This is a genomic window from Pseudomonas sp. OG7 (assembly GCF_014192825.1).
GTDB classification, from domain to species: domain Bacteria; phylum Pseudomonadota; class Gammaproteobacteria; order Pseudomonadales; family Pseudomonadaceae; genus Aquipseudomonas; species Aquipseudomonas monteilii.
Map to the genome: position 1 here is coordinate 1 of NZ_JACHYK010000011.1, position 114,395 is coordinate 114,395.

The following is a 114,395-nucleotide window of genomic DNA, read 5'->3' on the forward strand; positions in this document are numbered from 1 at the left end:
CATTCGTAGGCATCTGCGCTGTGGCGCTTGATCAGCAGGTAAAGAAAGCCCTCACGCAGGGGGCGGATGGCGTAGCTGGAGTGGGTCATCTCGCCTACGTCCTGGAACGGGCTGAGATAACCCGGCAGTTTGGGCAGGCGGGCGCGTTGTGCCGGGTTGCCGCCGACAGCGGCGTAGCGCAGGGGCAGCAGCTCGAAGCGGCGGGTGCAGTCGGCGACCGGGCTGTTGCGCAGGGCGGGACGGTAGCCGGTGGTGATGCGCCGGCACAATTCTAGGGCTTCGTTCAATGAATCCATGGATGTGCTCCAGTGAGCAGGAGTGATCAGCAAATGCATGCAACGCGCTGCATTCGACCCGAACCTGGACCCTAGCGAGGAATCACTTCTTGCTGGAGCTTTGCGCTTCCGATACGCGCGTAGGAGTTTTCTGAAAATGCGGTGGTATTGACTTCGGTAGGTGTTTTCACCGGTTATCACTTCCACGAAGGGGCATTCGTCACGCTACGGAAAGTCGGCGGGAGACCGAACCTGAGAGGCTTGTTGTAGGCGACCTGGCAAATCAAAAGGGCCGCAAAGCGGCCCTGATGCATTTCAGAACGCCCCTTGCAACGTCACCATGAAGTTACGCGGTTCGCCATAGAAGTTGCCCCAGCCCGGCGCGCCGATAGTGGCGTAGTACTTTTTGTCGAACAGGTTGTTGCCGTTGAGGGCGACGGTCCAGTTCTGATCCAGACGGTACTGCACGCGGCCGTTCCACACGGTGTAGCCAGGCTGCTCGACGCGGGTCTTGCCGGTGGTACGGAAGTTCTCGCTCTGGCTGTTGAAACCGGTACCCAAGGTCCAGCGCTCCAAGGCGCCGCCCAGTTGGTAGTCACCCCACACCTTGAGCATGTGCCGCGGGATGAAGCTGGAGGTGAAGGTCAGCTCGGTGGGGTCGGTGTCCTCGATGGTCTTCAGGTACTTGGTCTGGGTGTAGGTGTAGCCTGCCAACAATTGCAGGCGCTCGATGGGCGAGCCGCTGATCTCGGCTTCGAAGCCCTGCGCACGCACCTTGCCGCTGTCGGTGTAGCAATAGCCGTCGCCTGACGGACAGGTCTCGATGTAGTCGCTTTCTGCGCGGTGATTCTCGACGGTGCGGAACAGGTTGAACGAAGTATTCAGGGCACCCTCAAGCAGCTCGCCCTTGATGCCAATCTCGTAGTTGGCACCGGTCTTGGGCTGGAGTGACTGCCGCTCGGCGTCCACTTTGTCGCTTTGCGGCTGGAAGATGTCGGCGTAGCTGGCGTAGGCGGTCCACTGGTTGTTCAGGTCGTACAGCACGGCGGCGAACGGCGTGACCTGGCCGTTTTCTTCGCTGCGGTTATTCACCCAGTAATCATAGTACTGGGTATAGGAGTCGCTCTTGTTGCGGTACCAGCTGACCCGTGCACCCAGCACCAGGGTCAGCGGCTCTGCCAGCTTCAGGCGCAGGTTGGCGTAAGTGCCGTATTGCGTGGTGGTGGAGTCGGTTGGCACGCTGCCACCGCGGGTCGGGTTGACCAGGTAATCGGCTTTGGACGGGTGTGGGAAATGTGCAGACGGGTCGAATGGATTCTGCTTGCCGTCCAGCAGCATCAGCGCGAAGTAGTCATGGGTTTTCTGCCGGCTGGCGTTGGCACCGATGATCAGTTCGTGCTGCAGGCCGAACGCCTCGAATTTGCCATCGACATAGGTATCGAAGCCATAGTCGTCCTGGTCGTAGTCGAAACGACCGGCTCGCACGCTCATGCTGCCGGTGCTGGCGCCGACCGGTACCGTGCCTTCGGAGTAGGCGTATTCGATGTTCTGGTTGTTGTGGGTGTAGATCGAGGCAAAGTTCAGCGTCCAGTCATCGTTGAAGTGGTGCTTGAGGTCGGCAAAGCCGGTAATGCGCTGGCTTTGCAGGTCGTTCCAGCTGACCCCCAGGCAGGTGGAACGCGACAGCTTCAGGTCACTGCCATCGGCGTAGCGTGGCACACCGGCATAGCACGGTGTGGCATCGACATCCTCATAGGCCAGGCCAAAGCCCAGCGTAGTGTCGGGGCTGACATCCCAGTCGATGGCGCCGTACAGAATCTGGTCCTGGCGCTTGGCAATGTCATAGAAGTACTGACGGTCCTGCAGCGCCGCCACGGCCCGGCCACGCACCGTGCCGGATTCGTTGAGCGGGCCGCCCACATCGACCTGGCCGCGGTAGTTGTCCCAGCTACCGGCAGACAGGGTGACGGTGGTAGCGGCTTTTTCCTGGCCGCGTTTGCGCACGAAGTTGACGCCACCGGCGGAGGAACCGGAGCCCTTCATCATGCCAGCCGCACCCTTGAGAATTTCGACGCGGTCATAGAAGGCCATGTCGCTGGAAAAGCTGTTGGCCTGCACGTAGTTGCCACCCACATCCAGCGGCACGCCGTCGTACTGGTACTGGCCGTCCAGGTTGAAACCGCGGGAATAGAAATACTTGCCGCCCATGGGCGAGTCGTACACGGTGATGCCCGGGGTCTTGTCCAGCACCTGTTCCAGGGTGTTGAGGTTCTGGTCGTCGAGCATCTTGCGGGTCATGACGGTGACCGACTGCGGGGTTTCCTTCAGCGTGTGCACACCCTTGCCTATGGTCACGGCGCGGGCGGTGTAAGACTGAGTGCCTTCGCTGGTCGCATCCAGCCGGTTGGCATCGATGTTCAGTGGCCCCAGTTCCATCGCCGAACCGTTGTCTGAAGGCACCAGCACATAGCCGCCATTACCCTGGCGTTGTGCCTGCAAGCCACTGTTGCTCAGCAGCCGCACCAGCCCTTCCTCGATGCTGTAGCTGCCTTCCAGGCCTGCGCTGTTCAGGTTGCGCGTTTGCTCAGTGTCGAACGAAATGGTCACACCCGCCTGCACGCCAAACTGGGTGATGGCGTTGCCCAGCGGGCCAGCCGCGACGTGGTAGGCAGTCTGGCTCTGGGCCATGGCCTGGGCAGGCATCAGCAGCAAGGCTGGCGCGCTGGCCAGGGACATGCCGAACAGCACCAGGCGCACGGCCTGGCTCAGCGTGGTAGGGGTGGGGTGCAGGTGAGGCATTGGGTGATCCTTCCGAGTTATGGCAGAAAGTCGCTGTCGTCGCGGCTTGTGTCAGGGACGGACGAGAATCAAAATCAGCAAGATTTGAGCGAAAGTTTTTTCACCAGCCGTTCAGGCGGGTTCCACATTCACCCAGTAGCGGCTGAGGTAGCGCACCTTTACAGGCAGGGTTTTCGGCAGGTTGGCCAGCGCAATATCGGTATCGTCGATACGGAATGCGCCGGAAATGCTCATGGCCTGGATTGATGAGGCGCAGCGCAGCACGCCCGGCCGATAGCGGCCCAGCTCTTCGATGAAGTCGCCCAGGCGCCAGTCGTTCACGCTCAGCATGCCCTGTAGCCAGGCCGTGGAGTCGGCGGGCAGGGCATGGGCAAGGGTGAAGTCTTGCTGGTCAAAGCGCGTTTGCTGCCCGGCCTGCACGTGCAGCACCCGGTCAGGATGGCGCTGCGGGCGTACATCGACGCTGGCCTGCAACACGCCTACGCGTGTCTGTTGTGCCAGTTTGCGAACGCTGAACTCGGTACTGTGGGCCAGCACGCTGCCGTCGTCGGTGTGCACGATGAACGGGCGCTGCTGAATGTCGCTGGCCGGGCGCACGAGGATCTCCCCCTGGTACAGCTGGATTGCCCGCACTTTCCTGTCAAAGCGCACATCAAGCGCGGTACCCACGTTCAGCTCCAGCTGCGAGCCATCCGCCAGCTCTACAGCGCGCCGCTCGCCGGTAGCGGTACGTTGTTGCGCCATCAAGGCGCGATAGGGCACCTGCTCGGTTGCCAGCCAGCCACCGCCGCCCATGGCCAGCAGCAGGCTCAGCACTTTCAGCACATCGCGCCGCTGCGTCTGCGCCGCCCCCAGGCTGGACAGCGCCGCGTGTGGCGGCACCATGGCCCATTGTTGCTGAAGCTTTTCAACGCGCGCCCAGGCAGCGGCATGCTGAGGGCTGGCCTGCAGCCACTGGCGCCAGGCGTGGGTGCGGGCTTCATTGCTGTCGCCATCGTTGAGCTGCACGTACCAGGTGGCAGCGGCTTCCAGGGTTTTGACGTCCATGCCGTTCAGCCTTCGACGGCCAGCAGGCAGCGGGTCATGGCCTTGATCAGGTGATTCTTCACCGTTGTGACCGATACACCGAAGCGCTCGGCCGCAGCACCGTAGGTCAGGCCTTCCAGTTGCACGGCGAGAAAGATGGCACGGGTCTTGGGGCCGAGTTCGTCAAGCAGGCTGTCCACGGCCATCAGCATTTCGATGATCGACAGGCGAACCTCTGGTGATACCTCCACCGGCTCCGGTCGCAGGGCCAGGGCTTGCAGGTAGGCTTTTTCGATGGCGCGGCGGCGCACTTTGTCGATCAGCAGGGAGCGGGCGATGGCGCTGAGGTAGCTGCGCGGTTCGCGAATGGGTAGCTGGCTGCGGGCCGTCATGACCCGCAGGAACGTATCGTGCGCCAGGTCGGAGGCATCGGCTGCGTTTCCCAGGCGGGCGCGCAGCCAGCCTTTCAGCCAGCTGTTGTTTTCGCTGTAGAGCAGGTGAAGGGCCTGGTGATCGAGCGTCGACATGGCGTCAAATTCGCAATATGAATAGGAATTGATCGCATTGTCGCGATGAGCCAAGGTGATTGCAAGGAGGGTTTGTCCATTGGGGCTGCGATCCAGCCCCAAGCACTGAGATTAGAACCCCGCCTCCAGGCCCAGCAGGTCCTGCACGGTCTGCCGCCGGCGAATCATGCGCAGCGCCCCTTCCTCGATCAGGAACTCCGGCAGCAACGGCCGGCTGTTGTAGTTCGACGACATCGACGCCCCATAGGCCCCGGCATCGTGAATCACCAGCAAATCGCCCACCTGCGCCTGGGGCAGGTCTTGTGGGGTCAGTTCCTGGTCATCCTGGGTGAACACATCCCCCGACTCGCACAGCGGCCCGGCCACCACGGTCGGCTGGCGGGGGCGTTCCACTGGCTGACCGTTGGCATCGAGCAGGGTCATGCCGTGGTACGCACCGTACATCGCCGGGCGCATCAGGTCGTTGAAGCCGGCGTCGATCATCACGAAGGTATTGCGCCCCACCTGCTTCACGGCGCGCACTTCGGCCACCAGGTAGCCCGACTCCGCCACCAGGAAGCGCCCAGGCTCGATCTCCATGCGCACCGGGTGGCCGAGCATCGCTTCGATTTCCTTGCGTGCCACCGCCCAGGTCTGGGCGTAGCGCTGCAGGTCGACCGGTTTGTCGGTGCTGCGGTAAGGGGTGGAGAGCCCGCCGCCGATGGAAAACGCTTCGATATCCACGCCCAGGCGGCCAATCAGCTCGATCATCGAGCGAGCCACCTGCTCCAGGTGCTGGTAGTCCACACCAGAACCAATGTGCATGTGCACGCCCACCAGGTGCAGGCCATGGGCCTTGATGCAGACCAGTGCCTCCTCCAGCTCTTCGTGCCAGATGCCGTGCTTGCTGTTCTCGCCGCCGGTGTTTGTCTTGCGGCTGTGGCCATGGCCAAAGCCCGGGTTGATGCGGATCCACACGCGGTGGCCGGGCGAGCGTTCACCCAGCTGGCGCAGCATGTCGATGGAGCCCGCGTTCACTTCGATCTTCGAGGCCACCACGCGCTCCAGGGTCGGCCGGTCCAGCGCGTCGCAGGTCAGCACCACGCCGGCAGGGTCGCCGTCCACGCGGGCACCCGCTGCGAAGGCCCGTTCCATCTCACCCAGCGATACGGCATCCAGCACCAGGCCATGGGCGCGCATCAGGCGCAGCACATGCAGGTTAGGGTTGGCTTTCTGGGCGAAGCGTACGGTGTCGAACACCTTCAACTGCTCGACACGTTCGGCGATGGTGCTGGCGTCGTACGCCCACAGCGGCGAGCCGTGCTGGCGGACAGCTTCGGCCAGGAGGGAGAAAGGTGCGGTCATGGTGGCGCTACTCATATAAGGATGACCACGAGGATGAGCCAAACCAGGAATTCAGAAAAATAGCTATTTTTCTGCCGGTCATTCATATCTGATATACCCATTGCTGACTTTGCCGGGTACTGCTGTGAAACTCTCTGTCCGCCATATCGAAGTGTTCCGCGCCATCATGGCCGCTGGCAGTGTGACCGGTGCGGCGCGCCTGCTGTTTACCTCGCAGCCCACAGTCAGCCGCGAGCTGGCGCGGCTGGAGCAGTTAACCGGGCTGAACCTGTTCGAGCGCGAGGGTGGGCGCCTGGTGGCGACAGCCCAGGCGTTGCTGTTGATCGAAGAGGTCGAGCGCGCCTACGTCGGGCTGGAGCGGATCGATCGCTTTGCCCAGGCCATTCGCAATTTCGAGCAGGGGAGGCTGGCCATCACTTGCCTGCCGCTGTTCTCTCAGACGTTGCTGCCCAAGGCTTGCCAGCGTTTCCACCAACAGCATCGAGGCGTAAGCGTGAGTATCCTGGCGCAGGAATCGCCATTGTTGGAAGAGTCTCTGGTGGCCCAGCAGCACGACCTTGGCCTGACCGAGGTCGAGCAGATACCGCGCGGTGCCTATGGCGAGCTGCTGTTCAGCGCCAACATGGTGTGCGTGCTGCCCGCGCATCACTCGCTACAGGCAAAAGCCGAGCTGGAACTTGCCGACTTTCACGAAGTGGACTTCATCAACCTGGCCAGCCTGGACACTTACCGCCAGCGCCTGGACCAGCACTTTCGCGCGGCGGGGGTAAACCGCCGCACGGTGATCGAGACCACCAGTGCCGCCTCGGTGTGTGCCATGGTCAGGCAAGGGTTGGGGGTGGCGATCATCAACCCGTTGAGCGGGCTGGAGGCGGCGCAGGGCGGGTTGCCGATCCGCAGGTTGCGGGTGTCGGTGCCGTACCAGGTGATGCTGATACGGCCAGACCACAGGCCGGCATCGGCGGCGGTGGAGCCGTTTTGCGAGGCGCTGCGGGTGCAGGCGCAAGAGATGCAGACAGCGTTGCAGTAAATGCGGGCTCACAACTCGCTGACGAATGTCCCGGTCCCGGCCAAGATGTTCTCCAGGGTTTCTTTAACCTCGTCCAGGTCACTCAGGTCGCTGGTCAGGTTGATCTCCAGCACCTCATCCCCCTTCAGCGCATCGCGGTCGCCGGCTGCCACTTCAATCAGCAGGCGCTTGGCGCTCAGGGTCACTTTCAGCCCGTCCAGCGTCGATGGCTCGTCATCCAGGGTCAGGTCGACGGTGTCTTCGTCCGGGTAGCGAGTAAGCAGAAACATCTGGCCCTTGTCGCTGTGGCAGCACAGGGTCGCCATGTTGTCTTCCTCGTCATCGCAAGGGGTGGCGAAGAGCAGGGCGGTGTTGATTTGCATGAGCGGGCTCGGATCAAAGTGAATGGAAGGGAATTCTGACAGTCTTGCGTACAGGCATAAACGTAAAGTTACCGCCCCTTGACCGAAATTGTCGCAGCGCTGCAAGCGTTGATGACCGATCAGTCGTTAAGCTTCGGCGAGCCCTGGGCGTGCCCGCGCACGTTCAACGTCTGGTTTTACCGTCCGCCTTGCCACGGGTTGGCTATCGTTGATCCGTACACGGCGCACGCAGCGACGCTTCAACTATTACAAAGCCCAAGCGGAGTACCACAGATGGCGTTCTTCACCGCAGCCAGCAAAGCCGACTTCCAGCATCAACTGCAAGCGGCCCTGGCGCAGCACATCAGCGAACAGTCCCTGCCACAAGTGGCGCTGTTCGCCGAGCAGTTCTTCGGCATCATCTCTCTGGACGAACTCACTCAGCGCAGGCTTTCCGACCTGGCCGGCTGCACCCTGTCAGCCTGGCGCATCATCGAACGTTTCGACCCCGAATACCCGCAAGTGCGGGTGTACAACCCTGATTACGAGCGCAACGGCTGGCAATCGACCCACACCGTGGTCGAAGTGCTGCACCACGACCTGCCGTTTTTGGTCGACTCGGTGCGCACCGAGCTCAACCGCCGTGGCTACAGCATTCACACCCTGCAAACCACCGTGCTCAGCGTGCGCCGTGGCGCCAAGGGTGAGTTGTTGGAGCTGCTGCCCAAGGGTACCCAGGGTGAGGGCGTGCGCCACGAGTCGCTGATGTACCTGGAGATCGACCGCTGCGCCAATGCCGCAGAGCTGACCGTGCTGGCCCGCGAAATCGAGCAGGTGCTGGCCGAGGTGCGGGTGGCAGTCGCCGATTTCGAGCCGATGAAGGCCAAGCTGCGTGACGTGGTGGCCGAGGTGGAACAGACCGCCTTCGGCCCGGCGCAACACGAAAAGGGCGAGGTCAAGGCCTTCCTCGAGTGGCTGCTGGACAACCACTTCACCTTCCTGGGCTATGAAGAATTCACCGTCAAGGGCGACGCCGATGGCGGCCAGATGGTTTACGACGAGCAGTCGTTCCTCGGCCTGCCGCGCCGCCTGCGCGTGGGCCTGACGGCCGAAGAGCTGCGCATCGAAGACTACGCCGTGGCCTACCTCAACGAACCGCTGCTGCTGTCGTTCGCCAAGGCCGCGCTGCCCAGCCGCGTGCACCGCCCGGCCTACCCGGACTACGTGTCGATCCGCCAGCTGGACGCCGATGGCAAGGTCATCAAGGAACACCGCTTCATGGGCCTGTACACCTCGTCGGTGTATGGCGAAAGCGTGCATGCCATCCCTTACATCCGCGTCAAGGTAGCCGAAGTCGAGCGCCGCTCGGGCTTCGACCCCAAGGCCCACCTCGGCAAGGAACTGGCCCAGGTGCTGGAGGTGCTGCCGCGCGACGACCTGTTCCAGACGCCGATCGACGAGCTGTTCACCACCGTCATGGCGATCGTACAGATCCAGGAGCGCAACAAGATCCGCGTGTTCCTGCGCAAGGACCCGTACGGCCGCTTCTGCTACTGCCTGGCGTACGTGCCGCGGGAGATCTACTCCACCGAAGTGCGACAGAAAATCCAGCAAGTACTGATGGAGCGCCTGAAGGCCAGCGACTGCGAGTTCTGGACCTTCTTCTCCGAATCGGTGCTGGCCCGTGTGCAACTGATTCTGCGGGTAGACCCGAAAAACCGCATCGACATCGACCCGCAGCAGCTGGAACGCGAAGTCATCCAGGCCTGCCGCTCGTGGCATGACGATTATTCGACGCTGGTAGTGGAGAACTTCGGCGAAGCCCAAGGCACCAACATCCTCGCCGATTTCCCCAAGGGCTTCCCGGCCGGCTACCGCGAACGTTTCGCCGCGCACTCGGCCGTTGTCGACCTGCAACATGTGCTGAACCTGTCGGAAAGCAAGCCGCTGGCCATGAGCTTCTACCAGCCGCTGACCCAGGTGGGAGAGCGCATCCTGCACTGCAAGCTGTACCACGCCGACACCCCGCTGGCGCTGTCCGACGTGCTGCCGATTCTGGAAAACCTCGGCTTGCGCGTGCTGGGCGAGTTCCCGTATCGCCTGCGCCATGCCAGTGGCCGCGAGTACTGGATTCACGATTTTGCCTTTACCTACAGCGAAGGCCTGAGCCTGGATATCCAGCAGCTCAACGACACCCTGCAGGACGCGTTTATCCACATCGTGCGTGGCGATGCCGAGAACGATGCCTTCAACCGTCTGGTACTCACCGCTGGCCTGCCTTGGCGTGACGTGGCGCTGCTGCGCGCTTACGCCCGTTACCTGAAGCAGATCCGCCTGGGCTTCGACCTGGGTTACATCGCCAGCACCCTGAACAACCACACCGACATCGCCCGCGAGCTGACCCGGTTGTTCAAGACCCGCTTCTACCTGGCGCGCAAGCTCACCCAGGACGACCTCGACGACAAGCAGCAGCGCCTGGAACAAGCCATCCTGACCGCGCTCGACGACGTGCAGGTGCTCAACGAAGACCGCATCCTGCGGCGCTACCTGGACCTGATCAAGGCCACCCTGCGCACCAACTTCTATCAGCCGGATGCCAACGGCCAGAACAAGTCGTACTTCAGCTTCAAATTCAACCCCAAGCTGATCCCCGAACTGCCCAAGCCGGTGCCCAAGTTCGAGATCTTCGTTTATTCGCCTCGGGTCGAGGGCGTGCACCTGCGCTTTGGCAACGTCGCCCGTGGCGGCCTGCGCTGGTCTGACCGTGAAGAAGACTTCCGCACCGAAGTGCTGGGCCTGGTCAAAGCCCAGCAGGTGAAGAACTCGGTCATCGTGCCGGTCGGCGCCAAGGGCGGTTTCCTGCCGCGCCGCCTGCCACTGGGCGGTAGCCGGGACGAGATCGCCGCCGAAGGCGTGGCGTGCTACCGCATTTTCATTTCCGGCCTGCTCGACATCACCGACAACCTCAAGGACGGTGGCGTGGTGCCGCCGGCCAACGTGGTGCGTCACGACGATGATGACCCGTACCTGGTGGTGGCGGCCGACAAAGGCACTGCAACCTTCTCCGACATCGCCAACGGCATTGCCATCGACTATGGCTTCTGGCTGGGCGACGCCTTTGCCTCGGGCGGTTCGGCCGGTTATGACCACAAGAAGATGGGCATTACCGCACGCGGCGCCTGGGTGGGTGTGCAGCGCCACTTCCGCGAGCGTGGCATCAACGTGCAGGAAGACCCGATCACCGTCATCGGCGTGGGTGACATGGCCGGCGACGTGTTCGGCAACGGCCTGCTGATGTCCGACAAGCTGCAACTGGTGGCGGCGTTCAACCACCTGCACATCTTCATCGACCCCAACCCCGAGCCTGCGTCCAGCTTTGCCGAGCGCAAGCGCCTGTTCGACCTGCCGCGTTCGGCCTGGAGCGACTACGACACCAGCATCATGTCTGAAGGCGGCGGTATCTTCCCGCGCAGTGCCAAAAGCATCGCCATCAGCCCGCAGATGAAAGAGCGCTTTGCCATCGAGGCCGACCGCCTGACCCCGACCGAGCTGCTGAACGCGTTGCTCAAGGCACCGGTCGACCTGCTGTGGAACGGCGGTATCGGTACCTACGTGAAGGCCAGCAGCGAAAGCCACGCTGATGTCGGCGACAAGGCCAACGACGCGCTGCGGGTCAACGGCAATGAGCTGCGCTGCAAGGTGGTGGGCGAGGGCGGTAACCTGGGTATGACCCAGCTTGGCCGGGTGGAGTTTGGCCTGAACGGCGGCGCCACCAACACCGACTTCATCGACAACGCCGGCGGCGTTGACTGCTCCGACCACGAGGTCAACATCAAGATCCTGCTCAACGAAGTGGTGCAGGGTGGCGACATGACCGAGAAGCAGCGTAACCAGCTGCTGGGCAGCATGACCGACGAAGTCGGCAACCTGGTGCTGGGCAACAACTACAAGCAGACCCAGGCGCTGTCGCTGGCGGCCCGCCGCGCCCGCGAGCGGATTGCCGAGTACAAGCGCCTGATGGCCGACCTGGAAGGCCGTGGCAAGCTGGACCGCGCCATCGAGTTCCTGCCGTCCGAAGAGCAGTTGGCTGAACGCCTGGCTGCCGGCCAGGGCCTGACCCGCGCCGAGCTGTCGGTGCTGATCTCGTACAGCAAGATCGACCTCAAGGAGCAACTGCTCAAGTCGCTGGTGCCGGACGACGACTACCTGACCCGCGACATGGAAACCGCCTTCCCGCCGTCGCTGGTCAGCAAGTTCGCCGAGGCCATGCGCCGCCACCGCCTGAAGCGTGAAATCGTCAGTACCCAGATCGCCAACGACCTGGTCAACAACATGGGCATCACCTTCGTCCAGCGCCTGAAGGAGTCGACCGGTATGAGCCCGGCCAACGTGGCCGGGGCCTATGTGATCGTGCGCGACATCTTCCATCTGCCTCACTGGTTCCGCCAGATCGAGGCCCTGGACTACCAGGTGCCCGCAGAAATCCAGCTCACCCTCATGGACGAGCTGATGCGTCTGGGCCGCCGTGCCACCCGCTGGTTCCTGCGTAGCCGCCGTAACGAGCAGGACGCCGGGCGCGACACCGCACACTTCGGGCCGAAGATCGCGCAGCTGGGGCTCAAGCTGGACGAGCTGCTGGAAGGCCCGACCCGCGAACGCTGGATGGTGCGTTACCAGGGCTTTGTCGACGCCGGTGTGCCGGAGTTGCTGGCGCGCATGGTGGCCGGTACCAGCCACTTGTACACCCTGCTGCCGATCATCGAAGCCGCCGACGTCACCGGCCATGAGCCGGCGCAGGTGGCCAAGGCGTTCTTTGCGGTGGGCAGCGCGCTGGACCTGACCTGGTACTTGCAGGAAATCAGCAACCTACCGGTGGAAAACAACTGGCAGGCCCTGGCCCGCGAAGCGTTCCGCGATGACATTGACCTGCAGCAACGGGCAATCACCATCTCGGTACTGCAGATGGCCGATGCACCGGAAGACATGGACGCCCGCGTGGCGCTGTGGGCCGAGCAGCACCGGGTGATGGTGGAGCGCTGGCGCGCCATGCTGGACGACCTGCGCAATGCCACGGGCACCGACTATGCGATGTACGCGGTGGCCAACCGCGAGCTGGTCGACCTGGCCATGAGCGGGCAGGCGGCAGTGGTGCCGTCCTGAGCTTGAGCTGAAATGAAAAACCCGGCAGAGATGCCGGGTTTTTTTATCCCTGTGCTGGCCTCTTCGCGGGCATGCCCGCGAAAGGGCCAGAACAGGCTTACTTGAACCTGCGCTCCACCCCTTTCTCCACCAGAATCTTCGCCGAAATCTCTTCCACCGAAAAATGCGTGGAATTGATGTTGGGAATGTTCTCCCGGCGGAACAGGTTCTCCACCTCGCGCACTTCGAACTCGCACTGGGCAAAGCTGGAATAGCGGCTGTTGGGCTTGCGCTCGTGGCGGATGGCGGTGAGGCGATCGGGGTCGATGGTCAGGCCGAACAGCTTGTTGTGGTGCTTTTTCAGCACCGCCGGCAGCTGCAGGCGCTCCATGTCGTCCTCGGTCAGCGGGTAGTTGGCGGCGCGGATGCCGAACTGCATGGCCATGTACAGGCAGGTAGGGGTCTTGCCGCAACGCGACACGCCAACCAGAATCAGGTCGGCCTTGTCGTAGTAGTGGGTACGCGCGCCGTCGTCGTTGTCCAGGGCGAAGTTCACCGCCTCGATGCGTTCCATGTAGTTGGAATTACCGCCAATCGAGTGCGATTTACCCACGGAATACGACGAATGGGCGGTCAATTCCTGCTCGAGCGGGGATAAAAACGATGAAAAGATGTCGATCATGAAGCCATTCGACGTCGCCAGGATCTCACGGATGTCCTGATTGACGATGGTGTCGAAGATGATCGGGCGCACCCCGTCACGCTCGGCGGCGGCGTTGATTTGCTGGACCATGGTCCGTGCTTTGTCCGGCGAATCGATGTACGGGCGGGTAAATTTGTTGAACGGAATGCTCTCGAATTGCGCGAGCAAACTCTGGCCCAGGGTTTCGGCAGTGATACCGGTGCCGTCGGAGATGAAGAACGCGGTTCGTTTCATTTGCGATCTGGGCCTTAAGCTGATGACGTTTCTTGGATATGATAAGTTCGGTTTGCCGAATGCGGCTGTCGGCATTCTCACTTATTTTCCAGGTACAGGCCACAAACGCCCGGCCAAGTCACAGAAGACAGGCGGGCGCCTTTTGAGCTTTTCCAACACAGTTAGTGGAGAGATCACCTTGGTAGAGTACGTAGTTTCCCTCGATAAGCTCGGCGTCCATGATGTGGAGCATGTGGGGGGCAAGAACGCATCCCTGGGCGAGATGATCAGCAACCTTGCAGGTGCTGGTGTATCGGTGCCGGGCGGCTTTGCCACTACGGCGCAGGCGTACCGCGATTTTCTCGAACAGAGTGGTCTCAACGACCGGATCCATGCCGCGCTCGACGCGCTGGACGTGGATGACATCAATGCCCTGACCAAGACCGGCGCGCAGATTCGCCAGTGGGTCATGGAAGCCGAGTTCCCGGCACGTCTGGATTCGGAAATCCGAACCGCCTTCGCCGCGATGGCTGCCGGCAACGACAACATGGCGGTTGCCGTGCGCTCCTCGGCCACTGCCGAAGACCTGCCGGACGCCTCGTTCGCAGGCCAGCAGGAAACCTTCCTCAACATCCGTGGCGTCGACAACGTGATCCGCGCGGCCAAGGAAGTGTTCGCCTCGCTGTTCAACGACCGCGCCATCGCCTACCGCGTGCACCAGGGCTTCGACCACAAGCTGGTGGCCCTGTCTGCTGGCGTGCAGCGCATGGTCCGCTCCGAAACCGGCACCGCCGGCGTCATGTTCACCCTCGACACCGAGTCGGGCTTCCGCGATGTGGTGTTCATCACGGGCGCCTACGGCCTGGGTGAAACCGTGGTGCAGGGTGCGGTCAACCCTGACGAATTCTACGTGCACAAGAACACCCTGCAGGCCGGCCGCCCGGCCATCCTGCGCCGCAACCTGGGCAGCAAGGCCATCAAGATGGTCTACGGCGAAGAAGCCAAGGCCGGCCGTTCGGTCAAAACCGTGGAAGTGGACCGCGCCGAGCGCGCACGCTTCTGCCTGAGCGATGCCGAGGTCAGCGAGCTGGCCAAACAGGCCATGATCATCGAGCAGCACTACCAGCGCCCGATGGACATCGAGTGGGCCAAAGATGGCGATGACGGCAAGCTGTACGTTGTCCAGGCGCGCCCTGAGACCGTGAAAAGCCGTTCCAGCGCCAACGTCATGGAACGCTACCTGCTGAAAGAAAAAGGCACCGTGCTGGTCGAAGGCCGTGCCATCGGCCAGCGCATCGGCGCCGGCAAAGTGCGCGTGATCAACGACGTTTCGGAAATGGACAAGGTCCAGCCGGGCGACGTACTGGTTTCCGACATGACCGACCCGGACTGGGAACCGGTGATGAAGCGCGCCAGCGCCATCGTGACCAACCGCGGCGGCCGTACCTGCCACGCGGCGATCATCGCCCGTGAGCTGGGCATTCCGGCCGTGGTCGGTTGCGGCAACGCCACCCAGGTGCTCAAAGACGGCCAGGGCGTGACCGTGTCCTGCGCCGAAGGCGATACCGGCTTCATCTTCGAAGGCGAGCTGGGCTTTGACGTCAAGCAGAACTCCGTCGACGCCATGCCGGAGCTGCCGTTCAAGATCATGATGAACGTCGGTAACCCGGACCGCGCCTTCGACTTCGCCCAGCTGCCCAACGCCGGTGTCGGCCTGGCGCGCCTGGAGTTCATCATCAACCGCATGATCGGTGTGCACCCCAAGGCACTGCTGAACTATGCCGGCCTGCCTGCCGACCTGAAAGACAGCGTCGACAAGCGCATTGCCGGTTACAACGACCCGGTCGGCTTCTATGTCGAGAAACTGGTCGAAGGCATCAGCACCCTGGCGGCGGCCTTCTACCCGAAAAAGGTCATCGTGCGCCTGTCGGACTTCAAGTCCAACGAGTACGCCAACCTGATCGGCGGCAAGCTGTACGAGCCGGAAGAAGAAAACCCGATGCTGGGCTTCCGTGGCGCTTCGCGTTACATCAGCGAATCGTTCCGTGACTGCTTCGAGCTCGAGTGCCGTGCCCTCAAGCGCGTGCGCAACGAGATGGGCCTGACCAACGTCGAGATCATGGTGCCGTTCGTACGCACCCTGGGCGAAGCCAGCCAAGTGGTCGACCTGCTCGCCGAAAACGGGCTGGCCCGCGGCGACAACGGCCTGCGCGTGATCATGATGTGCGAACTGCCGTCCAACGCCATCCTGGCCGAAGAGTTCCTGGAGTACTTCGACGGCTTCTCGATCGGCTCCAACGACCTGACCCAGCTGACCCTGGGCCTGGACCGTGACTCGGGCATCATCGCCCACCTGTTCGACGAGCGTAACCCTGCCGTCAAGAAGCTGCTGGCCAACGCCATTGCCGCGTGCAACAAGGCCGGCAAGTACATCGGCATCTGCGGCCAGGGCCCATCGGACCACCCGGACCTGGCCAAATGGCTGATGGAGCAGGGCATCGAAAGCGTGTCGCTGAACCCGGACTCGGTACTCGAAACCTGGTTCTTCCTGGCCGAAGGCCAAGGCGCGGCCTGATGCTGTAAAACGCGGGGGGACGTCTGGCGTACCCCCGCCTGGTTTTTTCCAGGGCGAGTTCCAGCAATGGATCCCGCCCTTTTTTGTGCACCAAGCAACCTTATGCAAAGCAGCAGCACTCTATTCCCCGTGGCCCTGCTCAGTGCCGAGCGCCGCGGCGACCTCAGCGAAGACGTGTACCGGATCAAGGCTGGCAACGGCCCGGACCCTAGCGTCGAGCTGGCCATCACCCGCCTGGGGTTGGCCGACCATGGCCGTGCCCAGGGCGTGCCGGTCATTCTTCTGCACGGCAGTTTTTCCAACCGGCGTTTCTGGTATTCGCCCAAAGGTATTGGCTTGGGCGCCTACCTCGCCCGTGCCGGTTTTGATGTGTGGATCCCGGAAATGCGCGGTCACGGCCTGTCACCACGCAACCGTGCCTGGCGGCACAACAGCGTTGCGGCCTATGCCCGTGATGACCTGCCACTGATTGCCGCGTTCGTGCGCGAGCAGTCGGGCCAGGCGCCGCACTGGGTTGGCCATTCCTTGGGCGGCACCACCCTGGTGGCGGCGCTTGGGGGTGGTTTCCTGGGTGCCGAACAGGTGGCCAGCGTGGCGCTGTTCGGCACCCAGATCAGCCGTGTCTACTGGCCGTTGAAGGTGCCACCGCTGGTGTGGGGGGCGAAGCTGGTGCTCAAGCGCTGGGGGCAGATATCCGGGCCTCGCTTCAAACGTGGGCCGGAAGACGAGCCGATTGGCCTGGCGCTGGAAAGCATGCGCTGGCATGGCCTGTTCGGACGCTTTGGCGACAAGCAGAACGACTGGTGGGCGGGGCTGGCAGAGGTGGATGTGCCGCTGCTGGCAGTGGCCGGCGCGGGGGACTTCCAGGACCCGGTGTGGGCCTGCCGCAAGCTGTTCGAGCAGTTGGGGGGCGAGCGCAAGCAGTTCCTGCGACTGGGGCGTGAGGAAGGTTTTGAGGCCTTTGGGCATGTCGACATGCTGGTGAGCAAGGCTGCGCAGGCGCAGGTATGGCCGTTGGTGGAGCGCTGGTTGCGTGATCCATTGCTGCCGGTGCATGCCTCCACCGTGGCTCAGGAACCTTTGCCAGTCAGTTGATCTTGCATCGACTGGGTCGGCCTCTTCGTGGGCGTGCCCGCGAAAGGGCCGGTACAGGATGAATACAAATGACTGCCCGGTCCCGGATGACTGCAACGGCCTCCAAGGTGTAGCCTTGGCCGATACCCGCTTTCGTTGTGACTGACAGGAGCTTCCCATGCAGCATTACGTAACGCCCGACCTGTGTGACGCCTACCCCGACCTGGTACACGTGCTGGAACCCATGTTCAGCAATTTTGGCGGCCGCGATTCGTTCGGTGGCCAGATCGTCACCATCAAGTGCTTCGAGGACAACTCGTTGGTCAAGGAGCAGGTCGAACTCGACGGCAAGGGCAAGGTCCTGGTGGTCGATGGTGGTGGTTCGCTGCGCCGTGCGCTGCTGGGCGACATGCTTGCGGAAAAAGCCGCCAAAAACGGTTGGGAAGGCCTGGTGATCTATGGCTGCGTGCGTGACGTCGATGTGCTGATCCAGACCGACGTCGGCGTGCAGGCCCTGGCCAGCCACCCGATGAAAACCGACAAGCGTGGTATCGGTGACCTCAATGTGGTGGTGACCTTCGCCGGCGTTACCTTCCGCCCGGGCGAGTACGTGTATGCCGACAACAATGGCGTACTGGTTTCGCCAAGCCCGCTGAAAATGCCGGAGTGATGCGCCCCACGCGCTGATGGAGCTTTGATGTTCGAGGAAGACAACGCGCAGTGGGGGCTGGTGCATGCCCTGGTGCTCGATGGTAAAGGCGGCGCGCGCTCGATTGCCCGTACCGAACTGGACAGCTTGCAACTGCAACCAGAGCAGAGCCTGTGGCTGCACTGGGACCGCAGCCATCCGCAAACCCGTACCTGGCTGCTGCATGACAGTGGCCTGAGCGAGTTCGCCTGCGAGCTGCTGCTGGAAGAAAATACCCGGCCGCGCCTGCTGCCCATGGCGGACGAACAGCTGCTGCTGTTCCTGCGCGGGGTCAACCTCAACCCGGGTGCCGAGCCTGAAGACATGGTTTCGGTACGTATTTTCGCCGAGGCACAGCGGGTTATCTCGTTGCGCCTCAGGCCGTTGCGTGCCAGTGACGAAATTCTCCAGCAACTGGAACAGGGCAGGGGGCCGAAATCGGCCTCCGAACTGTTGCTGTTGATGGGCGAACTGCTCACTGAAAAGGTTCAGGGCCTGGTGAGTGATCTGGCCGAACTGGTCGACCTGGAAGAAGAAAAGGTCGAAACCGACGAGCGGTACACCCCTGAGCATGGCAGCCTGCAGCAGATCCGCCGTCGTGCCGCCGGCCTGCGCCGTTTCCTTGCTCCGCAACGGGAAATCTACGCCCAGTTGTCGCGCAGTAAATGGAGCTGGTTCGCCAATGCCGACGCCGATTACTGGAACGAGCTCAATAACAGCCTGATCCGCTACCTCGAAGAACTGGAGCTGACCCGCGAGCGCGCTGCGCTGGTGCTGGAAAGCGAAGATCGGCGGCGCAGCGAGCGGATGAACCGCACCATGTACCGTTTTGGCATCATCACCTGCATCTTTTTGCCCATGAGCTTCATCACCGGGCTGCTGGGCATTAATGTCGGCGGTATTCCGGGGGCGGATAATCCGTTGGGCTTTCTGTTCGCCTGCATCGTCGTGCTGGGGCTGGCGGTGGGGCAGTGGTGGCTGTTCCGGCGGTTGCGATGGGTTTAGGTGTGCATTTTGAAACATTCGTACCAATGGGATGTGTGACCCATTGCCCGGCCATCTCGTCTCTTGCTGACACTGCGCGAGGTGCCCATGCACGATCCGTTTGAAGAATCCCTGCGCGACCTGCTCAAGGCGTCACCCTCCGGCAATGACCGGGACGACCGGGACGACGCCGCTTGCCTGGGTCGCGTACTGAAAACCGCCAACCGCCAGGTTGGCGCGGGTGATCTGTTCAGCCTGCTTGGCCGCTGGAGCCAGGCGCTGCTCATCGCCGTCAATAATGGCTCGGCGCATGTCGCGCCGGTGCGTCGACACTCTTCCCGCAACGCTGCCACCGGCAGCAAAGCAGATAAGGCCGATTGAATATGGAACTCGATCTCTGGACCCAGAGCCTGGTCACCGCAATGACTGCCCTTTGGACCAAGGTAGCGAACTTCATCCCCAACCTGTTCGGCGCGCTGGTCGTGGTGCTGCTCGGTTTCGTGGTGGCCAAGCTGCTCGACACACTGCTGTCCAAGCTGCTGGCCAAGTTTGGCCTGGACCGCCTGATGGCCGGCACCGGCCTCACCAAGATGCTTGGCCGGGTCGGCATTCAGGTGCCGATCTCGACCCTGATCGGCAAGATCGTCTACTGGTTCGTGCTGCTCATCTTCCTGGTCTCGGCCGCCGAGTCGCTGGGCCTGGAGCGGGTGTCGGCCACCCTCGACATGCTTGCCCTGTACCTGCCGAAGGTGTTCGGCGCGGCCTTGGTGCTGCTGGCCGGCGTGCTGCTGGCACAAATTGCCAATGGCCTGGTGCGCGGCGCTGCCGAAGGCATCGGCCTGGAATACTCGGCAGGGCTTGGGCGCATTACCCAGGGCCTGGTGATCATCATCAGCATCTCGGTGGCCATCAGCCAGCTGGAGGTGAAAACCGACCTGCTGAACCACGTTATCGTCATCGGGCTGATTACCGTTGGTCTGGCCGTTGCCTTGGCCATGGGCCTTGGCAGTCGCGAGATCGCCGGGCAGATCCTGGCCGGCATTTACGTGCGCGAGCTGTATCAGGTCGGCCAGCAGGTGCGGATTGGAGAGGTTGAAGGGCACATCGAGGAAATCGGCACGGTCAAGACAACGCTGCTGACCGATGATGGCGAACTGGTGTCGCTGTCCAACCGCGAGTTGCTCGAGCAGCGTGTCAATAGCCGCTAACCGCACAAAAGCTGTTAATGTATGCCGCCGCGAAATTCGACCCACGGGGTCGCGCGGCGACATTGACCTGACTGTCGGCCAGATCCGTTTTGAATAAAGTTCATTCGCCGCCCATGCGTTATGACCCCCGCGAGCTCACGGACGAAGAGTTGGTGGCGCGTTCGCATGAGGAGCTGTACCACGTTACCCGCGCCTATGAAGAGCTCATGCGGCGCTACCAACGGACCCTGTTCAACGTCTGTGCGCGTTATCTGGGGAACGACCGGGACGCGGACGATGTCTGTCAGGAAGTGATGCTGAAAGTGCTGTACGGCCTGAAGAACTTCGAAGGTAAATCCAAGTTCAAGACCTGGCTCTACAGCATCACCTACAACGAGTGCATTACCCAGTACCGCAAGGAGCGCCGTAAACGCCGGTTGATGGATGCCTTGAGTCTGGACCCTGTCGAAGAGGCGTCCGAGGACAAGGCCCCGAAGCCGGAAGAAAAAGGCGGGCTGGACAAATGGCTGGTGCATGTGAACCCGATTGACCGGGAGATTCTGGTGCTTCGTTTTGTCGCAGAACTGGAATTTCAGGAAATTGCCGACATCATGCACATGGGCCTGAGCGCGACAAAAATGCGCTACAAACGCGCGCTAGACAAGCTTCGGGAGAAATTTGCCGGCCTCGATGAAACTTAGTGGCGTGCAAATATCTCTAACGAATCGGCGAGTTCTGCTAGACTTGCCGTCGAGTTGTCCCCCGTGTTCGTGGTGGGACGGCTTAACTATCACCAGATGGGGATTTAACGGATGAAATTGAAAAACACCTTGGGCTTGGCCATTGGTTCGCTCGTAGCCGCCACTTCGATTGGCGCTATGGCACAAGGTCAAGGCGCCGTCGAGACCGAAGTTTTCTACAAGAAAGAATTCTTCGACAGCCAGCGCGACTTCAAGAACGACGGCAACCTGTTCGGCGGCTCGATCGGTTACTTCCTGACCGACGACGTTGAACTGCGTCTGGGCTACGACGAAGTACACAACGCTCGTGGCGAAGACGGCAAGAACATCAAGGGCTCGAACACCGCCCTGGACGCCGTTTACCACTTCAACAACCCGTACGACGCTATCCGTCCGTACGTTTCCGCTGGTTTCTCGCACCAGTCGCTGGGCCAGACCGGCCGTGGCGGTCGTGACCACTCCACCTTCGCCAACGTTGGCGCTGGCGCCAAGTGGTACATCACCGACATGTTCTACGCCCGTGCCGGCGTTGAAGCTCAGTACAACATCGACCAGGGCGACACCGAGTGGGCTCCAAGCGTTGGTGTTGGCCTGAACTTCGGCGGTAGCCCGAAGCAAGCCGCAGCCGCTCCGGCTCCAGTTGCTGAAGTCTGCTCCGACTCCGACAACGACGGCGTTTGCGACAACGTCGACAAGTGCCCAGACACCCCGGCCAACGTTACCGTTGACGCCGACGGCTGCCCGGCTGTTGCCGAAGTCGTTCGTGTTGAGCTGGACGTGAAGTTCGACTTCGACAAGTCGGTCGTCAAGCCAAACAGCTACGGCGACATCAAAAACCTGGCTGACTTCATGAAGCAGTACCCACAAACCACCACCGTGGTTGAAGGTCACACTGACTCCGTGGGTCCAGACGCTTACAACCAGAAGCTGTCCGAGCGTCGTGCCAACGCTGTCAAGCAAGTGCTGACCCAGCAGTACGGCGTAGAATCCAGCCGTGTTGACTCGGTAGGCTACGGCGAAACCCGTCCGGTTGCTGACAACGCCACCGAAGAAGGCCGTGCTATCAACCGTCGCGTTGAAGCTCAGGTAGAAGCTCAGTCCAAGTAATTGGCCTGATGTTTCATGAAAAACCCGGCCTCGGCCGGGTTTTTCTTTGCTCGGATTTTACCCGGCGACTGCCAACAGTCTCTGAACCTGTCGTTCGTCAACCACCTCGCCAATCACCAGAATCGCCGGGCTACGCAAACCAAATCCCTGTGCATCTTCGACCATCCCCCGCACATCGCTCCTGCACTCTCGCTGCTGCGGCAATGAGGCATTCTCGATCATCGCCACTGGCATTCCGGGTGCCATGCCACCCTCCAGCAACCCCTGGCGAATCTGCTCCAGTCGCGCGACCCCCATGTACACCACCAACGTTGTCCCGCCCTGGGCCAAGGCTGCCCAGTTCAGCTCGCTGTCGTCCTGCGTATGCGCCGTTACCAGCGTCACCCCTCGGCTCACCCCGCGTGAGGTCAGCGAAATCCCGCATTGCGTGGCGCCTGCCAGACCGGCCGTGATGCCGTTGACCAACTCCACCTCAATACCATGCCCCTGTAGCCACAGTGCCTCTTCGCCGCCACGGCCAAAAATGCACGGATCTCCACCCTTGAGCCGTACCACGCAACGTCCTTGCCGAGCATGGCGCAGCATCAGGCGCTGGATGAACGCTTGTGGCGTGGAGCGGCAGCCGCCACGCTTGCCCACGGCAATCACCCGGGCCTGCGGGCAATGCTCCAGCACCGCCGGGTTGACCAGGTCGTCGATCATTACCACTGCCGCTTGCTGCAAGGCACGCACGGCCTTGAGGGTGAGCAGTTCAGGGTCGCCAGGGCCGGCGCCTACCAGCCAGACTTTTGCATTCATCGGGTATTCCTCGTTGGCAGGGTGTGCTCAGCCTTTGAGCAGGCCAAGCAGCAGGATCAGGTTGAGTAGCAACGACAGCAGGGCCAGGGTGCGCCATACCTTCAACGGCTCGCGTTCCAGCAAGGGGCGTGGCCTGTCAGGCAGCTCTTGGCGGTCGCCACGCTCAAGCAGCAACAACCAGTGTTCGGCCGTTTCGAAGCGCTGCGCCGGATCGGCCGCCACCGCCTGCTGCAGGTTGTGCTGCAGCCATTCCGGCAAGTCGGGGCGGTAGCGTGCAGCGTTGACCGGCTGACCGAAGCGCGGGCGCTGAAAGGCTTCCACCTCGCCATACGGGTAGTGCCCGGTCAGCAGGTGATACAGCGTCACGCCCACGGCATACAGGTCCTGTCGCGGGCTGGGTGGTTGGCCGTCGAACGCTTCCGGGGCGATGTACGAGGGCGTGCCGGGCACGTCGTGCAACGGGTCTTCGGAAAGGCCGGGGCAATAGGCCAGACCGAAATCCAGCAGGCGCAGTTGGCCATCGCTGCCCAGGTGCAGGTTGTCTGGCTTGATGTCGCGGTGCAGCAGGTTGCGCCGGTGCAACACGCCAACCGCCTGCAGCAGTTGCCGGGCCGTTTCGAGCCACTGCGGCAGGGGCAGCGGACCATGCTCGGCCAGCAGGGTGGCAAGGCTTTGGCCGGGGTACTCGCGCATCACGTAGTACAGGTGTTGCCGCTGGCTGGCCGCATGCAACTCGGGGAAGTGGCGGCCTGCAACCCGGCGCAGGAACCACTCCTCGAGCAACAGCGCTTGCGCAGCACCGGGCTCTTGTTCGCGTTCGGCAGGCAGGGTCTTGAGAAGCCAAGGTTGGCCTTGGCTGTCGCGCACCCGGTATAGCAGCGACTGGCGGCTTTGTGAAAGCAGGCAGTCGGCCCGCCAGTCATCGATCACTTGGCCTGTTCGCAGCGCGCCGGGCACCGGCCACTGCTGCAATTGCGCCAGGGTATCGCCCAGGTTGGCGGTGCCCAGCTGTTCGACGTACACCAGCAAGGCACTGGCATTGTCCTGGCTGCCATTGAGGTGCGCGCTGGCAACCAGTGTGTCGACGGCCAGTTGCAAGTCGGTCTGATCGCGCAGCACGGCCTGGATGTGTTGGTCGCCCAGGCTGGCCCAGACCCCGTCGCTGACCAGCAGGAAGCACTCGCCTGGCTGCAGCTCGCCCTCCAGGTAATCCACCAGCAGGTGCTGGTCCAGGCCCAGTGCGCGTTTTAGTACATGCTGCATGCCCGGCTGGTCCCACACATGGTCTTCGCTCAGGCACTGCAGGCGCCCGGCGTACCAGCGGTAAACCCGGCAATCACCCACATGGGCCAAGGTGAAGCGCCGGCCACGTAACACCAGTGCGCTGAGTGTGGTCAGCAAAGGCTGGCCGCTGCCCTGGGCGCGCAACCAGCGGTTCTGAGCCAGCAGCAGGCGGTCCAGCGCCTGGGCCACGCTCCAGGTGGCGGGGGTGGCGTAGTAGTCCAGCGCCAGTGCCTGCAAACTGGCGCGTGCTGCCAGGCCGCCATCGGCGCATTGGCTGACGCCGTCGGCGAGGGCGAACAGGTAGCCCTTGCTGGCGGCCAGCTCCGGCGCCGGGGTGACCAGGCGCAGGGCATCCTGGTTTTCCTCGCGTGGCCCGGTAGCGCTGGCTTGGGCGAACTTCAGTTGCAGGCTCATGGATGTCACTCAGACCCGTGCAGCGGTCACGGCTGCCGAGCCCCAGGTGGTGCGCCAGCGTTGTTTCACGCCATGCAGGCCGAACCAGGCCAGCAGGCCCAGGCTGGCGAACAGCCACAACCCCAACTGGTATTCACCGGTGTGCTGCTTGATGGTGCCAAGCCCGGCTGCCAGCAGGAAACCACCGATACCGCCGGCCATGCCGATCAGCCCGGTCATCACGCCGATCTCCTGGCGGAAGCGCTGTGGTACCAACTGGAATACCGCACCATTACCGGCGCCCAGGCCAAGCATGGCGCTTACGAACAGCGCCAGAGCGGCGGCTGCGGACGGCAGGTTGAAACCGACTGCCGCGATGCAGATGGCTGCCACGCTGTACATGCCCAACAGGGTGCGGATACCGCCGAAGCGGTCGGCCAGGGCGCCGCCGAGCGGGCGCATCAGGCTGCCGGCGAAGACGCAGGCGGCGGTGTAGTAGCCGGCGGTGACCGGGCTCAGGCCGTACTGGTCGCTGAAGTAGCCGGGCAGGGCGCTGGCCAGGCCGATGAAACCGCCAAAGGTGACGCTGTAGAAGAACATGAACCACCAGCTGTCACGGTCGCCGAGGGCCTTGAGGTAGTCGGCCATCGCTTTTGGCTTGGGGCGTTGTGGCGCATTGCGCGCGAGCAGGGCGAACACCACCAGCGCCAGCGACAACGGAATCAGCGCGAAGCCGAACACATTGTTCCAGCCAAAGCCGGCAGCCAGCGCGGGGGCCAGCAGGGCGGCGAACACGGTGCCGGAGTTGCCGGCACCGGCGATGCCCATGGCCTTGCCCTGATGCTGCGGCGGGTACCACTGTGAAGCCAGCGGCAACGACACGGCAAACGACGCACCGGCAAAGCCGAGGAACACGCCCAGCAGCAGGGCCTGTTCGTAGCTGTGCACCCCCAGGTGCCAGGCGCCCGCCAAGGCGACGATGACGACCACCTGGCCGATCAGCCCGGCTGTTTTGGGTGACAGGCGGTCAACCAGCACGCCCATGGCGAAGCGCAGGATCGCCCCGGCCAGGATCGGCGTGGCCACCATCAGGCCCCGTTGTTGTGCACTCAGTTGCAGGTCGGCGGCAATCTGCACCGCCAGCGGGCCCAGCAGGTACCAGACCATGAAGCTGAGGTCGAAGTACAGGAACGCGGCGAACAGCGTGGGCACATGCCCGGATTTCCAGAAGCTGGTACTCATCGAACACCTCACTCGGCAATGCAACGGAACGAAAAAGACGCCGCCACCCGCTCCACGGTCGTGGAGGGGAGAGCGACGTCTTTGTCGGGATTTAAGTGGGGCAACCGCCGTTGGCTACCGGTGCAATAACCTCAGCAAGAGCCGGGCCAACTGTTGTTTCCTGTGATGGCCCTATCGCCGGCTGCATCAGCCCAGCATTTCGTGCATGGCAATGATCTGCTCGGCCACCTGGATCAGCTTCTGCTGCCGGCTCATGGCCTGGCGGCGCATCAGGGTGTAGGCCTGTTCTTCGTTGCAATCCTTCATTTTCATCAGCAAACCCTTGGCCTGCTCGATACGCTTGCGCTCGGCCAGCTGCTGGTCGCGCGCCAGCAGCTGCGCCCTAAGCGCCTGGTCACTTTCAAAGCGGGCCATGGCCACATCCAGAATCGGCTGCAGCCGGGCAGCATGGATGCCTTCGACGATGTAGGCACTGACGCCTGCCTGGATCGCCTGGCGCATCACGCCAGGGTCGTGCTCGTCGGTGAACAGCACGATGGGGCGCGGCTGGTCGCGGCTGACCAGCACCACCTGTTCCATCACGTCGCGGTCCGGTGAGTCGGTATCGATCAGTACTACATCCGGGCGCACCGTTTCGACGCAGGCGGGCAGGTCGATGGTCAGGCCTGGGGCTTCGGTAACCTCGAAGCCGGCCTCGATCAACGCCGCCTTGAGGCGGCCGAGTTTGTTCTGGGTGTCGTCGATCAGCAGAATGCGCAACATGTTGGTCCCCCTCACGCGCCGACGCGGGCATCGGGCAGGTCGCCCAGGGCATGCAGGCTGAAGCTGCGGGCATAGCCATAAGGATCGCTGCCGTCCCAGCGGATGCCATCGATCAGCAGGCTGTTGCGCATCGGCTGTTCGGGGCACGCGACGCCCAGGCTTTGCGCCGCCTCGCTGTACAGCGCCAACTGCTGAACCTGCCGAGCCACACCGAGGTAGTCGGGGTCTTCGCGCAACAGGCCCCAGCGGCGGAACTGGGTCATGAACCACATGCCGTCGGACAGGTACGGCAGGTTGGCTCGGCCCTGGTCGAACAGGCGCAGGGCGTGCGGGTCTTGCCACTGGTTGCCCAGGCCATCCTGATAGTGGCCGAGCAGGCGGGGCTCGATGCTGTCCAGCGGGGTGTCCAGGTAGGCGTTGCCGCTAAGCAGTTGCGCAGTGCTGCGGCGGTTTTCGGGGCTTTGCTCGATGAACCGGCTGGCGGCGAGGATCGCCTTGATGAGCGCGCGGGCGCTGTTGGGGTAGTGTTCGGCGAAGGCGCGAGCACACGCCAGCACCTTTTCCGGATGGTCTGGCCATATCGACTGGCTGGTGGCCAGGGTAAAGCCCTGGCCCTTGGCCACAGCATCGGCGGCCCAAGGCTCACCCACGCAGAAGCCGTCGATGCGCCCCGCCTGGATATGCGCGGCCATCTGGGCCGGCGGCACCACGACGCTGTCCACGTCGCGCAGCGGGTGGATGCCTTGGCTGGCCAGCCAGTAATACAGCCACATGGCGTGGGTGCCAGTGGGGAAGGTCTGGGCGAAGGTCAGGCGTGCGCCATGCTGGTGCACCAGGCGCGCCAATGCTTCAGGGTTGGTCACGCCTTTGCGCTGCAAGGCAGGGGAGAGGTTGATGGCCTGGGCGTTCTGGTTCAGGCCCATGAGCACCGCCATGTCACTGGCCGGTACGCCACCGATGCCCAGGTGCACGGCATAGACCAGGCCATACAGGCAGTGCGCGGCATCCAGCTCGCCGCTGACCAGCTTGTCGCGCAGCCCGGCCCAGGAGCCTTGGCGCTTGAGGTTGAGGGTAAGGCCGTATTGCTGGGCGAAGCCCTGGGTGGCGGCGACCACCACCGAGGCGCAGTCGGTCAGTGCCATATAGCCGATGTTCAGGCTGGGCTTTTCCGGCGCGTCACTGCCATTGACCCAGGCCAGGGGCGTTGCTCGGGGTACGGTGTTCACAAGGTTCCTCGCCTGTACGGATAAGGCTGTGGGCCAAACCGGTGCAACCGATGTGCCAAGGGTAGCCGGGGTGCTTGGCGGCCCCACGATTTGCTGTCCTGTCAGCCCCAGGCTGGCTATAATCGCCCCCTCACTCACCCCGAGCCTTGCCCGCCCATGTATACCCTGGCCCGCCAGCTGCTGTTCAAGCTTTCCCCGGAAACTTCCCACGACCTGTCCCTGGACCTGATCGGTGCCGGTGGCCGTCTTGGCCTCAATGGCATGCTGTGCAAGCAGCCGGCGGCATTGCCGGTTTCGGTCATGGGCTTGAACTTCGCCAACCCGGTGGGCCTGGCCGCAGGCCTGGACAAGAATGGCGCGGCCATCGACGGCTTTGCCCAGCTGGGCTTCGGCTTCGTCGAAATCGGTACCGTCACTCCGCGCCCGCAACCGGGCAATCCCAAGCCGCGGTTGTTCCGCCTGCCGGAAGCGACGGCCATCATCAACCGCATGGGCTTCAACAACCTGGGCGTCGATCACTTGCTCGGCCGCGTGCGTGCCTCGCGCTACAACGGCGTGCTGGGCATCAACATCGGCAAGAACTTCGACACCCCGGTCGAGCGCGCCGTGGATGACTACCTGATCTGCCTGGACAAGGTGTACACCGCCGCCAGCTACATCACCGTCAACGTCAGCTCGCCGAATACCCCGGGCCTGCGCAGCCTGCAGTTCGGCGATTCGCTCAAGCAGTTGCTCGACGCCCTGGCCGAACGCCGCGAGCAACTGGCGGCTACCCATGGCAAGCGTGTACCGCTGGCCATCAAGATCGCCCCGGACATGAGTGACGAAGAAACTACGCTGGTGGCTGCCGCGCTGATGGCGTCGGGCATGGATGCGGTGATCGCCACCAACACCACGCTGGGCCGTGAAGGTGTCGAGGGGCTGCCGTATGGTGGCGAGGCGGGTGGCCTGTCGGGCGCGCCGGTGCTGGAAAAGAGCACCCACATTGTCAAGGTGCTGGCAGGCGAGCTGGGCGGCAAGTTGCCGATCATTGCCGCGGGTGGCATTACCGAAGGCCGTCACGCTGCCGAGAAGATCGCTGCCGGTGCGAGCCTGGTACAGATCTACTCGGGCTTCATCTACAAGGGGCCAGCGTTGATCCGTGAAGCGGTCGATGCCATTGCGGCATTACCGCGCGGTTAAACGGCAGGCATAAAAAAGGGCCCCGTCAAGGGGCCCCTGGGCCGCAGCCCGCCGCCCGGATAGGGCGCGCATGGTGACTCGAATTCAGTGTCCTCGTTCAGCCAACGGCGTGATTTTCGTTGAGTCTATGGATGCCAGCGGTGCCAGTCATTCCGTCCCAGTTATCACCGCGACCTTCGCGCCAGCCGTTGATCCAGGCTTGGCGAACAGAAGGAAGATTGAAGGGGCAAAGTTCGCGGGATTTGCCGGTGACCCCGTATTGGTAGCCACGTGAATATGCTCTTTCCAACGGATCACGCTTAAGTCTTCTCATAGGGTGTTGCCCTCACTTGTTGACTGTAATGTCCCGTCGGCCTCTCCGAGGCCGGGCAGAGTCTTTCTGCCGGTTTGCGCCCGCTGCCGGCGTGGCGGGCTGAAGGTGCCGCCTCGTTGCGAAGCGGCCTGAGACCAGTTCTATCGAATGCGAGTCACGGTGTGAATGATCGATTTGTCATAAGCACGTAACCTTTCCTAGGGTGAGGGGATAAGTAAATAAATGCGACTCAACCTTGTTTGGCGTTGAGCCCGCTGTGATCGGGGTTTGCTGAACATTGACGTCATTTCGCCAGCGTTGCTTGCGGATGACAGAAATAATTTGAAATGCGACGAAGGGTCACATCGCCCCGGTTATCGCCAGAATTTTTCATACTGCCTGATGATCTAAGCTGTCTTGGCCACCGGGCCGAGTGCAGATCGGTCAGGTGGCCTGGCCTTTCGCGGCACGTTCATGTGCAGGGAAGGGCCACCCGCACGCCTGCTGGAAAGGCCTGCGGGCAAACATCGCGGGGTGATGCGTTGCCTCGTCAGTCAATAGCCCAAGGCTCTGGAATACTCATGTCGGACCGTTTCGAACTTTACCTCACCTGCCCCAAAGGCCTTGAAGGCCTGCTTGCCGAAGAGGCCAAAGGCCTTGGCCTGGACGAAGTGCGTGAGCACACCTCGGCCATTCGCGGCGTCGCCGACATGGAAACCGCCTACCGCCTGTGTGTCTGGTCACGCCTGGCCAACCGGGTGTTGTTGGTGCTCAAGCGCTTCTCCATGAAGAACGCCGACGACCTTTACGATGGCGTGCACGCGGTCGACTGGGCCGACCACCTGGCAGCCGATGGCACCCTGGCGGTGGAGTTCAGTGGCCATGGTTCGGGCATCGACAACACTCACTTTGGTGCGCTGAAGGTCAAGGACGCGATTGTCGACAAGTTGCGCAACCGCGAAGGCCTGCGCCCGTCGGTGGAAAAGATCGACCCCGACGTGCGCGTGCACCTGCGCCTGGACCGTGGCGAGGCCATTCTCTCCCTCGACCTGTCCGGCCACAGCCTGCACCAGCGTGGCTATCGCCTGCAGCAAGGTGCTGCGCCGCTGAAGGAAAACCTGGCGGCTGCGGTGTTGATCCGTTCTGGCTGGCCGCGCATTGCCGCTGAAGGGGGCGCGTTGGCCGACCCGATGTGCGGTGTGGGTACCTTCCTGGTCGAGGCCGCGATGATCGCCGCCGACATCGCGCCCAACCTCAAGCGTGAGCGCTGGGGCTTCAGTGCCTGGCTCGGCCATGTGCCAGCGCTGTGGCGCAAGGTGCATGACGAAGCGCAGGCGCGTGCACAGGCTGGCCTGGCCAAGCCTCCGCTGTGGATCCGTGGCTACGAGGCCGACCCGCGGCTGATCCAGCCGGGCCGCAACAACGTCGAGCGTGCCGGCCTTGGCGACTGGGTGAAAATCTACCAGGGCGAAGTCAGCACCTTCGAGCCGCGCCCGGACCAGAACCAGAAAGGCCTGGTCATCAGCAACCCGCCATACGGCGAGCGTCTGGGTGATGAAGCCAGCCTGCTGTACCTCTACCAGAACCTCGGCGAGCGCCTGCGCCAGGCCTGCATGGGCTGGGAGGCAGCGGTGTTCACCGGCGCGCCGCAGCTGGGCAAGCGCATGGGCATTCGCAGCCACAAGCAGTACGCGTTCTGGAACGGCGCCTTGCCGTGCAAGCTGCTGCTGTTCAAGGTGCAGCCTGACCAGTTCGTCACCGGCGAGCGTCGCGAAGCACAACCTGAGGGCGCGCAAACCCGCCAGCAACCCGCCGTTGCCAGCGAACCGGCACGCCTTTCGGAAGGTGCGCAGATGTTTGCCAACCGTTTGCAGAAAAACCTCAAACAACTGGGCAAGTGGGCCCGTCGCGAACAGGTCGACTGCTACCGCCTGTACGATGCCGACATGCCCGAGTACGCGTTGGCTGTTGACCTGTACCAGGACTGGGTACACGTGCAGGAGTATGCCGCGCCACGCTCGATCGACCCGGAAAAGGCCCAGGCGCGCCTGCTCGATGCGTTGGCAGCCATCCCGCAGGCGCTGGGCATTTCGCCGCAGCGCGTAGTGCTCAAGCGCCGCGAGCGCCAGAGCGGCACCCGCCAGTACGAACGCCAGGCGACCGAGGGCCGTTTCCAGGAGGTGAACGAAGGGGGCGTCAAGCTGCTGGTCAACCTCACCGACTACCTCGACACCGGGCTGTTCCTCGACCATCGCCCGATGCGCATGCGCATCCAGCGCGAGGCTGCCGACAAGCGCTTCCTCAACCTGTTCTGCTACACCGCTACCGCCACCGTGCATGCGGCCAAGGGCGGTGCGCGCAGCACCACCAGCGTCGACCTGTCGAAAACCTACCTGGACTGGGCGCGGCGCAACCTGGCGCTTAATGGCTTCTCTGAGCGCAACCGCCTGGAGCAGGGGGATGTGATGGCCTGGCTGGAGGGTAACCGCGACAGCTACGACCTGATTTTCATCGACCCGCCCACCTTCTCCAACTCCAAGCGCATGGAAGGCGTGTTCGACGTGCAGCGTGACCACGTTCAACTGCTGGACCTGGCCATGGCCCGCCTGGCGCCGGGCGGCGTGTTGTATTTCTCCAACAACTTCCGCAAGTTCCAGCTGGACGAGCACCTGATGGCGCGTTATGCGGTGGAGGAAATCACTGCCCAGACCCTGGACCCGGACTTCGCCCGTAACAACCGGATTCACCGGGCCTGGCGTCTGCAGCTGCGCTGAGCCGACGAGGTACATTGCGTGGCTAATGGCCAATGGCTATAAATGTGGGCAGGGCAAGATAATCCGCAGGACGCTGACGTGACGAGATGGGTGTATGTCAAAGTGTGGCGTGCGTGCGCGGTTATCTGGCCTGTGCACAGAGACGGTGTCCGCGTGGGCGGTGGCGCTGGTGGCCTTGGTGGCGGGCGGTCTGTTGACGGCCGCCTTGGCGCTGGCCGCACAGGGGTTTTACAAGCAGCAGCTGCGCCAGCGCTTTGAGTTGCTGGCCAGCGAACGCTACAGCCGTATTGCCGAGCGTTTTGATGAACAACAGCAGCGCCTGGATGGCCTGCGGCGGTTCTTCAGCTTTTCCAACGAAGTGACACCACGCGAATTTGACGGTTACGCCCGGCCGTTGCTGCAGCGTACCTTGGCCTACGCCTGGGCGCCGCGTGTCGAAGCCGCGCAGCGCGCCGAGTTCGAGCAGCATGCCCGCGAGCATTCCGGCCCGGGCTATGTGATCCGTGACCAGGATGCGCAAGGCCAGTGGCACCCCGCGCCGCTGCGCGACCATTACTTTCCTGTGTTGTATACCCAATCCGGTGAAATGCCCGGGCTGCCCTATGGACTCGATCTTGCCGGCCAGGGTGAGCTCCAGGCTGCCCTGGTGCGGGCGCTCGGATCTGGCAGCATGGCGGTGTCCGAGCCCTTGGCCATGTACGATTTTCCTTCGTACGCGCGCGGCTTGGTGCTGGTAGCCCCCGTATTTTTCGATGCCAACCCGCATGGCGCTGCAGTGGGCTATGTGGTGGCTTTGTTGAGCATGCGCGAGATGGTCAGCGATGGGCGCCCTGTGGCAGCGGATGACAACCTGGTGGTGCGTATCGTCGACCCGTCCGGGTTGCAAGGGCCGCAAGTGCTGTACGACTCGCAGAACCAGGTTGCCCCCTTGTCGCTGAGCAGCAACCCGCTGCTGCACCTGGCAGACCACCACTTCCAGCTGAGCATCCTGCCGAGCCAGGCCTTCGTGCGGGCCAATCGCACATCGGCGGTACTGGCGGTCGGCCTGCTGGGCGGGTTGTTGAGCCTGCTGCTCAGTGCCTTGCTCTACAGCCTGTTCAGCCAGCGCCAGCGTGCCCTGGCCCTGGTCGAGCAGCGTACCGCCGAGTTGCGGGTCAGCGAACAGTCCTTGCGAGGTACCCATAATCAGTTGCGCAGTGTATTGGAGGCCGCGACCCAGGTGGCCATTATTGCCACCAACCTCAAGGGCGAAGTCAGCACGTTCAACACGGGGGCCGAGCGTATGTTTGGTTACTCGGCCAATCAGGCCATCGGCCAGTTGCGCCTGGAGGACCTGGTGCTGCCGGACGAATTGAGCCTGCGTGCGCATGCGCTCAGCCAGCGTTTTGGCCGGCACATCGCCGGTGGCCAGGCGCTGTTTGCAGAAACCGTTTACGAGCGAGGCGCCGAGCCGGGTGAGTGGACCTTGCTACGCGCCGATGGCAGCCAGTTGGTGGCCAACATGCTGGTCACGGCCATGCTTGACGAACAGGGCCTGTGGGTTGGCTACCTGGCCATTTGCATCGATGTCACCGAGCGGCGTCGGGTACACGAGGCACTGGCGGCGCGCGATCGGCTGCTGGAAAAGCTCAGTGCCGAGGTGCCGGGCGGTATTTATCAGTATCGCCTGGATGCCGATGGGCATTCGTGTTTTCCCTACGCCAGCAAAGGCCTTTACGACATCTACGAAGTGGACCTGCAGCAGTTGCGCGAAGATGCCTCGGGGGTGTTCGAGCGTATCCACCCCGATGACCTGGAGCGCGTGCGCCGTTCGGTACGTTACTCGGCCGAGCACCAGGCACCCTGGCGCGAGGAATACCGGGTGTGCCTGCCACGTGCCGGCCTGCGCTGGGTGCGTGGCGAAGCGACGCCGGAGGTGGGAGAACAGGGCTGTACCTTGTGGCATGGCTACCTGACGGACATCTCGGACCTCAAGGGTGTGGAGGAAGAGTTGCGGGCGCTGTCGGTGACCGATTCACTGACCGGCATTCATAACCGCCGCTACTTCCAGGAACGGCTCAAGGTCGAACTGGAGCGGGCTCAGCGTGATGGCTTGACGCTGGCCGTGATCATGCTCGATATCGATCACTTCAAGCACATCAACGACCGCTTCGGCCATGCCGTCGGCGACCGGGTGCTGCGCAGCCTGTGCCAGCGTATCAGCCAGCGCTTGCGGCGTACCGATGTATTCTGCCGGTTGGGTGGAGAGGAATTCATGGTGCTGTGCCCGGGCAGTGATGCCGAACAGGCGCGGCTGCTGGCACTGGAGTTGTGGCATGGGCTGCGCAATGTGCCGGTGGACGGCGTGGGCAAGGTGACGGCCAGTTTTGGTGTGGCGGGATGGCGGCCGGGGGAGGGAGCCGATGCCCTGTTGTTGCGGGCGGATGCGGGGGTGTATGCAGCCAAGCAGGCGGGGCGGGACAGGGTGGAAGGCGAGTCAGCCTGAACGTTTTTGGCTGCCCGTACCGGCCTCTTCGCAGCTATAGCCGCGAAAGGGCCGGTACGGGCTAACCAATCAGTTGGCTGCAGTGCTGCCCGCCAGCTTCGGCTGGCGATACAGGTCCAGCAGCACCTGGTCGAGCACCTGCGAAGCCCCCCATGGTTTCGGGTCGTTGAGGATTGCCGCCACTGCCCAGGTGTGGCCGTTGCTGTCACGGCTGAAACCGGCAATCGCCCGCACGGTATTCAGCGTGCCGGTCTTGATGTGCCCTTCACCGGTCATGGCTGTGCGCTTGAGGCGCTTGCGCATGGTGCCGTCCATGCCTACCAGCGGCATCGAGCTCATGAACTCGGCGGCGTAGGGGCTCTTCCAGGCGGCCTGCAGCATCTCGGCCATTTCCCGGGTGCTGACCCGTTCGGCACGCGACAGCCCTGAGCCGTTTTCCATCACCAGGTGCGGCGCGGTAATGCCTTTCTTCGCCAGCCACTGGCGGACCACGCGTTGCGCGGCACGGGCGTCGTCGCCGTCGGCATCGGTGCGGAACTGCGCGCCAAGGCTCAGGAACAGCTGCTGGGCCATGGTGTTGTTGCTGTACTTGTTGATGTCGCGGATCACTTCCACCAGGTCTGGCGAGAAGGCGCGGGCCAGCAGGCGTGCACCTTTGGGCACGTTCTCGATGCGGTCACCGCCCTGGATGTTGCCACCCAGCTCGTTCCAGATCGCGCGCACGGCACCGGCGGCATAGGTCGGGTGGTCGAGCAGCGACAGGTAGGTCTGCGAGTTGCAGCCGTCACCCAGCTGGCCGCTGACGGTTACGCTGATGCCATCGGCTTGAGGTACCGGGTTGTAGCGCACATCACCCGTGCACTGCTTGGACGCCACGGCCTTGACCTGGTTGTCGATGCGAATGCTGGCAATAGGGGGTTCGACCGCGATGGTAACCTTGCCACCATCGTTGCGGGCCACGAAGCGCAGGGCCTTGAGGTTGACCAGCAGCGAGTCGGGTTTGACCAGGAACGGCTTGTTTTCATCGCCGCCGTCATCGTTGAACTGCGGCAGGTTGGGCTGCACGAAGTGGCTGCGGTCCAGCACCAGGTCACCGGTGATGGTGCGCACGCCATTGGCGCGCAGGTCACGCATCAGCAACCAGAGCTTTTCCATGTTCAGCTTCGGGTCGCCTCCACCTTTGAGGTACAGGTTGCCGTTGAGCACGCCATTGCTCAGGGTACCGTCGGTGTAGAACTCGGTTTTCCACTGGAAGGTGGGGCCAAGCAGCTCGAGGGCGGCATAGGTGGTAACCAGTTTCATGGTCGAGGCCGGGTTTACCGAAACATCGGCATTGAACACGGTCGGGGTACCGGGCCCGTCAAGCGGCAACATTACCAGCGACAGCGCTGTGTCCTGCAGCTTGTTGGCTTTGAGCGCCTGCTGCACTTTGGCGGGCAGGGTGGTGTTGACGGCGGCGGCGTGGCTGGGCAATGCGAGTGGCAACAGCAGGCCGGCAAGAACGAGGGGGCGAAGCGTTTTGATCATAATGAATAAATACCCTGCAGCGAGGGAAAAGGGCATAGGGGCTGTAAGAGATGATGGCCCCAGGACGAAAGAGTACGCATTATGCCCCAAGCGCAGCGACGATGCGCCACGTTCGACGGAAAAGCATGGCGGATAAAAAGCATCGACAATAAAAAAGGCCACCCATGTGGGTGGCCTTTTCAGCGATCAGACAGGCAAGTATCACTCAGCCTTGTTGATCGGCTTTTCCGGGTACCAGGCGTCCAGCAGTGGGCTGACTTCGATTTTGGTCAGTTCGCTGCGGCCCTTGAGCCAGGCTTCTACGGCGGCGCGTTGTTCTTCGCTGACCGAACCGCGCTTGACCGAGCACACCAGGCCGAAATCGTCACCGCCTACATAGTCCAGGCCGTTGGCGTCCATGGCTTCTTCCAGGAACGCATCGAGGAAAGCATCGATTGCCTGGTCATCCAGATCTTCCTTGAATTCCAGGTTCAGCTCGAAGCCCAATTCCTGAAACTCGTCGACACACAGCTTCTTGCGCAGACGACGGGAGCGGTTTGTGGCCATGAAACAATCCTCTTAGGTAATAACGCCGCGCAGTCTACCAGTTAACACGGCTGGCTGCCTGCGTATCGGTGCTTGGGGGTAATTCTTTGGCCAGGGCCAGCTCCACTCGCCGCATGTGCCGCGCCAGTGCCTGACGCCGCAGGCGCAACTGGGCAGTAGGCAAGCCACCAGACTCCAGTGCTTCGCAGGCGGCCATCAGGTCGGGCGCTTCGAGCATGCGCGCTGCGCTGAGCACTTTGTGGGCCTGTTCGGCAATCGCATCGGCGTCGTGCTCTGGGTGCAGCGCCATCAAGGTGGAAAGATCGGCCTGCAGGCTCTGCTGCAGAGTCTGCAGAAAACGCCGGCGGTCGGCGGGGTCATGCCCGACTACTGCAGCCAGGCCATCCAGGTGATACAGGGGGCGTCGGCGCTTGCGCTGCCGGCGCGGGTTGATGCCGGCCAGGCGCTGGCTGAGGGTGCTCAGGCTGATGGGCTTGAGCAAACAGTCGTCCATGCCGGCGCTCAGGCACTTGCGGCGTACTTCTGGCTGAGCGTTGGCGGTATAGCCAAGAATGGTGCAGCGTGGCCGGTTGCCATGGCGCTCTTCGGTGCGCACGGCTGTCGCCAGCTGGTAGCCGTTCATGTGCGGCATGTTGCAGTCAAGTACCAGCACATCGAAGTTGCCCGCCCGCCAGGTGGCCAGGCCTTCACGGCCATCGCGGGCGCTGGCGTGCTCCAGGCCCAGGTAGGCAAGCTGCTGCGCCATCAGTTGCAGGTTGGCCGGATGGTCGTCGATCACCAGCACGTTCAGCCGCGGGTCGGGCACATCGAGCTTTTCGATCAGGGGCGCCGGCTGCACTTGCGCATCAACCTGTTGCAGCGGCATTTTCAGGCAGACTTGGGTGCCGACCCCTTCGAGGCTTTTGAGGGTCAGGTCGCCACCCATCATTTCGCACAGGTTGCGGCAGATGGTCAGGCCCAACCCGGTACCTGCGCGCGCACCCTGGCTATGCGGGTTGGCCTGGACGAACGGGGTGAACAGGCGTTGCAGGTCGTCGGCGTGGATGCCGATGCCACTGTCACGCACTTCCAGTTGCAGTACGGCGGGCGTGCTGGTGCCGTTGTCCTGCAGGTCGGCGCTGATACGCACCTGGCCATGCTCGGTGAACTTGATGGCGTTGCTGACCAGGTTGGACAGCACCTGTTTGAAGCGCAGGGGGTCGAGCAAGGCATGGCAGCGCGCGGCCGGCGTGATCATCACCTCGAGTGCCAGGCCTTTCTGCCGCGCCTGGCCCTCGAAGATGCGCCCCACTGACTCCACCAATGCGGCCAGGTCTACGGCCTCCGGCGCCAGGGTCAGGTGCCCGGACTCGATGCGCACGATATCGAGGATATCGCCGATCAGGCCTAGCAGGTCTTTGGCCGAATGGTGGGCAAGCTCCAGTGCGCCACGGTCCAGGCGACCTTGGTCGGCGCGCTTCACCGCCAGTTCGAGCATGCCGATCACGGCATTCATCGGGGTGCGTATTTCGTGGCTGATGGTGGCCAGGAAGGTGCTTTTGGCGCGGTTGGCATCGTCGGCCTGTTGTTTGGCCTGGCGCAGCTCCAGCACCAGTTGGCGGCGATCGCTGATATCGATCCAGCCGCCGATGATGCCCTGGATTTCTCCCAGTGAGTCGCGGTACGGCAGAATCCAGTGATAAATGGTCAGCTCGCGTCCCTTGATCCGCAGGGGGCGGTCCATGATCAACGGCGAGCCGGCGGCCATGACTTTCAGGTAGTCGGCCTGGATTTGACGGGTTTGCTCGGGATTGGCGAAAAGGCTGTCTTCGAGTTGCTTGCCAATGACCTCATCGGACCGGGCCTGCACGGCTTCCAGGTAGCTGTAGTTGCAGCTTTTCAGGCAGCCCTCGCGGTCACGCACATACATGGGGTGGGGGGTGCCGTTGAGCAGTGCGCGCATGAATGCCAGTTGGTCGTTCAGGGCGCGTTCGGCGCGGTGGCGCTGACGAATCTGCAGACGCAGGCGAGCGTTCCAGAGCAAGGCCAGCAGCAGAAGCACGGCAGTGCCCAGCACGACCTGCAGTGCGAGACGGCTGTAACCCTTGGCGTTGCTGTCTTCGTGTCGGCTAAAGCCGCGCCAGCGGTTGTTGATAACCCCCAGCTCCTCCGGTGAGATGCTGAGCAGTGCCTTGTCGAGGATCGACAGCAGGGCCGGTGAAGGGGCCATGGTGGCCATGGCGAAGTTGGCGGGTTCGCTGCCCACCGACGAGCGGATCACCAGTTCCGGGTTGCTGGCCAAGGCGTGGTTGGCATCGATCAGGGTGGTAATCACTGCATCGACGGCACCACTGTTGAGCAACGCCATGGAGTAGAACGCGCTTTCGGTCTCGACCCAGCCGATCTGCGGATAGTACCGGGACAGCATGGCATCCATGGCGCTGTAGCGGGTAATGGCGATGCGATGCCCTTTCAGTTGTTCCAGCGAGCCCAGTGCCTTGTTGTCCTTGTGGCTGACCAGTACGTAGGCGCTTTCCAGGTAGGGGCGGCTGATTAGCAGGTCGTCCCCCGCCGCCCTGGCGCTGGCCAATGCGGCGATGACATCGGCCCGGCCATCCTTGAGGCGGGCAATCATGTCGGCAATGCCACTGGCACGTTGTACTTCGAAGCGTAAGCCTGTGCGCAGGCGGATGAGCTCCAGCAGGTCGGCAGTGATGCCGCGAAAATGCCCCGAATCATCGAAATAGGAGAGGGGTGCAGCCGTGTCATCAATCGCCACGCGCATCACCGGATGCTGCTGCAGCCACTGTTGCTCGGCCTCGCTCAATTGCAGCTGGCGGTCGCTCAGCAGTTGGTCGCTGCCAGCGCTCCAGCGCTTGAAAATGCTGGTGCGCATGGCCGGCGTCTGGCTGTCGAGGACAATGTTCACCAGCTCCAGCAGCAGTGTGTCTTGCTGGCGCAAGGCAAAACCGAAGCCGATGGCCTTGTGCTGGCCGAAGTTGGCCATGCGCAGGCGTGGCAGGTGGCCGCGATTGAGCTGGTAGTGCGTGGAGATGGTGTCGCCGATGAACACGTCGGCCTGGCCGAATGCCACGGCATTCAGTGCCTGGCTGGAAGAGCCGAAGGCCAGCAGCTCGGCCTTGGGGTAGGCGCTGTGTACTTCCTGTTTGGGCAGGTAGTGGTAGAGCATGCCCAGGCGCATGTCGGTCAGGTCCGTGTCCATCGCCCGGTTTTCATCTTCGCGCGTTACCAGTACCGGTTGGTCGATGGCATAGGGCTGTGACAGCACCAGGCCGTCGTTGGCCGCTTCGTAGCCATTGGCGCTGCCGAGTAAATCGATATCGCCCTGCCTGAGCGCCTCCACCGCCGCTTGCCGGCTGGGAAAACGCAGCACCCGCACGGGTAACTGCAGGGCCTTGCCGACCAGGCTTGCATACTCGGCGGTCAGGCCTTGGTAGGCGCGGCCGCCACTGGTGATGTCGAACGGTGGGTAGTCGGGCGCCGACGTTCCCAGTACCAGTTCCTGACGGCCTTCGAGCCATAACCGTTGTTCGGGCGTGAACAGGAGCTGGGCCGGACCGGCCGATGACCTTGCCAGCAACGTGTAGGACGACGCTTCGCGAGTGGTAGCCTGTGTCGCGCCGCTTGATAGCAGCAGGGCGAGCAGCAGGCGGGCGATAGTGCGGGCCATGACCACCTTCAGACAAGCGCGTTGCGCTTGGCCATCTCGATCAGATCCACCAGCGTGTTGACCTGAAGCTTGTGCATGAGGCGCTTTTTGTAGGTGCTGACGGTTTTGCTGCTGAGGAACATGCCTTTGGCAATTTCCTTGTTGCTGCGGCCTTGGGCGAAGAGTTGCAGTACCATCAGTTCGCGGTCATTCACCTGGCGGAAAAGTTGCAAGTCGGTGCCGGTAGTCGGGTTGTTATTGATTGCCTGGCTGGGGAAATAGTTATATCCAGCCAGGACCGCCTTGATCGCACTGAGCAGTTCACCCAGGTCTTCTTGCTTGCACACGTAACCCGCAGCACCTGAGTGCATGCAGCGCACGGCAAACAATGCCGGGGACTGTGCAGTCAATACCAGAACCTTCAAGGGCAGGGCCATCGACTGAAAACGGGCAAGTACCTCCAGGCCATCTAGCTTGGGGATGCTGATGTCGAGGATGACCAGGTCGGGGTTGCTCTCCCGGATCATCTGCATGGCATCCACGCCGTTGTCCGACTCGCCGGCAATCTTGTAGTTCTGGTTTTCCAGCAGCATACGGACGGCCAGGCGAATGACCGGATGGTCGTCAACAATAAATATGGAGTGCATGTTCAACTTCCCTGCGGTCGTTTAGGGTGACAGGTGGCACCTTATCGCAGTTGGAAGTCGCCGGGCATGCGAGGATGGGCTGTTAGCCTTATATGGGAAATGGCTTACAAGATAAAACAAAACCGGCTACGGAATGGGCATGTTCAACTCGATGTCAAAGCGCATTTGGTAACTTTTCATTGATTTTTATTCGTGTTGTTTAATTTGCCGTCAGCATTTGTAGGAAGTTTCCTGCAATCAGCGGTGCAGCCGAGGCAGGCTGCACCGAAAGCACAACTCACGTAGGGCTGGAGCGCCCGGTCATTTCACTGGCCATTTCGCTGGCGTAGCTGTCGGTCATGCCAGCGATGAAGTCGATCATGCGCAGGAAGGCACTGTGCAACGAGGCATGCGGGTCTGGGGCATTGTTGCCGATCAGGTCCAGTACCCGACGGCTTTTGAACGATGGCGTGCGCCCACCATGCTGTTCAAGGGCTGCACCGCAGAAGGTGTTCAGCAGAATCTCCAGGGTGGTGTAGGCACCGATTTCATGCAGGGTCTTGCGCTTGTCCTGGAAGATCTTGTTGCGCGCCATGTCCTTGGCCTGCAGCACGCAGCGCTTGGCCGGGCCGTGCATGTGTTCGACCAGGTCGCCCGCCAGTTGCCCGGCCAGCAAGGCGTGTTGCTGCTCGACGAAGGCGTGGGCGGCAGCGTTGGTCAGGTGCTCGATGGCCTTGCCACGCAGAATGGCCAGCTTACGCCGGCGCGAGTCGCGTGGGCCTAGCTGGCGGTAGGTTTCCGGCAGGTCATCACCGACCAGGTCGAGCAGCAACGCCTCGACTTCGGCGTATTGCAGCAGCTCCATTTCCAGGCCGTCTTCGAGGTCGATCAGTGCATAGCAGATGTCGTCGGCAGCCTCCATCAGGTACACCAGCGGGTGGCGTGCCCAACGTTGGTCTTCCAGTTGTGGCAACCCCAGTTTGCGGGCGATCTGTTCGAGCAGGTGCAGTTCGCTCTGGTAGCTGCCGAACTTGTGCTTCTTGTAACCCATGGCGTCGGCGTGGCGCGCGCTCCAAGGGTACTTGAGGTAGGTGCCGAGGGTGGCATACGTCAGCCGGGTGCCGCCGTCGAACTGGTGGTACTCCAGTTGGGTAAGCACACGAAAGCCCTGTGCATTGCCTTCGAAGTTGAGAAAGTCGGCCCGCTCGTCGTCGTTCATGTCGTCCAGCCAGCCACGCCCGGCGGCTTGCTGGAACCAGTGGCGAATGGCGTCTTCGCCGGAGTGGCCGAATGGCGGGTTGCCTATGTCGTGGGCCAGGCAGGCCGACTGTACGATCATTCCCAGGTCACTGGGGGCGCACCAGTCCGGCAGGCTGTCGCGCAGGGTTTCGCCGACGCGCATGCCCAGCGAGCGACCGACACAGCTGACTTCCAACGAATGGGTCAGGCGCGTGTGGATATGGTCGTTGCTGGAAACCGGGTGTACCTGGGTCTTGCGCCCAAGGCGACGGAAAGCGCCGGAGAAGATGATGCGGTCGTGGTCTTTGTGGAAGGGGCTGCGCCCGAGTTCATCGGCGCTATAGAGGGCTTTGCCCAGGCGTTCGCGGGTGAGCAGGGTGTGCCAGTCCAAGGCGCGGTCTCCTGTGGATCGAAGGCTTTAGCTTCCCGTGTCGTGTTCATCTGCGCAAGGGGCAGGGTGGAACCGCCCCTGGATGGGGCGGGTCATTCAAGGCTCAGGGGCGGCGGTTGCCTTGCAGGTACAGGCGCACCAGTGGCAACAGGCTGGTCCCCAGGCGCACCAGGCGCGCCAGGTTGCCGCTGCGCACGCCTTTGCCGGTGAGGAAGCCCAGCGCCACCACGGCACCAATCCCCCACAAGGGCGCATGTTTGATCCCCAGGCCATCGTGCAGCGAGCTGCCCATGCCGCGCACACGGCGCAGCGGTTCCATCAGTTGCCCCGACTCGTGACGGATTTCCTGGCGGTGCATTTCCATGCGCAGGCGCAGCAGTGCCTTGCGCAGTTCGCGCGGATTACGCGTGTTTGGCAGTTCTGGCAGGCTCATGGCAACAGGCGCTCCCGGTCCTTGGCAAGTTCTTCGAGGGTGGCGCCGAACGGCGATGATTCGTCAAACACCGCCGCCTTCAGGCGTAGCCCGCAGTACAGCGCGGCCATGCCATAGAACACGCACAGGCCGATGATACCGGCCAGGCGATAGCTGTCCCACAGCAGCACCAGCAAAAGCCCAGACAGCGCCGTCAGCAGCAGCAGCGCAAATACCAGCGCCAGGCCGGCGAACAGCAGCAGGCTCAAGGTGCGTCCCTTTTGCTCCTGCAATTCGATGCCGAACAGTTCGATGTGGCTGTGCAGCAGGCCCAGCGCGGCGGCGCCCAGGCGCCTGCCCGAGGCGCTGGCGCCGTTGGCGTCATTCTCCATGGGAACCCCTTAGCGCCGGTTGGCCAGCAGGCCGATCAACAGGCCGACGCCGGCGGCGATGCCGATCGCCTGCCACGGGTTTTCCTGCACATACTGCTCGGCGCTGCCCAGCGCGGCCTGGCCGCGTTCACGCACCGAGTCCTGGGTCAGTTGCAGGGTTTCGCGGGCCTGGGCCAGGCGGTCGTGAATCTGTTCACGCAATTCGTCGGCCTGGTCGCCGGCCAGGTTGGCGGTGTCGGCCAGTAGTTTCTCGGTGTCACGCACCAAGGCCTGGAAGTCAGCCATCAATATCTCTTGTGCAGTCTTTGGCGATTTGCTGGCCATGGGTGTCTCCCTGTCGATTGAGTGTTGGTAATTCGAGTGATAGCACGCGCGGAAGGTTCAAGTGCCAGTGCTGGTATGGGCCTTGCTAAGTGTTTGCCACGTTGCGGGGCACCGCCGTCACGGCTTGCGCCGATTCAGGGCGCCCATGCAGCGAATACCGTTAAACCTTAACCCAATCCACGACAAACCCAAGAAAAAACCACGCAGGCTCCGCCCGGTTCGCCAAAACAGGGCAGGGGGCTGGCACCGAATCGGTGCAGGGATGCAGGTTCTTGAACTGTCCTGGTGCCTTTTTCAGCAGGTCTGCCTATTTCATGGAAAACATGCACAGCGCGATGGACTCCCTGGTCCACGGTTCCAATACCCTGTTCATTCTGATGGGCGCCATTCTGGTGCTGGCCATGCATGCCGGCTTCGCGTTCCTCGAAGTGGGCACGGTGCGCCACAAGAACCAGGTCAACGCCTTGTCGAAGATCCTCAGCGATTTTGCCATCTCGGCGCTGGTGTACTTCTTTATAGGCTACTGGATCGCCTATGGCGTCAACTTCTTCCAGCCCGCGGCAACGCTGGCTGCCGATCATGGCTATGCGCTGGTCAAGTGCTTCTTCCTGCTGACGTTCGCGGCGGCGATACCGGCGATCATCTCCGGCGGCATTGCCGAGCGGGCGCGCTTTGTGCCGCAGCTGTGCGCCACGGCCTTGATCGTGGCGTTCATCTACCCGTTTTTCGAAGGTGTGGTGTGGAACGGCAACCTTGGCGTGCAGGCTTGGCTGCAGGCACGCTTCGGCGCGCCGTTCCATGACTTTGCGGGGTCGGTGGTGGTGCATGCCATGGGCGGCTGGCTGGCGCTGGCGGCGGTGCTGTTGCTGGGCGCGCGCCGCGGGCGCTACCGCGATGGCCGGCTGGTAGCGTTTGCGCCGTCGAGCATTCCCTTCCTGGCGCTGGGTTCGTGGATCCTGATCATCGGCTGGTTCGGCTTCAATGTCATGAGCGCGCAGACGTTGCAGGGCGTCAGCGGCCTGGTGGCGATCAATTCATTGATGGCCATGGTCGGCGGCACCCTGTCGGCCCTGCTGGCCGGGCGCAACGACCCGGGCTTCCTGCACAACGGACCGTTGGCCGGCCTGGTGGCAATCTGTGCCGGTTCCGACCTGATGCACCCGATCGGTGCGCTGGCCACAGGCCTGGTGGCGGGCGCACTGTTCGTCTGGACCTTCACCGCAGCGCAAAACCGCTGGAAGATCGACGACGTGCTGGGTGTGTGGCCGTTGCACGGGCTGTGCGGCGTCTGGGGGGGAATCGCTTGCGGCGTATTCGGTCAGACAGCCCTGGGTGGGATGGGCGGTGTCAGCCTGGCCAGCCAGTTGTTGGGCAGCCTGATGGGTGTGGTTGTGGCCTTGGCCGGTGGCTTTGCCGTGTACGGGGCAATCCGCGCGTTGCATGGCCTGCGCTTGAGCCATGAGCAGGAGTTCCAGGGCGCGGACCTGTCACTGCACCGCATTGGCGCCACCAGCCAGGATTGAGTCAGGTCAGGTGCACGGATGGCGGGACGGACCTAGAATAGGTTTTTCCCAGCCATACCGGAATGTACCCCATGCTGCCTGAATGCCAGCTGTTCGGCACCCTCGGCTGCCACCTGTGCGAAGTGGCCGAGGCCGTGCTGATGCCCTTCGTCGATCGTGGTCTGTTGGTTGAGCTGGTCGACATCGCCGAGAACGAGGCCCTGTTCGAGCGTTATGGCCTGATCATTCCGGTGCTGCGACGCTGCGACAACGGCGGTGAGTTGCACTGGCCGTTCGATGCCGAGCAGGTGGTGGCGTTCCTCGCGCAGTGATGGCTCCAGGGGAGCTGCGTCCCTGCTCCAAGGTGATGACGTTGAGCTGATGATCCGGTGCCTACATTCAGTCACCGGGAGCCTCGCCATGTTGATCACCCCGCATTTCACGCTTGATGAAATGACCGTTTCCCAGCTTGCCGCCAGGGACGGCTTTGATAACACGCCACCGCCTCAAGCCCGTGCCAACCTGCAGTTTCTGTGTGGAGCGCTCGAGCAGGTGCGCGCGCTGTTCGATGCGCCCATCATCATCAGCAGCGGCTACCGCAGCGAGAAGGTCAACCAGCTGATCGGCGGCTCCCGGAATAGCCAGCACGTTCAAGGCCTGGCGGCAGATTTCACGGTGATTGAAGTCAGCCCGCGCGATACCGTGCGCAGAATCAGTAACAGCACCATCGCTTTCGACCAGTTGATCCTCGAATTCGATCGCTGGGTGCACCTGTCCGTGACGTGCGACACGCCCCGGCGCCAGGTGCTGACCCTGCGCAAAGGCGGCGGCTATCTGCCGGGGCTGCAATGAACCGCATTGACGGCAGCAAGGGGATGTTCGTATGCTGTATATAAATACAGTGTCGAGGTAAACCCATGCTCAACGTCGAGCAACTCAAGTACAGCGTCAACCGCATGCCCGTGGAGCGGGTGGCCGATGCCGTGCTGGAACTGCGCCTCGAAGGCCTGGTCACCGATGACCATACCCCGTTCGGTAAGGTCCACTTCAATACCTGTTTCGCCGAGATCGAGGCCCTGTTCCAGCGTGCCGGTTACCACCGGGGGCTGGATGTAGTGGGTTACAAAGGGTTGCTGTATGCCCTCTACGACCCAGGCCGCTGGGAGCCGGTGCAGGTGCTGCGCTGGCTGAAGGAGCGCAGCGAGGCCATAGGCCAGGCTGGTTGAGGGCGCGGGCTTGGGGGATAATGCGCGGCCGTGAACGTTTCGAGCCCTGCCATGACCACGCCTTTCGACCCCGCCCGCCAGCAAGCCAGCACGGTGTGCCTGCCCCCCGGTAACTGGGCGACGGTGCTCGATTGCCTGTGTGACCATTTCAAGGCTATCGATCGCGCCCAGTGGCTCGACCGTTTTGCCCGTGGCCGGGTGCTGGATGCCGAGGGGCGGGCGGTTTCTGCCGAATTGCCTTACAAGCGCGGTATGCGGTTGCACTATTTCCGTGAAGTGCCGAACGAGCGACCCATCCCGGTGCAGGAAACGGTCCTGCATGTGGACGAGCACCTGGTGGTGGCCGACAAGCCGCATTTCCTGCCGGTGACGCCAACCGGAGAATACGTCGAGCAGACCTTGCTGCGCCGCCTGATCCGCCGTCTGGATAACCCGCACCTGGTGCCGCTGCACCGTATCGACCGTCACACCGCCGGGCTTGTGCTGTTTTCTGCCAATCCGCACAGCCGCAGTGCCTACCAGCGCCTGTTCCCCGAACGGCGTATCGACAAGCGCTACCAGGCCATTGCCGCAGCCATGCCGCAGCATGAGTATCCGCTGGTACACAAAAGCCGGCTGGTGCATGGCGAGCCGTTTTTCCGCATGCATGAGGTAGAAGGGGAGGCCAACAGCGAGACCCTGGCCGAGGTGTTGGAGAAGAAGGGTGAGCTGTGGCGCTATGGGTTGTCGCCGGTAACCGGCAAGACCCACCAATTACGCGTGCACATGGCGGCGTTGGGGGCGGGGATCAGCAACGACCCGTTCTATCCGCAGTTGCTGAACGAAGAAGATGACTATCAGCGGCCCCTGAAACTGCTGGCGCAGAGCCTGCGCTTCAAGGACCCGTTGAGCGGGGAAGAGCGGTATTTCGAGAGCCGGTTGCGGCTGGATTGGTAGCGCGGTAAGTCGGACGCACTCGGTCCCTGTAGGAGCGCCCCGGCAAGGGCGCTCCTACAAGGACCGCGTAAGGCCAGCGGGAGTCAGCGGTTGAAACGCTCCACCAGCGAGTACTGGCTCCCCGCCGTGCTGGTCAACTCTTCGCTGAGCAGTGCCGAGTGCAAGGCCTGTTCGGCGGTCTGGTCGGCCAGTTCGGCAATGGTGCTGATGTTGCGGCTGATCTCGTCGGCCACTGCAGTCTGCTCTTCGGTCGCTGCAGCAATCTGGGTCGCCATGTCGGTGATGTTGGCGACCGCTTCACTGATCCCCACCAGCGCCTCGTCAGCCTGCATCACCCGGTCGACGCCTTCCTGTGCCTGGCGGTGGCCGGTTTCCATGGTCAGTACGGCGTTGTTGGCAGTTTGTTGCAGTTTGGCAATCAGGCCATGGATCTGACCGGTGGACTCTGCAGTGCGCTGAGCCAGTTGGCGCACTTCATCAGCCACCACGGCAAAACCACGGCCCATTTCCCCGGCGCGCGCCGCTTCGATCGCTGCGTTAAGCGCCAGCAGGTTGGTCTGGTCGGCGATGCCCTTGATCACGTCGACCACACCGCCAATTTCGTCGCTGTCCTTGGCCAGCTGGGTCACCGTCTGGCCCGTTTCACCCACCGCTGCCGACAGGCGCTCGATGGCATCGCGGGTTTCCCCGGCAATCTGCCGCCCCTGGCTGGTCAGACGGTTGGCTTCCTGGGTGGCGTCGGCGGTGCGCTGCACATGGTTGGCCACTTCCTGCGTGGTGGCGGCCATCTGGTTGACTGCAGCTGCGACCTGCTCGGTTTCTACCCGCTGACGCTCAAGCCCCGAGGAGCTCTTGTGCGCCAGGGCGTCGGACTGGCGCGCCTGGTCGCTGAGGTGTTCGGCACTGTCCTGCAGGCGGGTCAGGCAGGTTTTCAGGCGGGCGTCCTGGCTGAGCATGGCCATTTCCAGGCGCGCCTGCACGCCTCGGCTGTCGGTAAACATCTGTGCGATCAGCGGGTCGGAGGTGGTCTGTTCGGCCAGGCGCAGCAAGCGCTTCAGGCCGCGCTGCTGCCAGCCCAGGCCAAGCAGGCCCAACGGTACGGAAAGCCCGGCGGCCAGTGCGAAGCCCCAGGAGTGGCCAAGCCAGTTGCCGATCAGGAAGCCTACCTGGCTGATCAGGATGAACGGCAGCCAGTCCTGCAACACCGGCAGCCACTTGTCGCGGCGCGGTACTGGCGGCTTGCCCTGGTTGATGCGCTGGTACAGCGCCTCGGCGCGACGGATCTGCTCGGCGGTGGGCTTGACCCGCACGGACTCGAAGCCCACGACCTGGTTGTTGTCGTAGATCGGCGTGACATAGGCGTTGACCCAGTAGTGGTCGCCAGACTTGCAGCGGTTTTTGACAATGCCCATCCAGGGTTGGCCCTGCTTGAGCGTTTGCCACATATGGGCGAACACGGCAGGCGGCACGTCGGGGTGACGCACCAGGTTGTGCGGCGCACCGGTCAGCTCTTCGCGGGTGAACCCACTGATTTCGATGAAGGCATCGTTGCAGTAGGTGATCACACCCTTGGCATTGGTGGTGGAGATCAACCGCTGCTGGGCAGGGAAAGTCCGTTCTCTCTGGGTAATCGGCTGGTTGTTACGCATGGGTTGATAGTCCGCAAGGCTTTCGACAGGTATCGGCAAGGGACTGGTTTTATTGAATGATTATTTAATGTGAAAGATACCAGGCATGCCAACCCAGCCTGGGGCCGTTGTGCGGTGGCCCCAGGCTTTGCTGACTTAGCCGGCAATCAGCTGTCGCAACACATAATGCAAAATCCCCCCAGCCTTGAAATACTCCACCTCATTCAGGGTATCGATACGGCACAGCACCTCGATCTGCGTCTGCTGCCCATCCTCGCGGATGATGCGCAAGGGCAGGCTCATGCCCGGGCGGATCTGCGCGCCATTCAAGCCCAGCACATCGATTCGCTCCTTGCCGGTCAGCCCCAGTTGCTTGCGGTCGTTACCGGCCTTGAACTGCAGCGGCAGCACGCCCATGCCCACCAGGTTTGAGCGGTGAATACGCTCGAAGCTTTCCGCCAGTACAGCCTTGACCCCCAGCAGGTTGGTGCCCTTGGCTGCCCAGTCGCGGCTTGAGCCGGTGCCGTATTCCTGGCCGGCAATCACCACCAGCGGGGTGCCTTCCTGCTGGTAGCGCATGGCCGCGTCGTAGATCGACAACTTCTCGCCGCTGGGCACATGCAAGGTGTTGCCGCCTTCTTCACCCGCCAGCATTTCGTTGCGAATGCGGATGTTGGCGAAGGTGCCGCGCATCATCACTTCATGGTTGCCACGCCGCGAACCGTAGGAGTTGAAGTCGCGTGGCTCCACCCCCTGCTCACGCAGGTAGCGCCCGGCGGGGCTGTCGGCCTTGATGTTGCCAGCCGGTGAGATGTGGTCGGTGGTCACCGAGTCGCCCAGCAGCGCCAGCACACGCGCACCCTGGATGTCGACGATCTGTGGCGGCGGGCCGCTGATGCCGTCGAAGAACGGCGGGTGCTGGATGTAGGTAGAGTCGGGCTGCCACACGTAGGTGGCGGCCTGCGGCACCTCGATGGCCTGCCATTGTGCATCGCCGGCGAACACTTCGGCATATTCCTTGTGGAACATCGCCGTGTCGACCTTGGCGACGGCTTCGGCAATTTCCTGCTGGCTGGGCCAGATGTCGCGCAGGTAAACCGGCTGGCCGTCCTTGCCGGTACCCAACGGGTCACGCGTCAGGTCCAGCCGTACGCTGCCCGCCAGGGCGTAGGCCACCACCAGCGGCGGCGAGGCCAGCCAGTTGGTCTTGACCAGTGGGTGCACACGGCCTTCGAAGTTGCGGTTGCCAGACAGCACCGATGCCACGGTGAGGTCGGCGCTGCCAATGGCTTTCTCGATCGCTTCATCCAGCGGGCCGGAATTGCCGATGCAGGTGGTGCAGCCATAGCCGACCAGGTCGAAGCCCAACTGGTCGAGGTAGGGGGTGAGCCCGGCGGCCTTGAAGTAGTCGGTGACCACCTTGGAGCCCGGTGCCAGCGAGCTCTTGACCCAGGGTTTGCGTTGCAGGCCCTTTTCCAGCGCCTTTTTCGCCACCAGCCCGGCCGCCATCATCACGCTGGGGTTGGAGGTGTTGGTGCACGAGGTGATCGCTGCAATCACCACGGCACCATCGCGCAGGGTGTGAGTCTGGCCTGCATGGTTGTAGTCGATCTCGCCCGCCTGGTCGGCGTTGCCCACCGCTACGCCGCCGCCACCTTCGCTCTCCAGACGGCCGATGTCCTTGGCCAGTGGTTTGGGTTGCAGCTCGATGAAGTGGTCAAAAGCCTGGCTGACCTGGCCCAGCGCTACCCGGTCCTGTGGCCGTTTAGGCCCGGCCAGGCTGGCTTCGACCTCGTGCATGTCCAGCGCCAGGCTGTCGCTGAACAGCGGCTCCTGGCCAGGCAGGCGCCACAGGCCTTGGGCTTTGCAGTAATGCTCGACCAGTTGCACGGTCGCTTCGGGGCGGCCCGACAGGCGCAGGTAGTCCAGGGTCACCTGATCGACCGGGAAGAAACCGCAGGTGGCGCCGTATTCCGGCGCCATGTTGGCAATGGTCGCCCGGTCGGCCAATGGCAGCTCGGCCAGGCCATCGCCGTAAAACTCGACGAACTTCCCCACCACGCCTTTCTTGCGCAGCATTTGCGTAACCGTCAGTACCAGGTCGGTGGCGGTGATGCCTTCGCGCAGCTTGCCGGTCAGCTTGAAACCGATCACTTCGGGGATCAACATCGACACGGGTTGGCCGAGCATGGCCGCCTCTGCCTCGATGCCGCCTACACCCCAGCCGAGCACACCTAATCCATTGATCATGGTGGTGTGCGAGTCGGTACCCACCAGGGTGTCGGGGAAGGCGTAGGTGCGGCCATCGGCTTCACGGGTCCACACCGTGCGGCCCAGGTACTCCAGGTTGACCTGGTGGCAGATGCCGGTGCCCGGCGGCACTACGCGGAAGTTGTCGAAGGCGCTCTGGCCCCAGCGCAGGAAGGCATAACGCTCGCCATTGCGCTGCATTTCGATATCCACGTTCTCGCCGAAGGCCTGCGGCGTGCCGTAATGGTCGACCATTACCGAGTGGTCGATCACCAGGTCCACCGGTGACAGCGGGTTGATCCGCTGCGGGTCGCCGCCGGCCTTGGCCATGGCTGCGCGCATGGCGGCCAGGTCGACCACGGCCGGCACGCCGGTGAAGTCCTGCATCAGCACCCGCGCCGGGCGATACTGGATCTCGCGGTCAGAGCGCCGCTCGCTTAGCCACTGGGCAAGGGCGCGCAAGTCGTCGCCGGTGACGGTATGGCCGTCCTCCCAGCGCAGCAGGTTTTCCAGCAGCACCTTCAGCGACATGGGCAGGCGTTGCAGGTCACCCAGCTGGCGGGCGGCCTCGGTAAGGCTGAAATAGTGATAGGTCTGGTTGCCGACCTGGAGGGTCTTGAGGGTGTTCAGGCTGTCGAGCGAGGGCATTGCCAACTCCTTCTGCGCCGGTGCCCGGCAATTACTCAAGGTCTGCCGGTGTCACCGCTCTGTTGCGGTCCGCACGGTACGGACCTGGCTGAAAGGTCAGGTTAGACCGCTTTGCGGCCGCTGACCCTTTTCTGGACCGGCGGAGCGTGTCGCAGGTTCCGATCTTCCTTTATCATCGCCGCCCTGCCGGCGCCTGTTGCGCGCCAGCCGTAGTGGAGTGAGAGATGAATACCCTGTTCATGCATTGCCGGCCCGGTTTCGAGGGTGAGGTTTGCGCCGAGATCAGCGAACATGCCGCCCGCCTGGGCATTGCCGGCTATGCCAAAGGTAAGCCACAAAGTGCCAGCGCCGAGTTTGTCTGCAGTGAAGACGGCGGTGCCGAGCGATTGATGGGGGCGCTGCGCTTCAACGAGCTGATTTTCCCTCGGCAGTGGGCCCGTGGCGGTTTTGTCGAGTTACCGGAAAGTGACCGTATCAGTGTGCTGCTGGCGCAGTTGGCCGACTTCCCGGTGTTCGGCAGCCTGTGGCTGGAAGTGCTGGACAGCAACGAAGGCAAGGAATTGTCCACCTTCTGTCGCAAGTTCGAAGTGCCGTTGCGCAAGGCCCTGGAAAAGGCCGGCCGCCTGGTCGACGACGCCAGCCGCCCACGGTTGCTGCTGACCTTCATCAGCGGCCGGCGGGTGTTTGTCGGCTTGGCCCCGGCCAACAACAGCGCGTTGTGGCCCATGGGCATCCCGCGCCTGAAATTCCCCCGCGAGGCACCCAGCCGTTCGACCCTCAAACTGGAAGAGGCCTGGCACCAGTTCATCCCGCGTGAGCAGTGGGAGCAGCGCCTGGGCGATGACATGACCGGTGTCGACCTGGGCGCCTCGCCGGGTGGCTGGACCTACCAGCTGGTACGTCGTGGCATGCTGGTGACGGCCATCGACAACGGGCCGATGGCCGAAAGCCTGATGGACACCGGCCTGGTGCAGCACCTGATGGCCGACGGTTTCACCTGGCAGCCGAAGCAGCCGGTGGACTGGATGGTGTGCGACATCGTCGAGAAGCCGGCGCGCACCACTTCGCTGATCGAAACCTGGCTGGGTGAGGGGTTGTGCCGCGAGGCAGTGGTCAACCTTAAATTGCCGATGAAGCAACGCTATGCCGAAGTACGCCGGTTGCTCGACCGCATGGAGGCGACGTTCAAGGCGCGCAAGATCAGGGTATCGATTGCCTGCAAGCAGCTGTATCACGACCGTGAGGAAGTGACCTGCCATCTGCGCAGACTGGACCTGAAGCCGCGCTGATTTCGGGGGCTGCAAGCCAGCCCCTTGGTTGAAGCGAGCCTATGCGCGACAATAACGATCATTTGCGGAGCCCCCCATGACCGATTACACCCCCGATGCCATCCTCGACGCCACCGGCCTGAATTGCCCGGAACCGGTAATGATGCTGCACCAGCACGTGCGCAACCTGGCGGCTGGCGGCCTGCTGAAGGTCATCGCCACCGATCCGTCGACCCGCCGTGACATTCCCAAGTTCTGCAACTTCCTCGGCCACGAATTGCTGCAGCAGCAAGAGGACGCCGGCACCTTCCTGTACTGGATCCGTAAAAAAGCCGACTGAAGCGCTCTGGAACACGCCCCGCGTTGCGCCTACACTGCGTTCCCCAGACAGGAGAGCGCCATGCTGATAGTTGCCGACGAGAACATCCCGCTGCTCGATGCCTTCTTCCAGGGTTTCGGTGAAATTCGCCGCTACCCGGGCCGAAGCCTCGATGCCGCCAGCGTCAAGGACGCCGATATCCTGCTGGTGCGCTCGGTGACCAAAGTCGACCGCCAGCTGCTCGAAGGCAGCCGCGTACGCTTTGTCGGCACTTGCACCATCGGTACCGATCACCTGGACCTGGACTACTTTGCCGAAGCCGGCATCCGCTGGAGCAGTGCGCCGGGCTGCAATGCACGCGGCGTGGTCGACTACGTGCTGGGCAGCGTACTGACCCTGGCCGAGCTCGATGGCGTGGCACTGCCCGAACGCGTGTATGGCGTGGTGGGTGCGGGTGAGGTGGGCGGCCGCCTGGTGCGGGTGCTTCACGGCCTGGGCTGGAAAGTACTGGTGTGCGACCCGCCGCGCCAGGCCGTCGAGGGTGGCGACTACGTCAGCCTCGAGACGATCTTGCAGCAGTGCGATGTGATCAGCCTGCATACCCCGTTGCAGCGTGCCGGCGAGCACCCGACCTGGCACTTGCTGGGCCAGGCGCAGTTGGCGCAGTTGCGCCCAGGGGCCTGGCTGATCAACGCCAGTCGTGGCCCGGTGGTGGACAACGCTGCCTTGCGCGAGCTGCTGCTGGACCGTGAAGACGTGCATGCGGTGCTGGATGTGTGGGAGGGCGAGCCGCAGGTCGACCTGCAACTGGCCGACCTGTGCACGCTGGCTTCGCCGCACATTGCCGGCTACAGCCTTGATGGCCGCCAGCGTGGCACGGCGCAGATCTACCAGGCGTTGTGCCGCTTCCTCGGCGTGGACGAGCAGGTGCAACTGGCAGACTTGCTGCCCCGGCCGCCACTGGCACAAATCGAACTGGATGCCGGCACCGACCCGGCCTGGGCCTTGGCGACCCTGTGCCGCGCCGTGTACGACCCGCGCCGCGACGATGCGGACTTCCGCCGCAGCCTGAGCGACGACCCGCAGCTGCAGCGGGCGGCGTTCGACCAGTTGCGCAAGCAGTACCCGCCACGTCGCGAGATCGAAGGGCTGGCGGTGCGCTTGCGGGGTGAGTCGCCACAGTTGGCGCAGCTGGTCAGTGCCTTGGGTGGGGTGCTGGCCTGATTCAGGCCAATAAAAACCCGGCGCGAGCGCCGGGTTGCAAATAATTCGTCGGTCAACCTTTGCGTACGCGCTCGGCCCGGCTTTCTTCCAGGGCCTTGCAGGCCTGCTGGATCATTTGCTCGGTGATCGGCACTTCGCGCCCCTGGGCGTCGATGATCGAACCGCACACCTGCGGTTGCGGGGTGGTCCGGGGCTTCTGGTTGTCACTGCCATGCTGCAAGCTCATGCACTGTCTCCTCATCAGGTTCAAGCTCAAGTTAGCCCTGCGCCGTGACTGGCCTGTGACAGCTTCTGTGTCACGGCAGCAACAGTCCAACAGAAACCAGGTGAAAGCTCCAGCGACTGGTTATACCGATGGGCTATAGCAACCTGCGGGCATTCCCACAGCCTGGATGAGTGGTAGTCTGCGGTTTCCCCCGCATTATGGTCGTCGCCATGCCCGAATCGGTTTCCCCACGTCAGCGCCGCGCCTTGCGCCTGGCCTGGCAGTTCGTCCGCCCCTATCGCCGGCAAGTGCTGCTGGCCTTGCTGGCCCTGGTGGTCACTGCCGCCATCACCCTGTCGATGGGGCAGGGCATCCGCCTGTTGGTGGACCAGGGCTTCATGACCCGCTCCGCGCACCAGCTCAACCAGACCATCGGGTTGTTCCTGCTGCTGGTGCTGGCCCTGGCGGTGGGCACTTTCAGCCGCTTTTACCTGGTCTCGTGGATTGGCGAGCGGTGTGTGGCCGATATCCGTCGCGCCGTTTTCGATCACCTGATCGGCCTGCACCCCGGCTTTTTCGAAGACAACCGCAGCTCCGAGATCCAGTCGCGGCTGACGGCGGACACCACCTTGCTGCAGTCGGTCATCGGCTCATCGTTGTCGATGTTCTTGCGTAACGCGTTGATGGTCATCGGCGGCGTGGTGTTGCTGTTCATCACCAACCCCAAGCTCACCAGTATCGTGGTGGTGGCCCTGCCGTTGGTGTTGGCACCTATCCTGCTGTTCGGTCGTCGGGTGCGCAGCCTGTCGCGGCAGAGCCAGGACCGGGTGGCCGATGTGGGCAGCTACGTGGCCGAAACGCTGGGGCAGATCAAGACGGTGCAGGCCTACAACCACCAGGCGCACGACCGCGAACTGTTCGCGGGCACGGTCGAAGCAGCGTTCAGCGTGGCCCGCAAGCGGATTGCCCAGCGTGCCTGGCTGATCACCCTGGTGATCGTGCTGGTGTTGGGGGCGGTGGGGGTGATGTTGTGGGTCGGCGGCATGGATGTGATCGCTGGGCGTATTTCTGCAGGCGAGCTGGCTGCATTCGTGTTCTACAGCCTGATCGTCGGTAGCGCCTTCGGTACCCTCAGCGAGGTGATCGGCGAGCTGCAGCGTGCCGCTGGCGCCGCTGAGCGTATTGCCGAACTGTTGGCTGCGCGCAGTGCAATCCTGCCGCCCGAGCTGGCGCAGGCGCTACCAAGACAGCGGGCCAAAGGGCACATCGAATTGCAGCAGGTGGTGTTTGCCTACCCGTCACGGCCTACGGTGGCGGCTGTCGATGGCCTGAGCCTGGCCATCGAACCTGGACAGACCGTTGCCCTGGTTGGCCCCTCGGGTGCAGGCAAGTCGACCTTGTTCGATTTGTTGCTGCGTTTTTACGACCCACAGCAAGGGCGCATCCTGCTCGATGGTCAGTCGATTACCGCGCTCGACCCTGACCAGCTGCGCCGCCAGTTCGCCCTGGTGGCGCAAAACCCCTCGCTGTTTCGTGGCACGGTGGAGGCCAACATCCGTTATGGCCGGCCCGAGGCGAGCCTGGCAGAAGTCGAGGCAGCCGCCCGCGGTGCCTATGCCGATGAATTCATCCGGCAGCTGCCGCAAGGCTACCAGACGCCTTTGGGCGAGGGCGGCATCGGGCTTTCCGGTGGGCAGCGGCAGCGCCTGGCGATTGCCCGGGCGTTGCTGGTGGATGCGCCGATCCTGTTGCTGGATGAAGCCACCAGCGCCCTCGACGCGCAGAGCGAACACCTGATCCAGCAGGCGTTGCCCAGCCTGATGGCCGGGCGTACCACGCTGGTGATCGCCCATCGCCTGGCCACGGTGCAGCATGCCGAACGTATCGCGGTCATCGACAAGGGGCGGCTGGTGGCGGTGGGCACACACCGTCAGTTGATCGAGGAAAGCCCGCTGTATGCGCGGTTGGCGGCCTTGCAGTTCACCACAGGGTAGGGTGTCGCGGTTTTGTAACATTTTTGTAGCAATTGCCTGAGAGTATCTGCCTCAACTGTTGCGTAAGTGCTCGACCTGGCTGCCATTGCTTGATGGCAGCTTTTTTTTGGCCTGCCAGTAATGGGGCTGCACAGCGGCCCCAGCCCTCTCTCTCTGGTTCCGAGACCCTAGATGTTGCGTAAATCCCTCAGAGTGCAAATTCTCTCGCTGCTCGGCGGCAGCCTGGCGGCGATGTTGCTGATCGCCCTGGTGTGTTTCCAGTTCCTGTCGTCCAGCGTGCGCGGTTATGCCGAGCTGGTCGACGGGCCGCTGCGGGCCTCGCAATTGATCGACGAAGCCAACCTGCAATTCAAGATACAGGTACAGGAATGGAAGAACGTGTTGCTGCGCGGGCGCCAGCCAGCGGACATGGACAAGTACTGGCAGCAGTTCCAGGCCCGTGAACAACAGGTTCAAGAGCTGCTCGGGCAGTTGATCGACAGCAGCGACGCCAGGCTCAAGGCGCCGTTGCAGCAGCTGCGTGACAGCCACCGGCAGTTGGGCCAGGCCTATGCGCAGGGCCGCCAGGCTTTCCTTGCCGCAGGTGGTGACCCGGTAGCCGGCGACCAGGCGGTCAAAGGCGTGGACCGCGCCGCCAGCGAGCAGATGAGCGAACTGGTCGAGCAGCTGCGTGCCGATGCGCGTCAGCGTGCGGCCAGCATCAGCGCCAGCGCCGAGCGCACGGTATGGCTGGGCTTGCTGGTGATGTTGGCTTCGGCGGTGCTGGTGGGGCTGCTCAGCCTGTGGCTGGTCAACCGTAGCCTGATCGAGCCGATCCGCCAACTGATCGAGTATGTCGCACAACTGAGCCAAGGGCGTTTCGCCGCCCGGGTCGATAGCCGCCGTGAAGATGAACTGGGGCGCCTGGCGCGGGCTGCCAACACGCTGCGCGACTTCCTTGCCGATACCGTTGGCCGCCTGCAGGACAACGCGCAGGAGCTGGAAGGCGCCAGTGGCCAGTTGCGTAGCATCGCCGGCGACATGGCCCGTGGCACCCACGACCAGTTCCAGCGTACCGACCAGGTGGCCACGGCCATGCACGAGATGTCCGCCACCGCCCAGGAGGTCGCCCGCCACGCCGGCGAGGCCGCTCGCGCGGCAGATGACGCTGACCACAGCGCCCAGGCCGGCGAGCAGGTGATGCAGCAGACCATCGACATTATCGGTGTGGTCAACCGTGAAATCGCCGGCACGGCGGCGGTAATCCGCGACCTGGAACACGACAGCACGCGCATTGGCAAAGTGCTGGAGGTGATCCGTGGCATCGCTGAGCAGACCAACCTGCTGGCGCTCAACGCAGCCATCGAAGCGGCCCGTGCTGGCGAAGCCGGGCGTGGGTTTGCAGTGGTTGCCGATGAGGTGCGCAGCCTGGCCCAGCGCACCGCTGCATCGATTGCCGAGATTCACCAGATCATCGAAGCCGTGCAGTCGGGGGCGGTAGAGGCGGTCAAGGCGATCGAAAGCGGCCAGCAGCGCAGCGAGGAGGGGGCCGAGCAGGTGCAGCAGGCCGGGCAGATGTTGCAGCGCATCACCCAGTCCGTAGAGGCGATCCGTGACATGAACCGACAAATCGCCACGGCGGCCGAAGAGCAGACCAGTGTGGCGGAGGACATTTCGCGCAACCTGATCGAAATCACCCGTATCGCCACGGCCAACCAGCAGGCAGTGCAGCATACCGAGCAGGCCGGGCAGCGCTTGCACGGGTTGTCGGGGCAGTTGGGTGAGGTGACCTCGCGCCTGACGGCCTGACCGTTTTCAGGCACAACAAAAAGCCCGCACAAGGCGGGCTTTTCGAGCAGGATCTGGTCGGAGAGACAGGATTCGAACCTGCGGCCTTCTCGTCCCGAACGAGACGCGCTACCTGGCTGCGCTACACTCCGATGAACAAAATCCTACTGCATCCCGTTTTTGCACACAAGCCCTTGTTGTTCAAAGGGGCTTTGCAAAACGGGCGCCTGGATCAGAGCTCTTTGACGGTGCGGATCTGGTCCTTGTTCAGGCGGGTGCGCTTGCCATCCAGTTGCTCGAATTCGTAGAAGCCGGAGTCTTCATCGTAGTTCGGGGTGTCCGTGGCCTGGATTTCGCGGCCATCGTTCAGGGTAATGACGGTCGGCGAAGCGCAGCCGGCAAGGGCGCCCAGGCCCAGGGCGAGCAGGAAGGCGGGTAGGGTCCGTTGAATCATCGTGTTTCTCCAGTGCGATGGTGCTAGATGTCAGTTAAGACGCAGGGTGTCCATGCAAGTTCCTTCTTTAGTGCAGCATAGCGGCAAACCCGGCCTATTGACCGAGGGCAATCGCCATGGGCGCAACGTCGGGAAAGGTGCGCTGTGATATAACTGCGGCCATCTCATCCTGTTGTGACGGACACCCATGAAAGCCAAGGCAGATACCCCCTTCGTGGCGCTGAACATCGCCGTGCTCACGGTCAGCGACACCCGTACTTTCGACACCGACACCTCCGGGCAGCTGTTCGTCGACCGCCTGAGTGCGGCCGGCCACCGTTTGGCCGAGCGCGTGCTGCTCAAGGATGACCTGTACAAGATCCGCGCCCAGGTTGCCACCTGGATCGCCGATGACAACGTGCAAGTGGTGTTGATCACGGGGGGGACCGGCTTTACCGGCCGCGATAGCACGCCCGAGGCGGTGGCCTGCCTGCTGGACAAACAGGTGGAAGGGTTTGGAGAGTTGTTCCGGCAGATCTCGGTGGCCGACATTGGCACCTCCACTGTGCAGTCGCGTGCCTTGGCCGGGCTGGCCAACGGTACCTTGGTGTGCTGCCTGCCGGGCTCGACCAACGCCGTGCGTACCGGCTGGGATGGCATCCTGGCCGAACAGCTCGATGCCCGCCATCGCCCGTGCAACTTCGTTGCGCACCTGAAGCAGGCAGCGGCCTGTGACAGCCGTGGCTGAGGCCGGCCAGGCCCGGCCGCTGATGCCGGTGGAGCAGGCCCTGGAGCAACTGCTGGCGCTGGCCGAGGCGGCGCCCATACGCGAGATGGAGAACCTGCCGCTGGCCGAGGCCGAAGGCCGTGTGCTGGCTACCGATCTGGTGGCCTCGCTCGACCTGCCGCCCTGGCCGAACAGCGCCATGGACGGTTATGCCTTGCGCAACGCCGACTGGCAGGGCCAGCCGCTGCCGGTCAGCCAGCGCATTTTTGCCGGGCATGCGCCACAGCCGCTGCAGCCAGGCACCTGCGCGCGCATCTTTACGGGGGCGCCGGTGCCGGAAGGGGCCGACTGCGTCGAGATGCAGGAAAACACCGAGGTGCTCGAAGATGGCCGGGTACGCTTTCTTGAAGCGTTGCAAACCGGGCAGAACATACGCCCTCAGGGCCAGGAAACCCGCAGGGGTGAGCAGGTAATGAGCGCCGGCACCCGCCTTGGTCCGATCGAACTGGGCCTGGCGGCGACCCTGGGCCATGGTCGCCTGGATGTGGTGCGCAAGGTACGGGTGGCGGTGCTGTCCACCGGTGACGAACTGGTCGAGCCCGGCCTGCCGCTGGGCCCTGGGCAAATCTACAACAGCAACCGTCGGCTGCTGGTCAGCTGGTTGCAGCGGCTGGGCTGCGACGTGGTCGATGCGGGCATCCTGCCGGATGACCTTGCACGTACCCGTGCCTGCCTGGCCTCGCTGGGCGACGTTGACCTTATCTTGTCTACCGGCGGTGTCTCGGTGGGGGAGGCCGACTACCTCGGTGCTGCCCTGCGCGAAGCCGGCGAGCTGGCGTTGTGGAAGCTGGCGATCAAACCGGGCAAACCGCTGACCTTCGGCCACTTCCAGGGCGTGCCGGTGATCGGCCTGCCGGGCAACCCGGCCTCGACCTTGGTCACCTTTGGCCTGCTGACCCGGCCCTACTTGCTCCGTCGTCAGGGTGTGGCCGATGTCACGCCGCTGCGTTTCGACATGCCGGCGGGCTTCGACTGGCCCAAGCCTGGCACGCGCCGCGAATACCTGCGCGCGCGCATCGAACAGGGGCAGGTGCGCATCTACAAGAACCAGAGCTCGGGGGTGCTGCGCAGTGCCGCCTGGGCCGAGGGCCTGGTAGAGGTGCGCGAAGGCAGTACGCCGAAACAGGGCGATAGCGTGCCGTTCATCCCCTTCAGCGAGCTACTTGGCTGAGCGGCCCAGCCAGGCACTGCCCAGCGGTGCGGCCTCGGCGGGCGCTGCCTGGGCCAGGCGCATGTGCACGTTCTCCAGTTGCTGGGCCGCCACGCTCCAGTCGTGGCGTTGACGGGCGAATTGCCGCCCGGCATCGCTCAGTTGGCTCATGCGCCAGGGCTGGTTGAGCAGTTGGGTGATCAGCAGGGCGAGCTGGTCACCGTCATCACTGCCCAGGTAGTGTTCTCCGTTGTTCGCGGCCAGGCCCGATACGCCTTTTCCGGTGGTGATCACCGGCAGGCCGGCGGCCATGGCCTCGAGGATTTTTACTTTGGAGCCGCCGGCATAGCGCAGCGGGGCGAAGAACAGTGCCGAACGCTTTTGCAGCTCGCGCAGGTCAGGGCGGTAGCCTAACCATTCGATGCGCGGGTCGTTCCAGTGCAATTTCCAGCTGATCGGCAGCGCATGCCCGGCTATCGCCAGGCGCACCGCCGGGTTGCTCATCCACACTTGCGGCATGATGTCTTCCAGCGCCCACTCGATGGCTTCCAGGTTGGCGCCATACTCGAAGTTGCCCACGAACAACAAGCGCTGGCTATGCAGCGCAGGTTGCACGTGCTGGTAGAAATCACAATCCACACCATTGACCACCACGTTCACCGGGCGCCCGCTGATCTGCGCGATCAGCTCGGCATCGTGTGCGCTGACCGCTACCAACTCGGTAGGTTGGCGCAGCACCCGCTGTTCCCAGCGCCGGTAGCGCCAGCGGTCAAAGGCATTGAGCGGGCGTAGCCAGAGCGGCAGGCGGTCGTGGCAGGCACCGCCCATCACGGACTCCAGCGTGTGCTCGCTGAGCATGTAGGGCAGCCCGCGCGCCTGCAAAGCCTTTTCGAACGGTTGAAAGCTATAGCTGTGCTCGATCTGGATCACGTCCCACGGTTCGTCCAGCAACTGCTCGAAGCGGTGCCGCAGGCAAGGGGACAGGCCATTGATGATCGCCCGCATGGGGTAGTCGATGATCGGCGAGGCCAGCAGGTTCAGCGGGCTGTGCAGTGGCCGACGGGGTAGCACGATCAGTCGTTCGAGTAGGGGCTCCAGGGCTTCGCGGGCCGCATCGCTGAGCGGGATTTTCGACTGCACCAGCAGGGTAATGCGGTGGCCTTGCTGTGCCATTGCGCGCATCAGGTGGTATTGCCGGGTCTTGCTGCCGCTGGTAGTTGGCCAAGGCAGGTACGGCAGTGTCCAGAGAATGCGCATGACCCGGAATCCTCGCTGAAGGCTGTGGATGAAAAGACGCGCCCATCGGCAGCGCTATGCACACCACTGCCGGGGGGCGCGTCCATGGCCAGGATCGAGATTGGCCCGGCGAACAGAAGTCAAAAGGCTGACCACCCTGGGAAAAATGTTGGCCTGGGTCAAAAACTTGTCAAAAGTTCATTTCCTGAGCATAGCCGCGCATTGTCGGGTGTGGGAAAAAGACCGCGCCGGCTTCGTTATTTTTTTACACCTATGCAACGATCCGTTGCTGGGCATGGTCGAGATTTGGGTGGTTCAACTTCACGGAGAAGCGCAATGCAAGGGCGCAAGGCAATGCTGATCCTGCACGGTAAGCAGGCGATGAACGAAGAACTGCGCAGCGCCGTGCATGACCTGCGCGGTACCGGTTGGGCACTGGATGTACGTGTTACCTGGGAGGCGGGTGATGCGCAGCGGCTGGTCGGTGAGGCACTTAGCGCGGGCTACAGCCATATTGTCGCCGGTGGTGGGGACGGCACTTTGCGCGACGTGGCCGAAGCCATGGGGCTGGCCGGCGCCGATGCCAGCCTGGCGCTGTTGCCCCTTGGCACTGCCAACGACTTCGCCCGGGCCGCGGGTATACCGCTGGAGCCTGCTGCGGCTCTGGCGTTGTTGAACACACCGGCCCAGGCGATAGACCTGGGCCAGGCTGGGGACCAGTTGTTCCTTAACATGGCCACAGGCGGATTTGGCAGTCAGGTCACCGCCAACACCTCCGAAGACCTGAAAAAAGTGCTGGGGGCGGCGGCCTACCTGTTCACCGGCTTGTCGCGCTTCAGCGAACTGCAGGCAGCTTCGGTGGAACTGCAAGGGCCAGATTTTCAGTGGCAAGGGAGCTTGCTGGCACTCGGTATCGGTAATGGCCGCCAGGCTGGGGGAGGGCAGGTGCTATGCCCTGAAGCGGTGGTGAATGACGGCTTGCTGGACATCGCCATCCTGCCTGCGCCGCAGGAAGTGGTTGGAGCTTTGCGCGATCTGCTGGCCGGCGATGGCCTGTTCATTCGGGCGAGGCTGCCCTGGGTGGAAATCAAGAGTTCGCAGGGGCTGGATATCAACCTCGACGGCGAGCCTTTGCAGGCCGACAACCTGCGCTTTCAGGCCAGGCCAGCCGCGATACGCCTGCACCTGCCGACCGGGTCGCCATTGCTCAGTCGTCCAGGCTGATGATCTTTTCGCGTACGGCAAACAGCACCAGGCCAGCCACGTCATGAATCTGCAGCCGCTTCATGATTTGCGAACGGTGGGTTTCGACCGTCTTGATAGACAGGCCTAGGCCCGCAGCGATTTCCCGGGTGGACTTGCCGCGCACGATCAGGCGCAGGATCTCCAGTTGCCGGGCCGTGAGGTTATGCCGCTCGCCAGCGGCCTGCTTGCCCGGTTTGGTGTGCCGTAGCGCCTGGTTGATGACGGTGTGGGCGATGGCCGGGCTGAGGTAGCGCTCGCCGTTGCGCACCGCGCTCAGGGCCTGTTCCAGCTCGGTGGCGCTGGTGTCCTTGAGCAGATAGCCGTGGGCGCCGCTTTCCAGCGCCCGCATGATCAGGTCGGGGTCGGTGTGCATCGACAGAATCAGCACTTTGCACGCGTTGCCGCTGGCACGCAGTTGAGTCAGGGCATCCAGGCCGCTGGTGGAGCGCATTGAAATGTCCAGCAAGACGATGTCGGGCGCCAGCGTGCGCACCTGTTCGAGCAGTTGGCCGCCATCGTCAGCTTCGCCGATCACGTCATAGCCAGGGATGTCACAGACCAGCGCGCGTACCCCGGCGCGGATCAGCGAGTGGTCGTCAACCAGCAGCAGTCTACAGGTCATGGGTGGCAGTACTCCGGGCGCGTTGCTGGCTGCGCGGGGGCCAGGGGAACATCGCTTCGATCTGCGTGCCCAGGCCAGGCTGGCTGGTGATGTCGAGGCTGCCCTGCAACGCGGTTACCCGCTCCTGCATGCCGGCCAGACCGCGCTGGCCTGCCTCGGCCGGGTGCCGGGCCGGAATGAAGCCACGGCCATCGTCGTGGATCGACAGCGCCAGCCCTTCAGGGGTGCGCTGCAGGCGGATGACCAGGTTCTGTGCCTGGGCGTGGCGCAACATGTTGGTCACCGCCTCCTGGGTAATGCGGAACACGGCCATGGCCACGGCTTCGTCGATGCCGCCCAAGCGCTGGTTGCACGCCAGGCTCCAGTGCACGCTGCTGCTGGCCAGCGTACGTACCAGGTGCGCGCGCAGGCTGGCTTCCAGGCCAAGGCTGGCGAGCTGCCGGGGGTTGAGCAGGGCGGACACATCGCGCACGTTGCCCAGGGTGTCATCCAGCGTGCCGCGCAGGGCATCGCAGTGGCTTTGCAGCTCGTGGGGCATACGCCGCTGCAGCCACTGCAACTGCAGCTTCGCTGCGGTCAGCAATTGGCCGATGTCGTCGTGAAGTTCGCGGCTCAGATGCTGACGTTCGTCTTCCTGCACCTTGAGCATGCGCTCGGCCAGTTCGGCCGGGCGCAGGCTGATCGACCTGGCGCCCAGGCCCAGTTGAACGGCGGCGCCCAGCGTGGCGGCCAGCTGCAGCACCAGCAGGCTGGCCGGGATGGCCTGGTTGGCCAGGTACAGCGCCAGGTTCGCAACCAGCGAGGCCACGCACAGCCCGGCCGTCGCCCAACGCAACAGGACGGCGCGGGAGCAGCAACGCAGAGAAGTCTTCAAGCGTGGGAACATAAGTAGGAAAGCCACTGAAGTATTGCTGATGGAGGCCTTGCACAATGCTGGTCAGAGGCTTTGGCGCAGTACTTTCGATGTTTTTTCGAATGCGTGATCTTGCAACCTTGCTTCAGGTTGCAAGCCTTGGTGGGGGCGCATATTACCACTTTGCATTGCATCGGTCGCGGATGGGAAACGCTTTGAAACGCCTGCTGGTCCGGTCTTTTCGGGTAGCAAAGTGCCACCCTTTAATCGTGCAGTACGCACTTGTGCTGTAACTCGCGTGCTCAAGGTTCAACTTGGGCCACTGAAAACCTGGAGAACTTTCCAAGTTTGACCATGGTGGAGCTTGAACAACGGTACTTAGTTGCACTCTGCGTCTTTTAAAGCGCCGGCTTAGAGCGATCAGGGTGGCTGCTGTCTGCCACTTCACCCTGGGTGTGTATGCACTCGCTGCCTTGCTCATCGCATGACGTACAGGCTGACGCAAAAGGTTGTTGCACGACTTTCGCCAACTCACCCAGTAGCACCAGTTGCTCGCCGATGTCCAGGTTCAGCCGCCCGGTTCGGGTGTCGACCAGCTCCAGTTGCCAGGCCAGCAGGGTCAGGCACTCCCCTACCGCGGGTAGGGCTGCACGTTGCAGGCAACCACCGTGGCAGGCCGGGGCAAGCAACTGTTGAAGGGCAGTGGTGTAATGGGCGACTTCACGCAGGCCCAGGCGTGTGGCCTGACGGGCGAGGCTGTCGAGGGCGTTGCCCAGGCAGCGGCAGGCATCCGGATCATTGTCGATCAGTTCCAGATGCTGCAGGCATTCCTGGGCCTGGGTCAGCAGTACCTGGGCATCCAGCAGGAAGCCTTGGAGGGCGTCGTCGAACGATAAGGCAGTGTCCATGGTCAGGTCCCCGCGCGTGGGGTAGGCGCAGGGGACGGGCACGCCAAAACGATAGCTAGCAAAAGCCTGACTCCATTCATGCAGTGAGAATGGCGTCACATTAATGGCTAAAGGATATCGCGAACATCAGGTTGCGCCCGATTGCGACTAAGGGTTTCCCTGATGCGGGGCCGGGGTGGGGAACTTTTTCAGCACCCTCGGTTTATCCCGGTGGGCCCGCAGTAAAGCATGATGGTAAAGTGATATCAATTGCCTTTGCGGTATTTTTCCGCAAGGGTCAAGGTGCGCGTGAAACCGCCGATACAGGGTAGATCATTTCACCTTTTCCGACTCAAGCCTGGGGGTTTCCAATGGCTGGCATTCTCGACACGGTAGACCAACGCACGCAATTGGTGGGTGAGAACCGCCTGGAAATTCTGATGTTTCGCCTGGCCGGTCGCCAGTTGTTCGCGATCAACGTGTTCAAGGTGCAGGAGGTGCTGCAACTGCCCAAACTGACCTTGATGCCCCAGCGCCACGCCTTCGTCTGCGGTGTGGTCAACCTGCGCGGGCAGACCCTGCCTGTGATCGACCTGTCCCAGGCGATTGGCATGCGCCCGCTGCAGCCGGGGCCGGACAGCACCATCATCGTCACCGAGTACAACCGCTCGGTGCAGGCCTTCCTGGTGGGTGGTGTGGACCGCATCGTCAACATGAACTGGGAGTCGATCATGCCACCCCCTTCCAGTGCCGGGCGCCAACACTACCTGACAGCCATCACCAAGGTTGATGACAAGTTGGTGGAGGTTATCGACGTAGAGAAGGTGCTGGCCGAGATCGTGCCGTACAACGCCCGGGTCTCCGGCGACAAACTCGCCGACCCGGTGCTGGCCCGGGCGCGTGGCCGCGAGGTGCTGTTGGTGGATGACTCCAGCGTGGCCTTGGCGCAGTTGCGCGATACGCTGTCCCAGTTAGGCGTGAAACTGCATGTGGCCAGTGATGGCCTGAAAGCGCTACGTATGCTCAAGGGCTGGGCCGATGCCGGCGAAGACGTATGCGAGAAGCTGCTGATGGTATTTACCGATGCCGAAATGCCGGAAATGGACGGCTACCGGCTGACCACCGAGATCCGCAGTGATGCACGCCTGCGCCAGCTTTACGTGGTGCTGCACACCTCGCTGTCGGGCAGTTTCAACGAGTCCATGGTGAAAAAGGTGGGTTGCGACAACTTCCTGTCCAAGTTCCAGCCTGATCGCCTGGTCGATGTGGTCAAGCAACGCCTGCTACTGGACACCGCCACTGCGTGAACCCTGGGCCGGCCAGGTATAAGCTTGGCTTTTGGCATGACGCGAGGCAGCAGGGATGTTTCTCAGTGAGTTGTATCGATACCCGGTGAAGTCGGGGCAGGCGCAAAGCCTGCAGGCTTCACCGGTTGGGTTGCTGGGGTTGCAAGGTGACCGGCGCTGGATGGTGGTCGAGGAAGAAAACGGACGCTTCCTGACCCAGCGCGCATGGCCTCAACTTGGCCAGTTACAGGCGTGTGAAGACGACAGCGGCCGGTTGCTGCTGCAGGCGCCCGGGCAGGCACCGTTGCGGGTACCTGTACCCGCTGCCGACGAAGCCCTGCGTGGCGTGACCATTTGGCGCGATACGTTGCGAGTGCCTGATGCAGGCGATGAAGTGGCGGCCTGGCTGAGCGAACTGCTAGGCAAGGCCGTGCGCCTGGTGCATTGCCCGGAGCAGCGTGCGCGCTACCTGCCCAATGGTTATGGTTTCAACAGTGACCGGGAGGCGTTTCCGGATGGTTTCCCCTTGCTGCTGATTGGCCAGGGCTCGCTCGACGAGCTCAGCCGGCGTGTTGGCCGGCCCATGGAGATACTGCGCTTTCGGCCCAACCTGGTGGTGCACGGCGCTGAACCCTTCGCCGAAGATGGCTGGAAGCGGATTCGTGTCGGCAGCTTGGTGTTTCGTGTGCTCAAACCGAGTGTGCGGTGCATCTTTACCACGATTGACCCGGCTACCGGGGAGCGCAGTGCCGATCGGGAGCCGATGGCCACGCTCAAGACCTTTCGCGAGAAGGAGGGGGATGTGCTGTTCGGGCAGAACCTGGCGGTGGATGGGAATGGGTGGCTTGAGGTGGGGATGAAAGTGGAAGTCCTTGAATAACTGTTTGTCCGTATTGGCCCCTTCGCGGGTTTACCTGCGAAGAGGCCGGTTCAGGCTCGGCGAACCTTACATGTCATCGAAATACCGCTCGTGCCAATCCACCAGCGGCTGTGGCGAATTCAACTTCTGCCCGTAGATCACCGAATACGACAGCACGTTTTGCACATACTGGCGTGTTTCGTCGAACGGGATCGACTCCACCCACACATCGAAGCTCAGGTGCTTGGCGCCTTTCAGCCACTGGCGAACGCGCCCGGGCCCTGCGTTGTAGGCCGCCGAAGCCAGCACACGGTTGCCGTTGAACTGGCTGTGCACCTGGCTCAGGTACGCGGCGCCCAGCTGGATGTTCTTGTCCGGGTTCAGTACCTGCGCCGGTGACGCCAAGGGGATGCTGAACTTGCGAGCGGTTTCCTTGGCTGTGGCCGGCATCAGTTGCATCAGGCCGCTGGCACCCACCGGCGAGCGCGCATCCTCCATGAATGCACTTTCCTGGCGGGTGATGGCGAATACCCAGCTCGAATGCAGGCCGCGGACCTTGGCTTCGCGCACCAGTGTGTCGCGGTGGGCCATCGGGAAGCGGATGTCCAGATCGTCCCAATACTGCGCCTGGCTGATGGTGCGGATAGCCGGGAAGTACCAGCGCAGCTCATAGCCCAGGCGCGCCTGGGCAACCATTTCGTCGCGGGTGAAGTGGCGGCTGACGTGGTACCACTCGCGGCGGCCTTCGACGATCTGGCCGCGGGCGTGGAATTCCAGCGCGCGCTGGATGCCGGGTGTGTTGCGTACCTTCTTGACCAGTTGCGGGCTTAGCAGCAGCGGCTTGTTGTTCAACTGGTACGGTGTTTGTGCCCGGTCCGCAGCCAGGAAGCCATAGAAGTCGCGCTCACGCGCCACGGTCTTGTACAGCAGCGGGATCTGCGGGTTGTTCGGATGTGCCAGCTCCAGGCTGCGAGCCTGCCAGTACTTCCAGCGGCTGCTGCTGGCCAGGTCCTGGGGCAGGCGCTTGGTCAGCTCGTAGGCGTCTTCCCAGCGGCCCAGGCGCAGCAACAGGCGCAGGCGCCACTCGCTGACGGTGTTGTCGCGTAGCTCTGGGTCGTAGCGGGTCATCAGGTCGAGGGCGCGCGGGTCGTAGCGGCGTGCCAGGGTCAGGCCGATTTCACGGGCGATGGCCACCTTCTCGTCGCGGGAAAAGTGCATGCGCTGGGCGTAATCGTCCAGCAAGGCCATGGCCCGCTCCGGGTCCTGGCGGGCCAGGCGGCGCAGGCCGAGGCTGACCACGTCGGACATGGCTTCGTTGACCGGGGTGAAGCGCGACGGCTGGTTGAGCAGCTCCGGTTTTTGCGCCACGTCGACCAGCAGGCGCCCTTGCGGGCCGAGGGTGGTCAGGGTCTTGACCAGGTTATTGGCCAGCGCGTAGTTGCGCGCCTGGGCCGCAAGCTTGGTGCGTTCCCAGCGCTTGGCCTCGGTCAGCTGGCCTTCGGCGGCCCACATGCCGAACAGCGTGTCGCACGCGGCAGGTTGTGACTTGCCGACGTTCCACAGTTTATCGGCCGTGGCGTAGCCCTCGGCACGCAACCCATGGCTGAGCTGGTACTGGCCGTTGAGGCAGTCCAGCTCGGTGAAGTTGAGCTTGGGGTCGTAATATTTGACGAAGGTGTCCCACTCGCCCCGTTCGGCCAGCCAGCGCAACCAGCGCAGTTTCATCCAGTTGGCCTGAGGCAGGTCGCCATGCTTGGCGAGGAAGCCTTCGATTTCCTGGTTGCTGGCGCTTTTCAGGCGGGCGGTGAGCTCGTCGTAGGCCAGATAGGGCGTCAGCGGGTAGTCGTTCAGGGCCTGGGCATAACGCAGGTACGGGCCTTTGTCGCCTTTGGCCAGCGCACGCTTGGCCTCGTCGTAGTACTGGCGTTGCAGGGTCAGGTCGGTGGCCTGCGCCGCGCAGGTGGCAGCGGTAAGCAGCAGGCAGGATGCAATATGTAACAGGCGGCTGCGCATGATACGTCCGGGCAGTTGAACCATGGGGAAGTGACGGCGGAGCCAGCACTGTTGAAAGCTATTGCCTTAGCTTAGCTGTTTGCCGGCAGCGGGTGAAAGCACTGTGCTTGTATCGGGATATTAAGTTCGACCAGATGTCGCCAGGCACTCGCCGGTTGGCTTGGCGGATGCCGTCGAGGGCCAAGTCAGGTAGAATGCGCGCCCGATTTATGGAGACCAACATGACCCTGCTCAAATTCAGCGATGTGTCCCTCGCATTCGGCGCCATGCCGCTGCTGGACAAAGTGTCCTGGCAGATCGCTCGTGGCGAGCGGGTGTGCATCATCGGCCGCAACGGCACCGGCAAGTCGAGCATGCTGCGCCTGGTCAAGGGCGAGCAGAAGGGCGATGACGGTGAAATCTGGCGTGCCCCGGGCCTGAAGATCGGCGAATTGCCGCAGGAACTGCCGGTGGCCGACGAACGTACGGTGTTCGATGTGGTGGCCGCTGGCCTGGACGGCGTGGGCGAGTTGCTGGCGCAGTTCCACCACCTGAGCATGAACATCCAGGGTGACGAAGACCTGGAAAAGCTCATGCACGTCCAGCACGAGCTGGAAGCCCGTGATGGCTGGCGCCTGCAGCAGGTGGTGGAGAGCACACTCAGCCGCCTGCAACTGCCCGCCGACAAGACCCTGGCCGAGCTGTCCGGTGGCTGGCGCCGCCGGGTGCTGCTGGCTCAGGCGCTGGTGTCCGAGCCCGACCTGTTGCTGCTCGACGAGCCCACCAACCACCTGGACATCGGTGCCATCGCCTGGCTCGAAGAAGCCCTGCGCGGCTTCAACGGTGCGGTGCTGTTCATTACCCACGACCGTTCCTTCCTGCAGAACCTGGCCACACGCATCCTCGAGCTGGACCGTGGCGGCCTGATCGACTGGAACGGCGACTACGCCAGCTTCCTGGTGCACAAGGAGGCCGCACTGGCCGCCGAAGAAACCGCCAATGCGCTGTTCGACAAGCGTCTGGCCCAGGAAGAGGTGTGGATTCGTCAGGGCATCAAGGCCCGTCGTACCCGCAACGAAGGCCGTGTGCGTGCGCTGAAAGCCTTGCGTGTGGAGCGTGGCGAGCGCCGTGAGCGCCAGGGCAAGGCCAATATCCAGATCGAAGCGGCGGAAAAGTCCGGCAAGCAGGTGATGGTGCTGGAAAACGTCAGCTTCCATCACCCTGACGGGCCGATGCTGGTCAAGGACTTCTCCATGGTCCTGCAGCGCGAGGACCGTATCGGTCTGTTGGGCGCCAACGGTACCGGCAAGACGACCTTGCTGAAGATGATGCTCGGCGACCTTGAGCCGACCGCAGGCAAGGTAGAGCGCGGCACCAAGCTCGAAGTGGCCTATTTCGACCAGATGCGCCACCAGCTCGACCTTGAAAAGACCGTGATCGACAACCTGGCCGAAGGCCGTGACTTCATCGAGATCGACGGCCAGAACCGCCACGTGCTGAGCTACCTGGGCGACTTCCTGTTCAGCCCGCAGCGTGCGCGCACGCCGGTCAAGGCGCTGTCGGGTGGTGAGCGTGCGCGCCTGCTGCTGGCCAAGCTGTTCAGCAAACCGGCCAACCTGCTGGTGCTCGACGAACCGACCAACGACCTGGACGTGGAAACCCTCGAGTTGCTCGAAGAGGTGCTGTCCAACTACAAGGGCACTGTGCTGATCGTCAGCCACGACCGGGCCTTCCTCGACAACGTCGTTACCAGCACCCTGGTGTTCGAAGGCGAGGGCAAGGTGCGCGAGTATGTCGGTGGTTATGAGGACTGGATTCGCCAGGGTGGCTCGCCGAAGCTGCTGGGCGTGACCGAGAGCAAGGGCGGCAAGTCGGCCCTCAACAGTGCGGTGGTGGAGAAGGTCGAGGCCAAGCCTGCGCCTGTTGCTGCGCCGGTGGCGGAAGAGGCATCGAAGAAGAAGCTCAGCTACAAGCTGCAGCGTGAGCTGGAGATGCTGCCGGGGCAGATCGACGCGCTGGAGCAGCGCATGGCTGAAGCCCAGGAAGAAGTGAATGCAGCGGGCTTCTATCAGCGGCCGATTGCGGAGACTTCGGCGGTGCTGGCCAAGATCGAGAAGCTGCAGGGTGAGCTGGATGTACTGGTAGAGCGCTGGGCTGAGCTGGAAGGCTGATCAGATTTTAACCTGTACCGGCCTCTTCGCGGGTTTACCCGCGAAGAGGCCGGTACAGGTTAAATCATTCCTTCTTCAGCAACCGCACCGCCAGCACATCACACGGCGCTCCATGCAGCACATCATTGGCCGTGGAACCCAGCAGCAACGCCAGGCCGTGTCGGCCATGGCTGCCGACCACGATCAGGTCGCATTTCTGGTCCTTGGCCAGCTGGTGAATTTCCTGGCGCGGTTGGCCATAGGTCAGGTGTGAGTCGCCGCGGTTGATGCCCGGGTATTTGTTGAACAGGCGGTCCATGCGCTCCTTGGCCTGGTCGAACTGCTGCTGTTGCAGCTGCGACAGGTCCATTGGCACGTCACCGCCGAACGCCATGGCCATCGGTTCGACGATGTGCACCAGCGACACCTTGGCGTTCGAAGGCGCGGCCAGCGCCATGGCGCGTTTGATCACCGGGTCGCATTCTTCGGTCAGGTCGACGGCGACCAACAAATGTTCGTATTGCATGAGCGGTACTCCTGACAATCGCGATAGAAGAAGTATGGTCGCTTTCGGGCGGGTCTTCCGTGAAAAATGGCTAACCAGCTCATTTGCAACGCTTTATGGGATCTACTGATATGACGGTATTGCTGGTGGTGTCAATCCTTGCGCTGATTCTCAGCCCGCTTTCCTGGCTGCGTTCCTCGCGCAAACAGAGCGAGCAGATGAAACTGCGCCTGGAAGCACGGCGCATGGGCCTGGCCATGCAGCTGGCGCCGCAGCAATGGCCGCACTGGTTGGAAAAGGAGCCGCCAAGCCCTTGCCCGCAGTACCACCGCGCCCGGCGCCGTGGGCACGAGGACAGCTTCAGTTTCTGGCAGGTCAGCCCGGGGGTGTGGTGGAACCAGTGGCGTGAACCCTGCGAAGACCCGCGCTTCGTGGAGGCCCTGGCGCGCTTGCCGGCGAGCGTTTACAAGGTCGAGGCGGATGCTCGGATGATCGCGTTGTACTGGACTGAGCGGGGCGATACGGCTGTATTGCAGGATGTTGCCTACGTCCTCGAAACCCTCGCCTGATACCTGCCTTGCACGGTCCCTGTGGGAGCGGGCATGCCCGCGAACACCGGCGCAGCCGGTGCCAGCCACTGCGTTGAATTCTTCGCGGGCACGCCCGCTCCCACAGGGAATGCGGCGGTTTCAATAGCTATGAACGACAAAGCGGCGGCTTGGCAGAACCCTGAAGGGGTGGGGTGCCAAGTCGCCGCTTTGCGTTCTGCTGCGCAGAAAAGGCCAGGCAGGCCGGGTATTCATTCAAGCAAGTGGCAGTGTAGCCGCCCGGGGTTGCCGTGCAAGCGGAAAGTTGCAGCACACTGCAAGTGGCTGTGGTCAATCGCTGACATGAATGGCCGGCGATCACTGTCATCATGTTTTGTACCAAGACGATACAAAATGACTGGAAAGTCGCGTTTTCGCCATGCTCGTGAGCATTTGACAACGCCGATCTTTTCGGAGAATGTGTGCACACCCAAATCAAACGGGCGTATGAATTGAGCGTTTGTATGTCGTGACGCCAAGCCATACTTCCGACTAGCGCGCTGACGGGTGTGCCTGGGGCGGGGCAGTTAGGCCTGCTTTTGCTGCAGCGATCGGCGTGTACAGTTCAGCTTCCATATCGTGGAGATCAGTTGATGATTTACGAAGGTAAAGCCATCACGGTTAAGGCTCTTGAAAGTGGCATCGTCGAGCTCAAGTTCGACCTCAAGGGTGAGTCCGTCAACAAGTTCAACCGCCTGACCCTGAACGAGCTGCGCCAGGCCGTCGATGCCATCAAGGCCGATGCCTCGGTCAAGGGCGTGATCGTCAGCAGTGGCAAGGACGTGTTCATCGTCGGCGCCGACATCACCGAGTTCGTCGACAACTTCAAGCTGCCCGAGGCCGAACTGGTCGCCGGCAACCTGGAAGCCAACCGCATCTTCAACGCCTTCGAAGACCTCGAAGTGCCGACCGTTGCCGCCATCAACGGCATCGCCCTGGGTGGTGGCCTGGAAATGTGCCTGGCCGCCGACTACCGGGTCATGTCCACCAGCGCCAAGATCGGCCTGCCGGAAGTCAAGCTGGGTATCTACCCGGGCTTCGGCGGCACTGTGCGTCTGCCACGCCTGATCGGTTCGGACAACGCCATCGAGTGGATTGCCGCCGGCAAGGAAAACCGCGCCGAAGACGCCCTGAAAGTGGGTGCCGTCGACGCTGTGGTCGCCCCTGAGCTACTGCTGGCCGGTGCTCTGGACCTGATCAAGCGCGCCATCAGCGGCGAGCTGGACTACAAAGCCAAGCGCCAGCCGAAGCTGGAAAAGCTCAAGCTCAATGCCATCGAACAGATGATGGCCTTCGAAACCGCCAAGGGCTTCGTCGCTGGCCAGGCCGGCCCGAATTACCCTGCACCGGTCGAAGCCATCAAGACCATCCAGAAAGCTGCCAACTTCGGCCGCGACAAGGCGCTGGAGGTCGAAGCCGCAGGCTTTGCCAAGCTGGCCAAGACCTCGGTTGCCGAAAGCCTCATCGGCTTGTTCCTGAACGATCAGGAGCTCAAGCGCAAGGCCAAGGCGCATGACGAAATCGCCCACGACGTGAAGCAGGCTGCCGTGCTCGGCGCTGGCATCATGGGTGGCGGTATCGCTTACCAGTCGGCGGTCAAGGGCACCCCGATCCTGATGAAGGATATCCGCGAGGAAGCCATCCAGCTGGGCCTTAACGAGGCTTCCAAGCTGCTCGGCAACCGCGTCGAGAAGGGCCGCCTGACCCCGGCCAAGATGGCCGAGGCGCTCAACGCCATTCGCCCGACCCTGTCCTATGGCGATTTCGCCAATGTCGACATCGTCGTCGAAGCCGTGGTCGAGAACCCGAAAGTGAAGCAGGCCGTGCTGGCTGAGGTGGAAGGCCAGGTGAAGGATGATGCGATTCTCGCCTCCAACACCTCGACCATCTCCATCAACCTGCTGGCCAAGGCGCTCAAGCGCCCGGAAAACTTCGTCGGCATGCACTTCTTCAACCCGGTGCACATGATGCCGCTGGTGGAAGTGATCCGAGGCGAGAAATCCAGTGAAGTGGCGGTCGCCACCACCGTGGCCTACGCCAAGAAAATGGGCAAGAACCCGATCGTGGTCAACGACTGCCCGGGCTTCTTGGTCAACCGTGTGCTGTTCCCGTACTTCGGCGGCTTTGCCAAGCTGGTCAGCGCCGGTGTCGACTTCGTGCGTATCGACAAGGTGATGGAAAAGTTCGGCTGGCCAATGGGCCCGGCGTACCTGATGGACGTGGTCGGCATCGACACCGGCCACCACGGCCGCGACGTGATGGCCGAAGGCTTCCCGGACCGCATGAAAGACGAGCGCCGCTCGGCCGTCGACGCGCTGTACGAAGCCAACCGCCTGGGCCAGAAGAACGGCAAGGGCTTCTATGCCTACGAAACCGACAAGCGCGGCAAGCCGAAGAAAGTCTTCGACGCCACCGTGCTGGACGTGCTCAAGCCTGTCGTCTTCGAGCAGCGTGACGTCACCGACGAAGACATCATCAACTGGATGATGGTCCCGCTGTGCCTGGAGACCGTGCGTTGCCTGGAAGACGGCATTGTCGAAACCGCCGCCGAAGCCGACATGGGCCTGGTCTACGGCATTGGTTTCCCTCCCTTCCGCGGTGGTGCGCTGCGCTATATCGACTCGATCGGTGTGGCTGAATTCGTCGCCCTGGCCGATCAGTACGCCGACCTGGGGCCGCTGTACCACCCGACCGCCAAGCTGCGTGAAATGGCCAAGAACGGCCAGCGCTTCTTCAACTGAGCGGTCAACGAGCTAGAGCGAGAGATTTGATATGAGCCTGAATCCAAGAGACGTGGTGATTGTCGACTTCGGTCGCACGCCAATGGGCCGCTCCAAGGGTGGCATGCACCGCAATACCCGCGCCGAAGACATGTCGGCGCACCTGATCAGCAAGCTGCTGGAACGCAACGACAAGGTCGACCCGAAAGAGGTCGAGGACGTGATCTGGGGCTGCGTCAACCAGACCCTGGAGCAGGGCTGGAACATCGCCCGCATGGCCTCGCTGATGACCCAGATCCCGCACACTTCCGCAGCCCAGACCGTCAGCCGCCTGTGTGGCTCGTCGATGAGCGCGCTGCACACGGCTGCCCAGGCGATCATGACCGGCAACGGTGATGTGTTCGTGGTCGGTGGCGTGGAGCACATGGGCCACGTCAGCATGATGCACGGCGTCGACCCCAACCCGCACCTGTCCTTGCACGCCGCCAAGGCTTCCGGGATGATGGGGCTGACTGCGGAAATGCTCGGCAAGATGCACGGCATCACCCGTGAGCAGCAGGACCTGTTCGGCCTGCGTTCGCACCAGCTGGCCCACAAGGCCACGGTCGAAGGCAAGTTCAAGGACGAGATCATCCCGATGCAGGGCTACGACGAGAACGGCTTCCTGAAGGTGTTCGATTTCGACGAAACCATTCGCCCGGAAACCACCCTCGAAGGCCTGGCATCGCTCAAGCCTGCGTTCAACCCGAAAGGCGGCACCGTTACTGCCGGTACCTCGTCGCAGATCACCGACGGCGCCTCGTGCATGATCGTGATGTCTGGCCAGCGCGCCATGGACCTGGGCATCCAGCCATTGGCGGTGATTCGTTCGATGGCGGTGGCCGGTGTCGACCCGGCAATCATGGGCTATGGCCCGGTGCCGTCGACTCAGAAAGCCCTCAAGCGTGCCGGCCTGACCATGGCCGATATCGACTTCATCGAGCTCAATGAAGCCTTCGCCGCACAGGCCCTGCCAGTGCTGAAAGACTTGAAAGTGCTCGACAAGATGGATGAGAAGGTTAACCTGCACGGCGGCGCCATTGCTTTGGGCCACCCGTTCGGTTGCTCCGGGGCTCGTATTTCGGGCACCCTGCTCAACGTCATGAAGCAGAATGGCGGTACCCTGGGGGTGGCGACCATGTGCGTCGGCCTCGGCCAAGGTATCACCACTGTCTTCGAACGCGTCTGATCGCGTAGCAGGACAGCAGCCGGGGCCTTGTGCCCCGGTTTTTGTTTTTTTCAGGTTCAAGTCAAGAGGGTGGGCAACATGCAGATACAACCAGGCGTATACCGGCATTACAAAGGGCCTGAGTACCGTGTCTTCAGTGTTGCACGGCACTCCGAGAGCGAAGAGTGGATGGTGTTCTACCAGTGCCTGTATGGTGATTACAGCTTCTGGGTACGGCCACTTTCGATGTTCCAGGAGTCTGTCGAGGTTGACGGCGAGCAGGTGCCACGCTTTGCTTTGGTCAAGGCCGAAGAGGGGCTGCCCGGGTTGCTGAGCAAGTCGCACGCATGATCGTTCGAGCTTGACCTCACACTTTTGCCACTATATATAGCGGTGCCGCGTCTGGCACCTGACGCGTTTTTCATCTTCAGATTCAGGAATACTCCGATCCATGGGCAAATCGCTGGTCATTGTGGAATCCCCGGCCAAGGCCAAGACCATCAACAAGTACCTGGGCAACCAGTACGTGGTGAAGTCGAGTATCGGCCATATCCGAGACCTCCCCACCAGCGGTTCGGCCAGCGCGAGCAAAGAGCCAGCCGCCAAGCGTGGCAAGGCCGCGGGTGAGGCTCCGGCCCTTTCACCAAAAGAAAAGGCCCGTCGCCAGCTGGTGGCACGCATGGGTGTCGACCCTGACCATGGCTGGAAGGCCAAGTACGAGATCCTGCCTGGCAAGGAAAAGGTGATCGAAGAGCTGCGCCGCCTGGCCAAGGATGCCGACACCATCTATCTCGCAACCGACTTGGACCGCGAAGGGGAAGCCATTGCCTGGCACCTGCGCGAAGCCATCGGGGGTGACGACACCCGCTACAAGCGCGTGGTGTTCAACGAAATTACCAAGAAGGCCATCCAGGATGCCTTCTCGCAGCCAGGCGAGCTGGATATCGACCGGGTCAACGCCCAGCAGGCGCGCCGTTTCCTCGACCGTGTGGTCGGTTACATGGTTTCGCCGCTGCTGTGGGCCAAGATTGCCCGCGGCCTGTCTGCCGGCCGCGTGCAGTCGGTGGCGGTAAAGCTGGTGGTGGAGCGCGAGCGCGAAATCCGCGCGTTCATCCCGGAAGAGTACTGGGAGATCCACGCCGACCTGGGCACCGCCAAAAACGCCAAGGTGCGTTTCGAGGTGGCGCGCGAGAAGGGGGAGGCGTTCAAACCGCTGAACGAAGCCCAGGCCATGGCGGCGCTGGAGAAGCTCAAGGCTTCCAGCTACAGCGTGGTCAAGCGTGAAGACCGCCCGACCAGCAGCAAGCCATCGGCACCGTTCATTACCTCCACCCTGCAGCAGGCGGCCAGTAACCGCCTGGGCTTCGGGGTGAAGAAAACCATGATGATGGCCCAGCGTTTGTACGAAGCCGGCTACATCACGTATATGCGTACCGACTCGACCAACCTGTCGGCCGATGCCCTGGACATGGCGCGCAGCTACATCGAGCGCGAGTTCGGCAAGCAGTACCTGCCGGAAGCACCGCTGGTATACGGCAGCAAGGAAGGTGCTCAGGAAGCGCACGAAGCGATTCGTCCTTCTGACGTGAATACCCACCCGACCAAGCTCAGTGGCATGGAGCGTGACGCCGAGCGCCTGTACGAGCTGATCTGGCGCCAGTTCCTGGCCTGCCAGATGCCGCCGGCGCAGTACCTTTCCACCAGCGTCACCGTGGCGGCTGGCGACTTCGAGCTGCGTGCCAAGGGCCGCATTCTCAAGTTCGACGGTTACACCCGCGTGCTGCCACAGCAGAGCAAGCCGGGCGAAGACGACGTGCTGCCAGAAATGGTCCAGGGCGAAGCGCTGAAGCTGATCCAGATCGACCCGAGCCAGCACTTCACCAAGCCGCCGGCGCGCTTCACCGAAGCCAGCCTGGTCAAGGAAATGGAAAAGCGCGGCATTGGTCGCCCGTCGACCTATGCGGCGATCATCTCGACCATCCAGGACCGTGGCTATGTGACCTTGCACAACCGCCGCTTCTATTCCGAGAAGATGGGCGACATCGTGACCGAGCGGTTATCCGAGAGTTTCTCCAATCTGATGGACTACGGCTTTACCGCCGACATGGAAGAGAACCTCGACGACGTAGCCCAAGGCGAGCGTGACTGGAAGAACGTGCTCGACGAGTTCTACGGCGATTTCAGCAAGAAGCTGCAGACTGCCGAGTCCAGCGAAAACGGCATGCGCGCCAACCAGCCGACCATGACCAACATTGCCTGCAAGGAATGTGGCCGGCCGATGATGATCCGCACCGCTTCCACGGGTGTGTTCCTGGGTTGCTCGGGTTACAGCCTGCCGCCGAAAGAGCGCTGCAAGGCCACCGTCAACCTGGTGCCGGGTGACGAGATTGCCGCTGATGACGAGGGTGAGTCGGAGTCGCGCGTGCTGCTGGGCAAGCACCGCTGCCCGATTTGCGCCACGGCGATGGACGCCTACCTGCTGGACGAGAAGCACAAGCTGCACATCTGCGGCAACAACCCGGATTGCGCCGGCTACGAGATCGAGGAAGGCAACTACCGCATCAAGGGCTACGAAGGGCCTAGCCTGGAGTGCGACAAGTGCGGCAGCGAGATGCAATTGAAAACCGGCCGGTTCGGCAAGTTCTTCGGTTGCACCAACCCGGCATGCAAGAATACCCGCAAGCTGCTCAAGAGCGGCGAGGCTGCGCCACCGAAGATGGACAAGGTGGACATGCCTGAACTCAAGTGCGAAAAGGTCGACGACACCTACGTGCTGCGTGACGGCGCTTCGGGGTTGTTCCTGGCGGCTAGCCAGTTCCCGAAAAACCGCGAAACCCGTGCGCCGTTGGTGCTGGAGATTGTGCCGCACAAGCATGAGATCGACCCCAAGTACCACTTCCTGTGCGAAGCGCCCCAGAAAGACCCGGAAGGCCGCCCGGCGGTAATCCGCTACAGCCGCAAGACCAAGGAGCAGTACGTGCAGTCCGAGGTTGATGGCAAGCCGACCGGCTGGAAGGCGTTCTACGACGGGAATGCGTGGAAGGTTGAAGACAAGCGCTGATTCTTCAGTGCAGCAATTGGGGCCGCTTTGCGGCCCCAATCATTTATGATGCATGTACTCGCCTTGCAGCCTTAGGGAGGCCACTGAAATGGCCCAGGAACTGTATACCCGTACCAACCAGAAACTGTTCTTCGCCGGCCTCGCCCTGGAGTCCATGGCCAAGGCCGAGCAAAGCCAGGCCATGAACGCTCAAGGCCTGGTGCAGGCTGAACGCGAATCGGCGCTGTTCCATCTGTACGGCGCGCTGCTGGGCCTGTGTCATGAGATCGGCGGCTTCTACCGCCTGCCGGTTGTTGCAACGGTCGAGCAAGCCCTGGCTGACGATGCCTTGAACGGCATCTCCATCCCGGAAGTGGCTGAGCTACTGGAAATCGCCCGCCAGCGCGAAACCTGGCTGGCGCAAATGCTGGGTGCTTATGCCGATTTGTTCCGACCACCTGTCGCGAAGAAGGCGCCGAAAACTGACGTTACCCAACCCCTGATCCAGGCCGTCAATCTCGATGAGCCCGAGCATCCTGCACTGTCGCGTGCCGAGCTGGAAAGCTGGCGCAGCAACCTCAAGGGCTTGGTGAGACGTTTCCGCGATGCGTTGAGTGAGTGCTGATAGCCGCAACGGCTGATACACTAGCGGTCTTTCGCGGAGAACTGCCATTTATGTCTACGTCGTTTCTGGAAATTGTCGAGTTGCCTGATGGCCGCATCGAACTGCGTCGCGCCGAGGATGAGGGCTCTCTGGTAACCCTGGATTTCTCGGAAGACGCAAAGGTGTTCCTGCAGGGCCAGCATGTGGAAGTGGCCAAGGCCATGCTCAGTGTGGGCGTGCAGATGGCCGGTCGCCTGATGGATGGCGAGCTTGAGCGTGATGAAGGGCCGCGTGTGCTGCACTAAGGGTGCAGCAACGTGTCAGGCTTTTTGAAGTGACAGGCAAAGCCTGAACATCAGCCGAGGCGGATGTTCAGGCTTTGTGCATTTCCGGCACTGGCCGCGCGTAGCAACTGTTGACGTGCAGTGGCATTGACGCTACCCAGCCAGCTCACCACGGTGTGGCTGAGGCCAAGGCGCAAGGCCTCGCAGGCTAGTTGCAGCGGGCTTTGATTGCTGCGAGGTTGCAGCAGCAAAATACGTTCACGGTTGAGCCCGGCATCGCGCAACCAGGCCTGGGTCAGGCTGGAGGGCGGAGCGATCAGGGTCAGCCAGCGCGCTTCGTCCTCTTCGCTCAGCTCGCGCAGTACCGGTGCCAGCAGGCTTTGGCAGTGCCCAGGGGCGCCGCGCAGCGACAGTTCGCTGAACAGCTCGGGTTGGCTGCTCTTGCGTGCCAGTTCACTGGCTTTCAGGCCCGGTAGCACGGGCTGGGCGAGAAAAGCTTCGAACAGGGGCAACTGAGCTTGCTCGGGTGCGTGAATGAACTGCTGCATGACGCCTCCTGGATCAGCGGCGAATGACGCCGACGCTCAAGCCCTCGATCACCAGCTCCTGTTCTTTCAGGTCGACTTCGATGGGGGCGAATTCGGGGTTTTCGGCAAGCAGCCATACCTTGCTGCCTTCACGCTTGAAGCGCTTGACGGTCACTTCGTCGCCGATGCGGGCCACCACGATCTGGCCGTTGCGGGCTTCGCGGCAGGTGTGTACCGCCAGCAGGTCGCCGTCGAAGATGCCGACGTCCTTCATGCTCATGCCGTGTACGCGCAACAGATAGTCGGCTTGGGGGTGGAAGAAGGCGGGGCTGATGTTGCAGGATTGCTCGATGTGCTGTTCGGCAAGGATCGGCGCACCGGCAGCAACCCGGCCGATGATCGGCAAGCCGCTTTCTTCGGCTTTGGCTTCCAGGCCGGGAATGCGGATACCACGGGAGGCGCCCGGGGTCATCTCGATGGCGCCTTTGCGGGCGAGGGCCTTGAGGTGCTCCTCGGCGGCGTTGGGCGACTTGAAGCCCAGCTCCTGAGCGATCTCGGCGCGCGTCGGCGGGAAGCCGTTGTCTTCCAGGCAGCGTTTGATGAACGCGAGAATTTCGGCTTGGCGTGGCGTCAGTTTCAACATGGTGAGCGCTCTGTCTTTTTGTACAGTGACTGGGATTATATACAGTACTGGATGCGCTGCAAGCCAAAAGGCGCAATAAACAGCAGAGGTGATGCTTGCAGCCGGCCGTCTGGCGCTTTTAAATGGCGACCGCCCGGTCACCGAGCCTTGACAGAAGCGGGGCTGAAACGTATGTTTCAAACACCTGTTTGTCTGGCGGAGTACCCGGAGTAGTCATGGCCCAATCGGAAACCGTTGAACGCATTCTCGATGCTGCCGAGCAGCTGTTCGCGGAAAGGGGGTTCGCCGAAACCTCGTTGCGGCTGATTACCAGCAAGGCCGGGGTCAACCTGGCGGCCGTCAACTATCATTTCGGCTCCAAGAAGGCGCTGATCCAGGCGGTGTTCTCGCGCTTCCTCGGCCCGTTTTGTGCCAGCCTGGAGCGTGAACTCGAGCGGCGTCAGGCCAAGCCGGAACAAAAACCCAGCCTTGAAGAGCTGCTGGAAATGCTGGTGGAGCAGGCGCTGGCGGTGCAGCCTCGCAGCAACAATGACCTGTCGATCTTCATGCGCTTGCTGGGCCTGGCTTTCAGCCAGAGCCAGGGCCACCTGCGGCGCTATCTGGAAGACATGTACGGCAAGGTATTCCGCCGCTACATGCTGCTGGTCAACGAGGCCGCGCCACGCATTCCACCGCTGGAGCTGTTCTGGCGTGTGCACTTCATGCTCGGTGCTGCGGCCTTCAGCATGTCCGGTATCAAGGCCCTGCGGGCGATCGCCGAGACCGACTTCGGCATCAATACCTCGATCGAGCAGGTGATGCGCCTGATGGTGCCGTTCCTGGCGGCCGGCATGCGTGCCGACAGCGGTGTCACCGATGATGCCATGGCCAGCGCCCAGCTGCGCCCGCGTACCAAGACCAGCGTCAGCGCTACCACCGCCAAAGCCTGAAGGCTGGGCGGGGCAGGGCGCTTCGGCTAAGCTAGCGCCCATGCCCGACCTCGATCTGTTGCACATTTCCCTTGCCGACCAATGCCTGTACGGTTTCGCCCGTGGCCAGTTACGCGTGCGCGTGCCAGTGTCCACGGCGCGTAACGGAGCCGGCGAGCGCAACGGTTCGGGGTGCACGCCGCGCGGGCTGCATCAGGTGCGGGCAAAGATTGGCGCAGGCCTGCCGCTGAATGCGGTATTGGCCGGGCGGCGCTGGACGGGTGAGGTGTGGTCGCCGGAGCTGCACGCGCAAAACCCGGAGCGCGACTGGATCCTCACCCGCATCCTCTGGCTCAGCGGCTGCGAGCCTGGCGTCAACCGCCTGGGTGCGGTCGACACGTTCCGCCGCTATATCTACCTGCATGGCACTCCGGATACGGAACCCCTGGGCGTAGCGTTGTCCCATGGCTGCATACGCCTGCGTAATACCGACTTGCTAAGCCTGTTCGAGCGGGTGCCGGTCCATTGCCCGGTGCTCATCGAACAAGCTGCCTGCCCCCAGTGGGCTTCTCTCAGTCTTCAATGAAGGATTACCCATGACCGTCAGCCTGCAAGGCTCCCTGATGGTGGATATCGCCGGTAAATGGCTGACCGCCGAAGACCGTCACTTGCTGCGCCAGCCCGAAGTGGCTGGCCTGATCATCTTTGCCCGCAACATCGATAGCCCGCGCCAGGTGCGTGAGCTGTGTGCGTCGATCCGCGCCATTCGCCCCGACCTGATCCTGGCGGTAGACCAGGAAGGTGGCCGTGTGCAGCGCCTGCGTCAGGGCTTTGTGCGCCTGCCAGCCATGCGTGCGCTGGCCGACAATGACAATGCCGAGTACCTGGCCGAGCAATGCGGCTGGCTGATGGCGACCGAGGTGCTGGCGGTTGGCCTGGACCTGAGCTTTGCCCCGGTGCTCGACCTGGACCACCAGCGTAGCGCCGTGGTTGGCAGCCGCGCCTTCGAGGGTGACCCGCTGCGTGCCACGCAACTGGCCGGGGCCTTCATTCGCGGCATGAATGCGGCGGGCATGGCCGCTTGTGGCAAGCATTTCCCGGGGCATGGCTGGGCCGAGGCCGACTCGCATGTGGCCATCCCTACCGATGAGCGCAGCCTTGAGCAGCTGCGCCAGGCCGACCTGGTGCCGTTCACCCGCCTGAGCGGGCAGCTGGCAGCGGTGATGCCGGCGCATGTCATCTACCCGCAGGTCGACAACCAGCCAGCCGGCTTCTCGCGGCGCTGGCTGCAGGACATCCTGCGTGGCGAGCTGGGCTTCGACGGGGTGATCTTCAGTGATGACCTGTCGATGGCCGGGGCACATGTGGTGGGTGATGCGGCCAGCCGTATCGAGGCGGCGCTGAGTGCCGGCTGTGACATGGGCCTGGTGTGTAACGACCGGGCGGCGGCTGAGCTGGCGCTGAGTGCGGCTCAGCGAATGAAAGTGAAGCCCTCGCCGCGAATTGCGCGGATGCGTGGGCAAGGGTTTGCGCGGACCGACTACCGGCAGCAGCCGCGCTGGCTGGAGGCGCTGGGGGCGTTGAAGGAGGCCCAGCTGGTTGATTGAGCCGAAGCTTAGGTCTTGAGTTTTCTGGGGTTGCCGAGATCGAGCGCCGCCCGCGCGGCGCTCGATCTGACGGGCGACAAAACCCTCAAGTCATGCGCCCCGAAACACTCACCGCCCACGCTTCCCCGGCAGCGGCGCAAACAACGCCTCGATCTCTTCATCCCCCAGTCGCCACTGCCCAGCCTGCCCGCCATCCAGCAGGCTTGCCGCCAGCGCCGCCTTTTCCTGCTGCAACAGCTGAATCTTCTCCTCCACCGTCCCCCGCGTAATCAGCTTGAACACGAACACCGGCTTGTCCTGGCCAATGCGGTAGGCGCGGTCGGTGGCCTGGTTCTCGCTGGCCGGGTTCCACCAGGGGTCGAAGTGGATCACCGTGTCCGCAGCTGTCAGGTTCAGCCCCACGCCACCTGCCTTGAGGCTGATCAGGAACACGTCGCTCTCACCTTGCTGGAATTGCTGTACCGGCGTGCGCCGGTCGCGGGTGTCACCGGTCAGCAGGCTGTAACGGATCTTGCGCTTCTGCAGTTCTTGCTCGATTAGCGCCAACATCGAGGTGAATTGCGAGAACAACAGTACCCGCCGCCCTTCGCTGAGCAGTTCTTCGAGCATTTCCAGCAGCGCACCCAGCTTGCCCTTGTCGGCCTGGTTACCCTTGCTTTCCACACCCTTGACCAGGCGCAGGTCGCAGCACACCTGGCGCAGCTTGAGCAGGGCGTCGAGAATGACGATCTGGCTGCGGGCGGCGCCATTGCGGGCGATTTCGTCGCGCACTTTCTTGTCCATCGCCACGCGCACGGCCTCGTAGGTGTCGCGTTGGGCGTCGCTCAGCTCCACCCAGTGCACCATCTCGGTCTTGGCAGGCAGCTCGGTGGCCACCTGTTCCTTGGTGCGGCGCAACAGGAACGGCCGAATGCGTGTAACCAGGTGGGCCAGCCGCTCGTTGTCGCCATGGCGCTCGATGGGGGTACGGTAGTCCTGGTTAAAGCGCTTCAGGTCACCCAGCCAGCCGGGCATCAGGAAGTGAAAGATCGACCAAAGCTCGCCCAGGTTGTTTTCCATTGGCGTGCCGGTCAGGCACAGGCGCTGGTTGGCTTGCAGCTCGTAGACGGCGAGTGCGGCCTTGCTGGTGCTGCTCTTGATGTTTTGCGCCTCGTCCAGCACCAGTACATGCCAGGGTTGGCTACGCAGGTGTTCGAGATCGCGTGGCACCAGGGCGTAGGTGGTCAGCACGAGGTCGTATTCGTGCAGCGTGGCGAAATGCTTGCTGCGCCCCGGGCCTTGCAGGGCCAGCACGCGCAGGTCGGGGGCGAAGCGCTGGGCTTCGTCCAGCCAGTTGGGCACCAGGCTGGTCGGCATCACTGCCAGGGCGGGAGCGGTCAGTCGCCCGGCCTGCTTTTCCAGCAGCAGGTGCGCCAGGGCCTGCAGGGTCTTGCCCAAGCCCATGTCGTCGCCCAGGATGCCGCCTGTGCCCATTTCGCGTAGTGCCTGCAGCCAGTTAAGGCCCTGTTGCTGGTAGGGGCGCAGGCTGGCCTGCAGCCCTGTGGGCGGGGCTACCTGCAAGTCGCGGGCGTCGCGCAGGCGGCGGCCCAGATCCCGCACATGTGCGCCGCCTTCCCAGTGCAGGGGCAAGCCTTCGATCTCGTTCAGGCGTGCGGCATCGGCGCGGTCCAGGCGCAGGGACGGGCCGGCTACGTATTCGTGCAGGTACAGCTCGCCCAAGGTGCCCATTACGGCCTTGATGCGGCCGTAGGGCAGGGCAACGCGCAGGGCCGAGGCATCGAGGCGGCCGCGGTTGAGGTCGATCAGCAGGTGCTCGTCGTCGCTGCGCCGGGCCAGTTCGCTGGGGCGCAGCAATTCCGGGTTGCTGCGCAGCAGTTGCAGCACAATCGGCAGCAGGCTGTGGCGCTGGCCATCGACCACGATACCCAGCTCCAGGTCGAACCATTCATGGCCGGGGGCTTCGTCGATGGTGGCGTACCAGTCGTCTACCTCTTGCAGGTTGAAGGCGAAATCGCGGTGGATGTCGATGTCCCACCCGGCCTCGCGCAGGCGGGGCAGGCCTTCGCGGGCAAAGCGCAGCCAGGCTTCGTCGTCTGGCAGCTGAAACATCTCGCCGGCGCTGTCGGGCAGGGCCTTGCTTTGTCGGGTGGCGGCCTTGAAGCCCAGGTCAAGCAGCACCTTGCGCAGCGCCTGCTCGGCCTGCGGCTGGCGGCGGATGCGCTGGCTGGTGTTGTTGATCAGGCGGGTCAGCGGTTTTTCGTCGCTGCCGCTGGCGCGTAAACCGTCATAGTCGAACGCCAGTGCGGCTCGATGCTGCATCTGCCGCTGCATGCGGCCGGTCTTGGGCATGTAGGCGCTGAATTCGAGGCTGCCGAGGGTCAGGTGCGGCCTGGGTTGAATACTGTCGATTTCTTCACTGCGTACGCTTGTAGGCGTTGGCACCTGGCGATTCAGCGCATTCAACCGGTGGCTCAGGGGGATGATCAAGTGTTCGGGCACCGTAGGTGCGCTTGCCAGTTGGCTGGCAATGAACGGGTCAAGACCATGCTCAAGCTTGCCAGTCATACCCGTTTGAGTATCGATGTAGTAGAGCGGGTCGAGCGGCAGTGCCACGTCATGCATCCGCTTGTCATTGTGCCACGAACCGCGATAGCTGCCGTTCTCAAGCCTCATCCAGCGGAACTCGGCTTGCAGGGTCGGCCCAGGGATTAATGGCAACTGTTTCTCGGCATGAATCAAGCGCCCACTGGCAAGTGCGAATTCATACAGCTCTGCACCTTGTTTACCTTCCAGTCTGGCGATGGGCATGCTGGAATTATTGGCAAGGGTGTCAATCAACCTGAGGATGCGCAGATCTTCATCTGTGACATAACGCGGCGTGTAATAGAGCATTTCAGGCAGCGAGCTGGCACGCCCCAGCTTCAGCTGACCATCGGCTTCGCGGGTGCCTTTGGATACGCTGAGCGTGCAAACGCCATGGTCGTTAACGACCTTGTAGTAGAGCGAGGGGCCTTTGCGCTTGGCGGGTTCAGCGGGCTTGGTCGGGACTTCCAGGGTTTCGACCCAGTGGGCGAGTTCAGGGGGGAGGTCGAGCGAGTGCTGGGTCGTTTCGGCAGGTGCAGGCAGGGTGTCCTGATCGCCTTCGCCGCAATCCGGGCCCTGTTCCAGCAGGTAAAGTGCAGCGGCGCAATGCTTGCAGTTTTCACCTACAGGGCACGTGCAACTGCCCTCGCATTCCAGGCCATCATCAGTCATGTCCAGGGTTATGCGCTGGTAGTAGGTGCGGCCCGCGGAGCCTGTACACTCAGCGCGGATCGTCATGCCCAGGATCGATACGATCGCGCTTCTGCCTTCATCGGCATAGTCCCGACCGCGCCGCAGGGTCTTGCGATCAAACGACATAGTCCAGCCATTGTGCGCCCGCACAAAGAACTGCGCATCGCTCTCGCTCACGTCACTGCTCCATCATCTCCGGGTCCACCACCGGCATTTTCGGCGTACCCGGTGGCGTCACCTTCAGCAGCACGGCCAGGTGGCCGCCGTCGAGGAAGGTCAGCTGGCCGCCCTTGACGTTGCTGTTGCTCTGCTTGAACTGCTCGCTTTGCAGCACGTTGCCGTTGCCGTCCAGCTGGTTGACCCAGAAGTTGGCCTCGACAGTGATGAAGCGGCCTTCGGCGATGCTCAGGTTACCTTCGATGGGGAAGTGGCCGAACTGCTCAGTACCTTCGCCCAGGGCAATGCGGCCGGGCTCGCTGCCCACCTGCTGCTGCCAGGCCTTGTGCATCAATACGGTGTAGTCGGCAGTGGCTTCCAGGCGGGTGGCTTCGTCCTCCAGCGCCAAGCGGCGCTCGGCGTCCTTTTCCAGGCGTGGGGCGCCGGCGCTCCAGTTTTCCGGGGCGAACGGGCTGGTGAAGGCGGGCACGCTGTTTTGCCGCACCAGGATCATTTCAACCTGATACAGGCCTTCGGCGAAGGCGGCTGGCGCAAACAGCGCCAGCAGCAGGGTCAGGCTACGGATGGCACGCATGGATCTTCCTTAGGCAGGCTGTGGGGTCAGGCGCTCGAACAGCGCCTCCAGGGTGTTGAAACGTTCGTCGGGGCGCTCCATCGGCACCAGGAAACGGAACTGGGTCGCACCTTCGAACTTGTAGCGTTTGGGCTGCCCCTGGATCAGCTTGATCAGGGTCAGCGGGTCGACCGGGGTTTCGGCCTCGAACTCGAGCTTGCCGCCATTGGGGCCGGCGTCGACTTTCTTGATGCCAAGCTTTTCCGCATGCAGCTTGAGCGAGGTCAGGCGCATCAGGTTCTTGGTTGGCTCCGGCAGCAGGCCGAAGCGGTCGATCATTTCCACTTGCAGGTCTTTGAGGCCTTCTTCGTCGGCCGCCGAGGCAATGCGCTTGTACAGGATCAGCCGCGCGTGCACGTCGGGCAGGTAGTCTTCGGGGATCAGCGCCGGCAGGCGCAGGTTGATCTCCGGGCCACCGCCCAGTGGCTGTTCGAGGTTCGGCTGGGTGCCTTTGCGAATCGCCTTCACCGCACGTTCGAGCATTTCCATGTACAGGGTGAAGCCCACCGCCTGGATCTGCCCGCTTTGACCTTCGCCCAGCAGCTCGCCCGCACCGCGGATTTCCAGGTCGTTGGTGGCCAGCACGAAACCGGCGCCCAGGTCCTGGGTGTTGGCGATAGCCTCCAGCCGTTTTTCGGCGTCGGCGCTGACTTTCTGCCGGGTGGGTGTGAGCAGGTAGGCGTAGGCCTGGTGGTGGCTGCGCCCGACCCGGCCACGCAACTGGTGCAATTGGGCCAGGCCGAACTTGTCGGCACGCTCGATGACGATGGTGTTGGCGCTGGGCACGTCGATGCCGGTTTCGATGATGGTCGAGGCCACCAGCACGTTGAAGCGCTTGTGGTAGAAGTCGCTCATCACCTGTTCCAGCTCGCGCTCGCGCATTTGCCCGTGGCCAATGCCGATGCGCGCCTCGGGTACCAGTTCGGCGAGGTCGGCGGCGCATTTTTCGATGGTTTTCACATCGTTGTGCAGGTAGTACACCTGGCCACCGCGCAGCAGTTCACGCAACAGCGCTTCCTTGACCGTGCTTTTGTTCTGTTCCATGACGAAGGTGCGCACCGACAGGCGGCGCGCCGGCGGCGTGGCGATGATCGACAGGTCGCGCATGCCCGCTACCGCCATGTTCAGCGTACGCGGAATCGGCGTGGCGGTGAGGGTAAGGATGTCGACCTCGCTGCGCAGGGCCTTCAGTTGCTCCTTCTGGCGCACGCCAAAACGGTGTTCTTCGTCGATGATGGCCAGGCCCAGGTCCTTGAAGCGCACATCGTCCTGCAGCAGCTTGTGGGTGCCGATGAGGATGTCGATCTTGCCTTCGGCCAGGTCGGCGGCAGCGGCGGCCACTTCCTTGGCGGATTTGAAGCGGCTCATCACTTCCACGGTCACCGGCCAGTCAGCGAAGCGGTCACGGAAACTGTTGTAGTGCTGCTGGGCGAGCAGTGTGGTGGGCACCAGCACGGCCACCTGGCGGCCGCTGTGCACAGCGATGAACGCGGCGCGCATGGCCACTTCGGTTTTGCCGAAGCCGACATCGCCGCACACCAGACGGTCCATCGGCTTGGGTGCCAGCATGTCGGCACGCACGGCTTCGATGGCGGCTTGCTGGTCCGGGGTTTCTTCGAACGGGAAGCCGGCGCTGAAGGTGGCGTAGTCGGCAGACGGGTCGGCAAACGCATAACCCTTGCGCGCAGCGCGGCGAGCATAGATGTCGAGCAGCTCGGCGGCCACGTCGCGCACCTGTTCGGCGGCCTTGCGCTTGGCTTTCTGCCAGGCCTCCGAGCCCAGCCTGTGCAACGGCGCCAGCGCGTCGTCGCTACCGGTGTAGCGAGCGATGAGGTGCAGGTTGGCCACTGGCACATACAGCTTGGCGTTCTCGGCGTATTCCAGGGTAAGGAACTCGGCGGCCTGGCCGTCGATTTCCAGGGTGGCCAGGCCCAGGTAGCGGCCCACACCGTGGTCGATGTGCACCACTGGCGCGCCTTCGCGCAGCTCGGTGAGGTTCTTGATGACGGCGTCGTTGGCGGTTTCGCCACGCTTGTCGCGGCGTCGGCGCTGCATCACCCGCTGGCCGAACAGCGGGCTTTCGGCCACCAGGGCCAGGCCTGGGTCGTCCAGCACCAGGCCGTCGTCCAGCGGAGCAATGGTGATTGCCAGGCGCTCGCTGCCGGTAATGAAATCGTCCCAGCCGTCGACGGTATGCGGGCGCAGCTTCAGCCGGTCGAGCAGTTCCAGCAACACTTCGCGGCGGCCCGCCGATTCGGCGGTGAACAGCACGCGGCCGGGGAACTGGTCGAGGAAGTTGGCCAGTTCGGCCAGCGGCTGGTTGGCCTTGGCCTCGATGGCCAGATTGGGCAGGGCGCGTGCCGGGAAGCGCTCGCGGCCCGCGCCCGGGTCGAGGTCTTCGCTGCTGACCACCACCCGCGGCCACTGCTTGAGCCGGGCAAAGCAGTCTTCCACCGGCAGGAACAGCTCGGCCGGTGGCAGCAGCGGCCGGCTCAGGTCGCCGCGACGGTCTTCATAACGCCCGCGTACGTCGTTCCAGAAGTGTTCGGCGGCCTGCTCCACACCGGGCAGCGAGAACACCTGGGTGTCGGCTGGCAGGTAGTCGAACAGGGTCGAGGTTTCTTCGAAGAACAGTGGCAGGTAGTACTCGATACCGGCGGGGATGATGCCGCTGGCCAGGTCCTGGAAGATGGCGCTGCGGCGGAAGTCGACGTCGAAGCGCTCGCGAAAGCGCGCCTTGAAGCGGGTCACTTCCTCTTTCTGCATCGGGAATTCGCGTGCCGGCAGCAGGCGCACCGAATCCACCTTGTCGATCGAGCGCTGGGTCTCGGGGTCGAAGGTGCGCAGCGTCTCGATCTCGTCATCGAACAGGTCGATACGGTAGGGCAGTTTGCTGCCCATCGGGAACAGGTCGATCAGCGCGCCGCGCACGGCAAACTCGCCATGCTCGTACACGGTGTCGACGCAGCGATAGCCGCTGGCCTCCAGGCGCGTACGCATCTGTTCCACGTCGATGGTCTGGCCCACATCCAGCACCAGGCTGCTGCCTAGCAGAAAGCGTGTGGGTGCCAGGCGGTGCAGGGCGGTGGTGACCGGCACCACGAGGATGCCGTGGCTCAGCTCCGGCAGCCGGTACAGGCTGGCGATGCGCTGGGAAATGATGTCCTGGTGTGGCGAGAACAGGTCGTAGGGCAGGGTTTCCCAATCGGGGAACGGCAGCACCGGCAGGTCTGGGGCAAAGAAGCGCAGCTCCTGTTCCAGACGGTCGGCGGCCTGGCTGTCGGCCGTCAGCAGCAGGGTGAAGCGGCCAGCGCTGCTGGCGGCCTCGGCGATGGCAAGGCTGAGGGCGGCACCGGGCAGGTTGCCCCAGGTTTGTTTGCCGGCCGTGGCCGACATTTGCGGTAGGCGCAGAACTGACACGGGAGATTGCACTCCAAGCGTTGCGGCAAAGAGACCGATTGTACCGGTGCCAGTGCCGCCTGTCAGGCTTGAAAGGGCATGAACGCTGGCTTGCGTGACTGCGACAGGCGCTCATTGCCGGTTCCGCGTTGGGGCGTCATAATGTAGCCCCTTTTTTCTGTCCCTACATGTGGAAGGTTCCCGTGACTCAGAAGCCCGACCAGTGTCTTGGTGAGTGGATCGATCGTGAAGCCCTGGCTGAAGCGATGATCCCGCTTATCGGTCAGCTCTACCGCAACAACAACGTGGTGAGCTCGATTTATGGCCGCAGCCTGATCAACCGTTCGGTTATCTCGATCCTCAAGGCGCACCGCTTTGCGCGTCATCGTCAAGCCGACGAAACCGAACTGTCCGTCCACGAGACATTCCCACTGCTCAAGGCCATGAGCGAGCTGAAACTGGGCGCCGCTTCGGTCGACCTGGGCAAGCTGGCCAACAAGTTCAAGCAGGAAGGCAATGGCCGCACTGCCGAGCAGTTCGTCCGTGAAGAGCTGGCTGACGTGGTTGGCCAGCAGAACGCTTCGGCCCGTAAAGGCACCGACGTTGTCCTGTACGGCTTCGGTCGCATCGGCCGCCTGCTGGCGCGCATCCTGATCGAGAAGACCGGTGGTGGCGACGGCCTGCGCCTGCGTGCCATCGTCGTGCGCAAAGGCGCCGAAAACGACCTGGTCAAGCGTGCCAGCCTGCTGCGTCGTGACTCGGTTCACGGCCCGTTCGATGGCACCATCACCATCGATGAAGCCAACAACACCATCACCGCCAACGGCAACCTGATCCAGGTTATCTACGCCAAGAGCCCGAGCGAAGTCGACTACACCCAGTACGGCATCGACAACGCGCTGATCGTCGACAACACCGGCGTATGGCGTGACGCTGACGGCCTGGGTCAGCACCTGGCCTGCCCGGGCGCTGCCCGCGTGATCCTCACCGCACCTGGCAAGGGCGCGCTGAAGAACATCGTGCACGGCATCAACCACGGTGACATCGCCGCCGATGACAAGATCATCTCGGCAGCTTCCTGCACCACCAACGCCATCGTGCCGGTACTCAAGGCCATCAACGACCAGTACGGCATCGTCAACGGCCACGTCGAAACCGTTCACTCGTTCACCAACGACCAGAACCTGATCGACAACTTCCACAAGGGCAGCCGCCGTGGCCGTGCCGCGCCGCTGAACATGGTCATCACCGAAACCGGCGCCGCCACTGCTGCCGCCAAGGCACTGCCAGTGCTGAAGGGCAAGCTGACCGGCAACGCCATTCGCGTGCCGACGCCGAACGTTTCGATGGCCATCCTGAACCTGAACCTGGAAAAGGCCACCTCGCGCGACGAGATCAACGAGTACCTGCGCCAGACCGCCATGCACTCGGAGCTGCACAAGCAGATCGACTACGTCAGCTCGCAGGAAGTGGTTTCGACCGACTTCGTCGGCTCGCGCCACGCCGGTGTGGTTGACGCTGAAGCCACCATCGCCAACGACAACCGCGTTGTTCTGTACGTCTGGTACGACAACGAGTTCGGTTACAGCTGCCAGGTGGTTCGCGTGATGGAAGAGATGGCCGGTGTGAACCCGCCAGCGTTTCCACGCTAATGCGCTTGTAAGGCAATGAAAAAACGGGAACCTTCGGGTTCCCGTTTTTTTTGCCTGGAGTAAGTTGTGTGGCGTCTGTTAGATCGAGCGCCGCCCGCGCGGCGCTCGATATGTGCCACACCACAAAATTCAAGCCAAGCACCCAGGAACCGATTTTTTGCGCAAAGCCTTACTGTCCTTCCTCCTGCTGCTAACCGCCTGCAACCAAGGCCCTACCCTGGAGCGCCTGGGTGGCCCGACCATGGGCAGCAGCTACAGCATCCAGTACGTCCGTGAGCCCGGCGGCCCGGCGCCGGAGCAGGTGCAAGCGGCGGTCGAAACCATCCTGGGCGACATCGACCAGCACTATTCGACCTACCGCGCAGACTCCGTTGTCAGCCTGTTCAACCAGTTGCCCGCCAACCAGTGCCTGGCCCTGCCGCCCGACATGCTCGAACTGGTCAACCTTGGCCAGCATCTGGCCGAGCAGAGCGATGGCGCCTTCGACCTCACTGTCGAGCCCTTGCTCGACCTGTGGGGCTTTGGCCCCCAGGCCCGCCACGAGCAGGTGCCGGACCCGCAAGCCCTGGCTCAGGTGCGCCAGCGCGTGGGCTACCGGCACTTGCACATCAAAGGGCAGGCCCTGTGCAAGGACGCCCAGGTGCAGCTCGACTTCAACAGCATGGCCGCTGGCCATGCCGTCGACCTGATTGCCGCTCGCCTGCAAGCCATGGGCGTAACCCGCTTTGTCGCCGAGGCCACTGGCGAGCTCAAGGCGGTCGGCCGCAAACCTGACGGCAGCCCTTGGCGCATCGCCCTGGAACTGCCCCGTGAAGACCGCCAGATCGCACGCCAGATCATCCCGGTCAATGGCCTTTCAGTATCAACCTCGGGTGACTATCGGCACTATTTCGAGCAGAATGGCCGGCGCTATTCGCACGCCTTCGATGCCCGCCTGGGGCGCCCGGTGCAACATGACCTGGCCGCCGTCACCGTGCTACACGCTTCGGCGCTGCAGGCCGACGGTTATTCGACGCTGCTGCTGATCCTTGGTCCCGAGCGTGGCTGGGACTTTGCCCTGGCGCATGGCCTGGCTGCGGTATTGGTGACTCGGGCCGAGGGTGGCTTCGTCTCCCGAGCTACGCCCGCATTCGAACGGGCGGTGAAAGGCGATTGAAAGCGCAGGCAGGGATGATTGCCGCCAGGGAATGGGTAAACCATATGTAGTGCGGGCGAAATTGGCCTACGACGCGACCAAGGGTTAATGTGCGCGGCGTTCACGCTTGATTAGACTGCACCCGAATTTTCTCATGACGCCCCGGCGGCATGATCGCGCCCCGCGAGCGACCGTGGCTTGCGGGCCAGTTCTGAAGGAGTACGCATGGCTGTCTACAACTACGACGTAGTGGTGCTGGGTTCCGGCCCGGCCGGTGAAGGTGCGGCAATGAACGCCGCCAAAGCAGGGCGCAAGGTAGCGATGGTCGATGACCGTCGCCAGGTTGGTGGCAACTGCACCCACTTGGGTACCATCCCGTCCAAGGCACTGCGTCACTCGGTGCGGCAGATCATGCAGTTCAACACCAACCCGATGTTCCGTGCCATCGGTGAGCCACGCTGGTTCTCGTTCCCGGACGTGCTGAAAAGCGCCGAGAAGGTGATTGCCAAGCAGGTGGCATCGCGCACTGGCTACTACGCCCGTAACCGCGTTGACTTGTTCTTCGGCACCGGCAGCTTTGCCGACGAGCAAACCGTCGAAGTGGTGTGCCCGAACGGCGTGGTGGAAAAACTCAACGCCAAGCACATCATCATCGCCACTGGTTCGCGCCCGTATCGCCCGGCCGACATCGACTTCCACCACCCGCGTGTCTACGACAGCGACACCATCCTCAGCCTCAGCCACACCCCGCGCAAGCTGATCGTGTACGGCGCCGGTGTGATCGGTTGCGAATACGCCTCGATCTTCAGTGGCCTGGGCGTGCTGGTAGAGCTGGTGGACAACCGTGGGCAGCTGCTGAGCTTCCTGGATTCGGAAATTTCCCAGGCGTTGAGCTACCACTTCAGCAACAACAACATCACCGTGCGCCACAACGAAGAGTATGAGCGCGTCGAAGGCCTGGACAACGGGGTTGTCCTGCACCTGAAGTCGGGCAAGAAGATCAAGGCCGACGCCTTGCTGTGGTGCAACGGCCGTACCGGCAACACCGACAAGCTGGGCCTGGAGAACATCGGTATCAAGGTTAACGGCCGTGGCCAGATCGAGGTCGACGAGGCCTACCGCACCAGCGTGCCGAACATCTACGGTGCAGGCGACGTGATCGGCTGGCCAAGCCTGGCCAGTGCGGCCCATGACCAGGGCCGTTCAGCGGCTGGCAGCATCGTCGACAATGGCAGCTGGCGCTTCGTCAATGACGTGCCGACCGGCATCTATACCATTCCGGAGATCAGCTCGATCGGCAAGAACGAGCAGGAGCTGACCCAGGCCAAGGTGCCGTACGAAGTGGGCAAGGCCTTCTTCAAGAGCATGGCGCGCGCGCAGATCGCCGGCGAGCCGCAGGGCATGCTGAAGATCCTGTTCCACCGCGAAACCCTGGAAATCCTCGGCGTGCACTGCTTCGGCTACCAGGCTTCGGAAATTGTCCACATCGGCCAGGCGATCATGAACCAGCCGGGTGAGCACAACAACCTGAAGTACTTCGTCAACACCACGTTCAACTACCCGACCATGGCCGAAGCCTACCGGGTAGCTGCCTACGATGGCCTGAACCGGCTTTTTTGAGCGGCTCCGACCGGTGGCCTGAGCCGGTCGGAGAGACCGATTTCAACCCTACCCGAGGGTGGTCTTGGCCAAACCGGGAAAGTCTGTAATCAGGCTGTCCACGCCAAAGTCAGCGAGCCGGCGCATCAGTGCCGGTTCGTTGACCGTCCACACCGACACGTGCAAGCCCTGGCCCTGTGCTTTCAGCAGGCGCTCGGGGGTGCACAGTGTCCAGTTCAGGGCCAGCATCTCGCAGCCGTAGTTCTGCGCCACCTTCAACGGGTCGAGCCAGGCGTATTCGGCTACCAGCCCGCGTTTCACGTCTGGCACCAGCTCCTGGGCTGCGCCCAATACTTCGCGTGAGCTGGAGGTGATGGTTACCTTGTCCAGCAGGCCGTATTGCTGGGCCAGTTCGCGGATCGCCAGCACGGTGGTGGCGGCGCGGGTGCGCGAAGCGCTCTTGACTTCCAGCTGCCAGTGCTCGAACGGGCACTTCTCGAACAGTTCTTCCAGTTTTGGAATAGGGCAGGGCTGCACATGGCCCGGGCCGCCTTTACGTGCGTCGATTTTCACCAGGTCGGCGGCCGGGTGCTCGACCACCTTGCCGCGTTTGCCGGTGGTGCGCTTGAGGGTAGGGTCGTGTATCACCATCAGCTCGTTGTCGGCCGACAGGTGAAGGTCCAGCTCGCAGCGGGTGACGCCGTGGGACAGGCACTGGCGAAAGCTGGTCAGGGTGTTCTCGGGTGCTTCGCCCTTGGCGCCGCGATGGCCGTAGATCAGGGTCACGTTCGTTCCTTCAAATCAGGGGAAAATAGGCTCAGGAGGCGGGGTCGTTCTGTTCCAGCTGCTGGCGCCGTTGTTGTTGCTGGCGCTGCAGGATGTAGCGGGCCAGCAGTTGACGCTGGGCGTCGGTCATGTCGGTAAACTCGGTGCCGACCTCGAAGCCGCCCTCCGGGCGCGGGTCGCAATGGGTGACCTTGCCGCGCAGCAGCAGGCCATGGGCGCGCGGCATCAGCACCATTTTCACTTTTACCCGGGTGCCGGGGGCAATCTGCGTGGCTTGGGCGAATTCGATACCGCCTTCGGAGATGACCACCGGCAGCGGCTGGCCGACTTCGCCAAGCAGGGTTTGCGCAACCACCGCGCTAAGCAGGTCGAGGCGCTTGTTCTGTGCCCGCAGGAAGGCAGCGAGGGTGCGGTCCTTGTCACTCAGCTGGCGCAGCAGGTGCTGCGACTCGAAGTCGGACAGATGCAGTTCGCTGAGCAGGTTGAACAGCGGGGAATCATCTTGCAACACATCTGGGTCGAGGGCTTCGGCCGCGCTGAGGGGGCTTATTTGAAGTGCGATCCGATCTTCGATGCGGTAGTATTCGCGGCGATCTTCTTCGTCTAATGTCGTCATGGCGAACCCAAGGTAGCGGCGGTGGTCCGAGTGTAAAGCCGCCGTAGGCGCCTCGCCACAAGGACGTTCCCTTTCATCCGAACAAGCCCCGACATGTTCAGACCTCTTTTCGCATTCATCGGTACGCGTTATACCCGTGCCAAACGCCGTAATCACTTCGTCTCGTTCATTTCCCTGACCTCGATGATCGGCCTCGCCCTGGGCGTGGTGGTGATGATCGTGGTGCTGTCGGTGATGAACGGTTTCGACCACGAGATGCGCACCCGTGTGCTCGGTATGGTCCCGCATGCCACGCTGGAGAGCGGCCAGCCCATAACCGACTGGCCTGCCCTTGCCCAACAAGTAAAGCAGAATCCGCAGGTGGTGGCGGTAGCGCCTTTCACCCAGATGCAGGGCCTGCTGACCCATGACGGCAAGGTGCAGAAGGTGCTGCTCAACGGCATCGACCCGGCCCGCGAGCGCGAGGTGTCGATTATCGACAACTTCATCTTGCAAGGCCGCCTCGACCAGCTGGCGCCGGGCGAGTGGGGCATCATGATAGGCGACAAGGCTGCGGCCAAGCTGGGTGTGACCATTGGCGACAAACTCACCTTCGTCGCCCCCGAAGTCAGCGTGACGCCTGCCGGCATGTTCCCGCGCATGAAGCGCTTCACCGTGGTGGGCACCTTCCATGTGGGCGCGGGGGAGATCGACGGCTATCTGGGCCTGACCAACATCAGCGACCTGTCCCGCCTGCACCGCTGGAAGCCCGACCAGGTACAGGGCCTGCGCCTGAAGTTCGACGACCTGTTCCAGGCGCCACGGGTGGCCTGGAGCATTGCCCAGCAGCTGGGTGACCAGGAGTACTACAGCCGCGACTGGACCCGCACCCACGGCAACCTGTACCAGGCCATCCGCATGGAAAAGGCCATGATCGGCCTGCTGTTGCTGCTGATCGTGGCGGTGGCGGCGTTCAACATCATTTCCACGCTGGTGATGGTGGTGAACGACAAGCGTGGTGACATTGCCATCCTGCGCACACTGGGCGCCACGCCCGGGCAGATCATGCTCATCTTCATGGTCCAGGGCACGGTAATCGGGGTGATCGGTACCCTGATCGGCGCTGTGGTCGGGATTGTTGCCGCGCTGAACGTGAGTGCGGCGATCGCCGGCATCGAGAAACTGATCGGGCACAAGTTCCTCAACGCCGACGTGTACTTCATCGATTACCTGCCCTCGCAGATCCAGGCCCAGGACGTGTACATGGTCTGCGGTGCGGCGCTGGTCCTGAGTTTCTTCGCCACCCTGTACCCGGCCTGGCGTGCGGCCCGCACCCAGCCTGCAGAGGCGCTACGTTATGAGTGAGTCGCGCATGAGTGATAAAGCCGTTCTGAGTTGCCGCAACCTGGGCAAGTCCTACGACGAGGGCCCGGAGTCGGTGCAGGTGCTGTCCGGGCTCAACCTGGAGCTGCACGCCGGCGAGCGGGTGGCCATTGTCGGCAGCTCCGGTTCGGGCAAGAGTACCTTGCTCAACCTGCTGGGCGGCCTCGACCGGCCGACCCAGGGCAGCGTCTGGCTGGCCGGCGAAGAGCTGTCGGCGCTGGGCGAGCGCGCCCGTGGCCTGCTGCGTAACCGAGAGCTGGGCTTTGTCTACCAGTTCCACCACCTGTTGCCAGAGTTCACCGCCATCGAGAACGTGTGCATGCCGCTGCTGATCGGCCGCACGCCCATCCCCGAGGCCCGTGAGCGCGCCGAGGCGCTGCTCAAGCGCGTGGGCCTGGGCCATCGCCTGAACCACAAGCCGGCCGAGCTGTCCGGTGGTGAGCGCCAGCGTGTGGCGATTGCCCGGGCCCTGGTCAACCGCCCTGGCCTGGTGATGCTCGACGAGCCGACCGGCAACCTCGACCACCATACCGCCCAGGGCATCCAGGAGCTGATGCAGGAGCTGTCCAGCGCCTCGCGCACGGCGTTCCTCGTGGTGACCCACGACCTCAACCTGGCGCGGCAGATGGACCGTGTATTGAAGCTCGACGACGGCCACCTGGTGGCCATCTGATCGACTGCCCGGGGTGGCAGGTGCCGCCCCGTTTTCCTGTTTTCACTGGGTGATTCCGTACATGTTCAGACCCTTGCCCATTTTCATCGGCGCGCGCTACACCCGAGCCAAGCGTCGCAACCACTTCATCTCGTTCATTTCGATGACCTCGATGATCGGCCTGTCGCTGGGTGTGCTGGCGATGATCGTGGTGTTGTCGGTGATGAACGGCTTCCAGCGTGAAATGAGCGCGCGCATTCTTGGCCTGGTGCCGCATGCTGCCATCCTGGGCGTGCAGCCGATGGACGACTGGCACAAGGTGGCCGACGCGGCCCTGCAGAACCCGGCGGTGATGGCGGCAGCGCCGATTACCGAAATGGAAGGCATGCTGTCGTACAAGGGGGCGATGCAGCCGATCCAGGTGGGCGGTATCGACCCGGCCGAAGAGGGCAAGGTCTCTATCGTTGGCCAGCACATCGTGCAGGGCCGCTTGCAGGACCTGCAAGCGGGTGAGTTCGGCGTGGTCATCGGCGAGCTGACGGCGCGTCGCTTTCGCCTGAACACCGGCGACAAGCTGACCCTGATCGTGCCGGAAATCAGCAAGGAGCCGGGCGGGATTACCCCGCGTATGCAGCGCCTGACCGTGGTCGGTATTTTCAAGGTGGGCGCCGAGCTGGACGGTTCGCAGGCTTACATCCACGTGGCGGATGCCGGTGAGATGCAGCGCTGGGCGCCGGGCCAGGTGCAGGGCGTGCGGTTGAAACTGCATGACCTGTATGCCGCGCCGCAGGTGTCCAAGGCCATCGCTGCCGGGCTGGGCGATGCCTACCGCGCCGATGACTGGTCGCACACCCAGGGCAGCCTGTTCAGCGCCATGAAGATGGAAAAGACCATGATCGGCCTGTTGCTGATGATGATCATCGCGGTGGCCGCGTTCAACATCATCGCCACCCTGGTGATGGTGGTGAACGACAAGGGGCCGGACATTGCCATCCTGCGTACCCTGGGCGCCACGCCGGCGCAGATCATGGGCACGTTCATGGTTCAGGGCAGCCTGATCGGCATTGTCGGTACGTTGATTGGTGGCGTGCTGGGGGTGATTGCGGCGTTCAATGTCAGCCAGATCGTTGGATGGCTGGAGCGGGTGAGCGGGCAGCACATCTTTACGTCGGATGTGTACTTTGTCAGCAGCTTACCATCGCAGTTGCAGTGGGGGGATGTGGCGATCATCTGCACTGCGGGCCTGGTGATGAGCTTTTTGGCGACCATTTACCCGGCATATCGGGCATCGCAGGTGCAGCCGGCGATTGGCCTGGCGGTTTGATGTTTACCTGAGAGTCTGGGGGCTGCGAAGCAGCCCCAATTTCAACGATCCTGAGTGAACTCGATCAAAAACCGCGTCCACCCATCCTCGCATTCCGCCCGGATGCACCCGCCATGGGCCTGCACGATCGACCGGGTAATCGCCAAACCCAACCCCGCATGCTCGCTGCTGCCTTCCCGTCGCGCAGGGTCGACCCGGTAGAAGCGGTCGAACAACCGTGGTAGCGCCGCAGGGTCGATAGCCTGCCCGGTATTGGCCACGCAGATTGTAGGCCCCGGCTCCAGCGTCACCCTTATCTGCCCGCCCGCCGGGGTAAACCGCAGGGCGTTGTCCAGCAAGTTGGACAACGCTCGCCGCAGCATATGCCGGTCGCCCTGCAACACGGCTTCTCCCTCACGCAACATCTGCACCCCGCTGTCCTCGGCGAGCGGCGCGTAGTACTCCAGCAGTGCATCCACTTCTTCATGCAACGCCAGCGGCGCCTGCCCCGGCACCAGCAGGCCGTGATCGGCTTTGGCCAGGAACAGCATGTCGTTGATCATCTGCGCCATCCACTGCAGCTCTTCCAGGTTGCCATGCAGCGCCTCGCGGTACTCCTCCAGGCTGCGGGGGCGGGTGAGGGTGACCTGGGTGTGGGTCAGCAGGTTGGACAGGGGGGTACGCAGCTCGTGGGCGATGTCGGCAGAAAACGCCGACAGGCGCTGGAAGGCATCGTCCAGGCGTTGCAGCATGGCGTTCATGCTGGTGGCCAGCTCGGCCAGTTCTTCGGGCATCTGCGCCACCGGCAGGCGGGTGGTGAGCGAACGTGCCGACACGCCAGCGGCCACCTGGCCCATTTGCCGCAAAGGGCGTAGCCCACTGCGTGCGGCCCAGGCGCCAAGCAGCGCGGTGGCCAGCGCCGACAGGCCGACGGTTAGCCAGATCAACCGTTGCATGCCTTGCAGGAAGTGCTGGTGGTGGGTGATGTCCAGGTAAAGGGTGAGTTGCGGCGACGGTGTTGTGGCTTGTGCCAGGTGCACGGCCAGGCTGCGGTAGTCGGTACCTTGCGCGTGCAGGGTAGCCAGCCCCGCTGGCCGTGGTGCCTGCGGCAGCCCTGTGCGGCTTTCGAACCAGGTGGTGCCATCGTTGCCGCTGATGCGCAAGGCCAGGTCGGCCTGGTGGCTCAGCTCATCGTGCAGGGCGGGCAGGCGGGCCTGTAAATCTTCCGGCGTGCTGATGCCGGCCAGTTGTGCGCGGAACAGCGACAGGCGCGAGTCCAGCAATTGTTGGTCCAGCTCGACGAAATGCTGCTCGCTGGCCTTGCTGAACAACAGGCCGGCACCAAGCGAGACGGCTGCTGTGCAGGCGGCGAACAACAGGGCCAAACGGCTGCCGAGGGAAAGCCTGCGCATCAATCTGCACGCTCTTCGAGTACATACCCCATGCCGCGTACGGTGTGGATGAGTTTGTTGGTGTGCGGGTCGTCAATCTTCAGTCGCAAGCGGCGGATTGCCACCTCGATCACGTTGGTGTCGCTGTCGAAGTTCATGTCCCATACCTGCGAGGCAATCAGCGATTTTGGCAGCACCTCGCCCTGGCGGCGCAGCAGCAGTTCGAGCAGGGCGAACTCCTTGGCGGTCAGGTCGATGCGCTGGCCGGCGCGCTCGGCGCGGCGACGGATCAGATCCAGGCGCAGGTCGGCCAAGCTCAGGATGGTGTCCTGGCCGGGGTTGGTGCCACGGCGCAGCAAGGTGCGCACCCGGGCCAGCAGCTCGGAGAAGGCAAAGGGCTTGACCAGGTAATCATCGGCGCCCAGCTCCAGGCCGTGCACCCGGTCTTCGACGGCGTCGCGTGCGGTGAGGAACAGTACCGGCGTGTCGAGGCCGGCCTGGCGCACCGCTTGCAGGATCTGCCAGCCATCCCGGCCGGGCAGCATCACGTCGAGGATCAGCAGGTCATGGTCACCGGTCAGCGCCAGGAACTGGCCGGTTTCGCCATCGGTGGCCAGTTCGGTGGCGAAGCCGGCTTCGCTCAGGCCTTGGCTCAGGTACTGGCCGGTGCGGGCCTGGTCTTCGACGATCAGCAATTTCATTGGGTAGCTTGCCTCCAGCAAGGGCCGGGTGATGCTTGAAATGATACGTGACTATCCCGGTCGTCACTCAAGCTGACAACGTTGTAATCTCCCTGTCAGGTTGCCGCCAGCCGTCCCTGACTAAGGTCGCCTCATACTGTTGTGCATGCCCGGAGTCATCATGAAACACCTGTTCATCGCCGCCACCCTTGCCTTGGTCAGCCTGCCAGCCTTTTCTGCCGAGGCGAAAACCTTCGCCTTCGGCGAGCCGGCCCCGGCGGCCAAAGCCACCCGCACGGTGGACGTGGTGCTCAAAGACATTGCCTTCGAGCCCAAGAGCCTGCAGGTAAAAGCCGGTGAGACGGTGCGCTTCGTGCTGGTCAACGAGGGCAAGCTGCCGCACGAGTTCAACCTGGGTGACAAGGCCATGCATGCCGAGCACCAGAAAGAAATGGTCGCCATGCAAGGCAGGATGTTCACCCAGGCCATGAACCATGAAGGCATGGATCACAGCCAGATGATGGATCACGGTGGCGGCCATGGTCACGGCGGTGGCAATACCGTGCTGGTAATGCCCGGCCAGCGCGCCGAGCTGACCTGGACCTTCCGCCAGTCGGCGCCCATCGAGTTTGCCTGCAACGTACCAGGGCATTACCAGGCCGGTATGGTCGGGGTCTTGACCATCGAGTGACTTGCCCTGCAAGGCGGGGTGCAAAACCGGTAAACTAGGGGCAATTTCGAACCTCTAGGTCAGTTTCCATGCATCCCGCTGCCGAACACTCCCCGCTGGGCAAATCCAGCGAATACGTTGCCACCTACTCCCCGGAGCAGCTGTTCCCGATCCCGCGTACTGCCAAGTGGGCCGAGCTGGGCGTTACCGCGCAGACCTTGCCCTGGCAGGGCGTGGATTACTGGAACTGTTTTGAGCTGAGCTGGCTGCTGCCGTCGGGCAAGCCTGTGGTGGCGATCGGCGAGTTCGCCATTCCGGCTGATTCGCCGAACATCATCGAATCCAAGTCGTTCAAGTTGTACCTCAACTCGCTGAACCAGACGGTGTTCGCCTCGCTGGGCGAGTTGCAGGCGTGCCTGGAAAAAGACCTGTCCGCTGCCGCTGGCAAGCCGGTGGGCGTGAAAGTGCGGACCTTGGCCGAGGTCGAGGCCCAGGGTGTGGTGGCTTTGCCGGGGCTGTGCATCGATGCACTGGATGTGGCCATCAGCAACTACGAGCAGCCGCAGCCGGAACTGCTGCGTTGCGACCCGGAGCGGGTGGTGGAAGAAACCTTGCACAGCCACCTGCTGAAGTCCAACTGCCCGGTTACCGGCCAGCCGGACTGGGGCAGCGTGGTGGTCGAGTACAAGGGCAGGGCGCTGGACCATGCCAGCCTGCTGACCTACCTGATCAGCTTCCGCCAGCATGCCGACTTCCACGAGCAGTGCGTGGAACGCATTTACCTGGACTTGAGGAACCTGCTGCAGCCGGAGCACCTGACGGTGTATGCGCGCTATGTGCGCCGGGGTGGGCTGGACATCAACCCTTACCGCAGCACCGGGGCGATCAGCCCGCAGAACACGCGGCTGGTTAGGCAGTAAGGTTCCCGTACGCTGGGGGGCGCTCTGCGCCCCTTTCGCGGCACAAGGGCTGCAACGCAGCCCCGGCTATTTCAGATCCCCATGCTGTGCAGCGAGTTGGCAATGCTGCGCAGGGTGGCGGTGAGGTCGGGGTGGTCGGCCTCGAAGCGTTCGATCGCCAGGTTCACGCCATCGACCAGGTTGTTGTCCGGGGTGGTTTCCTCAAGTTTCAGTTGCGCCTCGATCTGGCGCGCTTCTTCGTGCAGCGCGGCCAGCTCTTCTTCCGAAAGCGGTACGTTGCGGTCCAGTTGCTCGCGCAAGCTGTTCAGGCGCTCTTGCAATTCGCGGGCAGGCATTGGCAGTTCTCCATCAATGGCTTGGCAAACCATGGACCTCAGCGAAGCGGCAAAGGTTCTGGCCTGTCTTCAGCGTAATCCACCTGCCGCCGCTTTGCATGATCCGTGTCAAAGGTGCTGTATCAGGGTTTTTCACCTTTGCGGCGGCGCTGCGCGATGTCCTGCAGGCAGGTATCCAGCGCTTCGAGGTGGTCGATTACCGAATGCACGCCCAGGCTGAACAGCTCCAGCGTCGCCTTGCCGCGAGCCAGGTCTTGTTCCTGTGTGCTCATGGCTTGCCATTGCTGCGAGCTGCGGTCGCAGAGCGGGCTGCAGGCCGCCAGGCCCACCGTCCACAGGCCCGCGTTAAGGCCCGACTGCAGCAGGCGCGGGTCGCCGCTGACCAGCACGCAGCCGTCCAGGCGTTCGCTGTCCAGGCTCATCAAGGCCTGCCAGCAGGCGTTGGGCGCTGGCCAGCGGACGCCGTTGACCAGGTGCCCTGGCAGCCAGTCGGGCAGCACATGGGCCAGGCGTTTGCTGTGGGCGGCGGTGAGGTCATCCAGCCAGATGCACGGCACCTGGCGATGACGCAGGCTGGCGAGGGTGGCCAGTGCGCCGGGAGCGGGTGAGGGGGTGCCGCCATTGGCAGCCTCCACCAGGCAGCCGCGCAAGCCGAACAGCACAGCGGTGAAGGCGGGTGCAGCGTCCATGGCAACTTCCCCCAAATAGTCCGCAGGCTATTCGCTGATTGTTACCGGCCTGTGACAGGCTCGCCCGCGCAACAGTTGTTCACAAAATATTGAGCAAAAATGTGTAAAGCTGTTTATCGGGCCGCAAGCCTCTATACTGCCGCCTTACCAGCAGCGCGCCCCGTTGCGCGTGCGGCCGAGAAATTCGATGGAGAGACATCTATGCGTAGGATCGGTGCCAGTGTGATCGAACGAGTCACCCAGGCCTGTGTCTGCGCCAGCTTGCTGCTGGCGCCCGTGGCAGCCACCCAGGCCGCCACCGAGGAAGATCCCTGGGAAGCGGTCAACCGCCCGATCTTCCGTTTCAACGATACCCTCGACACCTATGCCCTGAAGCCTTTGGCCAAGGGCTACCAGGCGGTCACCCCGCAGTTCCTTGAAGATGGCATCCACAACATCTTCCGCAACCTGGGCGACGTGACCAACCTGGCCAACGACCTGCTGCAGCTCAAGCCTCATGCAGCGGGCGTGGACACTGCGCGGCTGATCGTCAACACCACGTTCGGCCTGGGCGGCTTCTTCGATGTGGGTACCAAGATGGGCCTGCAACGTAATGACGAGGACTTTGGCCAGACCTTGGGTTATTGGGGCGTGCCGAGCGGCCCGTACGTCGTCATCCCGCTGCTGGGGCCGAGCACCGTACGTGACGGCGTAGCCAAATACCCGGACACCTACACCAAACCCTACCGCTACATCGACCATGTGCCGACGCGCAACTCGATCTTCGCCCTGGACGTGATCGACACCCGTGCCGACCTGCTGTCGGCCGAGAAGCTGATTCAGGGTGACAAGTACATCTTCATTCGCAACGCCTACCTGCAGAACCGCGAGTTCAAGGTGCAGGACGGCGAAGTCGAAGACGACTTCTGATCCGTGGGCTGGCCTGGGGCTGCAACGCGGCCCCAGGTTCAGTGCATCGCCAGAATCCGCAGCCCGAACTTCTGCTGCCCGCCCGGCTGGTCGGCAATCCATACCACTTCGGTGCTGGCATGCAGCCCTTTGAGCGCCGGGTGCTCTGAGTCGATCCGCACCTCGATATGATCCCCCACCAGAAAGCGCTGCGGTGCCTGTACCTGCATGCCGCCGCTGGACAGGTCCAGGCACACCGCCGCAATCACCTGGCCTTCATGCAGCAGGCTGGCCTCGGTGTCGATGCGCATACGGATAAAGTCGCGTTTCTCGCTGTGGCTGGAGGGCGTGTGGGGCATGCTGCATCCTTCCCATCGGGCTGCGCTGGTCGACTTTCTTATAACTCCCGGTGATTTGCCCTGTAAAGAGCGGCGAGGTCGACCCTTGCATGCTTGAAACCCCTGCCGGATGGGAGTACCGTCTGCGCCTTACAAGGTAGCTCTGACAGTTGCCGGAGAGTTGCCGGGCAGGTGTTCTTGTCCTACAACTCAAGTAGAGTGTGACCCTAAAGAATTCCCGTAGCTGGCCGTCTGCCTTGCCGACACCGCTGCACCAACCTAAATCGGCGCCGTTCGCCCACATGCAGAAAACCAGTGCAACGCTGCTGATCATCGATGACGACGACGTGGTCCGTGCGAGCCTCGCCGCCTATCTTGAAGACAGTGGCTTCAGCGTCCTCCAGGCCGGTAATGGCCAGCAGGGGCTTCAGGTCTTCGAAGAACACCAGCCCGACCTCGTGATCTGCGATCTGCGCATGCCGCAGATGGGCGGCCTCGAACTGATCCGCCAGGTCAGCGAGCGCGCGCCGCAGTTGCCGGTGATCGTGGTGTCTGGTGCCGGCGTCATGAGTGATGCGGTTGAAGCGTTGCGCCTGGGCGCCGCCGACTACCTGATCAAACCGCTGGAAGACCTGGCCGTACTCGAGCATTCGGTGCGCCGCGCCCTCGACCGTTCGCGCCTGGTGCTGGAAAACCAGCGCTATCGCGACAAGCTCGAAGCCGCCAACCGCGAACTGGAAGCCAGCCTGCACCTGCTGCAGGAGGACCAGACCGCCGGTCGCCAGGTGCAGATGAACATGCTGCCGGAAAGCCCCTGGGCAGCCGGCGAGTTCGCTTTCGCGCACCAGATCATTCCGTCGCTGTACCTGTCGGGTGATTTTGTCGATTACTTCCGCGTGGACGAGCGGCGCATTGCCTTCTACCTCGCCGATGTTTCCGGGCATGGCGCGTCGTCGGCCTTTGTCACCGTGCTGTTGAAGTTCATGACCACGCGGCTCATGTTCGAGCTCAAGCGCAGCAAGATGCGCGAGTTCAAGCCGTCGGAAGTGCTTAGCCATATCAACCGCGGCCTGATCAATAGCAAGCTGGGCAAGCACGTCACCATGGTCGGCGGTGTGATCGACGAAGAGTCCGGTCTGCTGACCTACGCCGTTGGCGGCCATCTGCCGCTGCCGGTGCTGTACACCTCCGATCACGCCCGCTATCTGGAAGGCCGTGGGCTGCCGGTGGGGCTGTTTGAGGAGGCCACCTACCAGGACCTGGTAGTCGAGTTGCCACCGCAGTTCAGCCTCAGCCTGATGTCCGATGGCATTCTGGACCTTTTGCCGGGTGACACGCTCAAAGATAAAGAAACCGCCTTGCCGGAGATCGTCAAGGCAGCAGGTGGCAGCCTGGATGGGCTGCGTCAACGATTCGGATTGGCTACGCTTGGGGAGATGCCGGATGATATCGCCCTATTGGTGTTGAGCAGGAACCTTCAATGAGTACCGGTAGAATCCAGTTCGCCGAGCAGAGTGGTACCTTCGTACTGAAATTTGTCGGTGAAGTGCGCCTGACCCTGTGTTCGGCGCTGGATGCGACGATCGAGAAGATTTTCACGGCGTTGAACTTCTCGGCGATTGTCATCGACCTGACTGAAACCGAAAGCATCGACAGCACCACCCTGGGCCTGCTGGCCAAGCTGTCGATCCTGTCGCGGCAGAAGGTGGGCTTGCTGCCGACCGTGGTTACCACCAATCCGGACATTTCCCGGTTGCTGCAGTCGATGGGCTTCGATCAGGTGTTCAACATCGTCGATCGCCCAATTCCGTGCCCGGAATGCCTGACCGACCTGCCATCGCAGGACCAGAACGAAGACGTGGTGCGCTCCAAGGTGCTGGAGGCGCACAAGATCCTCATGGGCCTGAACGACTCCAACCGCGAAGCGTTCCATGACCTGGTCAGTGCGCTGGAGCGAAGCTGACCTGTTGCCCGGCTACCGCCCGGCAACAAACTCGGTTGCTTCAGCGCCGCCGGCATCCAGCTGAAATACCCGCACTGGCCGCCCCTGTTCGTCGAAGAACACCTGCCCCAACCCCGCCCCGTTCCACAGCCGCTCTCCAGCCTTGCTGTGGCTGGGCGTACGCGGTACCACTTCCATCTCCCGGCGCCTGGTGAACCAGTTCAACGGCGAGCGTGGCGAATACAGCCAGCGGTTGAGTCGGTCGAGCACATCCAGCAAACGCCGGGGGAACTCGTTCTTGATCCCGCTGCTGGTCACCTGCCACAAGTGCGGGCTGCGCTGGCGGTGGCGGATCAGCACTTCATAGACGAACGAGTAGTGCACATCCCCGGACAGCACCACATAGTGCCCCGGTGTACGGGAGTGGCGGAAGATGTTGAGGATGACCTGCGCCGCCCCTCGGTGGGCCATCCAGTTTTCGGCATCCACCAAGAGTGGATAGCCCAGCCAGCTGAACACCTTTTGCACCGTCTCGATCAGCTTCACGCCAAAAATCGGCGCCGGTGACACGATGACCGCTGACGGGTGGTCGAGCAGTGCTTGTTGCAACTCGCTCAGCGCCTCCCAATCGAGCAGGCCGGACGGCTTGGCCAAACTGCTTTCACTGCGCCAGCGCCGGGTGCGGGTGTCCAGCACCAGCAGGGGCGGGTTTGTGGGCAGGCTGAATTGCCAGCCCTGGAAGCGCAACAGCTCGTCGATGAGCGCATCCTGGTGTTGACCGGTCAGCGCCTGGCATTGCTCGGTCAGTGGCTTGCAGCCGTCCGGGTTGTTACCCCATGCCTGGCACAGCAGGTAGCCGAGCAGGGCGTTGCCGATGATGCGCCGCGAGAACGGATGGCCGTAGGCGGTTTCTTCCCACTGTGCCGAGAGGTTCCAGTCGTCGGTGATGTCGTGGTCGTCGAAAATCATCAGGCAGGGCAGGTGGGCCATCACCCGCGCCACCTGGTCGAGGTTGTCGGCAAACGCCTGGATCAATGGCAGCTCTTGCCGGTAACGGGCCTGGCGCTGGTCGGTAAGACCGGTGGGCATGTCCAGGTTCACCAGTTGCCAAGGCACCGGTGACCACACCAGCAGGTACATGGCCATGACCTCGGCGAAGGTCACCAAGTGGTTGTCGGCGTTGCTGGACGAAAAAATCGGCTTGCGTTTGCCGCCGAAAAAGCGCTCGCGCAAGGTGTCGTTGTGTTCCTGCGCCGGCAGCAGGTCGGCGCGGTGGTAGTAACTGGCCGGGTGTTGGTACAGCGCCTGGCTATCAGGCACCACCGCACCCTCCAGCTGCTCGTCGAACAGGCCCAGGCGCGCGATCAGGGTATGGATGGCGCGCAGCATAGGGCCGGCGACATCGTCGGCGTACACTTGGTCGCCGGTCATCAGCAGCACGGCCGGGCGGTCCTCGGGCTTTGTGCAGGCCTTGAGCAGGCGATCGGCGCACAACAGGCCATCGGCAGCGGGGTGGTGCGGCTTGCGGCAGGAACCGTGCAGCAAGTGGTCGAGGCGGTCGCGCAGCACCAGGCTTGGGCGCTGGGTGCCGGGGTAGAGCAAGTGTGGCGCCCAACTGGCGATGCCTTGACCGTTGATCATCAGATCGTAGTCAAGCAGCTGGTTGCAGGGCAGGGGATTTGCGAAGTGGATATCCAGCAGGTGAATGAAGGCCTGTTGGCCGACCGGGAGAACCTGGCAATCGACCTGGGCCTCGCCTGCGGGGCAGATGAAATCGGGTTGCAGCGGTTGGGTGGCGACCAGCCAGATGGCCAGGCGCTGAGGCTCCAGGCGGCGCAGTACCGGGCCGGCGAGCACGAGGGGCAATGGGGTAGAGGGGGTCATCGACAGCTCGGGTGGCTATGCGGGCCTCTTTGCGGGCAAGCCCGCGAAAAGGCCCTGGAATTCAGTACACAACTAAAACAGGGCAAAACAAAACGGGCGGAAAATGCTTAACACCTCCCGCCCGTCAGGCAAACCCGAACTGTATCAGGCCTTTTCAGCCATTAACTTCTCCAGCTTTTCCTGGTCCCGCGCAAACTGGCGGATACCTTCGGCCAACTTCTCGGTGCCCATGGCATCTTCGTTCATCGCCCAGCGGAACTGACTTTCATTCAGCTGTTGCTTGGCTTCGCCGGCATTGCCCGGTTTCAGCACCTGCGGCAGCTCGCCCTGGTCATCGCTCAGTTGCTGCAACAGCTCCGGGCTGATGGTCAGGCGGTCGCAGCCCGCCAGCTGTTCGATCTGGCCGATGTTGCGGAAGCTGGCGCCCATGACCACGGTGTTGTAGCCATTGGCCTTGTAGTAGTTGTAGATACGTGTCACCGACTGCACGCCCGGGTCCTCGGCGCCGACGTATTCCTTGCCGGTGCTCTTCTTGTACCAGTCGTAAATACGGCCCACGAACGGCGAAATCAGGAACACCCCGGCATCGGCGCAGGCTTGTGCCTGGGCGAAGGAGAACAGCAGGGTTAGGTTGGTCTGGATGCCTTCCTTCTCCAGCTTTTCGGCGGCGCGAATGCCTTCCCAGGTGGAGGCCAGCTTGATCAGCACCCGGTCACGGCCAACCCCGGCCGCTTCGTACAGCTCGATCAGCTTGCGCGCCTTGGCCAGCAGGGCCGGCTCATCGAACGACAGGCGCGCATCCACTTCAGTGGAGATACGCCCCGGGATGACCTTGAGAATGCCCGAGCCCACGGCCACTGCGAACTTGTCGCAAGCCAGGTCGACATTGCCCTTGGCATCGGCCTTCACCTGCGTGAGCAGATCGGCGTAGCCCGGGATGGCGGCGGCCTTGAGCAGTAGTGACGGGTTGGTGGTGGCATCGACCGGCTTCAGGCGGGTGATGGCATCCAGGTCCCCGGTGTCGGCGACCACGGTGGTGAACTGCTTGAGTTGTTCCAGCTTGGAGGTCATGGGCGTGCTCTGTCCTGTGCAATGACTCGACATTACCCGAGCCCCGACGGCCGCTCAAGGGCCGTCGAAACCATGCAGGCAAGCGGTGGAAGCAGGCTTGCCCGCGAAGGGCGGTGCGAAAGGTGAAGATTCGAGTCGCAAGCCGGCCCGAGGTTCCCAATCCCGCCTTGTCACCGCCCTTGCAACAACTCGACTGCCTGATCAAACACCGCCAACGGCTCAGCGGCCTTGTGAATATCCGCCGACAGCAATTGGCGGAAGCGCCGTGCGCCCTTGAACCCCTGCGCCAACCCTAGAATGTGCCGGGTAACGTGATGTATCGCGCCACCACTTGCCATATGCGCCACGATGTAAGGGCGCAGCTGTGCCAGTGCCTCGCTACGGCTGACCACCGGCGCCGCGCTGCCAAACAGCTGCTGGTCTACCTCGGCCAGCAGGTAAGGGTTGTGATATGCCTCACGCCCCAGCATCACTCCATCGAAGGTTTCAAGGTGCGCCTGGCATTCGGCCAGGGTCTTGATCCCGCCGTTGAGCACGATCTCCAGGTCCGGGAAGTCGGCCTTCAACTGCGCTGCCACGTCATAGCGCAGCGGCGGGATTTCGCGGTTCTCCTTCGGCGACAGCCCCTCCAGGATCGCGATACGCGCATGCACGGTAAAACTCCGGCAGCCGGCCTCTCGCACCTGCCCAACGAAGTCGCACAGTTCGGCGTAGCTGTCGCGGCCATTGATGCCAATGCGGTGCTTGACCGTCACCGGCGTCGACACCGCATCACGCATGGCCTTCACGCAATCGGCCACCAGCGCCGGGTGTGCCATCAGGCAAGCGCCGATCATGTTGTTCTGCACCCGGTCGCTCGGGCAGCCGACGTTGAGGTTGACCTCGTCGTAGCCGGCCTCCTCGGCCAGGCGCGCGCAGGCAGCCAGGTCGGCGGGCACACTACCGCCCAGTTGCAGGGCCAGCGGGTGCTCGGAGACGTCGTGGCGCAGGAAGCGGTGGGCGTCGTTGTGGAGGAGGGCGCCGGTGGTGACCATCTCGGTGTAGAGCAGGGTTTGGCTGGAGAGCAGGCGCAGGAAGAAGCGGCAGTGGCGGTCTGTCCAGTCCATCATCGGCGCAACGCTGAACCGTCGGAACGGTTCCGCACATTGAATTTCAGCTAATTCTTGAGGCATCTGGGGCACGTGTCTGATACCCGGCGTGGTTGCCCGACGCCGGGGAGATTTGGGGAATGGGCATAGTCTACCAATTCGGCCTGCCATGCGTCTGGCCCTGTGATGACTGGCGTTGCCCGCTGCCCACGGCCAGACTTACTTCAACGGCACATAAACATCCGTCTCCCACTGCTCCAGCGGCGTTTCCGGGTACACACTCAGGTACTGAAAGAACAACGGATGATCCCGCAGCTCTTCTTGACTCGACGGCAACCAGTCCCGATAAAGCGGATAAATGGTCTCACCAATGTAGTCAGGTGAGCCGGTATGCCGAATCACGGCACAACGCCCCGCCGGGATGACCCGTTCGTGCACGCCGAAATCATTGGGCTTTACGGCCTCGTCCAGCTCGCCACAAACAGCGAAGCGAAAGGCGTGGGCCGGCGTGGTGTCGGGGTTGTCGTAGGGGATGCCGAAGGTGCGGCTGGTCGCCACTGGCGACTGGCCGCTGTGCATGCGCCATTGGCGAAAGCGCGCGACGCTTTCGCCGACCAGGCTTGGCGCCCCTCGGTGTTCAAGCGCGGCCACGCGGGTTTCGGCGAAATCCACGATACGGATCTGCATGGTGATACTCCTGGTTAAGTGAGGCACAACGAACACCGCACTCCAGGCCTGCCAGTTCGGCGCTTTGGCAAAAACGCTCGGCGCCATGCCGAACGCTTGAACGCCCTGGAAAAGGCTTCGGGGCTTTCGAAGCCGGCGCCGAATGCGGCTTCCAGTACGGGCGTTGTGGGCGAGGCGACCAGTTGATGCGCCGCACGTCGAAGCCTCATCAGTTGCACATACCGTGTAACCGGAACGCCCATGTATGCCGTGAATTGCCGATGAAAGTGATACGCCGAGAAGTTGGCGATGCGGCTCAGGGCATTCACCGACAGGTCGCCTTCAAGGTGGCTGTCGATATAGGCAAGCACGGCTTCGAACCGTTTTGCGTAGGTAGGGTTGTGCTGTGAGTCAGTCAACGAACGGAATCTCCGGAAGGTGCGGTGAGCGCTAGCATCCGTTGTTCAGGCATCGAAGTGCCTAGCCGTGATTGCTCAATCAAGAATACGTTTGACCATGCCATGGAGGGCGCCCGTGTTCGCGGGTTTAATGCAATGCCGACCCGTTAGGCAAATTGGGCCGCAACGCGGCCCTTTGAACGCTGGCTGACAGGTGGATCAATCCACACGCACGAACTCGTTCTTGGCCATGTCGCTGCCGCCAACGGCTTCCAGGCGCTTGCCGCCCTCCAGTACCCGCACGTTGATCAGTGCAAGCCCGTCCTTGTTGCGCGCAGTGACCACATCATCCTTGCGCTCCCATTCTTCAACCTTGACCTTGCTGCCGTTGGCGATGATGTAGTCCTTGGAGAACTCCCATTTCTGCTTGGGGCTTTTGAAACCCATCACAGTGGTGGTCGCTTCGTAAG

General features: G+C 62.9%; 97 protein-coding genes, 1 tRNA gene and 2 pseudogenes (1 of these 100 running past the window's edge). 51 read left to right on the plus strand and 49 right to left on the minus strand.

What is annotated here, in order from left to right:
• From FHW75_RS23930 to lysA, 5 genes are all read right to left on the minus strand, one after another.
• On the minus strand, positions 1 to 296 hold a 296-nt coding region (locus tag FHW75_RS23930), incomplete at its 3' end, for a toxin VasX (RefSeq protein ID WP_409347976.1).
• Positions 297 to 590: 294 nt separating this feature from the next.
• Positions 591 to 3,074 carry a TonB-dependent receptor gene (locus FHW75_RS23935; RefSeq protein ID WP_019096160.1) on the minus strand — a complete coding sequence of 828 codons (2,484 nt, stop codon included), beginning with the start codon at positions 3,072 to 3,074 and terminating at the stop codon, positions 591 to 593.
• 111 nt (positions 3,075 to 3,185) lie between these two features.
• The gene (locus FHW75_RS23940) at positions 3,186 to 4,121 is read right to left on the minus strand and encodes a FecR domain-containing protein (protein ID WP_019096161.1); all 936 of its coding nucleotides are present in this window, start codon (positions 4,119 to 4,121) and stop codon (positions 3,186 to 3,188) included.
• Positions 4,122 to 4,126: 5 nt separating this feature from the next.
• On the minus strand, positions 4,127 to 4,627 hold the full coding sequence (locus FHW75_RS23945; protein WP_019096162.1) for a sigma-70 family RNA polymerase sigma factor: 501 nt from the start codon (positions 4,625 to 4,627) through the stop codon (positions 4,127 to 4,129).
• 111 nt (positions 4,628 to 4,738) lie between these two features.
• A complete protein-coding gene (lysA, locus tag FHW75_RS23950; protein WP_025754482.1) occupies positions 4,739 to 5,971 on the minus strand; it encodes a diaminopimelate decarboxylase in 1,233 nt (410 codons plus the stop codon).
• A 124-nt stretch (positions 5,972 to 6,095) separates the two neighbouring features.
• On the opposite strand from lysA, the gene FHW75_RS23955 reads away from it, so the two are divergent.
• A complete protein-coding gene (locus FHW75_RS23955) occupies positions 6,096 to 7,001 on the plus strand; it encodes a LysR family transcriptional regulator (RefSeq protein WP_025754481.1) in 906 nt (301 codons plus the stop codon).
• Between the two features lie 8 nt (positions 7,002 to 7,009).
• Here the strand turns inward: FHW75_RS23955 and FHW75_RS23960 are convergent, their stop codons facing one another.
• Positions 7,010 to 7,363 carry a hypothetical protein gene (locus tag FHW75_RS23960; protein WP_019096165.1) on the minus strand — a complete coding sequence of 118 codons (354 nt, stop codon included), beginning with the start codon at positions 7,361 to 7,363 and terminating at the stop codon, positions 7,010 to 7,012.
• A 273-nt stretch (positions 7,364 to 7,636) separates the two neighbouring features.
• Between FHW75_RS23960 and FHW75_RS23965 the strand changes: the two genes are divergently transcribed.
• On the plus strand, positions 7,637 to 12,502 hold the full coding sequence (locus FHW75_RS23965) for an NAD-glutamate dehydrogenase (RefSeq protein ID WP_025754480.1): 4,866 nt from the start codon (positions 7,637 to 7,639) through the stop codon (positions 12,500 to 12,502).
• Positions 12,503 to 12,599: 97 nt separating this feature from the next.
• Here the strand turns inward: FHW75_RS23965 and FHW75_RS23970 are convergent, their stop codons facing one another.
• Positions 12,600 to 13,418, minus strand: coding sequence for a pyruvate, water dikinase regulatory protein (locus tag FHW75_RS23970; RefSeq protein ID WP_016714844.1), 819 nt, complete (start codon positions 13,416 to 13,418; stop codon positions 12,600 to 12,602).
• A gap of 178 nt (positions 13,419 to 13,596) precedes the next feature.
• On the opposite strand from FHW75_RS23970, the gene ppsA reads away from it, so the two are divergent.
• The 8 genes from ppsA to FHW75_RS24010 all read left to right on the plus strand — a co-directional run bounded on the left by ppsA (position 13,597) and on the right by FHW75_RS24010 (position 21,752).
• On the plus strand, positions 13,597 to 15,972 hold the full coding sequence (gene ppsA, locus FHW75_RS23975; protein ID WP_183674800.1) for a phosphoenolpyruvate synthase: 2,376 nt from the start codon (positions 13,597 to 13,599) through the stop codon (positions 15,970 to 15,972).
• 102 nt (positions 15,973 to 16,074) lie between these two features.
• The gene (locus tag FHW75_RS23980) at positions 16,075 to 17,067 is read left to right on the plus strand and encodes an alpha/beta fold hydrolase (protein ID WP_026020288.1); all 993 of its coding nucleotides are present in this window, start codon (positions 16,075 to 16,077) and stop codon (positions 17,065 to 17,067) included.
• A 157-nt stretch (positions 17,068 to 17,224) separates the two neighbouring features.
• Positions 17,225 to 17,716, plus strand: coding sequence for a ribonuclease E activity regulator RraA (gene rraA, locus FHW75_RS23985; protein WP_016714847.1), 492 nt, complete (start codon positions 17,225 to 17,227; stop codon positions 17,714 to 17,716).
• 27 nt (positions 17,717 to 17,743) lie between these two features.
• The gene (locus tag FHW75_RS23990; protein ID WP_016714848.1) at positions 17,744 to 18,739 is read left to right on the plus strand and encodes a zinc transporter ZntB; all 996 of its coding nucleotides are present in this window, start codon (positions 17,744 to 17,746) and stop codon (positions 18,737 to 18,739) included.
• Between the two features lie 87 nt (positions 18,740 to 18,826).
• Positions 18,827 to 19,099 carry a hypothetical protein gene (locus FHW75_RS23995; RefSeq protein WP_014591816.1) on the plus strand — a complete coding sequence of 91 codons (273 nt, stop codon included), beginning with the start codon at positions 18,827 to 18,829 and terminating at the stop codon, positions 19,097 to 19,099.
• Positions 19,100 to 19,101: 2 nt separating this feature from the next.
• Entirely contained in the window at positions 19,102 to 19,926 is an 825-nt protein-coding gene (locus FHW75_RS24000; RefSeq protein ID WP_019096168.1) for a mechanosensitive ion channel family protein, read from the plus strand.
• A gap of 113 nt (positions 19,927 to 20,039) precedes the next feature.
• Entirely contained in the window at positions 20,040 to 20,606 is a 567-nt protein-coding gene (sigX, locus tag FHW75_RS24005; protein WP_003248665.1) for an RNA polymerase sigma factor SigX, read from the plus strand.
• A 111-nt stretch (positions 20,607 to 20,717) separates the two neighbouring features.
• Positions 20,718 to 21,752 carry an OmpA family protein gene (locus FHW75_RS24010; protein ID WP_016714850.1) on the plus strand — a complete coding sequence of 345 codons (1,035 nt, stop codon included), beginning with the start codon at positions 20,718 to 20,720 and terminating at the stop codon, positions 21,750 to 21,752.
• Between the two features lie 57 nt (positions 21,753 to 21,809).
• Here the strand turns inward: FHW75_RS24010 and cobA are convergent, their stop codons facing one another.
• The 5 genes from cobA to FHW75_RS24035 all read right to left on the minus strand — a co-directional run bounded on the left by cobA (position 21,810) and on the right by FHW75_RS24035 (position 27,457).
• Entirely contained in the window at positions 21,810 to 22,550 is a 741-nt protein-coding gene (gene cobA, locus FHW75_RS24015) for a uroporphyrinogen-III C-methyltransferase (protein ID WP_027615643.1), read from the minus strand.
• Positions 22,551 to 22,577: 27 nt separating this feature from the next.
• Entirely contained in the window at positions 22,578 to 24,248 is a 1,671-nt protein-coding gene (locus tag FHW75_RS24020; RefSeq protein ID WP_183674804.1) for a bifunctional protein-serine/threonine kinase/phosphatase, read from the minus strand.
• Between the two features lie 9 nt (positions 24,249 to 24,257).
• A complete protein-coding gene (locus FHW75_RS24025) occupies positions 24,258 to 25,469 on the minus strand; it encodes a NarK/NasA family nitrate transporter (RefSeq protein WP_025754477.1) in 1,212 nt (403 codons plus the stop codon).
• A 186-nt stretch (positions 25,470 to 25,655) separates the two neighbouring features.
• Positions 25,656 to 26,231, minus strand: coding sequence for an ANTAR domain-containing response regulator (locus FHW75_RS24030; RefSeq protein WP_019096172.1), 576 nt, complete (start codon positions 26,229 to 26,231; stop codon positions 25,656 to 25,658).
• Between the two features lie 11 nt (positions 26,232 to 26,242).
• Positions 26,243 to 27,457, minus strand: coding sequence for a CmpA/NrtA family ABC transporter substrate-binding protein (locus FHW75_RS24035; RefSeq protein ID WP_026020289.1), 1,215 nt, complete (start codon positions 27,455 to 27,457; stop codon positions 26,243 to 26,245).
• A 156-nt stretch (positions 27,458 to 27,613) separates the two neighbouring features.
• Here FHW75_RS24035 and FHW75_RS24040 point away from each other — a divergent pair, with 156 nt between their 5' ends.
• On the plus strand, positions 27,614 to 28,639 hold the full coding sequence (locus tag FHW75_RS24040; RefSeq protein WP_025754475.1) for a quinone-dependent dihydroorotate dehydrogenase: 1,026 nt from the start codon (positions 27,614 to 27,616) through the stop codon (positions 28,637 to 28,639).
• Positions 28,640 to 28,736: 97 nt separating this feature from the next.
• Here the strand turns inward: FHW75_RS24040 and rmf are convergent, their stop codons facing one another.
• Positions 28,737 to 28,952, minus strand: coding sequence for a ribosome modulation factor (gene rmf, locus FHW75_RS24045; RefSeq protein WP_003248687.1), 216 nt, complete (start codon positions 28,950 to 28,952; stop codon positions 28,737 to 28,739).
• A 560-nt stretch (positions 28,953 to 29,512) separates the two neighbouring features.
• Here rmf and rlmKL point away from each other — a divergent pair.
• Positions 29,513 to 31,705, plus strand: coding sequence for a bifunctional 23S rRNA (guanine(2069)-N(7))-methyltransferase RlmK/23S rRNA (guanine(2445)-N(2))-methyltransferase RlmL (gene rlmKL, locus FHW75_RS24050; RefSeq protein WP_183674807.1), 2,193 nt, complete (start codon positions 29,513 to 29,515; stop codon positions 31,703 to 31,705).
• A 94-nt stretch (positions 31,706 to 31,799) separates the two neighbouring features.
• Positions 31,800 to 34,190 (plus strand): diguanylate cyclase, encoded by a 2,391-nt coding sequence (locus tag FHW75_RS24055; RefSeq protein WP_183674810.1) that lies wholly within the window; start codon positions 31,800 to 31,802, stop codon positions 34,188 to 34,190.
• 69 nt (positions 34,191 to 34,259) lie between these two features.
• On the opposite strand, the gene dacB is transcribed toward FHW75_RS24055, so the two are convergent.
• The 8 genes from dacB to FHW75_RS24095 all read right to left on the minus strand — a co-directional run bounded on the left by dacB (position 34,260) and on the right by FHW75_RS24095 (position 43,296).
• The gene (dacB, locus tag FHW75_RS24060; protein WP_016714859.1) at positions 34,260 to 35,717 is read right to left on the minus strand and encodes a D-alanyl-D-alanine carboxypeptidase/D-alanyl-D-alanine-endopeptidase; all 1,458 of its coding nucleotides are present in this window, start codon (positions 35,715 to 35,717) and stop codon (positions 34,260 to 34,262) included.
• A 201-nt stretch (positions 35,718 to 35,918) separates the two neighbouring features.
• Entirely contained in the window at positions 35,919 to 36,263 is a 345-nt protein-coding gene (locus tag FHW75_RS24065; RefSeq protein WP_003248695.1) for a YggL family protein, read from the minus strand.
• Between the two features lie 34 nt (positions 36,264 to 36,297).
• Positions 36,298 to 39,933, minus strand: coding sequence for an ATP-binding protein (locus tag FHW75_RS24070; protein WP_183674813.1), 3,636 nt, complete (start codon positions 39,931 to 39,933; stop codon positions 36,298 to 36,300).
• 8 nt (positions 39,934 to 39,941) lie between these two features.
• Positions 39,942 to 40,559: a response regulator transcription factor gene (locus FHW75_RS24075; protein WP_060498848.1), complete on the minus strand. Its 618-nt coding sequence runs from the start codon at positions 40,557 to 40,559 to the stop codon at positions 39,942 to 39,944.
• 277 nt (positions 40,560 to 40,836) lie between these two features.
• Complete coding sequence (locus tag FHW75_RS24080) at positions 40,837 to 42,168, minus strand: deoxyguanosinetriphosphate triphosphohydrolase (RefSeq protein WP_019096178.1); 1,332 nt, start codon at positions 42,166 to 42,168, stop codon at positions 40,837 to 40,839.
• A gap of 103 nt (positions 42,169 to 42,271) precedes the next feature.
• Positions 42,272 to 42,601 carry a hypothetical protein gene (locus tag FHW75_RS24085; protein WP_016714867.1) on the minus strand — a complete coding sequence of 110 codons (330 nt, stop codon included), beginning with the start codon at positions 42,599 to 42,601 and terminating at the stop codon, positions 42,272 to 42,274.
• Positions 42,598 to 42,972: a phage holin family protein gene (locus FHW75_RS24090; RefSeq protein WP_016714868.1), complete on the minus strand. Its 375-nt coding sequence runs from the start codon at positions 42,970 to 42,972 to the stop codon at positions 42,598 to 42,600. The genes FHW75_RS24085 and FHW75_RS24090 overlap by 4 nt, the downstream gene beginning before the upstream one ends.
• Before the next feature lie 9 nt (positions 42,973 to 42,981).
• Complete coding sequence (locus tag FHW75_RS24095; protein WP_016714869.1) at positions 42,982 to 43,296, minus strand: YqjD family protein; 315 nt, start codon at positions 43,294 to 43,296, stop codon at positions 42,982 to 42,984.
• Between the two features lie 314 nt (positions 43,297 to 43,610).
• On the opposite strand from FHW75_RS24095, the gene FHW75_RS24100 reads away from it, so the two are divergent.
• The 5 genes from FHW75_RS24100 to FHW75_RS24120 all read left to right on the plus strand — a co-directional run bounded on the left by FHW75_RS24100 (position 43,611) and on the right by FHW75_RS24120 (position 46,960).
• Positions 43,611 to 44,819: an ammonium transporter gene (locus FHW75_RS24100; protein ID WP_016714870.1), complete on the plus strand. Its 1,209-nt coding sequence runs from the start codon at positions 43,611 to 43,613 to the stop codon at positions 44,817 to 44,819.
• Between the two features lie 71 nt (positions 44,820 to 44,890).
• Entirely contained in the window at positions 44,891 to 45,130 is a 240-nt protein-coding gene (locus FHW75_RS24105; protein ID WP_016714871.1) for a glutaredoxin family protein, read from the plus strand.
• An 88-nt stretch (positions 45,131 to 45,218) separates the two neighbouring features.
• Entirely contained in the window at positions 45,219 to 45,650 is a 432-nt protein-coding gene (locus tag FHW75_RS24110) for a D-Ala-D-Ala carboxypeptidase family metallohydrolase (protein WP_016714872.1), read from the plus strand.
• 65 nt (positions 45,651 to 45,715) lie between these two features.
• Entirely contained in the window at positions 45,716 to 46,024 is a 309-nt protein-coding gene (locus FHW75_RS24115) for a transcriptional regulator (RefSeq protein ID WP_183674816.1), read from the plus strand.
• A 51-nt stretch (positions 46,025 to 46,075) separates the two neighbouring features.
• Positions 46,076 to 46,960 (plus strand): pseudouridine synthase, encoded by an 885-nt coding sequence (locus FHW75_RS24120; protein WP_019096185.1) that lies wholly within the window; start codon positions 46,076 to 46,078, stop codon positions 46,958 to 46,960.
• An 83-nt stretch (positions 46,961 to 47,043) separates the two neighbouring features.
• Here FHW75_RS24120 and FHW75_RS24125 read toward each other — a convergent pair whose 3' ends face one another.
• Complete coding sequence (locus FHW75_RS24125; protein ID WP_019096186.1) at positions 47,044 to 48,609, minus strand: PAS domain-containing methyl-accepting chemotaxis protein; 1,566 nt, start codon at positions 48,607 to 48,609, stop codon at positions 47,044 to 47,046.
• Positions 48,610 to 48,744: 135 nt separating this feature from the next.
• On the minus strand, positions 48,745 to 51,486 hold the full coding sequence (acnA, locus tag FHW75_RS24130; protein WP_183674819.1) for an aconitate hydratase AcnA: 2,742 nt from the start codon (positions 51,484 to 51,486) through the stop codon (positions 48,745 to 48,747).
• A gap of 224 nt (positions 51,487 to 51,710) precedes the next feature.
• Between acnA and rlmM the strand changes: the two genes are divergently transcribed.
• From rlmM to pdxB, 3 genes are all read left to right on the plus strand, one after another.
• Positions 51,711 to 52,775 carry a 23S rRNA (cytidine(2498)-2'-O)-methyltransferase RlmM gene (gene rlmM, locus FHW75_RS24135; protein ID WP_019096188.1) on the plus strand — a complete coding sequence of 355 codons (1,065 nt, stop codon included), beginning with the start codon at positions 51,711 to 51,713 and terminating at the stop codon, positions 52,773 to 52,775.
• Positions 52,776 to 52,851: 76 nt separating this feature from the next.
• Complete coding sequence (gene tusA / locus FHW75_RS24140; protein ID WP_183674822.1) at positions 52,852 to 53,094, plus strand: sulfurtransferase TusA; 243 nt, start codon at positions 52,852 to 52,854, stop codon at positions 53,092 to 53,094.
• Positions 53,095 to 53,154: 60 nt separating this feature from the next.
• Positions 53,155 to 54,297, plus strand: a complete 1,143-nt coding sequence (gene pdxB, locus FHW75_RS24145; RefSeq protein WP_089230445.1) for a 4-phosphoerythronate dehydrogenase PdxB — start codon at positions 53,155 to 53,157, stop codon at positions 54,295 to 54,297.
• Positions 54,298 to 54,349: 52 nt separating this feature from the next.
• On the opposite strand, the gene FHW75_RS24150 is transcribed toward pdxB, so the two are convergent.
• On the minus strand, positions 54,350 to 54,523 hold the full coding sequence (locus tag FHW75_RS24150) for a PA1571 family protein (RefSeq protein ID WP_016714880.1): 174 nt from the start codon (positions 54,521 to 54,523) through the stop codon (positions 54,350 to 54,352).
• A 209-nt stretch (positions 54,524 to 54,732) separates the two neighbouring features.
• On the opposite strand from FHW75_RS24150, the gene FHW75_RS24155 reads away from it, so the two are divergent.
• The 3 genes and pseudogenes from FHW75_RS24155 to FHW75_RS27300 all read left to right on the plus strand — a co-directional run bounded on the left by FHW75_RS24155 (position 54,733) and on the right by FHW75_RS27300 (position 58,284).
• Complete coding sequence (locus FHW75_RS24155) at positions 54,733 to 56,496, plus strand: ABC transporter transmembrane domain-containing protein (RefSeq protein ID WP_161751646.1); 1,764 nt, start codon at positions 54,733 to 54,735, stop codon at positions 56,494 to 56,496.
• A 744-nt stretch (positions 56,497 to 57,240) separates the two neighbouring features.
• Positions 57,241 to 57,351 (plus strand): annotated as a pseudogene (locus tag FHW75_RS27295) (hypothetical protein); the annotation flags it as partial.
• Positions 57,352 to 57,579: 228 nt separating this feature from the next.
• On the plus strand, positions 57,580 to 58,284 hold the full coding sequence (locus tag FHW75_RS27300; protein WP_371257972.1) for a methyl-accepting chemotaxis protein: 705 nt from the start codon (positions 57,580 to 57,582) through the stop codon (positions 58,282 to 58,284).
• Between the two features lie 54 nt (positions 58,285 to 58,338).
• Here the strand turns inward: FHW75_RS27300 and FHW75_RS24165 are convergent.
• A tRNA-Pro gene (locus FHW75_RS24165) sits at positions 58,339 to 58,415 on the minus strand.
• A gap of 80 nt (positions 58,416 to 58,495) precedes the next feature.
• Positions 58,496 to 58,717, minus strand: coding sequence for a YgdI/YgdR family lipoprotein (locus FHW75_RS24170; RefSeq protein WP_019096192.1), 222 nt, complete (start codon positions 58,715 to 58,717; stop codon positions 58,496 to 58,498).
• A 187-nt stretch (positions 58,718 to 58,904) separates the two neighbouring features.
• Here FHW75_RS24170 and moaB point away from each other — a divergent pair, with 187 nt between their 5' ends.
• Both moaB and glp read left to right on the plus strand, forming a co-directional pair.
• The gene (gene moaB, locus FHW75_RS24175) at positions 58,905 to 59,444 is read left to right on the plus strand and encodes a molybdenum cofactor biosynthesis protein B (RefSeq protein WP_016714883.1); all 540 of its coding nucleotides are present in this window, start codon (positions 58,905 to 58,907) and stop codon (positions 59,442 to 59,444) included.
• Complete coding sequence (glp, locus tag FHW75_RS24180) at positions 59,428 to 60,654, plus strand: gephyrin-like molybdotransferase Glp (RefSeq protein ID WP_027615678.1); 1,227 nt, start codon at positions 59,428 to 59,430, stop codon at positions 60,652 to 60,654. The genes moaB and glp overlap by 17 nt, the downstream gene beginning before the upstream one ends.
• Here glp and FHW75_RS24185 read toward each other — a convergent pair.
• Positions 60,643 to 61,890: a glycosyltransferase family 4 protein gene (locus tag FHW75_RS24185; protein WP_019096193.1), complete on the minus strand. Its 1,248-nt coding sequence runs from the start codon at positions 61,888 to 61,890 to the stop codon at positions 60,643 to 60,645. The two genes, glp and FHW75_RS24185, sit on opposite strands and share 12 nt — an antisense overlap.
• Positions 61,891 to 62,205: 315 nt before the next feature.
• Between FHW75_RS24185 and yegS the strand changes: the two genes are divergently transcribed.
• Positions 62,206 to 63,093: a lipid kinase YegS gene (gene yegS, locus FHW75_RS24190; protein WP_019096194.1), complete on the plus strand. Its 888-nt coding sequence runs from the start codon at positions 62,206 to 62,208 to the stop codon at positions 63,091 to 63,093.
• Here the strand turns inward: yegS and FHW75_RS24195 are convergent.
• The 3 genes from FHW75_RS24195 to FHW75_RS24205 form a co-directional block, all read right to left on the minus strand.
• Positions 63,077 to 63,736: a response regulator transcription factor gene (locus tag FHW75_RS24195; protein WP_019096195.1), complete on the minus strand. Its 660-nt coding sequence runs from the start codon at positions 63,734 to 63,736 to the stop codon at positions 63,077 to 63,079. The genes yegS and FHW75_RS24195 overlap by 17 nt on opposite strands.
• Positions 63,726 to 64,622 (minus strand): sensor histidine kinase, encoded by an 897-nt coding sequence (locus FHW75_RS24200; protein ID WP_183674867.1) that lies wholly within the window; start codon positions 64,620 to 64,622, stop codon positions 63,726 to 63,728. The genes FHW75_RS24195 and FHW75_RS24200 overlap by 11 nt, the downstream gene beginning before the upstream one ends.
• A gap of 365 nt (positions 64,623 to 64,987) precedes the next feature.
• The gene (locus FHW75_RS24205; RefSeq protein ID WP_025754465.1) at positions 64,988 to 65,497 is read right to left on the minus strand and encodes a hypothetical protein; all 510 of its coding nucleotides are present in this window, start codon (positions 65,495 to 65,497) and stop codon (positions 64,988 to 64,990) included.
• Between the two features lie 350 nt (positions 65,498 to 65,847).
• On the opposite strand from FHW75_RS24205, the gene FHW75_RS24210 reads away from it, so the two are divergent.
• Together FHW75_RS24210 and FHW75_RS24215 are read left to right on the plus strand one after the other, a co-directional pair.
• Positions 65,848 to 66,783 (plus strand): chemotaxis protein CheV, encoded by a 936-nt coding sequence (locus FHW75_RS24210; RefSeq protein ID WP_016714890.1) that lies wholly within the window; start codon positions 65,848 to 65,850, stop codon positions 66,781 to 66,783.
• A gap of 55 nt (positions 66,784 to 66,838) precedes the next feature.
• Positions 66,839 to 67,642 (plus strand): MOSC domain-containing protein, encoded by an 804-nt coding sequence (locus FHW75_RS24215; RefSeq protein ID WP_183674824.1) that lies wholly within the window; start codon positions 66,839 to 66,841, stop codon positions 67,640 to 67,642.
• A 66-nt stretch (positions 67,643 to 67,708) separates the two neighbouring features.
• Here FHW75_RS24215 and FHW75_RS24220 read toward each other — a convergent pair whose 3' ends face one another.
• A complete protein-coding gene (locus FHW75_RS24220) occupies positions 67,709 to 69,634 on the minus strand; it encodes a transglycosylase SLT domain-containing protein (RefSeq protein WP_025754464.1) in 1,926 nt (641 codons plus the stop codon).
• 221 nt (positions 69,635 to 69,855) lie between these two features.
• Here FHW75_RS24220 and FHW75_RS24225 point away from each other — a divergent pair, with 221 nt between their 5' ends.
• A complete protein-coding gene (locus tag FHW75_RS24225; protein WP_019096200.1) occupies positions 69,856 to 71,784 on the plus strand; it encodes an ATP-binding cassette domain-containing protein in 1,929 nt (642 codons plus the stop codon).
• A 64-nt stretch (positions 71,785 to 71,848) separates the two neighbouring features.
• On the opposite strand, the gene FHW75_RS24230 is transcribed toward FHW75_RS24225, so the two are convergent.
• Positions 71,849 to 72,289, minus strand: coding sequence for a universal stress protein (locus tag FHW75_RS24230; protein WP_019096201.1), 441 nt, complete (start codon positions 72,287 to 72,289; stop codon positions 71,849 to 71,851).
• 110 nt (positions 72,290 to 72,399) lie between these two features.
• On the opposite strand from FHW75_RS24230, the gene FHW75_RS24235 reads away from it, so the two are divergent.
• The 7 genes from FHW75_RS24235 (at position 72,400) to FHW75_RS24265 (ending at position 80,731) form a co-directional block, all read left to right on the plus strand.
• Positions 72,400 to 72,837 (plus strand): hypothetical protein, encoded by a 438-nt coding sequence (locus tag FHW75_RS24235; protein WP_019096202.1) that lies wholly within the window; start codon positions 72,400 to 72,402, stop codon positions 72,835 to 72,837.
• Between the two features lie 611 nt (positions 72,838 to 73,448).
• Complete coding sequence (gene fadB / locus FHW75_RS24240; protein ID WP_019096203.1) at positions 73,449 to 75,596, plus strand: fatty acid oxidation complex subunit alpha FadB; 2,148 nt, start codon at positions 73,449 to 73,451, stop codon at positions 75,594 to 75,596.
• Between the two features lie 31 nt (positions 75,597 to 75,627).
• Positions 75,628 to 76,803 carry an acetyl-CoA C-acyltransferase FadA gene (fadA, locus tag FHW75_RS24245; RefSeq protein ID WP_013971712.1) on the plus strand — a complete coding sequence of 392 codons (1,176 nt, stop codon included), beginning with the start codon at positions 75,628 to 75,630 and terminating at the stop codon, positions 76,801 to 76,803.
• Between the two features lie 78 nt (positions 76,804 to 76,881).
• A complete protein-coding gene (locus tag FHW75_RS24250) occupies positions 76,882 to 77,133 on the plus strand; it encodes a DUF1653 domain-containing protein (protein ID WP_019096204.1) in 252 nt (83 codons plus the stop codon).
• 100 nt (positions 77,134 to 77,233) lie between these two features.
• Positions 77,234 to 79,843, plus strand: a complete 2,610-nt coding sequence (gene topA / locus FHW75_RS24255; protein WP_025754460.1) for a type I DNA topoisomerase — start codon at positions 77,234 to 77,236, stop codon at positions 79,841 to 79,843.
• An 88-nt stretch (positions 79,844 to 79,931) separates the two neighbouring features.
• Positions 79,932 to 80,447, plus strand: a complete 516-nt coding sequence (locus FHW75_RS24260; RefSeq protein WP_183674827.1) for a DUF6586 family protein — start codon at positions 79,932 to 79,934, stop codon at positions 80,445 to 80,447.
• 50 nt (positions 80,448 to 80,497) lie between these two features.
• Entirely contained in the window at positions 80,498 to 80,731 is a 234-nt protein-coding gene (locus tag FHW75_RS24265; RefSeq protein ID WP_003248777.1) for a hypothetical protein, read from the plus strand.
• A gap of 50 nt (positions 80,732 to 80,781) precedes the next feature.
• Here FHW75_RS24265 and sulA read toward each other — a convergent pair whose 3' ends face one another.
• Both sulA and lexA read right to left on the minus strand, forming a co-directional pair.
• Positions 80,782 to 81,258, minus strand: coding sequence for an SOS-induced cell division inhibitor SulA (sulA, locus tag FHW75_RS24270; protein WP_016714900.1), 477 nt, complete (start codon positions 81,256 to 81,258; stop codon positions 80,782 to 80,784).
• 13 nt (positions 81,259 to 81,271) lie between these two features.
• Complete coding sequence (gene lexA / locus FHW75_RS24275; protein ID WP_016714901.1) at positions 81,272 to 81,880, minus strand: transcriptional repressor LexA; 609 nt, start codon at positions 81,878 to 81,880, stop codon at positions 81,272 to 81,274.
• 215 nt (positions 81,881 to 82,095) lie between these two features.
• On the opposite strand from lexA, the gene FHW75_RS24280 reads away from it, so the two are divergent.
• The 3 genes from FHW75_RS24280 to nagZ are packed head-to-tail and all read left to right on the plus strand — an operon-like array spanning position 82,096 to position 84,395.
• Positions 82,096 to 82,809: a TetR/AcrR family transcriptional regulator gene (locus tag FHW75_RS24280; protein ID WP_019096207.1), complete on the plus strand. Its 714-nt coding sequence runs from the start codon at positions 82,096 to 82,098 to the stop codon at positions 82,807 to 82,809.
• A gap of 40 nt (positions 82,810 to 82,849) precedes the next feature.
• On the plus strand, positions 82,850 to 83,374 hold the full coding sequence (locus FHW75_RS24285) for a L,D-transpeptidase (protein ID WP_019096208.1): 525 nt from the start codon (positions 82,850 to 82,852) through the stop codon (positions 83,372 to 83,374).
• Between the two features lie 22 nt (positions 83,375 to 83,396).
• The gene (gene nagZ, locus FHW75_RS24290; protein ID WP_172455937.1) at positions 83,397 to 84,395 is read left to right on the plus strand and encodes a beta-N-acetylhexosaminidase; all 999 of its coding nucleotides are present in this window, start codon (positions 83,397 to 83,399) and stop codon (positions 84,393 to 84,395) included.
• A gap of 108 nt (positions 84,396 to 84,503) precedes the next feature.
• Here the strand turns inward: nagZ and FHW75_RS24295 are convergent, their stop codons facing one another.
• Genes FHW75_RS24295 through mfd form a run of 3 tightly spaced genes read right to left on the minus strand, consistent with a single transcriptional unit; the run spans position 84,504 to position 91,881 of the window.
• Complete coding sequence (locus FHW75_RS24295; protein ID WP_409347977.1) at positions 84,504 to 87,848, minus strand: SNF2-related protein; 3,345 nt, start codon at positions 87,846 to 87,848, stop codon at positions 84,504 to 84,506.
• Position 87,849: 1 nt separating this feature from the next.
• A complete protein-coding gene (locus tag FHW75_RS24300; protein WP_027615684.1) occupies positions 87,850 to 88,422 on the minus strand; it encodes a CsiV family protein in 573 nt (190 codons plus the stop codon).
• 9 nt (positions 88,423 to 88,431) lie between these two features.
• The gene (gene mfd, locus FHW75_RS24305) at positions 88,432 to 91,881 is read right to left on the minus strand and encodes a transcription-repair coupling factor (RefSeq protein WP_025754458.1); all 3,450 of its coding nucleotides are present in this window, start codon (positions 91,879 to 91,881) and stop codon (positions 88,432 to 88,434) included.
• A 167-nt stretch (positions 91,882 to 92,048) separates the two neighbouring features.
• On the opposite strand from mfd, the gene FHW75_RS24310 reads away from it, so the two are divergent.
• The 3 genes from FHW75_RS24310 to sthA all read left to right on the plus strand — a co-directional run bounded on the left by FHW75_RS24310 (position 92,049) and on the right by sthA (position 96,267).
• Positions 92,049 to 93,512, plus strand: a complete 1,464-nt coding sequence (locus FHW75_RS24310; RefSeq protein WP_016714907.1) for a glyceraldehyde-3-phosphate dehydrogenase — start codon at positions 92,049 to 92,051, stop codon at positions 93,510 to 93,512.
• A gap of 157 nt (positions 93,513 to 93,669) precedes the next feature.
• On the plus strand, positions 93,670 to 94,668 hold the full coding sequence (locus FHW75_RS24315; protein WP_025754457.1) for an FAD:protein FMN transferase: 999 nt from the start codon (positions 93,670 to 93,672) through the stop codon (positions 94,666 to 94,668).
• Between the two features lie 204 nt (positions 94,669 to 94,872).
• Entirely contained in the window at positions 94,873 to 96,267 is a 1,395-nt protein-coding gene (sthA, locus tag FHW75_RS24320; RefSeq protein ID WP_025754456.1) for a Si-specific NAD(P)(+) transhydrogenase, read from the plus strand.
• Between the two features lie 48 nt (positions 96,268 to 96,315).
• Here sthA and FHW75_RS24325 read toward each other — a convergent pair whose 3' ends face one another.
• Both FHW75_RS24325 and FHW75_RS24330 read right to left on the minus strand, forming a co-directional pair.
• Complete coding sequence (locus FHW75_RS24325) at positions 96,316 to 97,032, minus strand: glycerophosphodiester phosphodiesterase (RefSeq protein ID WP_019096214.1); 717 nt, start codon at positions 97,030 to 97,032, stop codon at positions 96,316 to 96,318.
• Between the two features lie 31 nt (positions 97,033 to 97,063).
• A complete protein-coding gene (locus FHW75_RS24330; RefSeq protein ID WP_016714910.1) occupies positions 97,064 to 97,648 on the minus strand; it encodes a PilZ domain-containing protein in 585 nt (194 codons plus the stop codon).
• 93 nt (positions 97,649 to 97,741) lie between these two features.
• Between FHW75_RS24330 and FHW75_RS24335 the strand changes: the two genes are divergently transcribed.
• From FHW75_RS24335 to FHW75_RS24345, 3 genes are all read left to right on the plus strand, one after another.
• On the plus strand, positions 97,742 to 98,992 hold the full coding sequence (locus FHW75_RS24335; protein ID WP_019096215.1) for a lipoprotein-releasing ABC transporter permease subunit: 1,251 nt from the start codon (positions 97,742 to 97,744) through the stop codon (positions 98,990 to 98,992).
• A gap of 7 nt (positions 98,993 to 98,999) precedes the next feature.
• A complete protein-coding gene (gene lolD, locus FHW75_RS24340) occupies positions 99,000 to 99,683 on the plus strand; it encodes a lipoprotein-releasing ABC transporter ATP-binding protein LolD (protein WP_174244669.1) in 684 nt (227 codons plus the stop codon).
• Positions 99,684 to 99,744: 61 nt separating this feature from the next.
• Entirely contained in the window at positions 99,745 to 100,986 is a 1,242-nt protein-coding gene (locus FHW75_RS24345) for a lipoprotein-releasing ABC transporter permease subunit (protein ID WP_026020291.1), read from the plus strand.
• 41 nt (positions 100,987 to 101,027) lie between these two features.
• Here the strand turns inward: FHW75_RS24345 and FHW75_RS24350 are convergent, their stop codons facing one another.
• Positions 101,028 to 102,380 (minus strand): heavy metal sensor histidine kinase, encoded by a 1,353-nt coding sequence (locus FHW75_RS24350; protein ID WP_019096217.1) that lies wholly within the window; start codon positions 102,378 to 102,380, stop codon positions 101,028 to 101,030.
• Positions 102,377 to 103,057 carry a two-component system response regulator CinR gene (cinR, locus tag FHW75_RS24355; protein ID WP_019096218.1) on the minus strand — a complete coding sequence of 227 codons (681 nt, stop codon included), beginning with the start codon at positions 103,055 to 103,057 and terminating at the stop codon, positions 102,377 to 102,379. The genes FHW75_RS24350 and cinR overlap by 4 nt, the downstream gene beginning before the upstream one ends.
• 160 nt (positions 103,058 to 103,217) lie before the next feature.
• Between cinR and FHW75_RS24360 the strand changes: the two genes are divergently transcribed.
• Entirely contained in the window at positions 103,218 to 103,727 is a 510-nt protein-coding gene (locus FHW75_RS24360; RefSeq protein WP_019096219.1) for a plastocyanin/azurin family copper-binding protein, read from the plus strand.
• A 68-nt stretch (positions 103,728 to 103,795) separates the two neighbouring features.
• Positions 103,796 to 104,626 (plus strand): NADPH-dependent 7-cyano-7-deazaguanine reductase QueF, encoded by an 831-nt coding sequence (gene queF, locus FHW75_RS24365; RefSeq protein WP_019096220.1) that lies wholly within the window; start codon positions 103,796 to 103,798, stop codon positions 104,624 to 104,626.
• 71 nt (positions 104,627 to 104,697) lie between these two features.
• Here queF and FHW75_RS24370 read toward each other — a convergent pair whose 3' ends face one another.
• Both FHW75_RS24370 and FHW75_RS24375 read right to left on the minus strand, forming a co-directional pair.
• Complete coding sequence (locus FHW75_RS24370; protein WP_183674830.1) at positions 104,698 to 104,961, minus strand: DUF4404 family protein; 264 nt, start codon at positions 104,959 to 104,961, stop codon at positions 104,698 to 104,700.
• Between the two features lie 122 nt (positions 104,962 to 105,083).
• Positions 105,084 to 105,650, minus strand: a complete 567-nt coding sequence (locus FHW75_RS24375) for a hypothetical protein (protein WP_027609597.1) — start codon at positions 105,648 to 105,650, stop codon at positions 105,084 to 105,086.
• A gap of 201 nt (positions 105,651 to 105,851) precedes the next feature.
• Here FHW75_RS24375 and FHW75_RS24380 point away from each other — a divergent pair, with 201 nt between their 5' ends.
• Positions 105,852 to 106,559: a VacJ family lipoprotein gene (locus tag FHW75_RS24380; RefSeq protein WP_025754453.1), complete on the plus strand. Its 708-nt coding sequence runs from the start codon at positions 105,852 to 105,854 to the stop codon at positions 106,557 to 106,559.
• Positions 106,560 to 106,597: 38 nt separating this feature from the next.
• On the opposite strand, the gene FHW75_RS24385 is transcribed toward FHW75_RS24380, so the two are convergent.
• Entirely contained in the window at positions 106,598 to 106,897 is a 300-nt protein-coding gene (locus tag FHW75_RS24385) for a PilZ domain-containing protein (RefSeq protein WP_019096596.1), read from the minus strand.
• Between the two features lie 281 nt (positions 106,898 to 107,178).
• On the opposite strand from FHW75_RS24385, the gene rssB reads away from it, so the two are divergent.
• Both rssB and rssC read left to right on the plus strand, forming a co-directional pair.
• Positions 107,179 to 108,360, plus strand: a complete 1,182-nt coding sequence (rssB, locus tag FHW75_RS24390) for a two-component system response regulator RssB (RefSeq protein ID WP_183674834.1) — start codon at positions 107,179 to 107,181, stop codon at positions 108,358 to 108,360.
• Positions 108,357 to 108,839 carry an anti-sigma factor antagonist RssC gene (rssC, locus tag FHW75_RS24395; protein ID WP_019096598.1) on the plus strand — a complete coding sequence of 161 codons (483 nt, stop codon included), beginning with the start codon at positions 108,357 to 108,359 and terminating at the stop codon, positions 108,837 to 108,839. The genes rssB and rssC overlap by 4 nt, the downstream gene beginning before the upstream one ends.
• A 12-nt stretch (positions 108,840 to 108,851) precedes the next feature.
• On the opposite strand, the gene FHW75_RS24400 is transcribed toward rssC, so the two are convergent.
• The 5 genes and pseudogenes from FHW75_RS24400 to FHW75_RS24420 form a co-directional block, all read right to left on the minus strand.
• A complete protein-coding gene (locus FHW75_RS24400; protein WP_027615685.1) occupies positions 108,852 to 110,702 on the minus strand; it encodes an alkaline phosphatase D family protein in 1,851 nt (616 codons plus the stop codon).
• A gap of 144 nt (positions 110,703 to 110,846) precedes the next feature.
• Positions 110,847 to 111,773 carry a transaldolase gene (gene tal / locus FHW75_RS24405; RefSeq protein WP_119370744.1) on the minus strand — a complete coding sequence of 309 codons (927 nt, stop codon included), beginning with the start codon at positions 111,771 to 111,773 and terminating at the stop codon, positions 110,847 to 110,849.
• Between the two features lie 170 nt (positions 111,774 to 111,943).
• Positions 111,944 to 112,945 carry a tRNA dihydrouridine(20/20a) synthase DusA gene (gene dusA, locus FHW75_RS24410; RefSeq protein ID WP_025754451.1) on the minus strand — a complete coding sequence of 334 codons (1,002 nt, stop codon included), beginning with the start codon at positions 112,943 to 112,945 and terminating at the stop codon, positions 111,944 to 111,946.
• Positions 112,946 to 113,080: 135 nt separating this feature from the next.
• Positions 113,081 to 113,946: pseudogene (locus tag FHW75_RS24415) on the minus strand (GyrI-like domain-containing protein).
• Between the two features lie 198 nt (positions 113,947 to 114,144).
• Positions 114,145 to 114,395 carry the 3' portion of a hypothetical protein gene (locus FHW75_RS24420; RefSeq protein ID WP_019098722.1) on the minus strand. It continues 79 nt past the right edge of the window, so only the last 251 of its 330 coding nucleotides appear in the window; the start codon falls outside the window, past its right edge; the stop codon is at positions 114,145 to 114,147.

Bases quoted from the DNA above. Each gene is read 5' to 3' on its own strand.
- FHW75_RS23995 (WP_014591816.1), top strand. From the start codon at position 18,827: ATGCACGATCCGTTTGAAGAATCCCTGCGCGACCTGCTCAAGGCGTCA.
- lolD (WP_174244669.1), top strand. From the start codon at position 99,000: ATGAGTGATAAAGCCGTTCTGAGTTGCCGCAACCTGGGCAAGTCCTAC.
- sthA (WP_025754456.1), top strand. From the start codon at position 94,873: ATGGCTGTCTACAACTACGACGTAGTGGTGCTGGGTTCCGGCCCGGCC.
- lexA (WP_016714901.1), bottom strand. From the start codon at position 81,880: ATGTTGAAACTGACGCCACGCCAAGCCGAAATTCTCGCGTTCATCAAA.
- FHW75_RS24220 (WP_025754464.1), bottom strand. From the start codon at position 69,634: ATGCGCAGCCGCCTGTTACATATTGCATCCTGCCTGCTGCTTACCGCT.
- FHW75_RS23980 (WP_026020288.1), top strand. From the start codon at position 16,075: ATGCAAAGCAGCAGCACTCTATTCCCCGTGGCCCTGCTCAGTGCCGAG.
- FHW75_RS24200 (WP_183674867.1), bottom strand. From the start codon at position 64,622: ATGTTCCCACGCTTGAAGACTTCTCTGCGTTGCTGCTCCCGCGCCGTC.
- FHW75_RS24000 (WP_019096168.1), top strand. From the start codon at position 19,102: ATGGAACTCGATCTCTGGACCCAGAGCCTGGTCACCGCAATGACTGCC.
- FHW75_RS24100 (WP_016714870.1), top strand. From the start codon at position 43,611: ATGGAAAACATGCACAGCGCGATGGACTCCCTGGTCCACGGTTCCAAT.
- FHW75_RS24310 (WP_016714907.1), top strand. From the start codon at position 92,049: ATGTGGAAGGTTCCCGTGACTCAGAAGCCCGACCAGTGTCTTGGTGAG.
- FHW75_RS23935 (WP_019096160.1), bottom strand. From the start codon at position 3,074: ATGCCTCACCTGCACCCCACCCCTACCACGCTGAGCCAGGCCGTGCGC.
- cobA (WP_027615643.1), bottom strand. From the start codon at position 22,550: ATGAATGCAAAAGTCTGGCTGGTAGGCGCCGGCCCTGGCGACCCTGAA.
- tal (WP_119370744.1), bottom strand. From the start codon at position 111,773: ATGACCTCCAAGCTGGAACAACTCAAGCAGTTCACCACCGTGGTCGCC.
- FHW75_RS23945 (WP_019096162.1), bottom strand. From the start codon at position 4,627: ATGTCGACGCTCGATCACCAGGCCCTTCACCTGCTCTACAGCGAAAAC.
- FHW75_RS24345 (WP_026020291.1), top strand. From the start codon at position 99,745: ATGTTCAGACCCTTGCCCATTTTCATCGGCGCGCGCTACACCCGAGCC.
- rlmM (WP_019096188.1), top strand. From the start codon at position 51,711: ATGAATACCCTGTTCATGCATTGCCGGCCCGGTTTCGAGGGTGAGGTT.
- FHW75_RS24010 (WP_016714850.1), top strand. From the start codon at position 20,718: ATGAAATTGAAAAACACCTTGGGCTTGGCCATTGGTTCGCTCGTAGCC.
- dacB (WP_016714859.1), bottom strand. From the start codon at position 35,717: ATGATCAAAACGCTTCGCCCCCTCGTTCTTGCCGGCCTGCTGTTGCCA.
- moaB (WP_016714883.1), top strand. From the start codon at position 58,905: ATGAAAGCCAAGGCAGATACCCCCTTCGTGGCGCTGAACATCGCCGTG.
- FHW75_RS24385 (WP_019096596.1), bottom strand. From the start codon at position 106,897: ATGCCCCACACGCCCTCCAGCCACAGCGAGAAACGCGACTTTATCCGT.
- FHW75_RS23965 (WP_025754480.1), top strand. From the start codon at position 7,637: ATGGCGTTCTTCACCGCAGCCAGCAAAGCCGACTTCCAGCATCAACTG.
- dusA (WP_025754451.1), bottom strand. From the start codon at position 112,945: ATGCCTCAAGAATTAGCTGAAATTCAATGTGCGGAACCGTTCCGACGG.
- FHW75_RS24360 (WP_019096219.1), top strand. From the start codon at position 103,218: ATGAAACACCTGTTCATCGCCGCCACCCTTGCCTTGGTCAGCCTGCCA.
- fadB (WP_019096203.1), top strand. From the start codon at position 73,449: ATGATTTACGAAGGTAAAGCCATCACGGTTAAGGCTCTTGAAAGTGGC.
- rssC (WP_019096598.1), top strand. From the start codon at position 108,357: ATGAGTACCGGTAGAATCCAGTTCGCCGAGCAGAGTGGTACCTTCGTA.
- FHW75_RS24300 (WP_027615684.1), bottom strand. From the start codon at position 88,422: ATGCGTGCCATCCGTAGCCTGACCCTGCTGCTGGCGCTGTTTGCGCCA.
- fadA (WP_013971712.1), top strand. From the start codon at position 75,628: ATGAGCCTGAATCCAAGAGACGTGGTGATTGTCGACTTCGGTCGCACG.
- FHW75_RS23940 (WP_019096161.1), bottom strand. From the start codon at position 4,121: ATGGACGTCAAAACCCTGGAAGCCGCTGCCACCTGGTACGTGCAGCTC.
- FHW75_RS24335 (WP_019096215.1), top strand. From the start codon at position 97,742: ATGTTCAGACCTCTTTTCGCATTCATCGGTACGCGTTATACCCGTGCC.
- FHW75_RS24070 (WP_183674813.1), bottom strand. From the start codon at position 39,933: ATGGCCCGCACTATCGCCCGCCTGCTGCTCGCCCTGCTGCTATCAAGC.
- sulA (WP_016714900.1), bottom strand. From the start codon at position 81,258: ATGCAGCAGTTCATTCACGCACCCGAGCAAGCTCAGTTGCCCCTGTTC.
- FHW75_RS24055 (WP_183674810.1), top strand. From the start codon at position 31,800: ATGTCAAAGTGTGGCGTGCGTGCGCGGTTATCTGGCCTGTGCACAGAG.
- FHW75_RS24370 (WP_183674830.1), bottom strand. From the start codon at position 104,961: ATGCCTGCCCGCGAATTGCAAGAGCGCCTGAACAGCTTGCGCGAGCAA.
- cinR (WP_019096218.1), bottom strand. From the start codon at position 103,057: ATGAAATTGCTGATCGTCGAAGACCAGGCCCGCACCGGCCAGTACCTG.
- FHW75_RS24155 (WP_161751646.1), top strand. From the start codon at position 54,733: ATGCCCGAATCGGTTTCCCCACGTCAGCGCCGCGCCTTGCGCCTGGCC.
- FHW75_RS24150 (WP_016714880.1), bottom strand. From the start codon at position 54,523: ATGAGCTTGCAGCATGGCAGTGACAACCAGAAGCCCCGGACCACCCCG.
- FHW75_RS23960 (WP_019096165.1), bottom strand. From the start codon at position 7,363: ATGCAAATCAACACCGCCCTGCTCTTCGCCACCCCTTGCGATGACGAG.
- FHW75_RS24030 (WP_019096172.1), bottom strand. From the start codon at position 26,231: ATGTTGCGCATTCTGCTGATCGACGACACCCAGAACAAACTCGGCCGC.
- FHW75_RS24185 (WP_019096193.1), bottom strand. From the start codon at position 61,890: ATGCGCATTCTCTGGACACTGCCGTACCTGCCTTGGCCAACTACCAGC.
- FHW75_RS24285 (WP_019096208.1), top strand. From the start codon at position 82,850: ATGCCCGACCTCGATCTGTTGCACATTTCCCTTGCCGACCAATGCCTG.
- FHW75_RS24120 (WP_019096185.1), top strand. From the start codon at position 46,076: ATGACCACGCCTTTCGACCCCGCCCGCCAGCAAGCCAGCACGGTGTGC.
- FHW75_RS24025 (WP_025754477.1), bottom strand. From the start codon at position 25,469: ATGAGTACCAGCTTCTGGAAATCCGGGCATGTGCCCACGCTGTTCGCC.
- yegS (WP_019096194.1), top strand. From the start codon at position 62,206: ATGCAAGGGCGCAAGGCAATGCTGATCCTGCACGGTAAGCAGGCGATG.
- FHW75_RS24125 (WP_019096186.1), bottom strand. From the start codon at position 48,609: ATGCGTAACAACCAGCCGATTACCCAGAGAGAACGGACTTTCCCTGCC.
- FHW75_RS23970 (WP_016714844.1), bottom strand. From the start codon at position 13,418: ATGAAACGAACCGCGTTCTTCATCTCCGACGGCACCGGTATCACTGCC.
- FHW75_RS24250 (WP_019096204.1), top strand. From the start codon at position 76,882: ATGCAGATACAACCAGGCGTATACCGGCATTACAAAGGGCCTGAGTAC.
- rmf (WP_003248687.1), bottom strand. From the start codon at position 28,952: ATGAGAAGACTTAAGCGTGATCCGTTGGAAAGAGCATATTCACGTGGC.
- FHW75_RS24280 (WP_019096207.1), top strand. From the start codon at position 82,096: ATGGCCCAATCGGAAACCGTTGAACGCATTCTCGATGCTGCCGAGCAG.
- sigX (WP_003248665.1), top strand. From the start codon at position 20,040: ATGCGTTATGACCCCCGCGAGCTCACGGACGAAGAGTTGGTGGCGCGT.
- topA (WP_025754460.1), top strand. From the start codon at position 77,234: ATGGGCAAATCGCTGGTCATTGTGGAATCCCCGGCCAAGGCCAAGACC.
- FHW75_RS24105 (WP_016714871.1), top strand. From the start codon at position 44,891: ATGCTGCCTGAATGCCAGCTGTTCGGCACCCTCGGCTGCCACCTGTGC.
- FHW75_RS24215 (WP_183674824.1), top strand. From the start codon at position 66,839: ATGTTTCTCAGTGAGTTGTATCGATACCCGGTGAAGTCGGGGCAGGCG.
- FHW75_RS24090 (WP_016714868.1), bottom strand. From the start codon at position 42,972: ATGGAGAATGACGCCAACGGCGCCAGCGCCTCGGGCAGGCGCCTGGGC.
- FHW75_RS24170 (WP_019096192.1), bottom strand. From the start codon at position 58,717: ATGATTCAACGGACCCTACCCGCCTTCCTGCTCGCCCTGGGCCTGGGC.
- FHW75_RS23990 (WP_016714848.1), top strand. From the start codon at position 17,744: ATGTTCGAGGAAGACAACGCGCAGTGGGGGCTGGTGCATGCCCTGGTG.
- queF (WP_019096220.1), top strand. From the start codon at position 103,796: ATGCATCCCGCTGCCGAACACTCCCCGCTGGGCAAATCCAGCGAATAC.
- FHW75_RS24235 (WP_019096202.1), top strand. From the start codon at position 72,400: ATGACGGTATTGCTGGTGGTGTCAATCCTTGCGCTGATTCTCAGCCCG.
- lysA (WP_025754482.1), bottom strand. From the start codon at position 5,971: ATGACCGCACCTTTCTCCCTCCTGGCCGAAGCTGTCCGCCAGCACGGC.
- FHW75_RS24095 (WP_016714869.1), bottom strand. From the start codon at position 43,296: ATGGCCAGCAAATCGCCAAAGACTGCACAAGAGATATTGATGGCTGAC.
- FHW75_RS24110 (WP_016714872.1), top strand. From the start codon at position 45,219: ATGTTGATCACCCCGCATTTCACGCTTGATGAAATGACCGTTTCCCAG.
- acnA (WP_183674819.1), bottom strand. From the start codon at position 51,486: ATGCCCTCGCTCGACAGCCTGAACACCCTCAAGACCCTCCAGGTCGGC.
- FHW75_RS24075 (WP_060498848.1), bottom strand. From the start codon at position 40,559: ATGCACTCCATATTTATTGTTGACGACCATCCGGTCATTCGCCTGGCC.
- FHW75_RS24205 (WP_025754465.1), bottom strand. From the start codon at position 65,497: ATGGACACTGCCTTATCGTTCGACGACGCCCTCCAAGGCTTCCTGCTG.
- FHW75_RS24040 (WP_025754475.1), top strand. From the start codon at position 27,614: ATGTATACCCTGGCCCGCCAGCTGCTGTTCAAGCTTTCCCCGGAAACT.
- FHW75_RS24225 (WP_019096200.1), top strand. From the start codon at position 69,856: ATGACCCTGCTCAAATTCAGCGATGTGTCCCTCGCATTCGGCGCCATG.
- FHW75_RS24065 (WP_003248695.1), bottom strand. From the start codon at position 36,263: ATGGCCACAAACCGCTCCCGTCGTCTGCGCAAGAAGCTGTGTGTCGAC.
- FHW75_RS24210 (WP_016714890.1), top strand. From the start codon at position 65,848: ATGGCTGGCATTCTCGACACGGTAGACCAACGCACGCAATTGGTGGGT.
- FHW75_RS24115 (WP_183674816.1), top strand. From the start codon at position 45,716: ATGCTCAACGTCGAGCAACTCAAGTACAGCGTCAACCGCATGCCCGTG.
- rlmKL (WP_183674807.1), top strand. From the start codon at position 29,513: ATGTCGGACCGTTTCGAACTTTACCTCACCTGCCCCAAAGGCCTTGAA.
- FHW75_RS24375 (WP_027609597.1), bottom strand. From the start codon at position 105,650: ATGGACGCTGCACCCGCCTTCACCGCTGTGCTGTTCGGCTTGCGCGGC.
- FHW75_RS24195 (WP_019096195.1), bottom strand. From the start codon at position 63,736: ATGACCTGTAGACTGCTGCTGGTTGACGACCACTCGCTGATCCGCGCC.
- FHW75_RS24265 (WP_003248777.1), top strand. From the start codon at position 80,498: ATGTCTACGTCGTTTCTGGAAATTGTCGAGTTGCCTGATGGCCGCATC.
- tusA (WP_183674822.1), top strand. From the start codon at position 52,852: ATGACCGATTACACCCCCGATGCCATCCTCGACGCCACCGGCCTGAAT.
- FHW75_RS24020 (WP_183674804.1), bottom strand. From the start codon at position 24,248: ATGAGCCTGCAACTGAAGTTCGCCCAAGCCAGCGCTACCGGGCCACGC.
- FHW75_RS24085 (WP_016714867.1), bottom strand. From the start codon at position 42,601: ATGAGCCTGCCAGAACTGCCAAACACGCGTAATCCGCGCGAACTGCGC.
- rraA (WP_016714847.1), top strand. From the start codon at position 17,225: ATGCAGCATTACGTAACGCCCGACCTGTGTGACGCCTACCCCGACCTG.
- pdxB (WP_089230445.1), top strand. From the start codon at position 53,155: ATGCTGATAGTTGCCGACGAGAACATCCCGCTGCTCGATGCCTTCTTC.
- FHW75_RS24330 (WP_016714910.1), bottom strand. From the start codon at position 97,648: ATGACGACATTAGACGAAGAAGATCGCCGCGAATACTACCGCATCGAA.
- FHW75_RS24380 (WP_025754453.1), top strand. From the start codon at position 105,852: ATGCGTAGGATCGGTGCCAGTGTGATCGAACGAGTCACCCAGGCCTGT.
- FHW75_RS24400 (WP_027615685.1), bottom strand. From the start codon at position 110,702: ATGACCCCCTCTACCCCATTGCCCCTCGTGCTCGCCGGCCCGGTACTG.
- FHW75_RS27300 (WP_371257972.1), top strand. From the start codon at position 57,580: ATGTCCGCCACCGCCCAGGAGGTCGCCCGCCACGCCGGCGAGGCCGCT.
- rssB (WP_183674834.1), top strand. From the start codon at position 107,179: ATGCAGAAAACCAGTGCAACGCTGCTGATCATCGATGACGACGACGTG.
- FHW75_RS24230 (WP_019096201.1), bottom strand. From the start codon at position 72,289: ATGCAATACGAACATTTGTTGGTCGCCGTCGACCTGACCGAAGAATGC.
- FHW75_RS24260 (WP_183674827.1), top strand. From the start codon at position 79,932: ATGGCCCAGGAACTGTATACCCGTACCAACCAGAAACTGTTCTTCGCC.